Below are 115,343 nucleotides of genomic sequence, written 5' to 3'. Positions count from 1 at the left end.
AGATTAAGCGTCATTTAGTTAAACACGAACAAATTAAAGAAGCATTCGTGATTGATCGAGAAGGTCAGGACGGAAGAAGATATCTATGTGCATATATTACGTCCCAGAGGGACCTATCATTTGAAGAATTAAGAGCGTACTTAAAAGTAGAAATCCCTGAATACATGATTCCATCTTATTTTGTTCAGATGGAGCGTATTCCACTTACGGCAAATGGAAAAGTAGACGAAAAAGCCTTACCAGAGCCAGATGTGAGTAAGGGAGTAGATTATGAAAAACCAAGAAATCAGGTAGAAGAAAAACTTGTGAAGGTATGGGAAGATATATTAGGAGTCAAGCCAATTGGGATTAGCCATAACTTTTTTGCTTCGGGTGGAGATTCTATTAAAGCTTTACAAATTATCTCACGTTTATCACGAGAAGGTATCACGTTAGAGATGAAAGATCTATTTACCTATCCGGAAATCAAGTTTTTAAGCAACTATGTCAATATTGAGACAATACAAGAAGGCTCTTATGAAATTGAAACAGGAAATGTGTTGCTCACTCCAATTCAAAAAGCGTATTTTATGAATGGAAAAGAAGAAGTAAATCATTATAATCATGCAGTTATGTTGTATAGGAAAGATGGATTCCGTGAGGAAATGATAAAAGAAGTTATGGAAGCAATTTTTGTACATCATGACGCATTACGAATGATTTATAAAGAGGAGAATAATGAAGTACTTCAATTCAATCGAGAAGTGGAAAAAAATCAATTTGGTTTTAATGTTTATGACGTTTCGAGAGAAGATAATCCAGATGTGAAAATTCAAGAACTTGCGACAATATTACAGAAGAAAATTGATATACAAGAAGGACCTCTTGTAAATGTAGCACAGTTTAAGACGAATGTTGGAGACCATCTGTTACTTATTATTCATCACCTTGTGGTGGATGGAATCTCTTGGAGAATCCTATTTGAAGATTTTGCACTTGGATACAGCCAGCTAATGAAAGGCGAACCAATAGCGTTTTATCCAAAAACGACTTCTTATAAAGAGTATGCTACTCAGCTTAACGAGTATGCTAAGAGTGCAAAAATCCTTAGAGAAAAGCAATATTGGGTGAACACATTAAAGGATAATGTTAACTTTTTAGAGAAAAAAGAGGAAGTTGGACTATTCCGATATGAGGATAGTGATACTTTTAGTACCGCTCTCGGAATAGAGGAAACAAGCCGATTGTTAAGAGAAACAAATCAAGCATATCATACTGAAATCAATGATTTACTGATTAGTGCTCTTTTAATAGCTACAAGGAGAGTAACTGGTGAAAATAAAATTAGGATTAGTCTAGAGGGCCATGGTAGAGAACGGATTATAAAAAATGTAGATATTAGCCGAACAGTTGGATGGTTTACAACCAAATATCCTGTATACATCAATTTAGGAGATGAAAAGGACCTTTCAATGACTATTAAAACAGTGAAAGAGTCTCTTAGAAGAATTCCGAATAAGGGAATAGGCTATGGGGTTTTAAAACAATTGAGTGGAGATCCAGATTTATGGAATATTGAACAGCCACCTATTTTGTTTAATTACTTAGGTCAAATGGATGCAGATCTCAATAATACAATCTTTTCTTCTTCTTGGATATCGACAGGAGAGTCGATTGGAGGTAAACATACAAGAGAAACACCTATAGAAATGAATGCTATTGTCTTAGATGGAAAGCTCACTATTGATACGACTTATAATACAAAAGTATATGCAGAGGATGTCGTAGTGGAGTTTACAGAAGCTTTCAAGGCTGCTCTTCTTGATGTAATCCATCATTGCATTTCTAAGGAACAGGCTGAAAAAACACCATTTGACTATGGAGACAAAGAATTAAGCTTCGAACAACTAGAGGAAATCAAGGCGAAAAATAGGTGGGGAGAAATAGAAAAGATTTATCCATTAGCTAATATGCAGCAGGGTATGCTATTCCATGCATTAGAAGATCCACAATCAGGTGCATACTTTGAACAACTTGTCATTGATGTCAAAGGGTTTATTGATGTCAACTTATTCGAGGAAAGCTTGAACGATATTATGAAAAGACATGAAATCCTTCGGACAGCAATTGAATATGAAATTACAGAACAACCAAAAAATGTGATTATAAAAGGTCGAAAGATTGGCTTTAGATACCGAGATATTAGACAGCAAGGAATAGATCAGCAAAAAGAAAGTATAACAACCTACATTGAACAAGATCGAGAAAAAGGTTTTGATTTTAGTAAAGATGTCTTAATTAGACTGGAACTTATTCAAACTGATGATAAGGCTTATACAATTATATGGAGTAATCATCACATCTTGTTCGATGGATGGGGCAGAGGTATTATTTTGGGAGAATTGTTCTATATCTATGGAAACAAACAAGTAGGACAGTATCCTAATTTAGAAGAGCCAAGACCATATAGTGATTATATTAGATGGTTAGGAGAACAGGAAAAAGAAGAGGGAATTCAATATTGGAAACAATATTTAGCAGGATATCAAAAACCTGCGAAAGTTCCATCGTTCAAAATTGATAGTACAAGAGAGTACCATGGACAAGAGACGCTCATTGAATTTTCAAGGGAACTTACGAAAAAAATGACTGAATTGGCTAATCAAAATAATGTTACGTTAAACACTGTGCTACAAACTTTATGGGGGATTATTTTAGCCAAGTATAATCATACAGACGATGTTGTATTCGGTTCTGTCGTTTCTGGTAGAGATGCCAAAGTAGCTGGAATTGAAAAAATGGTTGGATTATTCATTAATGCAATTCCAACGAGAATTAATATAAAAGAACAGAAGAGCTTTAAAAATATTTTAAAAGAGGTACAGCAACAAGCAATAGAAAGCCAAGCATACAACTATATGAATCTTTCAGATATACAGTCTCTTAGTGATTTAAAAAGGGATTTAATTGATCATGTAATGATTTTTGAGAATTATGCACTTGATGAACGTTTACTTCAGGAAGAAGAAAGTAAGAGTAGTTTCGTGTTTAAGGATATTAAAGGGATTGAACAAACCAACTATGGATTTACAATAGTTGTCGTTCCAGGTGAACAGCTTGTTCTCAAAATATCATATGATGGAAATCTCTATTCAGAAAAACTCATCCAGAACATAGCAAATCATCTGAAAAATGTTACGGACCAAGTTGTGCAGGATGAACATAAAAATGTGAATCAATTAGAAATCCTTTCAAAAGAAGAAAAGCATTATTTCTTGAATGAGTTTAATGAAACAAAGGCAGAGTATCCAAAAGAAAAAACAATTCATCGCTTATTTGAAGAACAGGTAGAACGGACTCCAAATAAGGTAGCTGTGGTATTTGATAAGCAGCAACTTACTTATAAAGAACTTAATGAAAAATCTAACCAAATAGCTAGGATACTCCAGAATAAAGGAGTTCAACCAGACACAGTTGTAGGTATCATGCTTGAACGTTCTCTAGAGATGATTATAGGAATTATGGGGATTTTAAAATCTGGAGCAGCATATTTACCAATAGATCCTGAATATCCTGAAGAGCGAATTAAGTATATAGTAGAGGATAGTGGAACAAATATAATACTTACAAAAGGTAAAGATGCAGTGAGGTTAAGCAAAGAAATAGTATTTTTAGATGAAGAGTATAATCATTATTCTACTGAAAATATAAAAGTAACAAGTAATACTAACAATCTAGCTTATATGATTTATACTTCGGGTTCTACAGGTATGCCAAAGGGAACTATGCTGAAGCAACGAGGCCTAGTCAATTATATAACATGGGCAAATAAGGAATATGTCAAAGGAGAGGCCTTAGATTTTGCCTTGTATTCATCTTTCTCATTTGACCTTACAATTACATCATTATTCACACCATTAATTTCTGGAAATAAAATAGTTATTTACAATAATGATGGGGATGAACCAATTATAAGAAAAATCTTTAAGGATAATAGAGTAGGTATAGTAAAATTGACACCATCCCATTTAAGATTGATAAGAGATATTGATAACAGCAATTCAAGTATAAAACGATTAATAGTGGGTGGAGAAGATTTAAAGACTGAGTTAGCAAGAGAGATTTCAAAAAGTTTCAATCATAATGTTGAAATCTATAATGAGTATGGTCCAACAGAAACAACAATTGGCTGTATGATTTATAAATATAGCCTTAATGACGATAAACACATATCGGTACCTATTGGGAAGCCAATTGATAATGTTCAAATTTATATATTGGATGATAATCAAAAGATATTACCAGTAGGAATAGAAGGAGAACTTTATATAAGTGGAGATGGTGTTGCTACAGGTTATTTAAATAGACCTGAATTGACAGCAGAAAAATTTATATCAAATCCATATGTACCTGGAGCAAAGATGTATCGAACAGGGGATCTTGCAAGATGGTTGCCTAGTGGAAATATCGAATTTATAGGGAGAACTGACCATCAAGTAAAAATTCGTGGTTATAGAATTGAATTAGGAGAAATAGAGAATCAAATTCTAAAATTAGATAATATAAAAGAGACAAAAGTTGTTGCAAGAATAGACGGTGAGAATAGTCAGTATCTTTGTGCATATGTTGTTTTAGAGAATAAAGAAAAAGCAATTACTGTTACAGAGATGCGAAGATATTTATCAAAAGAACTTCCAAATTATATGATACCGGCATTTTTTACACAGCTTAAGGAATTACCGTTGACAACAAATGGTAAAATAGATATAAATTCATTACCAGCACCAGATGGAAATGTCAAATATGAATTAGAATACGAACCGCCAAGAAATGATTTAGAAGAAAAAATTGTTAGCATATGGGAAGAAATTTTAAATATCAAAAAAATAGGTATGAATACTAATTTATTTGATATCGGAGCGAACTCTTTAAACGTTATGACATTTGTTTCAAGGATAGTTGCAGAGTTAAACTTTAGAGTACCGTTTAAAGATGTATTTGATAAACCTACAGTCCGAAGTTTTTCAGCGTTCTTAGAAGGTGCAAAAGAAATGTTAAAGGATTATACAGAGGATTGTATTCAACTTAGTAGCTCAACAAGCACCAATAAAAAACTATTTTGTTTCCCACCTGCTGCTTCAATAGGAATAGCATATATGGGGCTAGCAAAGCATATTGAGTCATATTCGGTTTACAGTTTTAATTTTATTAAATCTGAAAATAGAATTGCACAATATGTTAAAATAATAAAAGATATTCAATCAGAAGGACCGTACACATTAGTGGGATATTCAGCTGGTGGAATTCTTGCCTTCGATGTGGCAAAAGAATTGAATAGACAAGGTTTAGAAGTAGAAAATCTTATTCTTATTGATTCAAAATACCGTACGATTGTAGAACAGAATCTTTATACAGAGGAAGAGTGTAAGAGAGAACTTCATGAAAAATTCAATCTGAAAAAATATAAAGATTTAGAAAAATTAGCTAGTGATTATTTGATAGAATTAATTATGAAGTCTTATATGTATGTACAGAGTACAACAACAAATGGCAGTATTGATGGAAATATAAGTTATATAAAATCAGTAAAAGAAAAAGAAGATGAAAATAATTTACTGTGGGAGAATGCTACTACGAAGAATTTCAGGATAATTCAAGGGTACGGAACCCATATGGAAATGTTATCAAATTCAAAGCTAGATATTCTTAAAAAGAATGCTAATATAATAAACGATATATTGGCGTTTGAAACAGTTTAATTTTTGAGAATTGGCATTTCTTTAAAGAAATGCCAATTTTCTTATTTTGATGACTTGTAAATTAAAGAGAATAAGCGCAATAATTTTGGACTGTATAATAGAAATTATGAAAGCAGGTGTTATTTTGCGAGAAATTAGAATTCTTATAGCGGATGATGAAAAAGAAATTAGAGATTTATTAAAAAAATATATGGAGCGAGAATTATATAAGGTTGATGTTGCTATAGATGGCGAGCACGCTCTTTCGTTATTTAATAAAAACAAATATGATCTGTTTATATTAGATCTTATGATGCCAAAAATTGATGGGATTGAGGTCTGCAGAAAATTAAGAGAAAAAACGAATGTTCCTATTCTAATGCTCACTGCTAAAAATCATGAAACTGATAAGATATTAGGTTTAAGTATGGGCGCAGATGATTATATTACAAAACCTTTTAGTATAAATGAGGTAGTAGCTAGAGTTAAAGCTCTTATGAGGAGATTTTTAGTTTTAGGAAGTGAAGCAGGGGATAGAGAACAAACACGTATAGAGTTTAAAGAAATCTCAATTGATATGAAAAAATATACTGTTTTCAAAGAGGGGGAAGAGATTCCTTTAACTGCAAAAGAGATGGAACTACTAAGGTTTTTTGCTTCCAATCCGGAGCAAGTGTTTACAAAATCTCAGTTGTTCCGTAATGTTTGGGGGGACAACTATTTAGAAGATGATAATACTGTCATGGTCCATATTCGAAAACTTAGAAAAAAAATAGAAGTGGATCCCTCTAATCCTCAATTAATACAAACAGTTTGGGGAATAGGATATAAGTTTGTAGGTGACCAAAATGTATAGCGATAAAATTATCTTACTTAATATTCTTCAATTATTATGTATTATAGGACTTTTTTTTACAGATTTAAATAATCAGCTATTAGGAATAAATAAACTTGTTTTGTACATAGTACTATTTTTCTTTACGACTTTTCTCTTACTTATAAGGTTTCATTTCGTTAATCGTTTGAAAATAATGATTGAGGAGTTACAACGTGTAATTAAAGGGAATTTAACAACAAGGTTAATTGTAAATGAAGATAATGTATTTAATAAAATGATATTTTCTGTGAATGAATTAATTGAACAGTTAGAGAGAGTTCAAATCGAATCCATTAAAGCTCAAAATGCGAGAAAAAGGCTCTTATCAAGTATTTCTCATGATATCAGAACTCCTCTTACATCTATTATAGGATATATTGATGCTTTAAAAGATGATATAGCTGTTTCTCGAGAAGAAAAAAAAGAGTATCTTGAAGTTATTTCAAAAAAATCCAGCAACTTAAAGCAATTAATCAATGAAATATTTAATATGGCAAAGCTAGATGCAGATGAAGTTTTAATAAATCCTGAAGTTCTAGAGTTAACTGAAATTACCAGAGAAGTATTAATTGAGTATTTGCCTGAAATCAAGAAGAATAATTTGGAGTTAAAGCTTAGTTTACCAAAAACAAAATGTTTTATCACGGCTGATTATCTAAGTATTATAAGAATTATAGATAACCTAATAAAAAATGCTATTTTATATGGGAAAGAAGGAAAAGTACTTGGAATAGAACTCATGGAATCAAATCAAGAATTCCAATTGCTTGTTTGGGATAAAGGACAGGGAATCGCGGAACTTGATTTAGATCATGTATTTGAACGAATGTATCGTGGTGACCAATCAAGAAATTCTATTAATGGAGGTAGCGGATTAGGGCTTGCTATTGCTAAATCCTTAGTAGAAAAAAACCAGGGCAGGATATGGGTTGAAAGTAGTCCATGGAATAAAACAGTTTTTGGTATCTCTTTTCCAAAAACAGAAAAGGTTTAATAAATATAGATAATATATGGTTTAAATTAAAATTTGTCCCAAATAATGTAGTAAAGTTGTTATAAAATATAGGTTTACGTATTAGTGACCTCTTAAAACTAAAGGTTGCAGGTTTGAAAGGGAGTTATATCTTAATGCTTGAAATGAAGAGCGGTAAGCAGTAATGTATCTAGATTACTGCGGCATTAAGAAGAGATTTAAATAGGTACATTGGAGATATGGAAGACCATGAGTATCCAACAGAAGACCAAGCACGTCTTATGCGTAAAACCTTCGATTGTGTACGTTTCGTGTATAACAGAATGTTAGCTGAACGGAAAGAAGCGTATGAAAAATATAAAGATGATAAGGATCAACTAAAGAAACAAAAGCTTCCCACTCCTGCAAAATACAAAGCAGAATTTGAGTGGTTAAAAGAAGTTGATTCATTAGCTTTGGCAAATGCTCAACTAAACTTGCAAACTGCCTATAAAAATTTCTTTCGTGGTCAAAATGACTTCCCAACATTCAAAAGCAAAAAAGACAGAAAGTCTTATACAACGAATGTAGTGAACGGAAATATTATGTTGCTTAACGGTCATATCAAATTGCCAAAACTGAAAATGGTACGTATCAAACAGCATAGAGAAATACCACAAGACTATATAATCAAGTCATGTACGATTTCTATGACATTTACTGGTAAATACTATGTGTCCATTTTGACTGAATACGAAAAAGAGATCGTACAAAAAGAAGTAGAAACAGTTGTTGGATTAGACTTTGCGATGGATCAATTATATGTCAGTTCTGAGGATGAGAGAGCCAATTATCCTAAGTTCTATCGTGAAATGTTAGACCGATTAGCAAATGCCCAACGAGTATTATCAAGACGTACAAAAGGTTCAGGGCGTTGGAATAAACAACGTATCCGTGTAGCTAAACTGCATGAAAAAGTAGCAAACCAACGTAAGAACTTTCTTTATCATAAGTCTAAAGAGTTAGCTACTCATTTTGATGTTGTAGCTATTGAAGATCTAAATATGAAAGAAATATCGCAAGCACTTCATTTTGGAAAAAGCGTCGCTGATAATGCTTGGGGTATGTTCACTTCTTTCTTAGCTTATAAATTAAATGAACAAGGCAAACAGCTTGTGAAAATAGACAAATGGTTTCCTTCCACAAAAACATGTAGCAGTTGTGGAGATATGAAAAATATGTCATTGTCTGAGCGAGTCTATTCTTGTATATGCGGTGTAAATCTCGATAGAGATTATAACGCAGCTATCAATATCAAAAATGAAGCAATGCGCCTATTGGCGTTAGCATAGATAGCAATAAAATAACCCTTGGAACAAGGGAGTTAGCTCGGCTGTCTTAGGACGAATTCGTTAGCTACCAAAAGTAACCACTAACCAAGAAGCCCCCACTTCAAACAGTCCGTTAGGACGTTAAGTGGCGGGTAGTTCACTTCTACTAATAGCTAGAACATAAAACATTTTAAAAAGCCTTACTACTGTAAAATTAAATGTAGTAAGGCTTTTTTATTTTATAAATATGTCATGCTTTTTGTCCATTAAAAAGGAGAGAATATGAAATTGACATGAATCTAAGTTGTAACTATAATGGTTACAGATTAATTATTTTAAATATAGATGTAATTAATTAATCTAAAAATATAAGAATGGAGTTGTTATAGGGTATGAAAAAAGTTATTTTAGCAGGTGCATTAGGAATCGCTGCTCTTACAGGTGCAAATTTACCAGGATTGGAAGCAACAAAAGCGAGCGCGGCTGTTGAGAATGTTCAAGATAATCAAATGTTACATCAAGGAAAATATTTAAAGGAAAATAACGCATTTGAATATGAGATAGGGAAAGTTGTTAATGTATATGAAGTTAAAGCTTTAAACGAAGTAGAAAAGTACGTTACTTTTGAATATACAGGAAAAGACGGAGGGAAGATACAAATCCCAGTATTTCTAACAAAAGGACAAAAGTTTAATATAGGTGATAAAGTTAAAGTTGATATGAGAATTGTCTATAGAGCAAGTGATCGCTGGGTAGAGGATGGAATTGAGAAAATTAATGATACAATGACATCTGTACTAAATGCAGATCAATGGGTATGGGATTACAAACAAACAAATGTGAATAATGAATTGAAACCAGGGTTTTACGAAAAACAAAATGGTGCACCTGATTTTGCAATTGGAAAAATTACAAAGGTAGGTAAAGGAATTTACGGACCTGAAGATAAGACAAATTATGTAGTAGTTAAAGCTCCTAATAAATTCGGAAAAGAAAAATCAATATACGTTGTACTAACAGAAGGACAAATGTTTGGTGTAGGTGATAAAGTGAAAGTCGATTTTCATGATGGTTCAGATTTTCATGGAATGACATTAGAAACAGATAATCATATTAAAAAAATTGATAATATAAATAATCAAACTCAAAGTAATGAAGAGTGGGTTTGGGAATGATAATAATCATTTAATTACAACAATATAAATTTAATGTCAATTTCTCTTAATGATATAAAACGAAAAATAGTATAGAACCAAAAGTAAACTTATTAAAGGAATATGAAAACATCTCCTTACTTTGCATAATAAGTGCTAATGAAAGGAGATGTTTTTTGAGTTCGTGGCCTTGAAGAAATAGACAGTCATGGTCAAGGAAAGTTACTTTAAAACTAAAATTTCGAAAAAAATAGGATAGAAATTAATTTTCTTGTAAAAAAAGAATTAATTTCTACTCTTGTTGTAACTGAATGGTATAACTATAGTGAAAAAGATGCAATCTATGCATTTAAAAATAATACTGTTATTTCATAATAAAAAATCTAAGAGCACGCACATAACAATGTTCTTAGATTAGAAAGGTAGATTCCTATGCATAGAGGGTCTCAATACAATAACATATGCTTGTCCGATTTAAATGTGAAAAAATTTTTAACAAAATAGTTATTTGCGCGACACATTTCCTTATTAATGTCGCATTATAGATTAAAAAACCACTGGTAGATTTGCGAGAGAACGAATTTTACTATGGCTATAAATTAGTTGATCCGGTTTGATTGCCAGGCGAAGATTAGGAAACCGCTGTAACAAAGTGCCTAATGCAATTTGTCCTTCTAGACGAGCCAGCGGAGCTCCAAACAGTGATGTATACCAGTTCCAAAGGCTAAATGATTATTCTCCTCCCGTGAAATATTCAATGCCTCTGAATAAGTAAATTCCTTTGGATCAATATTCGCGGCAGTCAGAGAGAGCAGAATTAATTCGCCTTTGCGAATCCTCTTTCCATGTATTGTCATATCTTCACCAGCAAAACGGCTACTATACATAACTGGACCAGCAAAACGTAATAGCTCGTCGATGGCGGAAGGAAGCAGGGAAGGGTCCTGCCTTAGTAAATTCATTTGTTCGGGATGTTGAATTAACGCCAGTACGCCATTACCGATTAAATTGACTGTCGTTTCATGTCCAGCAATAATGAGCAACCAAATTGTCGAAAGAAGCTCGTTCTTACTCAACTTGTCTTCTTGCTCTTTTGATTGAACTAGAGCACTTATCAAGTCGTCACCAGGATTTAGGCGCTTTTCGTTCAGCAATACTTCGATGTAATGAATAAACTTTTCAAGTGTTGCAGTAACTGCAGTCCCCTGACTAGGGTCCACAGAGGCGTTCATGAGTTCTTGTGTCCATTTGCGAAACTGGTTTCGATCAGTGGCGGGAATTCCGAGCATCTCTGAAATGACAATAATGGGTAGTGGGTAAGCAAAGTCTGCAATAATTTCCATCTTTCCTTGTTTCTCCACAGCAGCTATTAATTCGTCAGAGATTTGCTGAATACGGGGACGAAGTTCTTCGATCATACGTGGTGTAAAGGATTTAGAGACTAGCCGACGTAGGCGCGTATGATCAGGAGGATCTACCGTAAGCATATTTGGCATATTCATTATCCATTCAAACAGTTTACTCACAGGTGTATTCTCCTTAATGGACTTCTGCTTATCATGGGGCGGTGTGAATTTCCGTAAATCTTTGAGAAAACGTGGGTCTTTCAGTATAGAAACAACATTATCATATTGCAATACGACCCATGCTCCTCCCATACCATAAAAGTCATCAATATGAAAGAAACACTCTTGTTGCTTGATGAGGTTTTTATAGAACTTAATGGGATTGCGCATAGTTTCCTGTGAGTTCAAATCGTTAAAAGTGATCTTTTTCATTAGTTTCCTCCTTATCAGTGCATAACTATTGAATGTCCTGGTATTAATACTCCTCTTTACCGTATAATTCTATAACCTTCCATGTTGCAAAAATGATACATCTGATTCTCGTATCTAATCAAATGAACATATTTCTCTTCAAGAGCAAAGAAAAGAATTCCTTCTTTTTTGACCCAATTAGGACAAGAAGTAAACACGTATCTAATGGTATAGGGAAATTCATGAATAATGAGAAAACTATTTTATAAAAAATAATAATCTTCTAAGTAATGCACCTATCCCGGAACTAGGGATAAGCGCTTGATGGACTTTGTACGTCCTTACATTACACATAGTTTGGAGTACTAGTGTGCCTATTGCACTCATTGAACCCTTTATACCTAACCAGAAAACAATACCCTGGTTAGGAAAGATAAGGTATTTATTAAAAAGAGGACTAAAGTCCTCTTTTTAATAAATACTTAAGAGTTACGCACAAATTGGAATTCCTAACGCTATTAAAGTCAATGCTACTTGAAGAGAAATCTCTAACCTAGCAATTTCAATTCCAGCAATTGAGACTACTAAAAAAGGTTGTCCATTAACGAACAAAACACAACTGTCCATGCTCACGCCTCCTTTCTAGTAATCTACTACAGTATATGAATTAAATGATAATGTGTAATAGTTAAATTAACGCATTTGATAGAATTAATAAATTTACCCTGTTTTACAAAACAAACGAACACAACGAACGAAAAAATACCTGAGACTATTGCCTCAGGTAAGCTTGTACGATTACTTGTATAATTGATTGTAAAAGCGCTCTGTCCGATTAGTGAAAAAACTTTCTTCAATAAAAGATAATATAGTTATTTATATTTCGGATCGAAAGGTTTTACCTAACTGGTTACTAAGACCAAAATAATGACGAAAATTATATATAAGTGGGCTCCATTTATTTGGGTCAATATGATTTCCTTCAAGAATGATTTCCTTATGAGCATGTACATGTATAGCTTGTGTTTCAACAATTGCAAAATCAGGAGAGTAATCAGGAATTCGAATGTGTTTCACCCTTGCCTCAATTTGAATTGGACACTCCATAATTCGAGTAGGCTTTACCGATTTAGACTCAGAAGGTGTTAATCTACTAATATCATATTTTTCTTTTTCATATGTAAATCCATTCTTTTTCTTATAATCTGGAACGGGATTTTTCCCTGTATAGGGGGCTAACTGTTCAACATTCTCCCATAATGAAGGACTCGGAACATTGATTACACATTCAGGATGTCGTTCTAAATTTTCAATCGCTTTCCCGCCAAGTCCAATCCCTAATATAATACAATCTCCTAATGCCCATGATGATGACAGAGGGCTGATATTTACTGTTCCATCTTCATTTAGCGAATTTAGTAAAATCACAGGAGTTCCGTAGTATAGAATTTTAGGTTTAATAATTTCTGTATTTGGAACATGAGCCATTTTTTTCATCTTTATTTCTCCTCCTATTCATATGTTCTTTCTTATTTATTGTAGAATATAAACATTTCGATTATCATCGAAATATGGATTACATTAGGGGGAATTAAAATGAATGCAAATCCAAATGTAGCAATGATTTCTACCCTTGTCAGTGAAGCTTCTCGTGCAGCAATATTAACAGTCTTATTAGATGGTAGATTCCATCCTGCAAGCGAATTAGCATATATGGCAGGAATCAAACCACAGACGGCTAGTTTCCATTTGGCAAAAATGGTCGATGCGAATGTAGTTACGGTTGAAAAACAGGGAAGACATCGATATTATGGGATTCGAAATCAGGAAGTTGCTCAAGTTATGGAGTCATTTTTATCAATAGCTCCACCAATTGAAATTAAATCATTAAAACAAGCTTCGGAAGATAAAGCGATGCGTTTTGCAAGAACATGTTATGATCATCTTGCAGGGAATTTAGGAGTACAATTAACAGATTCTTTAATTAAATTAGGTGTTATTTATGAAGAAAAGGACGGGTTTACTGTTACTGAAAAAGGAGAGTCATTCTTTACAACTTTTAAAATTGATCTTGAAAGGGTTAAGAAAAAGCGTCGTTCATTTACACACAAATGTTTAGATTGGAGTGAAAGACGTCACCACCTTGCGGGAGCATTAGGAAATGCCCTTCTAGAAAGACTATTAGAATTAAATTGGGTTCAACGTTTACCTAAAACAAGAGCAATAAAAATTACTTCTGACGGGAAAAAGGGACTAAAAGAAACATTTTCTTTTGATATTACAAACAACTAAGTTTTGAATATAAAACAACCGATTTAGCCTTAAAGGGGTTAAAGACGGCTATTTTGTGTTGAAATTTACTTAACATGGTTTTTTCAAAAATGCTGGTGGTACCCCATCGCTATCAAGCTAAGGTTTTCATATACCCCCTAAATGAAAAGTTTCTTTCTCTTCAAATAGTTACTCTGAGAAGTTAGCTTGTTTTTTCTTTTTGGAGACGATTCAAAATCTTAGCTAGATACGCATGGAGTAATTTTTAATTCTTAAGTTGATGACTCTAAGATACCAGTTTAATTGACCTGATAGCGATGTATCCGTACTCCTAAAAAATTTACCTTTGGCATGAGGGAAATTAAATAATTAGAAGTTTTGAAAGAACTATTAAAATAGCTTTATTAATTAACAAAAAACATAATTTTTGTTAATCATTTAATCTTATTTAAAGTGCTTGGTATCAATAGCATTCAGTCTTACAAAAAGTAATTCCCAAGACGATTACCATAAACCTTGATAAAAAGTGTATGGTGCACTTTTTATAATTTTATCGGGTCACATACTTTGCGGCCTATGACAGCAACACTGTCACTACCCCTAATAATTTCTTGTAATTGATGATCTACGTTATGAAACCCGATTTTATTTGCATAATGCAAAGTTGGAGCATCGGTATACGAGAAGGGAAGATTAAGAACGTGCATAAAACCAAGACGCTTTACTTCTGCTAGGAACGTATCAATTGAATCGCGCCCTTCAAAAACAATGCTATCCCATGAGAATTCAGAAAGCATACGTGAATGAATTTCATCGAAGCGGTAATCAATTTTATATTTATGAGTCATCATATAGGAGCCTGTACCTATTTTTTCTTGAATGATAGAAATTCGGTTAATGTTTCGTCCTAAATAAATCGTTGTATTCGAAGAAATTTGTGCAGGTTTACTTAATAATCCATATTGCATGAGCTTTTCTTAAATAGAAAGGTTCATATACTGAAGTTCTGCCTGTAAGGAACGAATATCTTTATGATATTTACTGCATGATTGCATTAAGATGTCTACACTCTCAGCGGAACAAAATACAAGACGATCAACGCTAAAAATCTCATTGATTTGTTCAGAGGTTAATGTGTATTCTTTCTTTTTGAAAGTTGGAATTTGATATGTTTCTGCACCGGATTCTTGTAACATTTGTTTTATTGAACTTTCTTTATTTGTTGCAGATGCAAATAATACTTTTTTACTGTGCAATGGTTTACGTTCTTTCCAAGCGATTCGGTTACGCAAGGAAACGACATCACCAACAATTGTCATAGAAGGGTTAGATATATTTTCGTTTTCGACGTTATGTACAATTGTTGCTAGTGTCCCTGTGACAACGCGTTGCTTTCCAGTTGTACCCCATTCAATGACTGCCACAGGCGTATCTTTTTTCTTTCCTGCTTGTAGTAAGTTTTCACAAATTGTAGGTAAGTTTTTTATACCCATATAGTATGCGATAGTGTCGCTACTGTGGGATGAATTGTATTCTCCATGATCGGTTAAAGGATCTTTTGAATGTCCAGTTAGTAAAGTTACACTATTACTGTAGTCACGGTGGGTGAGGGGGATACCTGCATAGCTACTAGTGGCAATACTAGATGTAATACCTGGTACAATTTCATATGGAATGTTCGCTGCCGCTAAAGTATCTGCTTCTTCACCAACACGACCAAAAATAGATGGATCCCCGCCCTTTAAGCGAACAACAATTTTCCCTTCTTTCGTAAATTGTAGAAGGCGTGCGTTTATCATTTCTTGTCGCATAGTATGGCTTTTTGGCATTTTTCCGCAATAAATAAGCTCGCATGTTCCCTTCGTATAACTAAGAAGGATAGGGTTCAATAAGCGATCGTATAAAACAATATCTGCGCGCTCTAAGCAATCTATCGCTTTTTTTGTAATGAGCATTTCATCACCTGGTCCTGCACCAACTAAATATACATATCCATTCATAGTCGCACCTCATTTGTTTTTAATGAAAAGGAAGCCAGGGGAGGCTTCCCCTTATAAATCACATGTATATATAAATATCGCCGTCAATAACTTCTACTTCATACGTTTGAATACAACCGTCATCAGGTTTTTGAACTTCACCTGTTACTAATGAAATTTTCCAATCATGCAGTGGGCAAAAGACGAATTCCCCAGATACAATTCCTTCTGCTAATGGTCCATTTTTGTGAGGACAACGATTTTCTACAGCCCGAATATCGCCATTTGAAAGACGAAATAAGGCGATGGATATATCTTTCATTTGTACCTCTTTACCAATTTGAATAGGAAGGTCTTCTGCACGCATAATTTTTATTTTTTCTTTCGCTTGTAACATATAGTTCACGCTCCTTATTTTACAGCTTCTACTTCATACATCGCTTTTAATGACTTTGTTTTTAGTGCTTGTCCCCATGCTTCTTTATATGTGCCACGTGCTTTTTGGAAACGTTCATTTAACGTAGTAACCATATCTTTGTCTTTCAGCGTTTCTTTTATATGATCTAGGCCCATTCGTTCTACCCAAGGTGCTGTTCGTTCACCATAAATACCAGTTTCGCGATAATATTGTACGTAAGCTGCAGCAATGCGAAGGACATCGTCTTCGGTAGAGACAATCATTACAAAATCAGCTTTACGTACTTCTGTACCGCCATTTCCACCAATATAAAGTTGATACCCATTTTCAACACAAACAACACCAAAATCTTTCGTAAGTACCTCAGCACAGTTACGTGGACAGCCTGTTATACCCATCTTCATTTTATGGGGGGTATCTACCATTTCTAATGATTGTTCAATGAGCATACCAAGTCCTAATGAATCTTTTGTTCCGAAACGACAGAAGCGAGAACCAACACATGATTTTACATTACGAAGAGATTTTGAATACGCATATCCAGAAGTCATATTTAAGTCAGCCCATACATTAGGTAAATCTTCTTTCTTAACACCATATAAGCCGATTCGACTTGCACCGGTAATTTTCACAAGTGGAACATCATACTTCTTCGCAACTTCAGCAATTTTCATTAAATCATCTGCAGTTGTAACGCCTCCGTACATGCGTGGAATAACAGAAAATGTACCATCATGCTGGATGTTTCCATTCATTCTTTCATTAACGAAACGGGATGATTTATCATCTGCATATTCTTCTGGAATCGCCATACGTAAATAATAGTTTAAAGCAGGACGACATTTCGAACAGCCGTCTTCATGTGCAAAACCAAGTACATTTCGTACTTCTTTTGGAGATTTTAAACCTTTCTCATGAATTGCCGCTACGACTTCATCACGTGATAAAGTTGTACATCCACACATACCGGCCGATTGAGCTGAGGCATCAAAAGCATCTCCAAGTGTATGAGATAAAATTTGTTCAACAAGTGGACGACATTTACCACAAGATCCTGCGGCTTTTGTGCATCCTTTAACTTCTTCAAAATTTGTTAATTCTTGTTCTAAAATGGCATGAACGATTATGCCTTTTGTAACACCATTACATCCGCAAACAGTGTCATCAGAACTCATAGTAGCAACGTTAAGTTCACTTTCTTCACCAGCTTTATGAAGAAGGGAGGCTGCTGTATATTCTTGTATGTCTTCTTCTTTCTTTAACATGCTAAAGAGGCGTGTGCCATCAGCAGTATCACCATATAAAACAATACCAACGACTTTATTGTCACGAATTAATACCTTTTTATAGGAACGCTTACATTCATCAAAGATTGAAATCGCTTTTGTTTGATCATCTTCATAAATTTGGCCAGCAGAGAATAAATCACAACCTGCAACTTTCAATTGTGTACCAGCAATACTGCCTGCATATCCATCAGTTTGTAAATTTGTTAAATGTTTTGCTAAAACTGCACCTTGGTCATAAAGTGGTGCAACAAGTCCATATGCAATACCGTCATGTTCTGCACATTCTCCAACTGCATAAATGGATTCATCATTTGTTTGCATATAGTCATTAACAACAATGCCACGATTTACAATTAAACCAGCATCTTTTGCTATTTGGGTATTCGGACGTATTCCGACAGCCATTACGATTAAATCACAATTTACAACTTCATCATCATCAAATTGAATACCCTCAACATGATCTGTACCATGAATCTTTACAGTTTTCTTTTCCATGAGAAATTTTAATCCTTGCGCTTCTAAGTCTTCACGCAGTAAAGAAGCCGCCTTAAAATCCAGTTGTCTTTCCATTAAGGTTGGCATTAAATGAACAACATGTACATCCATTCCCAAATCAATGAGGCCCCTTGCTGCTTCTAAACCAAGCAATCCCCCACCAATGACAAAGGCCCTTTTATATTCTTTAGCAGCGTTAATCATAAATTTTGTATCTTCTATTGTTCGGAATCCTGTTACACCAGGAAGTGTGGAACCTTCAACAGGTAAGATAAAAGCACTAGAGCCCGTTGCGATAATGAGTTTATCGTACGTAAGAGTACGTCCTTTTTCCGTAACAATGATTTTTTCTTTCCGTTCAATACTTTGAACTACTTCACCTGTATATAAGGTTATTTCATTTTCTTTATACCAATCATATCCATTCATAATGATATCATGTATATTTGTTTTACCTTGTAGAACATGAGAAAGCATAATGCGATTGTAGTTTGGATGGGGTTCATCTCCAAAAATAGTAATATCATATAAATTACTATCATGTTTTAATATTTCTTCTATACAGCGTATGCCAGCCATTCCGTTTCCAACCATAACTAAATGTTTTTTCATATACCTTTCCTCCTTCTTATGCAAAAAATGGAAATAAACTTACATTTCCATTATAATACAAAGGGGAAAAATAACTGTGATATTTGTCACACTTGAGGGGATGGCAGTGTGAATGGTGGAACAGGTGGTAAAGTAGGTCCAACTAAATTAGAATTTATTGCAGCAGAAGATAAAAACTCGTTCATTATATTTTCACCTCTGAGAAATTAGTATTATTAATAGTGAATGCGTGAGTAGAGAAAATTGAAATGGGCAAGCGATTGTATTTTATAAATTAAACAAAATAGTTATTTTAATCAAAATAAAAAAAGCATGCACAAAAACTGTGTAATGCATGCCTTTCAAAAAACTAAGAAGGGTAACTATTCCTTGTCCCGCTCTTATCTTAATTAGTTACCTTACCTCCCACTGTAATTGACTGGTTAGTAGTATTAAAAGTATTAGGAAAGGATGGCGTTTTTTTGCACTAGAACCGATATTTGGACATTCTAGATAAGATAATATAATATTTATATAAAATTATATTAATATTATTAACGGTTTGGTGGTGTTTACAATGATGAAAGGTATTAAAAATATTGAAACTAAGGAACCCATAAAAATGTTTTTATTTGTTCCTTGTATTATTCTTTTATTTGATAATATTTATCATTACTTTATCCTTAGGAAGGATTTCTCGCTACAGAAATTTTTATTTGAACTAGTGTTTTTAGTTATTTTTATTTCATGCATTTTATATAACAAGTATTTAAAAAAACTGAATAAACAAGTGTTAACTAAATACATTTTTCTTGGTGTTAGTGTTATGTATCTTCTAACATACGACTTTATATTTACAGGTAGTCCAAATACTTCTTTACATGTGCCTTATCTAGAATGCTTCTTAGTAATTTCTTCACCTTTATTTTTAAGTATTCGTTTTCTTCTATGGGTGTCTATTTGTATGTTATGTAGATTTCTAATCGCTATTTATTATTTTCACGGTAACTATCCAATAAAATTAGTATTATTGTTTATAACAATCATTATTACGTCATTTTTTGTGTTTCTTTCATTAAAATTTTTAGTGCAAAAAATAAAAGTATCCTATGAAAAACAAATGAAAGAAACAGCTTTATCCGTAATGAGGATAATGGAATTAAAGGATCCATACACTAAAGGACATAGTGAACGTGTGGCAAATTATGCTACTATTCTTGCTAAAGAAACAAATGAATTTGATGATAATTTTTTAAAAAAATTTCATTTTATTTGTTTATTGCATGATATAGGGAAAATAGGTATTCCTGATGAAGTTTTAAATAAGGCGTCTTCACTCACAGAAGAAGAATATAATATTATTAAGGCACATCCACAATTAGGATTAGAAGTTTTCAAAAATATATCTTTAATAAAAGGTAGTGAAGACATAATTCTTTCTCATCACGAAAGATGGGATGGAAATGGTTATCCTCAAAAATTAAAGGGAAATCAAATACCGTTATGTGCAAGAATTGTTGCGATAGCAGACGCATTCGACGCAATGACTTCTTCAAGAGCATATCGTTCGGCCCTATCTCCTGAAGAAGCTTATAAACGTATCATAGAAGGATCCGGTACACAATTTGATCCATCAATAGTAGAAGTTTTCAAAAAGGTATTTCCCTTATGGAAAAAAATGATCCCAAAGTCTGGTAGTTAAAAATTCATACTTCAGATTGATTCATGTAAAAATTAAAAATGTTATTCTTTTACCATATACGGATAATATTTTTAATTAGATAAAGGGGAATTTTCAGTAAATTAAGCCCTTCTCTCATTTCTTCATTCGCACACTAGAACTTTTTATTTTATCTGGGGCTACCAAATCGCTATCAAGTTAAGCTTGTGCAAAGTCAATTTTAGGCGAGATTGTTTTTTCTAAAGGTAACTGAAGGTGAATAAAAGATTTGCAAACGCATGGAATACTAGGCATGTACTGGTCCCACCGGGACCATATCCGTAGGGGAGTTGCTATAGTAGAGACATTTCGTATAAAGGATCATAAGTTTGCCGGATATTGGGACATTATTTAAGAGATTTCAAGTGAGATAACTAATAATATGTTTTAGAAAGAAGATATAGTTAATTATTTAGATTGAGTTAGAAAAAAAGCACCTTTAGAATGGTGCTTTTTTCAAATTCGATTTAAATTGTATAAGATGGAAAGGTATAGAGCACAAACATTTAATCAAATATTAGAAGATATTAAGAAAAAGCATGTAAATATAATTATATAGGGGAGTTTCGAATAAGTTTTAATTTCTATTTTGAGCAACAAGATCAGGCTGAATGTTTAGTAATGAAACTACTTGCTGCATTGTAACATTTTCGAGGAATTCTTCCATTTTTTCCTGGGATTGAATAAGTATTAATTCCAAAACCATGTGTATACGTGCACCAACAGGACACATTGGATTTGGTTTTTCATGAAAAGAGAATAATTTATTTTTCTCAACAACTCCTACTGCACGATATACATCTAATAAGGTAATAAATTGAGGGGCTTTAAATAAATGAGCTCCATTTTTTCCTTGTGAAACGTGAACAATTCCTGATTTTTTTAAGCACAATAATATCTTACGAATTATTACTGGATTACAATTCACACTTTTCGCTAAAAAGCTTGAGCTACAAAGGTATGATGGATCGTTTTTTAATAAGCACAGAATATGCACTGCAATCGTAAAACGACTACTAATTTTCATAATTTAACATCACCTCGATGTAACTATTTTAGTTACAATCATATAGGAAGTCAACGATTTTTTTAGATATTAAAAAAATTAATGGAATAATAGTAAGTTTTATTTTGTTTGTTTCCTAATTGAATTTACCATGTATATAAAATGCATTATACATTGGGGTGTTTAAATTAAGGTTATAGATTATTTAATAATTTCTATCGGAAAAGCTAGTATATCTAAAACTAAGAAAGTACAATTTGGTCTGTTGAAAAATATACCAAATTGCACTTTCTTAGTTTAAATATAACGTAAAACATTATAAATTAATTAAATGATTTAAATTGATATTTAGTCTATTGACACTACCACTTCATACTTTTCATTACCGTTTAACAATTCATATACATATTTATAATTATTCATTATATGTAAGTATTACATGGTTAATTATTTAGTATATTATCTTACAAAAGTGTAAGGATACTGTAATTGACATTGATCAATAGGTGTAACTATAATTGTTACAAGGAGTTGGGTTTATTAAATTTTCAGTATTTCAAAATAAAGTGAATTGCTCCCCCCCTACATTCATGGTTTGTTTTTTCATCCTTTATATGTGATATTTACTAACTAACTATATTTTACATTTGGATATTTTACCTAATTCACAAAATGATTTGTCGTAAATTTATTCCCCAACTCCTTATAAAATACTTTTAGAGGTGTTATATTTTATGAAAAATAAATTAATCGCAGCAGGAATTGTTACAGGAACTTTATTATCATATTCATCTAATATTTTTGCAGATACTTTGAAATTCCCGGATGTTCCTGAATGGGCCGATAAATCCGTTAATTATTTAGTTAATAAACAGGTATTGAATGGTTATCCAGATGGAACTTTTGGTTCAAATGATTCCTTAGACAGAGCTTCGGCTACAAAAATTATGATAAAAGTTTTAGGGATACAAATTGATCCTAATGCAAAACCATCTTTTACAGATTCACAAAATCACTGGGCTACTCCTTATATTGCTGCAGCACAAAAAGCAGGGATAGTTAAAGGGGTGGGGGATGGTCTATTTAATCCTTCGGGGAAAGTTACTCGTGCGGCTATGGCAACAATGCTTGTGAATGCATATAAGTTGCAAAGTCCAGTAGAAAGTGACGGGAAAACAAAATTTAAAGATTTAAAAGGGCATTGGAGTGAAAAATCAGCAAGTATTTTAGTTGATTTAGGAATTTCTAATGGGACTGATAATGGTTGGCAACCAGACAGATTAGTAACTCGTGCCGAGGCTGCACAATTAACTGCTAAAGCTGATATGCTTCAAAATAGAGGTGGCGGAACCCTAAATAATTTAAAGAAGGAAACTTTAACTAAAAAAGAAGGAAGTATGGATGGGAAAGTAAGCTCTATCATTAGAGATTCAAATGGGGACTACATCAAGGTTAAGTATAAAGAAAATGATGAAAAAGAACATGCTGTTTACGTGAGGGTATCAAAAAAACATGATTTTGAAAAAGGAGATAAAGTAAAGATTGGGTTTGATGAACAAATAGTCTATCATAAAGGGTTTGGATATCAAACAACTCAGTATGATGATGTTAACTCTAAAGAGTTATCTGATTTAAAAGGTCCTCTAACGAAAATTAATGAGGAACAAAAAGAAGAATTTGTAATAGGTGAAATTGAAGATAAATATGAGGAAAATTCTACAGAATATGTCGAAGTAAGATTGGAAGATAATGAAGGGAAAAAGCAATATGTAGATATCCCTGTTACAAAAGGTGACTTTAAAATAGGAGATAAAGTTAAAGTGACAAATAAGGAGAAGTGGGAGAAGATAACAGCACCTGCTTTCTTGAATGTGTGGAGAGGCCCAGAAGAATCTATTTTGAAAGTTAATGAGGAACAAAATGAGGATTTTGTAATAGGTGAAGTATATAATGCAGAAAAGAATCATGTCTCTGTAGAATATATTAATCACAAAGGCCAAACAGGCTATGTACATGTAAATATATCTCATGGACATAGTTTTAAAGATGGTGACAGAGTAAAAGTCATTAACAAGAAAAATTGGGATGGAAATTTTGCATTAGAAGGGTCTATCTCGAAGTTCATTGAGAATGAAAAACAGAATGAAGATTTTGTAATAGGTGAAATATATGGTGCAGAAAAGAATCATGTCTCTGTAAAATATATCAATAATAAAGGTCAAACAGACTATGTGCATATGAATACAGCTCATGGACACGATTTTAAAGATGGAGATAGAGTAAAAGTCATTAACAAAAAAAATTGGGATGGAAACTTTGCGTTAGAAGGGGCTATTTCAAAAATTAATGACAAGTAGAACGTTTTGGGTGTTTTTGAAGTATTGAAAATAATAGAAAATGAATGTCTTGTTTGTTATTGAATAACGGAAAAAGACATAATACTTGTGATATTTTTCTAGTATTATTATTCAATTTATACTATTTAATAGTTATAAGATAATAATAAATCTCGAATTATGTAAGTTATGTCTTTAAATATTCAGATGTCTATGGATTTTTAACAAACTGTATTTATCATATATAAGAGGATGTAAATTATGAAAATGAGCATTAGCTTAACAGTTGCTTTACAAATTTTATCAATTCTAAAAAAAATCATCAGCTCCTTATTGTACGGAATTTATAGCGAGAACTTTAAGTGTTCATCCAAAAATTATTTATAGTATATTACTATGTCTTAGAGACACAGGAATTATTGATAGTAAGTATAAAGAGGAAGAATGGTACCTACTTACAGACATACATCTTATTACATTATTAGATGTTTACCGTTCAGTATCTATAATAGAAGAAAAAATGTTTTCTAATCATGAAAATTTAAAATTTAATTGTCCAATAGGTGTGAATATACAATTTGTTTTAGAGATTATTCTTATCCAAGCGCAAGATGAAATGGAAAAAATTATGGGAAATGTTACAATGGATCAATTAATTACATTGTTAAATAATGGGGAAGATCCTTCTGAATGAATTTTATATTAAGTTTTTTTAAAGTTTTAATTGTAAACTTAAAATTATTCTTCTTAACCAAGCGTGTTAGGAGTAATATCTCTATGGTATTTAGAGGAGAATATACAAGAAGTATTCATTTAAAGCACCCTGTCAGGAGAGCATTAATGAAACGTAAATGGATATGATTATATATTTGAAGTTTATGTTTAAAATTAAATGCAAATCGAAACCAGTTATAACAAAAAAATATGGCTTTAGCAATATGATAAAGTGCATATTTCTAAAGTTAAAGAATCTCATCGTTGTAACCTGATTAGTTACAATGATGTTTGTTAAATGTTTATTTAATTCATCTAATCGAAAATAGAATGGAGATGTTATAGGGTATGAAAAAAGTTATTTTAGCAGGTGTATTAGGAATTGCTGCTCTTTCAGGGACAACCTTACCAGAATTGGAAGCAACAAAAGCGAGTGCAGCTGTCGCTTCGAATATCCAGTCAATTGAGGGGCGCGTTTTAAAAGTTGAAGCAAATTTCTTCGAGATTGAAGCAAAAGGGTTTAATGAAAATATGGATAATCCTAACCATTTGACAGTCATTACAACTCAATTAAACCCAAGTGTAAAAGTTGGTGATATTGTAAAAGTCACCGGAGCAATATGGCATTCATTTGGTGATAGTATGACTCCTGAGTCGGTTGTCAAAATTACAAATAACAATATTTTAAACCATCAGATAAATGGTTATGTAACAGGTGAAATTAAAGAAATTGGGAATAGATTTAACGACTCAAGTAATTACGTCATTGTTCCTTATATTAATGAATATGGTGAAGAAGAAGATATTGAAGTTCGTTTAACTCAAGGACAAAAATTTAGACTAGGGGATAAAGTTAAAATTAATATGGAATTTGCTTTAGGGCGTGGTAATTTGAATGCAGGTGCAACTGTTATAGATAACATAGAGCAGGTAAATAGTAATAATGGAGTTTATTACGCACAAGATGGTTTGTTAGACTATGTAGTTGGTAAAATTACAAAGATAGATAAAACTTTTGATGAAGGTAATCTGATAAACTTTGTAAATGTAACTGCTTCTGATGAAAATGGTAAGGATTTTGTTTTACAAGTTTTCTTAACAGAAGGACAAAAATTTAATATAGGCGATAGAGTTAAAGTAGATGCATACGCCAACTCATCTTTGAATGCTTGGGGATATTCTGTAGAGAATAACATACAAAAAATTGATGTGACAAACACTCAAGCTCAACAAGATGATCAATGGATTTGGAAGTAATTTAAAAAAATTATCTATTTAAACCTAGTTAAAAATTAAAATTTTTCTTAATGATAACGACCTAAAATCGGGCTATCTTGAAAAGCCGTTGAAAAACGCCTCTTCGGGATAGCCTTTTCTATTTACCTTAATAGGGGGTACCACCTCATGACATAATATTGGTAATTTTTCAGTGAAATACAGGATAATCCATTTTGTTACTATCGATAAAACTTTCAACAACCTTACACAATCGTAAGGTTAGACTACTTTTATTGTAAGAGTAAATTCTTTGTATAGATGTTATATTAACATAGCACTAAAACCGGAAAATGAAGGAGTAAAAAGATGAAAAAAAGTTTTTGTTTATTAATTTTAACTGTTTTATTTAGTATTGGTTTAGCTGGATGTGAACAATGGGATCGTTATAGTCCTTTTGCAAATAAAACAGACGTGTATGGTATTGTAAAAGTTGAGCCTTCAAAAGACCCTATAGCAAAAGAGAACGGGGAAGATGTTAATTCGTATGATTTAATTGGTTATGATAAAGATTTAAACGAAATTGATTTAGGCTTTAATTCTCAAAAAAACTTTCCAATTGGAACATATATCAAAGCAGTGAAAAAAGGCAGCGATACAAGAATGCATGATGTGACGGAAATTAAGAAAGAAGATATTCCAGAAAGTATATTGAAAAAGTTAAGTGAAAATCAAAAATAATATCGATGAAAAAGACACAGTGTACTGTGCCTTTTTCTGCAAATAATGAAGAAATGATACATAAAATAATGTCCATTAGATAGTGTGGATACACTATTATTCATGTAAAAACTAGTTCGGCCCAAATAACAAAAAATTCTTAACCCTCAATGTCAACAGCAGAAAGAGAGGGAATTCAAATTATTTCTAATGAATTTTAGTATATTACAAAATGTAATATCAATGTAATGTTAATTGATAGCGGATTATATCGAAGTAGAGCACAATAACGAAGGAGCAAACGGAGCATAGGAGGATAAGATTATGAGTAAACCAGTAGTAAATGTTAAAAACGTCCAAAAAGTATACGGTAAAAAGGAGGAGAACCAATCTCATGCATTAAAAGGTGTTTCATTTTCAATTCGAGAGGGCGAATTTGTTGGAATTATGGGACCATCGGGCTCAGGAAAAACAACATTATTAAATGTAATATCAACATTAGATAACGCAACGGGCGGTACAGTTGAAATTGCAGGTACAGATATTACAAAAATGAAGCAAGGAGAACTTTCTGATTTCCGTTCTCAAAAATTAGGATTCATTTTCCAAGACTTTAACTTGTTAGAGAACCTATCAATTTATGAAAACATTGCTCTACCACTTTCACTTCAAGGTGTTTCATCACGTAAAATTGGACCAAAAGTAGAAAAAGTAGCAAAGATGTTAGGAATTTCAGAAATACTTCAAAAATACCCATCAGAAGTATCTGGTGGACAAAAGCAGCGTTCAGCTGCAGCGCGTGCGCTTGTACATGAGCCAGCAATTATTTTAGGAGACGAGCCAACAGGAGCGCTTGATTCTAAAAATGCAACAAGTCTATTAGATGCAATGAAAAGCTTAAATGAAGAACAAGATGTTTCTATTATGATGGTTACACATGATCCATTTAGTGCGAGTTACTGTCAACGTATTTTATTCATTCAAGACGGAGAGCTATTTAAGGAACTTCATCGTACAACTGATCGTGAAATATTCTATAAAGAAATTTTAAATGTACTGGCAGACTTAGGTACACAAACAGCATAAAAACGGAGATGAAACCATGTTATTCAAACTATCTATGTCAGGTCTAAAAAGTAAGTTTAAAGATTATATTGTCTTACTTGTTGGCCTTATCATGTCAATTTCTATTTTTTATATGTTCCAAACGCTAGCACTGAATGAATCTTTTCTTAAAGAAGGTTCTACACTTGGCCCTATTGTTTTCGTCTTTTATGCAGGTTCAATCTTACTAACGATTATTACCATCTTCTATATTTTATATGCGAATTCTTTCTTATTATCACTCCGTCAAAAAGAGTTCGGTATGTATATGATGTTAGGCGCAAATAAACATAAGGTGACAATGCTTATGTTTATTGAAACAGTTGTGTTAGGGATTGCATCTCTTGTAGTCGGGATTACGGTGGGTATAGGCCTTTCACAAGGGGTTGGTCAGTTACTGATGAAACAGCTTGATTTTACTGCCAGTGGTTATCAAGCACTTTATATTCCATCAGTAAATGTTACTTGTCTTTTCTTTTTTGTATTATTTGTTTTTTCAGCGATTATAAATAGTTTTAAACTATCACGTATTACCGTCCTGCAACTTGTTCATGCGGGTTCTAAGACAGAATGTACATCTGTAGGAGGAGCGAAAGCAGTTGTTATTGCAGTCCTAGCAATTATTTTGTTAGCAATTGGCTATGCTTCTATGATTTACATGGATAAGTTAAAGCAAAGTGGAATTATTATCGCTTTAATCACAGTAACATCAGGAACTTACATGTTATTTGGAACATTCCTACCGCTTATTATTAAAAAATTAAAGGGTAATAAAAAACGTAGTGAAAAAGGACTGAATGCCTTTACTTTTGCACAGTTAAACTTCCGTATTAATAGCCTAACTAAAGTACTAGCAACAGTCACAATGTTAGTAGCTCTGGGGGCTGGAGCGATCGCTGGGGGTATGGCGTTTAAAAATAATGTTATGCTTTCAGTAAACGGTTTTAATCATTATGATGTAGTGATTCATAATCCAAACAAAGAAGAAAAGAAAATTTTAGATGGTATTATATTTAAAGAGAAAAATGAATATCATTACAAAACAGATGATAAATTTGTTTACTATTTAAAAGAAGACTTAGATAAAAATCGCCCGCTTGTACGAGACGGCGAAGGACAAGAAAATGCAGGTAAATTCAAACGTATTTCTGAAGAGCTTCCAGTAGGAGCGATTTCAGGAACAAATGTAGAACAAGGGCCTGATGTAAAAGAGATGCCACAAATGTGGAATGAGGGATTCCGTATAATTGAACCTGAGTATGTTCACCCTGATCATACCATTAAAATTGTAAATCAAAAAATGTATGATAGCCTACAAGGAGAAGAAGGCATGGTATTAATTGGGGAATCTGATGATTTTGTAACACATACAAAAGAATGGAAAAAACTTGACGAGTTACAACTAGTTAAATATAAAAATGTAAAAGATGAGTTGCATTTATTCAGTAAGTACTCTGGGTATTCTATAATTTACGGTATCTCAAGTGGAACTGTATTTATGGGGTTCTTCTTAGGCATTGCTTTCTTAGCGATGATGGCAAGTTGTTTAATGTTTAAAGTTCTATCTGGGGCATCCAACGATATTACACGTTATCAAATGCTTCGTAAAATTGGTGTTCGCCGTGAATTATTAACGATATCAATCTATAAAGAGTTATTCTTAGTATTCTTATTTCCAGCAATGGTTGGTATTGTCCACGTATTAGTTGGTATGAATATGTTTTCGTATTTCTTAATTAATCCATACTACCGTGTATGGATTCCAATCGTTATTTTTGTAGTTATTTACGCGAGTTACTACTTTATTACAGTTCAATTGTATAAAGGAATTGTTCTTCCAAAAAAAGATTAAAATTTCAAAATGAAGCTGTCCTAAAGGTTTGTTGAATAACATCCCTTTTTGGACAGCTTTTTCAGTTCTGGTGAAAATATAAAGTGAGGAATAAAAAGAACGGAAAAATTTTTAATAAAGATATACTTCTTATTATAGAGAATAGTTTCAAACATCCGTCACCCAAGATTTCAAAATATACTAAAACAAATTTTTCTCTCTTTTATTTACAAATTTAATCTTTCTAATATGCAAAGTAAATATTAACTTTTTCTTATTCTTTTTAATATTTATCATATTGTGAATTAGCTTTCATCATTCCTTCGTTAACAGAGATTATATCTTTAAAAGCTTGTTGTTTTTTTTGAATATGCTCTGCAACTTTCATAATTATAGGCATAATATGTTCTATTACTTGTTGTCTTTGTTCTTCCTTCAAACATATGAGCCAGTAATTGAATTGTTCTTGCTTCTTTTGAAACTCTTCTTCTGACATTTTTAAATCACCAAGTTCATATATAGCATGTACAAATTCTTTATAGACTCTCTCATTCATGTCAACACCTCCTTCATAACGTAAACTCATTATTAGGATTTTTAAATATTAAAGCCGTTCTTCAAAATTTTTATCTATTTTCCATCCTATTTCAACCATGATTTCATTGTGTTCATTTGGGTATTAAGTAATGCGTAAGCAATTCCTAATCTTTGATATTTATGAATATGTTCATCCTGTTTTTGGTTATTATGGTAGTCAATATAGTGAAACTTTGTATCTAAATCATTTAAACGTGAATTTATGTTTTTAATTCTTTCACTAATAATGCTATCATCTCCAAATAGTTCCTCAAATGATTTTCCAATCGTATGCCCCAATCCATCGGAACTAATGAAAAATCGTTTTGCTGACTCTGGCTGTTCTTCAAAAGCTTTTGTTAACTTCTTATCATTTATTACCATTGTTCCGTCATCTTTTAAATGAATACCATAAGTAGATAAGGTATTACCATCTTGCGAAAATCCGACTACGTTCCGCATTGCTCGATAAATATCATTCATAATTGCATGTCCATTTAAAGCTCCCATTGCCCCTGTAAAATCATCGAAGGAAGAAGCAACTTGATTGTAATCTGTGACTAGTTTTTTTACTAGTTTAGTCGCTTCTGATATACCCGAACTATTTACTGTGAATTTTAATTCGCTACCTTTGACGTTAGTATTCTTTGTACTGATCTCTGATTCTTTTAGTAATTCAATCTCTAAACCAGGAAGTGGCGTAATTAAGTTAGTAGCACTTGACTCTTCAATACCATTTAGGTAATATTTTGCATCTTTTGCTGTATTAATGGTATTTAGCATTAACTTTTGCTTTTCATTACCACCTTCATCTATAGGGCTAGTTTTTACTTCTGTATAAAATAACTTTCTAAATAAATCTGATGTACCATCTATTAATTCAATTTTATTTTCTGCACCAACTTTTTTAGAATTCATAAAAATTTTATCGCCATGTGTATAAGCAGTTACTTCATATTCTCCACCATTGATTTGATTAATTAAATCTTTATACGTCATATCACTTGTTACTATTAAATCCTTATCTCTAATTTTCAAAGTATCATTCACATTCAACTTTTCATCAAGATTAATAGGATTTGAAGCGATTTGGTGATGCTCAGCAAGTTGCTTTACTCTTATATTAAACGTTCCGTCAATTGCATTGTGATTCGCTTTCACTTTAATATAACCATCTTGTGAAATTGTTACTTTTTTCTCATTGCCTTTAAAATTGGCTAAATTATTTAGAGTCTGTGCAAAAGGACTAAACTCTGATTTTAAACTTACATATACTTGCTTATCTTTTAAGAGTTCACTTTTGGTATTTGAGTATTGTTCATTGTTGAAATCAGACTTTTGGTTTCCTGCTTTTTGTATTTTTGAATTAGATATTACATTACTAGGAATACCCCAGAGGTGTGGTCTACCCATAAAACTTGTATATTTTGTTCCAACCATTTCTAAACTCATTCCTTTTCAATTTATTTTTAGATGTATTTTCATTGTAATTGTAAATACATCTAAAAATAGATTGATAATATACAACTTATAATTGTGAAGTATTCACACTGTTTTTATGTGCAGTATAATTATTAGATATTAAATTAGAGCCTATAAAGGATTGGGAATAGATATGTACCGTATCTTCAATCGTTATATTTTTATTCCTGTGGCGTGCCCAATACTTTTAGTGGTTAATAAAAGCTAAATTAGTTAATCATTATCCTTTATATCTAATCGATATCCTATTTTGCTTACCACTTTAATTGCCTTTCTAACTCCTAAAATATCAATTTTTTTATTTACACGTATAATATTTTTATATAAGGTATTTTTACTCACGGATTCTCCATTCGTCGAAATTGCAGATGATAACGCGTTATGTGTTACAGTACGTGGATATTGCAAAAAAAGGAGCTCTATAATAATTCTTTCATTATTTGTTAAAGTAACTTGCTTTGATTTAAATTGTAGCTGTAAACGCTCTGGATAGAATTTCAATCCTTTTATCTCTATAATGCGTTCTAATGGATTTAGAATATATTCACCATACGTTCGACATAAATATCTTTTTATTTTTGTTACTATTACTTTACAATTAAAAGGAGGAATTATACAATCATCTGCACCGTTTTCAATGGCTTGAATTTGTTCTTTTTCATTTTTACAATTAGAAAAAAATATAATTGGACAAGTAAATCTAGACCGAATTTTCTGTAGCCAATAAAAACCATCCAATACAGGTAATTTTGCGCCTAATAATATTAGGTGCGGATCTAAAGTGTTTAAGTACTTCATAACTTTTTCAAAGTTTTTAACAGTTATTACTTCACAAGGCTCTTGTTCTAAATAAGTTTTTAATGTAGATGTGAAGTTCACATTACCATCAACAATTAAAATTTTATACATATGCGAATTTCCTCCTAAGATATATTCTCACATATAACTTTTACTCTTTTTAAACCTCATCATGATTACTTTTTATTTAAATGGGGCTTTCTATGAAGAGGATTATAATAGAGATTTTACTCATTAAGAAAATATGGTAATTATGATTCCGTCATAATTTTGTTTGATACTAACTATTTTAGTTTTTATGAATTTGTTTTATATTTATCTGTCATCTTTATTATTGAACTGATAGTGCTGGTTGATTGCTAAACTTATTATGTTATAAATTCAATCCAACACCCATTAAACAATCTTTTATTGTGTATTTTTTAAATAGAAAAATACATTTTTACTTAAAAAAGCTATTTTTATAAAAGAGAGAAAGAGAGATAGATACTATAATATAAGAACCTATAGTATCTATCTCTTTTCTTTATTTTACTTTTAATTTTTCTTTTACTTTTGCAGGTAAATCATCTTTCTCTACTTCTTCCCAGGATTTTACACCCTTTTCTTCAGAATAGTATACAAGTAAGAATGCTTCTTTACGAAGATTCTTTTGTGTTTTGAATTCTAATTCCTTTTCTTGACCATCTTTATCAAACCCAGGTAATTTATATGTAAATTCCTTTCCCATTACTTCACCCTCAATAGATTTTGCAACTCCTTCTTTTCCATCTATAGTGATTTGAACATAATATTTTTCTGTGCCGATACGATTTAAATTACAACCAACTAACATACTACTAAATACAGTTAAAATACTTAAAAGTACTATGATTTTTTTCAATTGATTCACCTCATATTTTTATACCTATATTAATCCCTTATTTTCAATTAAGAAATCCATAAACATTACATAAACATTACATTTTTGTAAGATAACAATTATTGCATATGAGTTATGATTTACATTATCTTGCATGACTCACTCCATATAACTTTCAAATCTACAAATATGTAGAGTTAATAAATCATTACTAAATAAACAATGTAAATTCTTTAAATGGAAGATTCACGTATCTCATGTTATTTAAGGATGGGAATAGAATTGATTTAATGCTTATTCCTATTGAGGGAAAAATGAGTGTTGTTCTGAAGATGGATTAACAATTATTCTGTTAGATAAAGATGAAACTATGCCTAAACTAGCCCGACCAACAGATGAAGGATATTGGGTTAAAAAATCATCCGCTGCCTGTTTTGCTGATTGTTGTAATGAATTTTGGTGAATCTCGACTAATGTAGCTAAGGGGTTATGAAGAGAAGAAATACTGTATGCTTATGAAAACTTAAATAGTGTAAGAGAAATGCTATCTGGTAAAAGAAAACGATTAAATGAAGATACAAAGAATAAACTTGATAAGTGGATAGAGAGGCAAGAGGTAGTTAATTTGTTGTAGATTATGATTTAATATATAAAGGCGATTGTAAAGCTATCTATTTTTGTTTATCAGTTAGGTTATAGTTATCAAAATAAAGTCAAACATATTAGTGTAAAAGAATGAATTGATTTAGATAGTCTTTTAATTTTTTAGGTGCGAATGTATAGCAAACATGAAACTCCTAGTACATTCGCACCTAGAATTCTCATAATGTATGATGGGGATTTATGATTTTTATACAAAATACTTTACTAAATAAAAATATTTTTATATTTTTGAATAGAATTAACGTATTTGTGATTGATTTTGAGCACAAATCGGTGTCGCACCTCATATAGGTGCGTGGATTGAAATTAAAATTGTAATATATTTACATTTATGAAAATCGGTCGCACCTCATATAGGTGCGTGGATTGAAATGAAAAAACGCTTGATGACTTAATGCGTGATGAAGTAATAAAGGAATGGCAGTACCAAACACCGATTGATGAGGGAAAATGTTCTGGGCGTAACTGGCTTGCGAATTATTGGTTAAACCTTAAAGTAACAGTTACACCTACTGATGAATTAGTATCGTTACAGCAAGAGCTTTTACAAAAGAAAAAAATCACTCCTAAGAATAAATTGATGGAAACAGTGGTAAAAGACCCAGTAATAGAAGTACAGGATATGGGGACAGAAGAAATTCATACACCTCAATTAGAACAGCAACAGGTAAATAGGGATATTAATTGGTATCAGCAGAAGATTCTCCAATATAAAGAAGAAAATAAGTGTAGTTTAAGAGATATTGCAAAAGAAATAGAGAGATCACCATCTAATCTTTCAAAACTGTTAACAGGCAAAAGAAAAAGATTAAGGGAAGAAACACATAATAAGTTAGATAAACGGATTGAGCGTAAAGAGGTAGTTAATCTGTTGTAAATTTTGGTTTAATATAAATAAAAAAGAGTTATTGGAAATAAACGAAAAGTGTATGTTTCCAATAGCTCTTTTTTTGATTATCCAGTTACATTGATTAAAAATAGTATTTTTATTAAGATCATAATGTATTTATTAATTCGTCAAATGTAATTTTTACTTCTCCCTTAAAAGATTCACACGCCTGTTGTACAGAGATAATAAAGTTGTTATAAAAACGCCAGTCATGTTATTCAACAATCGGGCCATTTTGTAGAACAAAACCTTTTAAGAAAATTGGACCAGAGACAGAGACTGTTATAGAAACTATGGCAATGCATATTCCTTTACACGCGGAATATTTAAAATGTTATCATATTCACCTCCATTAGGGAGGGTATCTGTGAGACTGTCATATAATATGTAGTTCACCTAAACATGGACCAAAACACACCAAGTTTATCTACAGAGTGGGTTTGTATTTTTCGTAAACGTAATATTTTTTTGTTTAATCTCATTATTATCCTTTAGGATAGACACATACTTCTGGTCTCATCACAACTCCCAAACTACCTACTAACTCTTTGCAATCTCCAAATCTGTGATTAAGTGATACTTCTATTGCAGCAAATTCATGTTGTTCTAAACTCTCATCCAATTGTATATTCAAGTGTAACCCCCGGCCCTTCCCCTTTTCTAGCTCTATCGTAAGAGTTACTGATGGACCTGTATTAGTTAGGGTTTTTCCAGTATTGTCGAGTAACTGTACCCGTAAAGAATCTAAACGTAATCGTGGAGTTGCTTTCAATTCCAATGCCAAGGTTTCCATTTCACGTTCATACATTGGCCGTACAACTACTTCGAAGATTCCACTCTCAGAAAGTGGGTTTGAAGCTTCAAAAGGAAGATGTAAAATATTTTTTGGTTTTACCGTCATTGCTATCAAATTGTGTTGCGCCCAGTGTCGGTCATTAATTGGATCCATATTAGAACCGGGTTTGTCTAAATCATGAGTAACAAGCGCAAATAGGCAAACGTGCGTGGATGAGGTCCCTAGGGTCCCTGTCATAACAGGTGTAGTTACCACTCCCCCTCGTGGAGGGACAGGAACAGACCTTGCTCCGAAAAGCTTTGGCTTCGAAATTCCCCCTATGACAGGCTCTGCCCAATATACGAGTACTGTCGCTAAAGAAGTCGTGTTACCAGGACCAGAGTTACCGACATCAACCCAAACTTCCAACGGCTGCCCTGGAACATAAGGATTTGAGTGTATTCCCTCACAAAGCCAAGAAATAACACCATTCGGCAATGGACGAATACTGCCATTATCCCCAGGGTCTCCTGGAAACAATGGTTTTGTCCAATAAGGAATAAATAGGAACGGCCGTGTATCAACAGGATCATGCTTTAAATCTGGATTATTTATCATCATGCTCTCTCCTTTCTTTTTTATTGATCTGTATATTTTAGTAAATCAACGTCTACAGGATCGTTGTTAATGGATCCAATTGTTCTCCAACATAAATGCTTAAAACCTCGATCAGCATCCAGATCCAAATTGGCACTGTCACTTGAGTTATATGCCATCTGAATCCACAATGGGATTGCGACCTTTACTGCAACTGATTCAGGCCCAGCCAATACTTCGGGTGTTGAGCCAGCTTGGTACGGTGATGCCTCTCGCAAAGGATTTTCAGATGGTGTTGAAGGGTACAGATGGTACCGTCTTTCTGGCTCATTTTCTGGCCGGTGCGGCCAATTGGTATCTAGTTGGGATAAACTTAAAAACTGTTTGAATAGTGGTTGGTTTAATAACGTGTTAGGATAAACGAGCCCCATGGTTGCCAGGTAATTATAAGCGCTGTTAAGGGCTTCCCAAAGTGAAACATGTAACTCGTAAAAAAAGTTTACAAGATGAGATGCCTGATCTGTAGAAACAAATGCAGTTAGCCCAGCACTTGTCATCTGGGGATCTTCTACAGTAGGTGGATCCCTTGTATCAGGAGGATCCTTCTTAAATAAATCTGGAATTAAATTAACAAGTGTATCTATATAATTGCAGTTATTCCCTTTAGCCCATTCTACAACACATTTGATAAATGCTACCACTAGATAGATGCCAACTAAGATTGCTATTATTATAAAAGCACCGCAATTATCTCCGCTTGTTTGTTGACTGTCGTCCCGCCCAGGTTGTTGACTCCCCGGCTGATTTGGACCGAAAGTTATACCAACACCACCACCTTTGGTTCCTGCTACACCCGCCGCTTGTGGCCGTAAAGTTGGTGGTGGATTTTGCGGATCACCATAAAGTTTTTCTATCCATGTTTGTGATGGTAAATCTGGGATTTCCGGCATTACAAATTTGTCAAGTAGTTCCAAGTGTTTAACCAAACGTTGATAGCCTTTCTGTAGGTCGGGAACAGGCTGCAATTGTGATTCATCAAAGGTAATAGCAAGAGCCTTTTTTAATTGTGATAGGATCTCTGGTGGAAGCGAAGGATGCGCCGGATGTCCGAATCGTAATCGGAGGGACATGTTATTCAATGTACCGATGCCAGGATGATGAGCACCTAACCAACTTCCCACCGCATTACGTGCCAAACGGTCACGATAGCGATGACTCCTCCTAGGACCCCCAACAGCATGTACTAAATACGAAGAACCTGCCACGTTTCCTCCATAACTCGATAACACACCGAATGCAAAGGAGCGTGTCTTAGTATCGATACCTAGCTTAGTAATATTTCGTACAAAAGCGTCGGTACGCCGACCTAATGTTAGGTTAGACCAATCCCATAAATGGACAGGTTTGTCCATTTGACGTGGGTGAGGTGGGAGATGAGGAAAGGAATCAAGATCATTTTTTAGCTGAAAAATTTCACTTTGTATTTTATCCAATGTCTTAGCCCACTGCTGAGCACTCATAGCTGCGTTATTAAATATTGCTGCAGAGTCAGATTCTTGCGTATGCCCCCTAGGTTTTTAAATAAATCTAGTCCACGCTTCCATAAGTCAGCAGCTCTCTCTAATAAAGAAATCTCTGTCCCGTCAGATGCGGCATGTGCAATCAAGTGGTGGACAAAGGACCCCAACAGTGCGTAATCTTCTGCCGTAGAAATATCTGTGAGTATTTGAGTTTGTTTAGCTGATAGTGTCGGATCATTAAAGTTTTCAGCTGAAAGATATTGTCGTAACTGCTCTAATATCACTGCATTAGCTTGGTAATCAATCATAAAAACCCTCCTTTTGTTTCCTAAACTAGACTCTCCCTTATAGCCTTTTATTATTCAAAGTAAGTATGTTACTTTAGTATCTAAGATTTCCCTTTATCAAATCGAATGTAAGCCTGAGTAACAATTTAAGGATTGGGTTTTCGTTTTACGTTTTTTTGTAAGTATCTACGAGTGGATATAAATTCCAATATGAAATATAATTCAAAATATGATGATATATCATCTAAAATAATGCAAGGTGTACCTCTAGATGGGAAATTTTCACGTGGGGAGTAATTAAAATGAATAAAAAAACAAAAGAGACTATTTATGCAATAGCTAAGGGGACTGCAGGTACTGTCCCGGTAGCAGGACCAATACTTTCAGAACTATTTGGAGTTGCCTTTGCAGATCCTGCGAGTAAGAGAAGAACTGAAATTTTGGAAGAGATGGATCATAGGATACATGCACTTGAGCAAAAAGGTTTTAATATAAGTGAATTAGCTGATAATCAAGAGTTCCTAACAGTTGCCATGTAAGCATATTCAATAGTTTTAAAAACACATCAAAAGGATAAACGAGTAGCATTAATGAATTCAATTTCCAATACGCCCGAATTGGGGATAGAAGAAAATGAAAAGTTAATGTTTTTAAATTATATAGACCAATTTAATGAATGGTATTTGAAAATATTATCATTTCTAAATTCTCCAGAATCTTACTTTACAGCTGGAAATAGACCTAACCTTTTCTCAGGAGGAAAAGCTACCATTTTAGTTTTAGCATTTCCTGAATTAGGAGACAGACGTGATTTTTATGACCAAATAGCCAGAGATTTGAAAAATAGAGATTTAATTATTTATGATACGCTTCATGATACATTTAGTGAAATAGGAATGTGGCAATCGGGTACAACAGAAATTGGAAAAAGATTTTTAGAGTTTATTTCAGAATAATCTAAGCAAGGGTCTATAGCTTAGGATCTAATAATTATTTTTATAAATATAGTTATAGAAGAATTTGTTTTTATTTTTAAAACGGATTCTTCTATGTTTACTAGTGAAAGACTATCTATTTTATAAATTAGTATTATGCTAGCTGTTAGAACACATCCTTTGCGAGTATATTAAATAAGCACCCAAATACGCTAAGTACAGCAGTTTTCTCATCATAGAAAAGTATTATAAAAAATAGAAGAAAAGCCAATAAATATCCTTAATAATATCTAGTTATATATTAAAAGGTGAACACAAATAAAGAGAAGAATAATTAAAGTATTTGTGAGTTAGCAAAATAAAAGAATTTTTAGTATTCAATATTTTTAAGAGTGTTATATCATAAAAAAAGATCAAACGATGATATAAAGAATAAACTTGATAGGTGGATAGAGAGACAATATGTAGTGAATTTTATTGTAAATTACGACTCCATATATTAAGGGTATAATGAAACTATACATTTTTGTTAATCAGTTCGGTAATAGCTATGAAAATAAGGTCGAACATATTGGTATAAAAGAATAAGTTGATTTAGAAATCTCTTTAATTTATTAGGTGCGAATGTATAGCAAACATAAAATTCCTATTACATTCGCACCTAGAATTCTCATGCTTTATGATGGGGATTTATGATTTTTTATACAAATTCCTTTATTAAATAAAAACATTTATATATTTTTGGATAAAACTAACGTATTTGTGGTTGATTTCGAACACAAATCGGTGTCGCACCTTATATAGGTGCGTGGATTGAAATACTACTACATATATGAACACATTTCAGGGAGGTTGTCGCACCTTATATAGGTGCGTGGATTGAAATATATCCCCAACCTAATTGCAACCTACTATAAAAGGGTCGCACCTTATATAGGTGCGTGGATTGAAATTCCTTCAAAAGCTTGGTGAGAATACATACTTACAGTCGCACCTTATATAGGTGCGTGGATTGAAATCACTTGTAAAAGCCCAACTCAACATCAACTCTAAAGTCGCACCTCATATAGGTGTGTGGATTGAAATTACCTCGGGTTTATATTTATCTGGAACGCTCATAGTCGCACCTTATATGGGTGCGTGGATTGAAATACAACCCTTCCACTTCTTGGCCTGGCTGCCAAACGTCGCACCTTATATAGGTGCATGGATTGAAATGGGTATCTTATCGCTATGACGGTCAAATAAACCCAGTCGCACCTCATATAGGTGTGTGGATTGAAATATGCCAATCGGTGTCCAAGCGGACTTCACTAACATCGCACCTGAAACAGGTGCGTGGATTGAAATTAGTAATGCTCTGGCTTTAAAACGCTCTGCAGTTTAGTAGATACTCAACTGGAAGTATCTACATCTGCAGTATCTAACAAACATGTAAAAAATATAAAATGGAGGGAGATTGAATGACGTACATTGCTCATATACGCGAGAGTGACAGTCAAGTACAAACAGTCGAAGAGCATTTATTAGGAGTAAAAGAACTAGCTGAAACCTATGGAGAAAAAATTGGTATAAAACATTTAGCTGGTTTAGCAGGTATGCTCCATGATATGGGTAAATACACCAATGAGTTTAAAGAATATATATTGGAAGCAGTAAATAATCCTAATTCTCCACCTAAAAGGGGGAGTGTTGATCATTCAACTGCAGGGGGGAAATTGTTATATCAATTATTCCATACAGAAAATATTATTCCTTACAAAGGGATAATATCTGAGATAGTGGGAAATGCCATTATTTCTCACCACGGATACCTTCAAGATTTTTTAAATCCAGATTTAGAATCGCCCTATTTAAATAGAGTGCGAGATAAGCAATTAAGAGGATTTGATGCTACACAACAATTCTTTTTTAAACATGTTATGAAAGAGAAAGATTTTCATGAGTATGTTGACAAAGCTACTGTAGAACTAGAAAGTTTCCTACTTAAAGAATCCCCAGAAAATGCTGAAAAACAATTAATGTTTTTAACTAAATTCATCTTTAGTACATTAATTGATGCCGATAGAACAAACACCCGATTATTTGAAGAAGAAAAAAGTGTAGAATCCGTAATAAATCCTGATGAGTTATTTGAGAAATATTACGAGAGACTCATGATAAAAATCAATTCTTTCAAAAAACAGCAGAATGCAAATACCCCTATTAACATGTTGAGAGCAGACATGTCAGATCAGTGTGATCAGTTCGCTGAGAGGCCATCAGGAATATATACGTTATCTATTCCAACTGGCGGTGGTAAAACATTAGCAAGCTTAAGATATGCACTAAAACATGCAAAAACCCATAATAAAAAACGAATTATTTATGTTGTACCTTTTACAACAATTATCGAACAAAATGCGGAAGAGGTTCGAAGAATATTAGAGGATGAAGAAAATATTTTAGAACATCATTCAAATATAGTTGAAGAAGTGAATGAGCATGATGAAAATGAAGACGGTATGGTTAGCATACAACAAAAATTAAAATTAGCTAAAGATAATTGGGATTCTCCTATTATTTTTACAACCATGGTGCAGTTTCTAAATGTGTTTTACGCAAAGGGAAATAGAAATACTAGAAGACTCCATAATTTAAGTGAGGCAATTATTATTTTTGATGAAGTGCAAAAAGTTCCTGTTTCATGTGTTTCATTATTTAATCAAGCATTGAATTTTTTAAAAATATATACTCGTTCCAGTATAGTCCTCTGCACTGCTACTCAACCTGCTTTGGACTTTGTAGAACAAAAATTAGACATAAATATGGATGCTGAAATGATTAATAACCTTGATCATGTAATTGAAGCATTTAAAAGGGTGAAAATCATTGATCAAGCAACTAATGAAATCTTTAATAAAGATAAACTCAAAACATTTATACATACAAAAATAGAGGAAGTACAAAGTATCCTCATTATTCTAAATACAAAATCAGTTGTGAGAGATTTATATACACAATTACAGAGTCAAGGATTAAATATCCCTATTTATCATTTAAGCACAACAATGTGTGCAGCACATCGACATAAAATTTTAGAAGAAGTTAGAGAATGTCTCAAAGAAGGAAGAAAAATCATTTGCATCAGCACACAGTTAATCGAAGCAGGTGTAGATGTAAGTTTTGAGTGTGTTGTTCGCTCTTTATCAGGGTTAGATTCTATAGCGCAAGCTGCAGGAAGATGTAATCGCCACGGGGAAAAGGGCATACAGAATGTCTATGTGATTGATTATGAAGAGGAAAACTTAAGTCATTTAAAGGAAATTAAAATTGGAAAGAAAATAACTAAGAAAATCCTTATGGATTTAAAACGTAACGATAAAATACATGGAGGACATATTTTATCAAGAGAGGCAATGAAGAGATATTTTAAAGAATATTATAGAGAATTTGAATCTGATCTAGATTATTTTATTCCAAAACTAAAAAAGAACATGACTGAGTTATTATCCGTACCAAGAATAGAAAATAGCTATCGTCGAGCATATATTCATAAACATGATAAAAAAGATATTCCATTATTTATTATAAATAGCTACCAGACAGCGGCCAAACATTTTAACGTCATTGATGATATAACCACTTCAGTTATTGTCCCATATGAAGAAGGAAAGGATATTATCGCAGAATTAAATAGCAATAACTCCATTGAGGATTTGAGTCGATTATTACGAAAGGCACAACAGTATACAGTTAACTTATTCAACTATGAAAAAGAAAAATTGATAATAAACGATGGACTCGTATACTATCTTGATGGGAAAATTCTAGCCTTGAAGGAAAGTGCTTATAATGATGAATATGGTTTGAATGTACTTAATGAGAGCGATTTTAAGACAGCTATATTTTAAACCCTATCTTTGTTTGAGATAGGGTTGCTAATCCATGTTTTTATACCACATCAAAAGAATTCTTAAATTTCATATAATATATAATCGCTAAATATTGATATAGTTACATAGGAGGAGTATCATTAATTTACTAGAAAAATATAGAAAATGAAAAAGGAGGAAGAATCTTTGCGGAATTCTATTGAATTTGAGGTTTTTGGTGATTACGCACTTTTCACAGATCCTTTGATGAAAATGGGAGGAGAAAAGTTAACTTACCAAGTACCAACTTATCAAGCTATCAAAGGGATTGTTGAATCAATCTACTGGAAGCCAACTCTTCTTATGATTGTAGATAAAATAAGAATTATGAATGCAATCAAAATGGAATCAAAAGGTATTCGTCCAATTGAATATGGTGGTGGAAATACACTCGCAAATTACACATATTTAAAGAATGTAAGATACCAAGTTCAGGCTCATTTTATCTTTAATCCTCATCGACCTGATTTAGCTTTTGATCGTAATGAATATAAGCATCATAACATCTTAAAACGTTCACTTAAAGTTGGAGGACGGCGAGACATTTTTTTAGGAACGAGAGAATGCCAAGGATATGTGGAGCCTTGTGTTTTTGGCGAAGGAGAAGGCTTTTACGATAATTATGGTGGAGATATTCATTTAGGCACAATGGTTCATGGGCTTAATTATCCTGATGAAACAGGTAGGAATGAATTAGAAGTTCGATTATGGAATCCGGTAATGAGAGATGGAATTATTCAATTCATCCGACCAGAAGAATGTACAAAAATCCGTAAAATATCCAAGATGGAGCCAAAGATTTTTGACAGTTCAAACGTTGAATCAGTTGATGAGCTTATAAAACAATTAGAAGAAGGAGGTGAATAAATGAGTTGGCTATTGAATTTGTATGAGACCTATCAATCAAATTTAGATCGAGTCGGTAAAATTGGAAAAAAATATAATGGCCAAGAATATACATTGCTACCTATTTCACACACTACTCAGTCAGCAAATATTGAAGTTTTAATTACAGAAGAAGGCGAGTTCCATTCAGCAACAGCCATAGATAAGAGCGACGCCAATACATTGATCCCTTGTACAGAAGACTCTGCAAGTAGGTCTGGTACCGGAGCGTATAAAGTTCCCCATCCATTACATGATAAATTAACTTACGTTGCAGGTGATTTTGGTGAATACGGCGGCAGTAAAAAAGAAGAGGAGTCATTTGGCTATTATATCGAACAGCTAAGGAATTGGGTAGAATCCCCATATACTACAGATAAATTAAAAAGCATTTACAAATACTTAAGAAAAAAACAATTAGTGAAAGACTTGGTAGAAACCAAAATATTATGGCTTGATGAAAACCAAAAGCTGATTGGAAAATGGGATAAAAAAGTTGAAGTTTTTCTGGGGAACAAGCCCGAAATCTTTACAGTGCTTCCAGCTGGCCAAGAAGCTGCGTTTGTTAGATTTACTGTGTATTCTCCAAATAAGATGCTATCAAAGGTATGGCAAGACAAAGAAATACATAACTCTTTTATTAATTTCTATGATGGCCTCCTAGATAATGAAGATTACTGCTATGTTACAGGGGAAATAAAACCGAGTACTGATAAACATGCGAAAAAGATTAGAAATGCCAGTGATCAAGCAAAGTTAATCTCTTCAAATGATTTAAGAGGTTTCACATTTAGAGGAAGATTTACTACGTCAAATGAAGTAGCGAATATTAGCTATGATGTGTCCCAAAAAGCACATAATGCATTGAAATGGCTTATTAACAAGCAAGGGAAAATTATCGATCAACGTGTATTTCTTGTATGGGGCAATGATGCAGAAGATGTTCCAGATATTGTAGAGGATAGTTACAATATATTTTCAATGGATATAAGAGGAACTAAAAAGCGAGAAATAAAATCCTATACACATGAACAATTTGCCAATGAAGTTGCTAAGGCAATTGATGGTTATAAAAATAATTTATCTTCCAGTGAAAATGTAAATATTCTCTTGCTTGATTCAGCGACGACAGGCAGATTAGCAGTTCTTTACTATCGTAATATGGATAAAAACCTTTATTTAAATAAATTAAAGAATTGGCATTCTACATGTGTCTGGGAGCATGGTTACCGTAAAAATGCAGATAATGAATTTGTTAAATTTTATGGGGCACCGTCAACCAGAGATATTGCATTTGCTGCTTATGGGCCAAAAGCAAACGAAAAAGTAGTTAAGAGTTTGATGGAGCGTATGCTTCCTTGCATTATAGATGAGAGAAAAATCCCTTTCGACATTGTTAGAAGTGCCTTTCAGCGTGCATCAAACCCTCTATCAATGGAAAAATGGGAATGGGAAAAAACATTAAGTATTACATGTGCATTAATTAATACAATGGAGGGATATCAATTGGTATTAGATAAGGAAAATAATAATAGAGATTATCTCTTCGGACGCCTTCTAGCGGTTGCGGATGTTTTGGAAAGAAAGGCATTAAATAATGGTGACCAACGAGCTACAAATGCTAGGAGATATATGAATTCTTTTTCTCAACATCCGGAAAGAACATGGAGGACCATTCAAGGGGCCCTACAACCGTATCAAGCACGTTTAGGGGAGAAAGTTTGGTATTATAACAAATTAATTGATGAGATTGGCTCAATGATAAAAATTGAAGATTTTAATAATAAACCACTGTCTGGAAAATACTTGTTAGGCTTTTATAGTCAACGGCATGAATTGTATCAAAAAAAAGAAAAAAATGTTTCACTAAATGATGCAGTAAATATTGGAGAGGAGAATTAAAAATGAAACCTTTAGATCACAAAATCGACTTTGCAGTTGTTCTATCAGTTACGAAAGCTAATCCAAATGGAGATCCTTTGAATGGAAATCGCCCAAGACAAAATTATGATGGACATGGTGAAATCTCTGATGTAGCCATTAAACGAAAGATTAGAAATCGTCTGCAAGACATGGAAGAATCTATTTTTGTTCAATCAAATGACAGGAAGGTAGACCAATTTAATAGTTTAAGGGAACGAGCAGAAACCAATGTAGATTTAGTCAAAGCGTTAAAATCGAAGGATAATCCACATGAACAATTTGCTGCAATTGCATGTAAAGAGTGGATTGATGTAAGAAGCTTTGGACAAGTTTTTGCCTTTAAAGGGGGAGCTGGAAAAGGTATCTCTGTTGGAGTAAGAGGACCTGTTTCAATTCATACGGCAACGAGTGTTGATCCGATTGATATTACAAGTATGCAGATTACGAAAAGTGTAAATTCTGAGCCTGGGAAAGATAAAGGTTCAGATACGATGGGGATGAAGCATCGTGTTGATTTTGGCGTCTATGTTTTTTATGGAAGTATTAATACGCAATTAGCAGAAAAGACAGGTTTTACTAACGAAGATGCGGAGAAGATTAAAAATGCACTGGTTACATTGTTTGAAAATGATGCATCAGCAGCACGCCCTGAAGGAAGTATAGAAGTACATAAAGTTTGTTGGTGGGATCATAATTCAAAACTTGGTCAATACTCCTCTGCAAAAGTACATCGTTTATTAGAGGTTAAACGGAATATTGACGAACCAAAAACAATCGATGATTACACTGTATTGGTACATGAATTAGATGGTTTAAAAGTTGAGATTATTAATGGAATGTAATGAAGACAATAGTTATTTAATGTTATCTGGTATTCAACATTTTCAATTTTGTAAACGACAATGGGCCCTTATTCATATTGAACAACAATGGGAAGTAAATGTTAGGACGATTGAAGGGAATTTTCTTCATCTGAAAGCTGATCAACCATTTATTAAGGAAAAACGGGGAAACAAAATTACTGTGCGTGCGATGCCTATAAAATCAAATGAACTTAGAATTACAGGAGTTTGTGATGTGGTAGAGTTTATTAAAGATAATAATGGGATTGAAATAAATGGTGCCGAGGGAAAATATATTGTACAACCAATCGAATATAAACGTGGGAAACCGAAAATAAACGATTCGGATGTTTTGCAATTAACAGCACAAGCTATATGTCTTGAAGAAATGCTGCTTTGTGAAATAAAGACAGGCTTTATATTTTATAATGAAATAAAACACCGCATCGAAGTTCCCCTAACGGCATATGAAAAAAATAACGTTAGGTCAATTGTCAAAGAAATGTATGATTATTATAAACGAAAGTATACCCCTAAAGTAAAAAAAGGATCGTTTTGCAAAAATTGTTCCCTTCAAAATTTATGCTTACCAGGATTAATGAATAAAAGATCTGTAAAAAGTTATATTGAAGGGAAGATCCATGAATGAAAAAACTTCTTAATACATTGTTTATAACTCAACCAGATGTTTATTTGTCGTTAGATGGTGATAATATCGTTCTTCTAAAGGAAAAAGAGAAGATTGGAAGATTGCCACTTCACAACTTAGAATCAATTGTATCTTTTGGCTATACTGGTACAAGTCCTGCACTTATGGGGTATTGTGCAGAAAAAAATATTTCATTGGTATTTTTAACAATGTATGGACAATTTCGTGCTAGGGTTATTGGGAAAAGCAAGGGGAATGTTATTCTTAGAAAAAAACAATATCGTATATCAGAAGATGAAGTTATATCAGCTAAAATTGCATGCAACTTCATTGTTGGAAAGATTTACAATAACAAATGGATAATTGAAAGAATGACTCGAGATTATCCATTACGAATAGATGTGGATCAATTCAAAGCAATCTCTCAACACTTATCATCTATTATTCTTGAAGTAAGAGAATGTGAGGATTTAGAAAGATTAAGGGGATTAGAAGGGCAGGCTGCCACAAGTTATAATAAATTATTTAATCAGATGATCCTACAACAAAAAGAGGATTTTTATTTTAATAGACGTTCTCGAAGACCCCCATTAGATAATGTAAATGCAATGTTATCATTTGCTTATACATTATTAGCAAATGATATGACATCTGCATTAGAGGGTGTTGGATTGGATGCATATGTTGGGTTTTTGCATCGAGATCGGCCAGGAAGGGTATCTTTGGCTTTAGATGTTATAGAAGAGCTACGAGGAGTCTATGCAGATAAATTTGTCTTGTCATTAATTAATAAGCGAGTCATAAACAAGGGGGATTTTTTCCAAAAAGAAAATGGAGCTGTTATCATGACGGATGAAGCTAGAAAAAAATTTATAACAGCTTGGCAAAATAAGAAACAAGAAAAAATAACACATCCATATCTTGGTGAAAAAATATCTTGGGGATTAGTACCACATGTGCAAGCTTTGCTATTGGCTCGTTATTTACGTAATGATTTAGATGAATATCCACCATTTTTATGGAAGTAGGTGTAACAGTTGCTAGTATTAATAACATATGATGTAAGTACAGCTAACAGTATTGGACAAAAAAGACTGCGAAAAGTTTCGAAAATATGTCAAAATTATGGCCAACGAGTCCAAAATTCAGTGTTTGAATGTGTTGTGGACGCAGCTCAATTTGCTACTTTAAAAATGGAATTAATTAAAATTATTGATGAGGATGAGGATAGTCTCAGATTTTATCAGTTAGGTAATAACTATAAAAATAAGGTTGAACATATCGGTATAAAGGAATCAGTTGATTTAGAAAGTCCTTTGATTTTTTAGGTGCGAATGTATAGCACACATAAAATTCCTAGTGCATTCGCACCTGAATTTTAATATTTTTTATACAAATTTTCTTATTAAATAAAGAAATATGTATATTTTTGAATAGAATTAATGTATTTTTGTATGATTTTAAACAAAAATCGCTGTCGCACCTTATATAGGTGCGTGGATTGAAATATAGATAACAAGGGGCTTGTTGGTGGTAAATATAGGTCGCACCTTATATAGGTGCGTGGATTGAAATTCATCTCTTTTGCAACAGACTTACATATTTCCTTGTCGCACCTTATATAGGAGCGTGGATTGAAATCACGATATCCGAAGAACGTTTACAACTATTTTAAGTCGCACCTTATATAGGAGCGTGGATTGAAATAGTTATACCAAATAAGTTTCAAGATAAAGACCTAAGTCGCACCTTATAAAGGTGCGTGGATTGAAATGATTGACCCGGAAACAAAGCAAGCTCGTGTTGATGGTCGCACCTTATATAGGAGCGTGGATTGAAATCCGTTAACGAAAATATAAAAAGCATACGTGCCGGTCGTATCTCATATAGGAACGAGAGTTAGGACTGGTAAGATGCTTGATAGTAAGTTAGTGTCTCTGCTGGAATAAGAGGACCTGTTTCAATTCATACGGCAACAAGTATTGATCCGATTGATATTACTAGTATGCAGATTACGGAAATTGTAAATTCTGAGCTGGGGAAGGATAAAGGATCAGATACAATGGGGATGAAGCATCGTGTTGATTTTGGAGTCTATGTTTTTTATGGAAGTATCAACACACAGTTAGCAGAAAAGACAGGTTTTACTAACGAAGATGCGGAGAAGATTAAAAATGCACTGGTTACATTGTTTGAAAATGATGTATCAGCAGCACGCTCTGAAGGAAGTATAGAAGTACATAAAGCTTGTTGGTGGAAGCATAATTCAAAACTTGGCCAGTACCATTCCGCAAAAGTACACCGTTTACTGGATATTAAGCGGAACATTGACGAACCAAAATAATTGATGACTATAACATTTTGGTAAAAGAATTAGATAGTTTAAAAGTAACGATTATTGATGGACCGCAATGAAGAAAACATTAGAATGATTGAAGGAAAGCGTATTTATTAAAAAGTTAATCAACCATTTATTAAAGAAAAGTCGTACCTCTTGTAGGTACGTGGATTGAAATCAGGCTGTCGCTTAACGGTGTGGCTGGAGCGTTTTGTCGCACCTTTCATGGGTGCGAGGATTGAAATGATAAAGGGTTTGCAATCATAAAAGACATTTTTGTCGCACCTTGTATAGGTGCGTGGATTGAAATACTGTAGATCCTGTATCAGATACATAAATGATAGGTCGCACCTTATATAGGTGGGTGGATCGAAATCTATTAACAAAAATATAAAAAGCATACGTGCCGGTCGTACCTCATATAGGCGCGTGAGTTAGGACTGGTAATATGCTTGATAGTAATTTAGTGTCTCTGCTGGAGTAAGAGGAATTGCTTCAATTCATACAGCAACTAGTGTTGATTCAATTGACATTACTAGTATGCAGATTATGAAAAGTATAAATTCTGAGCCTGAGAAGGATAAAGGTTCAGATACGATGGGATGAAGCATCGTGTTGATCTTGGAGCTTATATTTTTTACGGAAGTATTCATATGCAATGAGTAAGGAATACAGATTTTACCAAAGGGGATGCGGAAAATATTAAAAATGAACTGGTTACATTGTTTGGAAATGATGGGTCAGCAGCACGCCCTGAAGGAAGTATAGAAGTACATAAAGTTTGTTGGTGGAAGCATAATTCAAAACTTGGCCAGTACTCTTCCGCAAAAGTACACCGTTTACTGGATATTAAGCGGAACATTGACGAACCAAAAACAATTGATGACTATAACATTTTGGTAAAAGAATTAGATATTTTAAAACTGGCGATTATTGATGGACTGTAATGAAGAAAAAGTTAGAATGATTGAAGGAAAGCGTATCTATTAAAAAGCTAATTAACCATTTATTAAAGAAAAATCGTACCTCTTGTAGGTACGTGGATTGAAATAAAAGATGTGTTATATTTTATGTAAGAATTGCAGGTCGCATCTCACGTAGGTGCGTGGATTGAAATTTATGGATGTTTACGATTTCGATTACCGGGCTTGTCGCACCTTATATAGGTGCGCGGATTGAAATGGCATAGAAGGTGCTGGATCAACCTGCCCGAACTGTCGTACCTTATATAGGTGCATGGATTGAAATTACAAAACAAAACATAATTTGATATTTTACATAAACGTCGCACTTTAAATAGGTGCGTGGATTATAAGACTGGTAAGATAATTGATAGTAATTTAGTGTCTCTGTTAGAGTAAGAGGACCTGCTTCAGTTCATATGACGACTAGTATTGATCCGATTGACATTATACTAGTATGCAGATTACGAAAAGTGTAAGTTCTGAGCATGGGAAGGATAAAGGTTTAGATACGATTGGGATGAAGCATCGTGTTGATCTTGGAGCTTATATTTTTTATGGAAGTATTAATATGCAATGAATAAGTAAGACAGATTTCACCAAATGGGATACGGAAAATATTAAAAATGAACTGGTTACATTGTTTGGAAATGATGAATCAGTAACACGCCCTGAAGAAAGTATAGAAGTACATAAAGTTTGTTGGTGGAAGCATAATTCAAGACTTGGCCAGTACTCTTCCGCAAAAGTGCACCGTTTATTGGATATTAAGCGGAACATTGACAAACCAAAAATAATTGATGACTATAACATTTTGGTAAAAGAATTAGATATTTTAAAAGTGGCGATTATTGATGGACTGTAATGAAGAAAACGTTAGAATAATTGAAGGAAAGCGTATTTATTAAAAAGTTAATCAACCATTTATTAAAGAAAAGTCGTACCTCTTGTAGGTATGTGGATTGAAATTATGTGTTTGTTAAAGGAAAAGTTAAAGGATATGGTCCCACCTTATATAGGTGTGTGGGTTGAAATAGTAGTGCATTATACTCACCGAGGGTCCAATTTTTCCGCACCTCTTTTAGGTGCATGGATTGAAATACCAGATGGTGTTGCGATGATAAATTTCGTGCTGGTGGCACCTTGTATAGGTGCACAGATTGAAATCAGTTTAAACTCTTAGCAAAAAAGGATACAGAGAAGTCGCATCTCTTATAGATGCGTGGATTGAAATATCAAAGTGGGTGGCCTTTCTAAAACACCTTAATGTCGTATCTCATGTAGGTGCGCGGATTGAAATCGCTAGCGCTACACGTCTAAAGGGATTGTATGGGCTTCACACCTCTAGTAGGTGTGTGGATTGAAAGTGGTAAAACACTTATAGTATTCAATTAAACCTTAACGCATTACTCGGATACTTTTTGACTATCATCCTTCATAAGCTTGAGGAAGCAGGATTTTTTTAGGTAATGCGTTAACTTTAATTAAAACTTCTTGAAATATATACCTATATTATATAATATGTAGGTATATTGTTAGTTTATTTGATTCCGTTTATTCCCACACCTTTTTTGTGTTGTGGTTGAGTTGTAGAAGCAAGTTGCGTCTTGTTTCAATTGTGAAAGGGCTTCTTTGAGCCGATTAGTGTATATATAGCTTATTTTGCTATGCACATTTTTAATCGACTTGAAGAAGCTCTTTTTGTGTTGTTTTCAAGTTCGCAGGCTGGATTATGAATCATAACAAATTGCAAATTAGAGGAGATATGAAAATGAAAAAAGATTGTAGACACTTAAGATTAGTACCAACAGCAGAGGAACATAAAACACGAATGGAAAATAACCAGAAGTCAAATGCTGCATCAGCAATGTTAATCCAATCTAGATCGAGAATTAATCAATTGCGAGGTTGCTTAGAGGCAGAAATCATATTTCCTGATGGTAAAATGCAATATTTTAGACCAAACGCCATTCATGAAAAGGAAGCCATTCAAGAAATTACGTTATTTATTGAAGGCATACAGGAAGCAAAAGGAGGCTGTGTTATCTTATGGCGCTTTGTCGGGCAACAAAGTTTTTATCATGGTACAAAGATCGTAGCTGAACCGAAGTTTCGTAAATTTATGCGTAAGCTGAAAGATTATTTTTTTGACTACGAGGAAGTTGTTTATGAGATTGAAAAATAAGGAAGACAGAGGGATAGATATGAAAAAAGATAAGATTTGGGTAGTGTTAGATGATCCAAAAGAGCAGGAAACAAGAGAGCAATCTCAAGAGCCGGATGATATATTAGCTGGTTTGGATGAGCTATCGGAGATTACAATGATTTACTACCGTTTTAATAAAGTCGAGGTAGTGTATAGAGGGTAAAAGGAAGAACTAAGTGATGTATATACTTGGATCTTCCTTTTTTTATTGTAAAAAAGAACTTGGAGGGGAATATTATGTTTACAAAAATTTTTATTGGTCTATTTTGTTATGTATTTTTGGTAGTTCATAATTCAAAGAAAAAATTTCTAATAGAAGAAGCCAAGAAAAAAGAAATGGAAAATAAACCGGTGGAACGCCCCGTTTATTGGTGCCCAAGAGAAAATAGACCTATTGGAAGGGAACAAGAGCGTGTTACTGTTCCAACAAAAGAGATCACCTTAGAAAAAGATGTAGCAAGTATATATGATTTAGTTGCTACATCTGTTCATAAGAATCTGGGTGAGGAAGAGAGTGACAGGTTAAAACATGAGGATATAGAAGAAGTGGAGTATGCTGAAGATTTTCATCATACTCCGACTCCTGAGGCTGTTTATGATATTCCTTTTCCAAGTGATGAGGATATACCAGTGGAATTATTAGAATATGAGGACATGTATCCACAACAAGAATATGTTTCAATTTCATCGGAAACGGAACACGTTTTTCCTGTTCAACAAGGAGTAGCTGATGTTAAAGATATGGATTTTGTGAGGTGGACTGCAAAAGTGATAGGACGAGAACAAGGACTGACACGCGTCATAAATATGTCTAATAAGAAACGTTATTGGATTTATACAGAGGGAGAGATATTACCGGAAAATCAATTACTGTATATAGAATTAGAGGTCGATTCACCTTATTCTTATACACTAGTTGAATGGAGTAATAGACAACTAGGGAATATATAAATCTATTTCCTGGTTATATTTTCTTAGTTAAATAGCATGAAATACAGCATTTTTCCACTCATTTGTACAGGAATAAAACATTTTTTTATTTTTGTACAAATGAGTGGGACAGAATGATTCACCATATAAGGATATTCGACTATAATGAGACATTGTACGTCATTGTAATATTGAAATGTTTTGAGATTGAAGTGATTAACAGTCTTAAAACAGGAGAATTGAGAACTCTTCGTAATATTACAATGCTTAAAATAGATTAAATCCAAACATGAGGATTATATGAAGTAAAAAAATATTTTTGATTTAAAAAAATAACAATTTTGAAAGGTGAATGTAAATGAATATTAATTCCATAAGTAACAATGTAGTAGAAAAATTAGAACAAACGGTGCGCTATGAAAAGAAACAAGTCCAGGTATTACGTGTAAGTAAAAGTAGTTCTAATATACACGCTTACATGATTTTTCCGGAATTCTCAGAGGTTAAAATTTCAAATACCGAACTGGATGAATATATAGAAAATCTGTCAACAAGCGTGAAGTATGTCATTGATCGCAAGTTGAGTCAACAAGAAATTGAAAAACAAAATCATTCTTTCATTATGACGTGTGAAGTCGAGGAAGATGGTGTGATAGATGATGAAACGATTCATTTTAATACGACGTATGTAAAACCACCAACAATTGCAAATAAAGTATTTAAGTTGGTGTGTGGATTAGGAAATCGCTTAGATAGCTTAAAAGAATTACATATTACAGTATTAAATAATAATATTAACCGAATTGAAATTGAGTTTTACAATGAAAATGAAACATATGTGGCAGTAGAAAAAGAAGAAATTGCAAATGCAATTATGGGGGCATATACAAAAGCAAATATCTATTATGCAGCAGATCTTTATTATGTTGCGGAAGGAAATCAAATCAAATTAAAAAGCATTAAACCAAAATTAGCGGGTGATGTGTGATGAAACGAGAAAAAGGAATGATAGGAGTCTTATGCACGCTTGTTTTGATGATTTTATTACTTGTACCCTTACAAGCAGCTCAAGCTTCTGTAAAAGTAGATTTTAATGAGTTAAAAGGAAATGATGTTTCGTCATCATTTAAAGATGGACTAAACAATCGAACGAAAACAACAGAGAAAGATGATTCATTTGGATCATCAATCATACAAAAGATTGAAGGATTGTATGCGCCGGCTTTTAAAGTAGGAGTCAATATCTTTTCTATTTCATTCGTATTAGGCGTTATTGTCATGGTTATGGCATTAATTACAAAGAATGGTCAATGGATGAAGTGGGCAACTGGGAGTATGATTTTCTCATTTATTAGCATGATGTCCATGAGACTAAGTGTGTACTTCTTGTTTAGTTCCGATGTATTTTCGTTTATGAACATCTTCACGGATTTTTTAGACCTGTTTAAAGCAACAGCACTTATTTTCACACCATTTATGTTAATTGCAGGTATTCGTTTAAGAAAGATTCATGAAAGTACGAAACAGCCTGAGTATTATCGTTGGTCTAACCGTGTCATAACAGGATCTTGTTTGCTGTGTCTGTTAGCTGTACTCGCTCCATGGCTATTTGCTAATATATAAATAACTATATATTAAGATAGAAAAGGTACTGAATCTACATTCAGTACCTTTTATCTACCCATTAGGTTCTTTCTTTCATATTCTTCAAATACTTCTTCTGAAATTGGCGATAGTATGCCGCTCAAATACACAGCGGTATATAAAAAGTATTGCTCATCCCTTGTTTTAATTGTATGAGTACCGTGTTCCTCATTGTTTGGAATAATTCGTTCAATTTTGAGTTGTTTTTTATCACAAATGATCTCTTGTACTCTATATAAATTATGTATCGGTAAACGATCAATATACAAACAAAGGTACTCTAGTAGAAGTAGAATAACAGTCATTTGTAGAATGAAAGCAATTTTTAATAGAGTTGGTATGGATGCAAATAATACTAGCAATATAGAGACCAAGAAGATATTTAACTTTGAAAACCATTTTTCGTGTTGATTTAAAGAAATAATACTTTTCTTATTCTGAAATACCTGGAACCTCGTTATAAGAAAAATAATTACAAAGATTCCTTCATAACTAAACCAGGTTTTCCACTCCGTATCAGTAAGTTCTAGCAATATATATATGATACCGGTAGATATGATCAGTGGTACCAGCTGTACCAAACTAAATAGTATGGTATGTTCTAACATTCTTTTCTTGTAGATACGATTAGTAATTGAATCCAAGTTTCTTAACTCCTTCTGCAATTTTCATGATGACACCACCAATAAGAAGATGGTATTCGCCAATTCCTTTTTCATTTACGTACCAACACATATAGTGCCTGATACTTTCTTTTGCACCATGGTCATGTAAAGGGAAAGGAGATGCGTATTTTTTAGATGACACATTATTATCACCGAAAGGAACCTGTTCTGCAAGTGCAAAACGTTTCTTCGAATCATTTATAATCCAACAACCATAGTTTACTGACCCATACCATATTGCGTCTTTATGAATTGGATCAATAGAAGGTTGTGCTGGATAGCTTTCAACTAGGATTTGCGCTTTCTCTTCACGAAGTTTCTGATGTATGTGTGAATTCAATGGATCTTCCGTTCCGATTTCATAGGTTTCCTCAAAGTTACCACACTCATAAGGGACAAGGGGATTATTTGAATCAGCTGCTAATTGCAGACTGCAAGAATCTGATTTTGAAAGATAATATACACAGTCTTTGCAGGTGAAATAGTTTGAAAAAGCTGAATCACTTTCTGGTTCTGTTCCGGTATTATTTACTACAAGTTTTAACATGTCTATCACAATCCTTTTTAGGCTAATTCGTAAATTAATATAGACGTATCATATCATGCTTATAAATGTATGTAAATATTTTCCAAATAAAAATAACTTTATTAATTTTGAAAGGACTGTTTGTATTGAATAGAAATCGAGAATATATTGCTTTGCGAAATTCTATATTAATAGGCTGGTTACTGACATGCTTCGTAATAGGCCTATCTATCTATTTTTCTTCTGTTGTTTATTTATTAATCGGATGTTTCATTCTATCGTTAAAATACGGATTAATGGGTACCGTGAAAAATGTGGAAAAACGTTTGCCTACCTGGGCCAACTTTGGCGTCATTGAAAAACCAGTAAATCGAAGAGTGACTAGACCTTTTCAGTTTCGAGGTGGGCTCCTTGTTTCATTAGCATTAGGATTCGTAGAGATGGTGATAAAAGGCTTATGTATTTCATATTTTATTTTAGGATTAGAAACGCATGTATATCGTTTAATGCGCAGAAACGCAAGGGTGTAAAAAGGGGGCTTCTATTATGAAAGTATTGATATTTGAATTAATTCTCATTGCGGTTCTGATTCCGTTGAATATTGTTGTGAAAAAACATGTACCGAAATGGAAAGGAAAAGCCGGAGAGAAATTAGTGAACCGTATATTGAGCAAGTTGGATTCTGAAAGTTATCGCGTGTTACATGATGTTACGGTTTATACGGAGTTCGGTGATACAACGCAAATTGACCATATTGTTATCGCTGAAACCGGTGTATTTGTTGTAGAGACAAAGAACTATGAAGGATGGATCTATGGAAATGAGAAATCTGCAAGGTGGACACAAGGTATTTTTAGAAAGAAAGCCTCTTTTCAAAATCCATTTCGCCAAAACTATAAACATATAAAAGCCATTGAATGGGTGATGGAACAACAGCTGCCATATATCTCTATTGCAGCGTTCCATCCAAAATGCAGTCTAAAAAGAGTAAATGTTCATTCTAAAGATAAGCATGTTCTGTATTATAACGAACTACAAAAATGTATTGAATCATATACTGCCGTGCAACTAACAAATGATGAGGTCCAGCATATCTACCAAGCAATATTGCGAGCGAATATTATAGATAAGGATATTGAAAAGAAACATGTGAAGTATTTACATAATAAGTTCGCTAAACAATAAGAAATGGAGAAAGGCCAATGTTATATGTAGTAGGGTTTATAGTAATCTCTGTAATAGCTATTCGCCTTAACATGAAGTATTACAAGTTAAAAGGAGATTCAAAAAATCTTGTAAAAAGAATAAATAAGTAGTTGAAAATAGTAAAATTAGTAAGCTGTATGAATATAAAATCCACCCGGAAAATTTCAGAGAACAGAATTATGTAAGTAAAGCGCAATTGAAAATAGAATGGGAGTTTAGCTTTAAAAACAGAAACTACTTATTAAAAATAAGTAGTTTCTGTTTTTTATGGAATTAATACTTGATATACTAATTCATTATCAGTCATAGTTGGGCATGATTGCCAAGAAGGAACAAATCTATGCCAATATTGCTGTGTCCAACCATTTTTATAAATACATAATTTCCAACGATAATGTGGGTGATGTGAATAATCATCACGTTCATAATCATAACCTGAAAATTCAGGTTGAATGTATAAATTTGTCACCATAATCCCCCCTATAAAATTTAAGTATTTAAAGCATTTTATTAGGTATAGATGTCCAAAGTTATAATAGAAATGCCTAAATTTAAAAAACACTTTATAAACAATTCAATAATTAACTTAAATTGAATGGAATTTTATAAATCACATAAGTATGACTTTGACAAGTAATGCTAGGAATAAAGGTATAAATAGTACCGTAGCAAGTTTGATTGCTATGTCATTCATAACTGGACTTAATTGCTCGAAATTAATTATCATACTCACCTAACTTCCTTAAAATCAATATATATTTATAATATAATTAATGTTTTGTCCATAAAAAAAGACACTCATTTGAGTGCCTTTTCTTCGACTTGATAACCACTTTAAATTTAATAAGATGTATACGAGCTAACATCCAAATATAATTATATCATATTTTCTGAAAAATGAAAGCGGATTCCTTAACTTGCTTAATTATTTTGTCCATTACTTCTTTATATTTGTTAAATTGGGCATCTTCCATGTCACCATTCATTTGTAAAAGAAAATTACCTTTTGCGTAAGTATGAGAGAATAACATTTGATTACCGTTACCTAAATCGTCATAGTACTTTTTCGCTTGTTCAAGATCTTGTTTGTTTTTAAACTCAAATATTCTACCAGCACTATCGTCTCCTAGTGCTGGAACAAGAATGCGTTTCGCATCTTTTCTAGTACTCCCAAATTCTTTTTCCGGTAGATCACTAGGCTGTTCTGCTTCAAGTCCTGCAGCCTTAAATTCTTCAATTACTTTTCCTACTGTAACATTGCTAGCCACCGATTTGATGCTATCACAGGCTGCTAAACCAAATAATAGCAAAGTACCAATAAGAAATACTGATAATTTTCTTAAAATATTTATGCATTCCTCCAACTGAAGATAAATCCTTTGATATCATAACAAACTATAAATATTTATATAGTGATTTTTTTGAATTAGAAGAATATCCTTACATTTGTGATAAACAATCGTCTTTTCTTTAAAAGAGATTGGATAAAATAATATCAAACAATGATTCAATCCTTTCAATGATTATACAAATATTTTTAGGTAACCTTGAAGTAATTTATCTAAACCGTTGCTTTAGGTTTAATAATTGATAATAAATGTTTAACTTAGAATTATATTGTCCTGGAAACCTATTATTTTGAAGGGTAGTAAAGCTCCTATTGCAACATCAAAAGGATAATGAAACCTTACCCAAATAGAGAGAAACACTATGCGAATTTAGATTTGTTATGGATTAAGGTCTTGATAACGCACGAAGTTAGTGTTTCTTTGTTGTTGCCACTACATAAAGCAGTTACAACAACAAAGAAACACTACCATTAACACGATTTTCTGTAATTACTTGATAAATATAGGGAAAATAACCAAAAACTAAGTTAATATGCTAATGTTTATATAAATAAATGGAAAGGGGGATAAATTTATGAAACATTTTATGAAAGTTTTAATGGGATTAAGTTGTATGTTTGTTTGTATTTTCATTACATCAGGAAATGCTGAAGCTGCATCGGGAGGATGGTATAAAGTGACAACTGCAGGTAACAATTGTAAAGCTAGAGTGAATACGGATCAAACTAAATATAAGTCCAATAATAAAACCATAGGCATGCAATTAGAGGCAGAAGGAAATTGTAGTAAAATGTATTATGATGCGGCTTTAGCAGATAGAGGCCTAGAGTCTGAAGCGCATGATACAACTGTTGGAAGCTTTTCTTCGAAAACTCCAATAAAAAACTAAAAATAGGTATTGTTCGCGAAAAAGAAACTACAGTTATTATGGTTCAATTATACAAAGATGCTGCTCATACACAGACTATAGGGAAACTGATTTCAAATGATATTATACTTTATCCTAGGTACCTATAAATATACTACATAAATTGGCTACTTGGAAATTGAAAATAGGTAACTATATAATCAAAACAAAGGAATCCCTTATAATAAAGGATTCCTTTGTTTTGATTATAATATTAAATTTATTATAGGGCTTCTTTACCCATCGACATTTAACTAAAGCGAAATTGTAAACCTAAAATAAAATAACTTTATCCTTTCCTATAATTCTACAAAAAGAAAAGTGTATTTTTTACAAAATACATGTGATGTCACGAGTAATTAAAAAGTTATTCAATAAAAAAGCTAACTGCCGCATTTAAACTTATTGAAAGTAACTAATTTAGTTATATATCAATCAACCACGTCCAGCTTGGAAAGATGGATATAGCGACATACCACCATCAGCAAACAGTGTAATACCTGTTACATAGCTCGCTTGTGAAGAAGCAAGCCATGCTGCTACCGCTGCAATTTCTTTCGGTTCTCCGATATATCCCATAGGAACCATACTTTCAACATCGGCACGTTTTTCTGGATCCGCAAATTTTTCAGCATTAATCGGCGTATTCATAGCACCAGGCCCAATATTATTTATACGGATTCCTTTTGGTGCATATTCTAGTGCTAATGTTTCTGTCATTAGCTTAACGCCACCTTTACTTGCTGCATAGTGTACAAATAATGGCCATGGTATTTGCTCGTGAACGCTTGACATATTAATAACACTACCTTTAATATCCTGCTCAACAAAATATTTAATTGCCTCCCGGCTCCCTAAGAAAGCCCCTGTTAAATTCGTAGCAATTACCTTATTCCAATCACTTAATGGCATTTCATGTGAAGGTACTTGATTTTCAATACCCGCATTATTAATCATGACATCCAGTGTACCAAACTCTTTCACAGCAGATTGAACGAGATTGATAACATCTGATTCAACTGTTACATCTCCTTTTACCGCAATTGCTTCTCCACCTGCTTGTTTAACTACTTGTACTACTTCATTTGCTTCTGATTCGTTTGAATAATAATTAATTACAACTTTGGCTTGTTCTTCTCCAAAACGAATTGCCATCGCTCTTCCTAATCCTGTGGATGCACCTGTAATAACAACAACTTTCCCTTTTAAATCTGTATACATAATTTTTTCCTCCTTTTTATCCTTTAGCAATTCCTAACATAATGCCAGCTGCAATAATAAAGATTATTCCAATGACAATCGCAATAAATTGTCGTTTTGTTTTCTTTTCACCTAATATAAAAATTCCACCTAAAGTTGAGATCACGATCCCCATTTGGGAAAGGGAAAAACTTGTTGCGACCCCTACACGTGGCTGGGAGATAAATAAAAACATATTTCCTGCTGCCCAAATTAAACCAGGAATAATATTGCGAATCGCATATTTATTAAATGGTTGATGCTTAAAGGTTAGTAGAATTCCACCTAACACCATACCAATGGCTTGTGGTAATAACGCTGACCATCCGTCTATACTGAATAGGCGGATAACTATCACATATACTAAGTAACCAAGAGTTGAAATTAATAAAATCACAATCCCTTTTTTGAAACTCCCTGTTTTTTCATCGTTTTTTTCTTCTTTGCTTTGGAGAGATGTGAGAACGATTCCAATTATGATACAAAGCAGTGCCAGAACACCTAATACAACAGATGTTGTTGTTGACCATTCATGAAATACAATGACCCCAAATAAAGTAGTCGAAACTAATTGCATCCCTGTTGAAATAGGCATTGTTTTAGAAACCCCAATTAAATCAATACTTTTCAATTGATTGGCTTGTCCTAATGCCCAAAATAGGCCTGATATAATCCCGATAATTATCACCATGGGCGTCAAAACGGGTTTTATAAAAATATAAACACCAATAGAAAAAACAAGAGCGCCAAGGGTAGTTCCAAGTATTTGACTGTAAGGACCGCCTCCTAGTTTAACGTTGAAGAGTACAATACTTCCCCAAAATAATGCTGGTAAAATCGCTAATAAAATATCCATTTTTTCTAACCTTCCTAAAATATATTTATTAAGTTGTATGCTTGTCCGAGACAGTATCTTTGTGTGGAGGGAATTATTTTAGAATAAGAGATGTTTTTCTGCCTGTAATATTTATTTACCCAAAATAAAAGAAAAATAACATCATGTTGAAAAAGAAAATAACTAGCACGAAATTAAAAAAGTTATTAGAAAAGAATATGACCAATACAATCTCAGGTTTTAAAAATAGGAATAATGGAGAAAAACTTGATGCAAAATTAAGCTATGTTATACAAAAACAACGCATTATGTTTATAAATGAGAAATAGAAATAATATCGCAAAATCTTAAATTTCATATATAAAATTAATAAGAAGTATGATATGATGAAAGTAACAAAATACTTCTAAAACTATCTTGCAAAAGGACACACCTACGCATACATATGCTATAGGTGTGTCCTTTTTTATGTATTTTTAAGATTTCAAGACTCAAAAGGGGGATATATATTGTGTACCAGTAATATAGCATCTGCTAATGTATCTTTTGAAAAATTGAAAAGTCAGGAAGAGAATGAAAAAAGCATGGCGTCAATATGCCTGAATTGTAAGAAACTTTCATTTAGAGAACTATATAATGATCATCCAAAATGGATACAGTTTTGCCTATGTTGTAATTATCGAGAAGTAAATACATTGGAAATTCCGTTTGTTTATTAGACACAGCTATTTACGTATTTTAAGTAGGAGGAAGAAATTTCGATATGAAAATATGGATTAAAGCTATTTGTATAACATCATTCGTAATTCAAATGTCAGCATGTAGTAATTCGACGCAAACAAAAAATGATTCAAGACCTGCCCAAACAGTACAAAACGGAATACAACAGCACACAGTAGGGAAAGGTATTGTAGATATTCCAGAAGCTTATAATGAGAAATTAAAAGGCTTAGAGACTGTTAAAGGGAAGGTAATGCATATAAAGGATGGAGATACGATAGACGTGAACGTAAACGGGCAGAAACAGACGGTAAGATTACTGTTATTGGATACCCCTGAGTCTGCATCTCAAAAAATCCCACCGCAAAAGATGGGAAAAGAAGCATCTTCATTTCTAAAGAAACAGTTAAAAGGAAAAAATGTAACACTAGTCTATGATCGTGGACCCAAAGAGGACAAGTATGGCAGGAAATTAGCATATGTATTTTGTGAAGGGATACATATAAACGAGTTAATGATCAAATCAGGATATGGTATTGTAGCTTACATTTCAAAACCTAACACTACTTTGCTACCACAAATGCTAGAAAGCGAAAAAGAAGCAAAAGCATCAAAGACTGGCGTTTGGAACATAAAAGGGTATGTGGATGAAGAGAAACATCATTATAACCGTAATGATGCGGCTTAGCATTCTAATCCATTGCAATACAAATATTTGTGCAAAATGGAGGTTTTTTGAATGAATGAAAACAAAAGAAATATGCTCTTATCCTTTATCATTTCAATTTTATTTATTTTCGCGGGCCTATTGCCATTTAGTAATAATGAATATGTGTATGTTATCTCCAAAATTGGTGCTGCAGCTGGTGTAATAAATATCGTGATGATGAGCGTTTTCTTGTATTTTCAAAGCAAAAAAACGGAACATTTATTAAATTAGTAAATTAAAACTTAATAGTTTTCCTTACTCATATCCTTTTAAGCTTGGTAAGGAAAACCGAAAAGGAGTGTGAAAGGTGAGTCAAGTACCTGGATTTTTAAAGTTTGTTTTAGCAAAAGAAAGACGGTATGTATATTTAGTTGTAGCAGAAAAGAAAAACAAAAAAGTACATACACACATGGTATATAGATTTGGTCCGCTAGAAAAAGCATTAGAAACCATGTACGAGATGCGTGATGATTTTGAAAAACTTTTCCCTCTAGAATTAAAAGAGAGGGGATACGATCGGGAAGATATCAATGATTGGATACTTTCTATTGAAACAGGGTACTCAAAACACGGAAATAAACTAGTCATATATTAGCAAATGTTTTGTATTTTAAAAAATAGGTGAGGCGAAAATAAGATGTTGATCATTCAAAAGTATCACATTGTATTTGCTTGGACGATAGCTACTAGCGCAATGTTAATTAGTTTGTTTTTTAGTGAATGGATGAAGCTGCCACCATGTGATTTGTGCTGGTATCAAAGGATGGCCATGTATCCATTAGTATTGATATTGGGGATAGGAATGTACAGAAAAGATCCGAACGTCAGCACGTATGCATTCCCATTTGCGTGTATCGGCTTAATGTTATCTGTATATCAAATTACAATTCAAACGTTTCCAGCTAGTGAGATGAAGATATGTTCAGTAGGAGTTTCTTGTACAGAAGATTACCTGAATTTATTTGGTTTCATCTCGATACCTATGCTATCTTTTGTTGGGTTTTTAGCTATAATCGTACTTCTGTACATAAAACCAAACAGTAAATTAAATCGGAGTAAAACAGATCGCTAAACAAGAGAGATTTACATGTAAGTCTAATTAAATGCATTAAAAACTTAATTTTAAAATAAAAAATATGAAAAGGAAGATAATAAAAATGAAAACACTACAAGTAAATAATGAAATGAACAAAATTCCAGAGGCAGATGTAGAATTACTTAAGATCATGGCTCACCCAGTTAGACTACAAATTGTAAAAGAGTTAGAACATCGTAAGATTTGCAATGTAACACAGTTAACGGAGCTATTAAATATACCTCAATCTACCGTATCTCAGCATCTTTCTAAAATGCGCGGAAAAATTCTTCTTGCAGAAAGAAAAGGATTGGAGATGTACTATCATATTGCAAATTCCAAAGCATGCCAGATTGTTAGTGTACTAGGTTTATAATTAGCTTAAACTAAATAGCAGATTATGAGATTAAAAATAAAATAAGGGCAGCCATATCAGGCTGCCCTTATTTTATTTGTGATTTTGCATATATTTTTGCACATTTAGTATAGCAAACATTTTTCTTTCCTATCAAACTTCAATCTTATTTTTTTCTCAATATGTTTCGTTTACTTTTATATTATAATAAGTTTAGTTCTTTTTATTTATGCATATTTCCTGGGGTGAATCCTTTTACTGAGGATTCCTTTTTTATTTTTAACTACATCATAAGTAAACATAATTTAAATTGGATTTTAAACTGGTATTCATAGGGTTACCACCAGCATTTCGGAAAAAACCCACGCTAAGAGTATGCAAGATTATATACAGTTTTTTTACTAATCCAGCAACTAACGAGAAACCTAAAACCGCGCCATAATAGGAATGTATAAAAAAATGCATAGGTCCATAGAACGAAAAAAGGAGGTTCCCTTGTGAGAGTAGGGTTCCTCCTTTATCCATGCTACCGATAATGAGACGTTATGTTAACCTCATATGTATACAATATTCAACCGAAAACAAACAACATATCACCTCTCTCAAATGGTAAAATAGGGAAAAAGGATGTTCTAAATAATACCTTTAGAAACCACTCCTTATCACATAGGAGTTACCAAAAAAAGAGATGAAAAAGAAAAAAAGTAAAGGGGAGGGGCATATGTGAAATATATTAATGGATTGTACATATCACTTATATTAATGATGTTCATTAATTTACTTAATATTACAATGTTTGATAATAAATACTCAGGGATAACAATGTATATCTCTTCCGTTATATTCACAATTGGAAGCGCATTTTTCATAAATGCAAAACGGCTTAAAATTAGGGAGAAAAAATAAAACCTCTTGCAACTCAGAATCACTTAAGTCCTCCAGTTAAACAATCTGAAGGAGTTTTTTTATAAATTCCGACTACGAAAATAAGTAAAAGAACAATTAAAACCATATTGTTTTCGTTAGAAATAAAGGAGAAGTATTGGAATGAAGAGATATACATACTTACCGCCTAAAGTAAAAGATTCTACTAAATCAGTTGATGTTATAGATGAAGCTGGAAATAAAGTGTTCACATTTAAAAGAAAGTACAAAAATATGTTATCAAGAATGGTAACCTATGTATGGAATATTGATTGGAACGTTCAAATTGATGTCTATTCCAACGATAGAGATATAGTTTATCAGTGTATAAAGAATACCAAATGGTTGGGAAAACCTACATATAAAGTTATTAACTATATGACGAGTGAAGAATATGAGGTAAGTTATATTTCATGGCAAGTTATATCCCCTGAGCTTCTTATTAAATCTGAATCTTGGGAACTCATAGTAAAGAAAGTGCCAATGGATTGGGCAAAATTTTATTATCAAGGTAAAGAAATAGCAAGGTGGAGAATGAAGAGATCAGAATTGTTTAAAACATACTTAGAGATAGAAAAAGATTCCCCTATACAAGAACCAGAATTTTTTACGAGTATTGCACAAAGTCTGTTTTATATCGGTGAATAATTAACTTCCAATAACGAAAATTATGTAAATAAGCTATCCATATGGGCAGCTTATTTTATTTTTTGCTTAGCGTGGTTTTTTTTCGAAATGCTGACGGTACCCCATCGCTATCAAGCTAAGATTTTAAAGTACCCCCTAAACGATAATTTTGTGTTTTTTACAGCACCGAAGTTCATTTTTACCGTTTTGGGGCAACCTTTTCTGTTAGGTTGATAGATATGGGGTAGCACCACATTGCTATCAAGTTAAGGTTATAAAAAGTCAATTCAAGGCGAAATTGTGTCCTTTTTTTAAAGGGAGAGTATATTGCTTTATCTATTGTAAATAATTTTGAGTCCGATAAACCTTTTATTCTTGGCACAAAATTAAATCTTAATAAATGGTTAAATCAAAAAATCTATTTTGTGTAACCGACTGTGTCTGTATACAACAATAGGACTTTACTTGGAGTGATAGGTATGATAGGCTCGTTATTCAGAAAAGATTCCAATTGAGAAAAGCACATCCATAAGGGAGGGTTGGTAACCATGAGTGATAAAGTACTTATTGTGGAAGATGAACGCGAAATTGCCGATTTGGTTGAGCTATACTTGAAAAGCGAGAATTATACGGTTTTCAAATACTATACCGCCAAAGAAGCGTTGGAATGTATAGATAAGAATGTGTTTGACCTTGCAATATTGGATATCATGCTTCCTGACGTAAGTGGTCTCACTATCTGTCAAAAAATAAGGGAGAAGCACACCTATCCAATTATCATGTTGACGGCGAAAGATACGGAAGTAGATAAAATTACAGGGCTAACAATTGGTGCAGACGATTATATTACAAAACCCTTTCGCCCATTAGAGTTAATTGCGCGAGTCAAGGCGCAGTTACGCCGATATAAAAAATACAATGGAGTAACGGCACAGAACGAGAATGTTATCGTTCACTCTGGTCTTGTCATGAATATAAGCACGCATGAGTGTTCACTGAACGAGAAGCCGTTATCCCTCACTCCCACCGAGTTTTCAATCCTGCGTATCCTCTGTGAAAACAAGGGAAATGTGGTTAGCTCTGAGCAGCTGTTTCATGAGATATGGGGTGACGAATATTTCAACAAGAGCAATAACACTATCACCGTGCATATCCGACATCTGCGAGAAAAGATGAACGACACCGTTGATAATCCGAAGTATATAAAAACGGTATGGGGGATCGGCTATAAAATTGAAAAATAAAAATAAGAATAAAAAAATCGATTATTCAAAATTAAAACGAAAACTCTACCAGTATATCCTTGCGATTGTCATGGCAGCAGTTGTATTTGTGCTGTTTTTACGTCTATTTATCAAAGGGACACTTGGGGAGTGGATCGTACGTTTTTTGGAAAACAGTTATCACTTAGAGCGTTGGGACGCAATGATAATATATCAGTATACTATACGGAACAATATAGAAATTTTTATTTATGTGGCGGTTGCCGTTAGTATTCTTATTCTATGTCGCGTTATGCTTTTGAAATTTGTAAAATACTTTGACGAGATAAATACCGGTATTGATATACTTATTCAGAACGAAGATAAACAAATTGAGCTTTCTGCGGAAATGGAGTTCATGGAACAGAAGCTCAACACATTAAAGCGAACCCTTGAAAAGCGAGAGCATGATGCAAAGCTGGCCGAACAAAGAAAAAATGAAGTTGTTATGTACTTGGCACACGATATTAAAACGCCTCTTACATCAGTTATCGGTTATCTGATCCTGCTTGACGAGGCACCAGACATGCCAAGAGAGCAAAAGGCAAAGTATGTCCATATCACGTTAGACAAAGCGTATCGACTGGAACAGCTAATCGACGAGTTTTTTGAGATTACGCGATATAACCTTCAAACGATTACGCTCACGAAAAAGCACATAGACCTATACTATATGCTGGTGCAAATGACTGATGAACTTTATCCCCAGCTTGCCGCGAAGGGCAAACAAGTGGTACTCCATGCTTCTGAAGATTTGACCGTATTTGGTGACCCTGATAAGCTAGCGAGAGTCTTTAACAATATTTTGAAAAACGCCGCTGCATACAGCAAGGACGGCAGCGTAATTGACATTACGGCGGACCTCTCCGAGGATTTGGTATCCATCGTTTTCGAGAACGACGGATACATCCCGAAAGATAAACTCGCTACCATTTTTGAAAAGTTTTACAGATTGGATGATGCCCGTTCTTCTGATACGGGTGGCGCGGGACTTGGATTGGCGATTGCAAAAGAAATCATTGTTCAGCATGGTGGACAGATTTACGCGGAAAGTAATGATAACTCTACGACATTCACGGTAGAGCTTCCAGCCTTCCAAGACTTGATTGATAAAGGTGGTTCTTAGAAAATAATCATTGTTTCTTAAGGAATTCTTAAGGTTATCTCTACTTTTTCTTAGGAAATTAACAATTTAATATTAAAAAATGGCTCGTTCTTATACGGTAGACTTAAACCATAAGAACGAGCTTTTTTTATTTCGTTAAAGAAAGATATGATAACTTATGCGTGGATTAAAATAGCTCACATGTTTAGAAAAAGAGTGACAAAAATATTTCTTTTCCTTTTAGCGAATTATGTCAAATGAGCAATCTGCTGTTTTGGAGGTTCCTGCACATACCACTGAACACAGAGTATCCACATATAGATATAGCATCGCTTTGCAGAAAGTAATAGTTAATAGTTACATATCTGAAATCTTCAGCGCCGAATCACCGTATCATTATCATCAAGTCACTTACTTAAGGAGGAAGCTGAAAATGAAGAAGTGGTGTTTTTTATTGTTATTGTTATTTTGCTTAGGTTTTGTCCTCATGAATAAAGCACTATTTTTCAGAATAAAGTAGAGGTTCAAAAATATGATCAAAATCACAAAGATAACATAGATAATACAGGGACTACCTCAATTATCCAAAAGAAAGAGATTGTAAAAGAACAGATTTATCAAGGGAATCTGCTCTTAATTAACAGTAAATATCCTATTCGCCAAGAGAGTGTAAAATCGGATATCGTAAATTTATCTAAACATAATGAATTGATAAATGGATACGGGTTGCTTAATAAGAATATTTATCTATCAAAAGAAATAGCAAAAAAATTTTCAGAGATGATTAATAATGCTGTAAAGGAAGGTATTAATCAATTTTTTATTAATAGTGGTTATCGTGACTTTGATGAACAAAGTGGACTTTACCATGAGATGGGGGGCTGATTATGCCTTACCAGCAGGTTATAGTGAACATAATTCAGGTTTATCACTTGATGTAGGATCAGGCTTAACGAAAATGGACCGAGCACCTGAAGGGAAGTGGATAGAAAAAAATGCTTGGAAATACGGATTTATCTTACGTTATCCCTCGGATAAAACGGATGTTACAGGAATTCAATATGAACCTTGGCATATTCGCTATGTCGGTTTGCCTCACAGTGCGATTATGCAAGAAATGAATTTAGCCTTGGAAGAATACCTGGATTATTTAAAAGAAGAAGAGAGTATTTCAGCAAGTATTGGTGGGGAAAAATATAAGATTTCATATTATCCCTTTTTTCAAAACAAAACAATCGACGTTGAAATACCAGTAAATGGATTGTGTGAAATGTCTGGAAATAATATAGATGGGATGATTGTGACCACCCGTTCTTGAATTATATTCTAAAATGACAAAGTTATAGATTAAAATGTAAAGTTAGGAGATTCTATATGCATTCAGGAGTTTTGATTAATTATTTATATACTTATTTTTTTACTATTATTTTTTGTATAGTGTTTCAAATTGGATTTTATTTTAAAACGAGAAAAAATATATCTATTCAGCATTTACTATGGGTGTATGTTTTTCTATTCTACCTTTCACTAGTGTATAAGGTAACGCAGATAGGGACTATATGGGACATAGGGGGTTACGAAACATTAATTCGTGCAAATCAAATTAACTTGATTCCATTTGCTTCTGAAGGTATGACTACTTATGTCTTAAACATTTTACTGTTTATGCCATTAGGTTTTTTATTGCCGACTATTTGGCCGCAGTTTAGAACAATAAAAAATACCGCCTATGCTGGATTCGGTTTTTCATTGGCTATTGAGTTAGGTCAATTGCTAGATAATAGAATTACAGATATTGATGATTTATCTATGAACACCCTGGGAGCAATTATTGGGTATTTATTATATAGAATATTATTCAAAATGATATATAAAAGAGATGAAAAAAAGATTGATAATAATATTTCTCTAGTAATAAAATACGAGGCTGTTTTTTATTTAGTTTGCTCATTTATAGGTATGATGTTAATCTATTATCCAGTTTTATTTAGACGGCCTCTAATCCTTCAATAAGGTGATTAAGATACTGTCAGATAATGTGAATATAACAAATTGCTTCTTAAATAATAGTATATTACATATACTCATTTATATTAAATTCTCATAGAAAACTTTCAAAACTATTCTTACTGAAGGGTGAGTGGTTATTGAATTGATTTCTATTGTCCCGTGTTATATCAAAGTACCGGCCTGTAATTAACAATTATATCCATTGTGGAAAGATCAGATAGGCTGTAATATTTACGAGTATTTAAATGTCGAAAATTGTTTAAAGCATTTCAACCAATATTTAAGAGGAGCATACAATGAATAAACTAAAAAAGTTACTGAAACGTAAAACGACTTGGATAATTCTTATCTTATTCGTATTTGTTTATGTAAATAACAGTTCTTTTTTTGCTAAGAGGGACGATGGAACGCCTCTTCTTCTTGCTCACCGAGGACTTTCGCAAACATTTAGCATGGAAGAGATTGAGAGCGATACATGTACAGCAGAACGTATAAATAAACCTGAACATTCTTATTTAGAAAATACAATTCCATCTATGGAAGCGGCATTTAAAGCTGGAGCTGATCTAGTAGAGTTTGATGTTCAACCAACTAAAGATAATAATTTTGTTATTTTTCATGACTGGACTCTTGATTGCCGTACCAATGGTAAAGGTGTTACAAGAGATTTTACAACAAAAGAACTACAAGCACTTGATATTGGTTACGGTTATACAGCTGATGGGGGTAAAACATTCCCGTTTCGTGGCAAAGGGACTAATCTTATGCCAACACTTGATGAAGTACTTACCCATTTTCCAGACCGTTCTTTTCTTATTCATATTAAAAGTGATGATGAAAATGAAGGAATCCAATTGGCTACTTACCTCAAGAAATTACCAGCGAAGCGCCTTGATCAACTAACTGTATATGGTGGCGATAAACCAATTGCTGCGATAAAAGAGCGCATCCCTAGTTTAAGAATAATGTCAAAAGCGACCATGAAAAAAGATCTTATTACTTATATGGCATTAGGGTGGACTGGCTACATACCTTCAAGCCTGAAGCATGGAGAATTACATATACCAGACAAAGTAGCTCCTTGGCTTTGGGGATGGCCAAATCGTTTTCTTAATCGAATGGATAAAGCAGATACTCGAGTTATCATTGTAGGAGGAAATGGGTTTGGGTTTTCAAGTGGATTTGACTCATCTGAAGATATAAAACGCCTTCCTGATGATTATACAGGTGGAATTTGGACAAATCGCATTGATAAAATAGCACCTGTATTTAAGAAATAAGGGATAATATAACAGTCGAAGTTCTTTCATCTGTTTAACTATTTATATTTTAAAAAAAGACTTATTAATAATTTTAAAGGTTTATATACCGATAAACACCCCTGATTTCCTATGAACAATGGAAATCAGGGGTGTTTTTTGGATGAATAGAACTTATTTTATTTATATTCAAACAGAAGTACGAAAACGATTAAATAATTACTCGCAGGATGTAAAAAATGAGCTGAATCCTCATAAATAACTAACTGTAGAAAAGAAAATTTTCCGTTTGGGGGTACTTTAAAAATCTTGGGTTGATGGATGTTTGGCGGTACCCCATCGCTATCAAGCTAAGACTTTCGTCTACCCCCTAAATGAAAAAATACAATCTATTCTTTCTACCGAAACATAAGAATAGATTGTATTTTTATGTCTAAATTTATATTTCATATTCAAATCCAATTCAGTCCTATAGGTTCCCTACAAAGAAGAAGGGAATTTCATCTATTTATAGTGATTTTTAAGCATTGCAAAATAGAGTATATGTATATAATGTTATATATAGTTTAAAAGAAATTCATATTATACTTATAATAAATGGATATGGGATATAACAATATGGGATGAACTTTCATATTAAATTTATCAAAAAAGAAAGAGGAAAATGAGAGATGAAAATCAGTTCAAACATAAATAACAGGTTCTATCCTTTAAATACTACAGTTTTAAATAATAAATCTTTAAGTACTACAACTTCACGTATAGTGAACAGTAATCAAAAATATATTCCTAAAAGTAAGACTAGGGATAATCAATTTTCCGAAAAAAGTATAGAACAACATATCAATAACAAATATAATGCAATTAACTCACAGGGTCTCAGTATATTTGAATTTCTTAAAATGTTATTGGATATGGGTGTACCTATGTCAATAATTACAGAAATATTGGTGGGAATGTTAGAGGGGCATAGTAAGAAGAATGAAGAAGCGGAGAAAGAGACAGAAAAAGGAACAGAGAACGAATTAGAACAAGGGTTAAGTAACATTCAGAAAGAATAACAATTTTTAGATTTTTATCGAATCAAGTATTCAAAATCCTTTTTAAATATCTACTTTTCTTTTGGGTGTTTCTCTTACTCTTCTTTAAAGTGTAAAAGTACGCTATTCTTTCTGTATAATTATGGGAAAAGAGGGTGTTTTTTCATATTTGTGAGATAGTTTTAGAGGCGAAAATAATAGAAATAGAAAGAGTGAAAGTAATCTATATACACCTTAATGTAAAATATATATTGCATTAATATTGTTTATAATTTAATATATAGAATATAAGATGAATAGTATGAGAATTATTTTTATAAACGGGGTGTATTTAATGTCAGTAAGCAAAATAAAAATTGCAAGAACAGAAAAGGGGCTAACTCAACAAGAATTAGCTGTGCTTGTAAATGTTACTCGACAAACTATTGGTCTTATTGAACTTAATAAATATAACCCATCTTTAAGGCTTTGCATTGATATAGCTAAATCACTTGATAAAACTTTAGATGAATTATTTTGGGAGGAAAAATAGAATGGAAAAGCTAAAAAATTTGTTTTCACTCAGTACACATTCAGATGAAAGAATTCAGCAAATTGAAATGAAAATTTGGGCCCAGTCTGGAATTGTGATTTTATTGCTAGCCTTCCTAGATCTAATAATAAGGGGCGTATACTTACAAAGACCGTTTCTAGAATGGGCTACAGCTCTTGGTATCATTATCTGTTATATGGTATTTTTCTTTATTAGATCCATTTTAGCTGGTGTTTACGAACCAGAAATTGATAATAAGGAAAAATTAAAACAAAAATTAAAAGATAAATTATCTTATACCCTTATTTTATCTTTTTCTGGTGTAGCATACACTACATATCATAATCAATTACCTCAAGATATTGTTGGATGGATCTTAGTATGTATAAAGTTCATTCTACTTGTTACTATTTTGTTTGGTATTCAATATTTTATTACTATATTAGCTTGGAATAAATCCAATAAAATTTAATAAGTGTAGACAAAAAAGCTTATCTTTTAGTACATAATGATAAGCTTTTTATTATTTTCTTCATCTCTTTTTCGTTTTAGGGGGTATTTTGTTTTGTTGGCTTGATAGCAATGTGGCGGGCCCCCTAAATCAATAATTAAGAAGATAGCAAACATTTATATTAAAGGATTCTATATAAATAGGTAGAATCTAATTATTTGGTTCACATTTTAAACCAAGGGGTACAAATTCGGTGCGACGTGAAAAGGATTTGTTGAAACAATGGAAGGCAGATTTGCAAGCTATTCAAGAAGAGAAAAGGCTGAAGAAGAAGGCTAAGAAAAAGAATAAGAAATATAGCATTCCGGGTAATACGGCTGACTTCATGGATGGCAAGAATACTTATCGTAAAGAGAATGGGGTATGGAAGCAAAGAAATAAATAATGTGAGGATAAATAAGTATAATCAAGTTTATAGCAATTGACTTTTTCTTACTTAAGAATTGTGGAAGGGTAAAAAATTCGAGTAATTATATTCCGAAAGGTGTGTTTAATATACTATTAAATAGCGTTTTTACTTATAAATCTAAGGACGGAAAAGCAGTCACAATTAGAGAAGCTAAAGAACAGGATGCAGAAAGAATGTTAAACTCTGCTTCAAGAGCTTTAATAGACGCTCCATACATGCTAAGTACGGTTGAGGATGTAAAGCAGATGAGTGTTGATGCAATTCAAAAAACGTTAAAAGCTTATTACGAAAATCCAAATTATGTACAGTTTATTGCCGAAGTTGATGGCAAGTTAGTCGGGGCAATAGATTTTAAGAACGGAAACAAAGAGAAAATTAGTCATCAAGGAGTTTTTGCGATGACTATACTACCTGAATATCGAAATTATGGCATTGGAAGAGCTCTTCTAGAAACGTTAATCAATTGGGCTAAAAATAACAGTAAGATTGAAAAGGTTTGTCTTGAGGTAATGGAAGATAATTTAGGTGCAATCAAGTTATATAAGAATCTAGGATTTTTTGAAGAAGGTAGAAAAGCAAAGGGGGTAAAATTGGATGATAGCTATCAAGATTTAATATTAATGGCTTTATTCGTTTAAAATTGAACATTATTCAAGAATGGGTCGCTATTTTTTGAATAGAACTTAGATTTTTAAATGTAGTGTAGTGCTTTGGAAATAAACTATAATCACCAAACATAGACAAAATCCCTGATTTTGATTAAAAACAGGGATTTTGTGCATTTTAATGGACTTAGGGGACATGAATAAAATAATGCTGCTTATTTGAAAAAAGCACTCATTACTTAAAGAAGATCATGTTGATGTTTCTATCTAATAGGGAGAGTGAAAGGGTTGCTGTCATAGACTGCAAGGAAAAAACACAGAGAGTTCTGTGCTTTTTCTGTTCCCTGCTAAATGAACCTTTTAGTAAATACATTTTTAATTCACTTTATTGTCTTTTTATAAGATGTATCAACTCCTATTTCCCTGATGTTCTGTAGTTTTTTTGATAATATCTCGCATGTTTAGGATAAAGAATAGAAGGAAAACCAAAGCTATGATTCCGTTAACCCAGTAGTATGTATGTCCTGTTGTTAATCCAGTATAGAAAGAAAAGGAATTCCAAACTAAAAGGATTGTTGAACAGATAGTAGAGATCAATAATGAACTAAAACTCCTCATGATTGTCACCTCGATTCAGAATGTTAGTGGTCAATTTATAATTGTATATTTAAGTAAATAGATTTAAAAGGGTAGGATATAATAAAAAAATATAAAGGAATCACTGTGAGGCGAGGAATATGGATAGGTAGCGAATCCACTTCTTTTTTATTTTAAATAGAAAAAGGAATCTCGAAAGATCCCTTTTTCTACTTCCGATATATCTTAATCGCATATAAGTAAAGACATAAAATATTATATAACAATAAATAGATGAGAACAATAAGTATTTTAGTTAACATAAGGAGGAGTTATAAAAATTACTTCCTATTAGTACAGAAAGTGGTAGGTGATATGGGCGGCAAGGGAATACGTAAGAAAATTCTATAAGTCAATATCTTAGGCGAAGTCCGGAGCCTCTTACGCCGATACAATATTAGATAGTTTGTGTGAACATAGTAAAGAAGAGTCTGTATATATGGTTAACCATATTGTTGAGATAACATCAGAGAGTATAGACAGCCCAGATATAACATTTAAACAAAAAATCTATGTTAACTAAAAGTAATAATCTCCTATCACAATGTTTGATGGGAGGTTATTACTTTTCTGAAGATAAAATTAAATATCTTTATTATTCCTAAGAGTGCGAAAAGGATATTGGAATAAATCAATTGCGCTTCAGCTTTACATATATTATTGAAGGAAAAATATAAGATGGAAGAGGAAGATGTACTAGTAACATGTGATACGAATTGGGCTGTTGCAAATAGCTTATTAAAATCTGATGAATCTCCACCAATATCGTTTAATTGTCGAATGTAAAGGTGAAAGGATATTAACGAAAAAGCCAATTTAGTAGGAAGTAAATTTAAAAAGTCCTGTATTTTGACAGGACTTTCAAAAAGGGAACAACAGTTAACAATTGAAGGTACCTTTATATTACCATTACTGGTAATTTTATTCCACGTGTTATGTGTTGAGAAATAATCTCCTATGAGATGAAAAAAGTAACCAATGAAGTTAAGTGACGAATTGATGTAAAAAGGACATTTGGATCTGTAAGTAATGGATATAAAACATATAGTTATAGTCGAGAAAATGAACAGTTCATAAGCTAGAAAGTTTAGCTTGCATATAGCATATGTTGTAAAGAAAGGGTGGGGATGAAGTATGGAACGACCGAACTGGGGCATCGAGGGGTTAGTATTCGTGAGCTGTACGTTTCTTGGCGCGGGAGTGGGATTTATGTTTGGGAGCGCCCAAACTGGGTGGCTGATAGGGATGGGCGCTGGGTTTTTTGGTATGGCTTTGACGAGATGGATAGGAAAATAATATAACAGGTTCACTTTCTTCAATAAATAAAGCGATAGGCACATAAGAATGTACTTACATAGGATTTCAAAAAGAGACACCAAAGGGCGTCTCTGCATACTTACATTTCCACTTTAATTATTACAATACCCTTTTAACATACCTTTAGAAAAACGATTTGGATATAAAGCAATAAGCATCCCGTAGGGGCTTCCTTTCCAATAGCGTTGTAAGGGTGTCCGTAATTTTTGTTTTATGAGCCATCGTTGATTAAATACGTTTAATAGCTGTTTTTCATCCAGTTTTTCTTTCTCTTCAATGGTCCATCTTAATGCTTCTAGTGCTTTACATTTGGACCAAAAGCCAACTGGTGTAACTTTAAATTCCCATTCTTTAAAGCGACCGGGATATAAGTCGTTTATCATTTTAAATGGACTATTTCCCCACATTAATTGGCATGGAGACGCTAATCTGTGAGTCTTTAGCCACTTTATACTGTATACATCCAGTATTTGTTGGGGCGTTAATTTTTCTTTTTCTTCAATGGTCCATTTCAATGCTTCTAATGCTTTTTCTTTTGTCCAGAAGTTATTGGGCGTCATGAGAAATTCCCATTCTTTAAAACGACTAGGGTACAAATCGTTAATCATTGCAAACGGACTACTATTCCAGTACATAGCCAGAGGGGCACTAAGTTTGTTTTTCTCCAACCATTTTTTGCCGTATACGCGTAAGAGCTTTTCGTTCGATAAACCTTTTTTTTCTTCAATCATCCATCTCAAAATCGTTAATGCCTTTTCTTTCGTCCAAAAATTTAAAGGAGTCATACCAAACTCCCACTCTTTAAACTCACTTGGGTATAAATCATTTATTGCTTTAAAAGGGCTGTTTTCGTATCTATGTTTGAGTAATCCTCGCAATTTATATTTTACAAGTAATTGAGTGTTCCATTTTTTTCTGATGTCTTCCTTATCCCATTTTAAGATAATGTGTAATAAATATGTGATTACTCTGCGGGCAAGCTTATTATCCATATCTTCTTTCCAAGTATTCGGAGGGAATCGTTTCCTTTTTCCATCCAATATTTCTTGATAAATATCTTCAATCGCAACGACTTTCATTGACAATATATAAATCCTCCTACATTTGTATTTATATTTATACAGTATTAACATTCTAATTAATATATCTATATTATATAATTTAAATGAAATCATCATTAAAAACAATATATAATTTATTTTTTCTAAAAAATCTAATCATTTAACGAATTAATATTTGTTTAAATTTTCTATTTTTTATTATATACTTAATTAGAATCATTATATCAGTATATTAGGAGTGTATTTTTATGGAGAAGCTTAACAAAAGCGATATTATTAGCACCGTTCCGCAAAATGGTTTCTTTGGACATCCCAAAGGACTATTTACTTTATTCTTTACAGAATTTTGGGAGCGATTTTCTTACTACGGAATGAGAGCAATATTACTTTACTATATGTACTATTCCATTTCTAAAGGTGGCTTAGGGATGGATCACGCCACAGCTGCATCCATTATGGCTATCTATGGTTCGTTAGTGTACATGTCTGGCATTATTGGTGGGTGGATTGCTGACCGCCTATTAGGTTCAAGTAGAACAATATTTTGGGGTGGCGTTTTAATAATGATTGGTCATCTCATCTTAGCTCTACCAGGAACGGTTAGTACATTATTTATCTCAATGGTATTTTTAGTACTTGGAACAGGGTTATTAAAACCGAATGTATCTAGTATTGTTGGTGATTTATATAGCGAAACGGATACTCGTCGTGATTCAGGTTTCAGTATTTTCTATATGGGTATTAATTTAGGGGCTCTATTATCTCCGTTTGTGATTGGAACACTCGGTCAAAAGTATAACTTTCACTTAGGTTTTGGTGTGGCAGCAATTGGTATGCTATTTGGATTAATTATGTATGTTCTTACGAAAAAGAAAAATCTAGGATTAGCAGGAACGCAAGTACCGAATCCTTTAACAGACAAGGAAAGAAAAAAGGTTCTTATACAGTTTAGTATTGGTATTATCGCAATTGCACTAGTTTGTGTGTTAACAATTCCAACAGGTATTTTAACGATTGATCGATTTACTTTACTTGTAAGTATCTTAGGTATTCTAATTCCAACAGGCTACTTTGTCTTTATGTACCGTAGTCCAAAGACCACAGAAGTTGAAAAATCTCGCTTAATTGCTTACATACCACTATTTATCGCTGCTACAATGTTTTGGGCGATTCAAGAGCAGGGAGCAATCATCTTAGCTAGTTATGCTGATCAACGTACGCAGTTAAACTTTGCAGGATTTGAGGTTCAATCTTCATGGTTCCAATCTTTAAACCCTATTTATATTGTTTTACTAGCACCAGTATTTGCTTGGCTTTGGGTAAAGCTGAATACACGCCAACCAAGTACAGCAAATAAATTTGCTATCGGTTTATTATTTGCTGGTTTATCATTCTTAGTGATGATTATTCCTGCATATATCCATGGTACCGAATCCCTTGTTAGCCCAATTTGGTTAATCATTAGCTTCCTTTTAGTCGTAATCGGGGAACTTTGTTTATCACCTGTCGGCTTATCTATTACTACAAAACTAGCACCAGCAGCGTTCTCTGCTCAAACAATGAGTTTATGGTTCTTAACGAGTGCATCTGCACAAGCTATCAATGCGCAGCTTGTTCGATTATATAATCCTGAAACAGAGATTATTTATTTCGGTGTAATTGGCGGAATATCCATTGTTTTAAGTGTTATTTTATATTTCATGGCGCCAAAGATTCAGGTACTTATGAAAGGGATTAAATAATAGAACTGTGCCAAAAACTTGTTACCATGCAGGTTTTTGTGCACAGTTTTTTTAGTGCTTTATCGTATGTAAAACTAGCTCCTTTTAAACGAAGAACAACAAAGGCAAATTGATCAGAAGTAAGTCATTTATCGATATGGATGATTAGGAGAAAGTATTTACGGTAACCCCAAGTCGAGAGTATTCCGATATTAATATAGTTTATATATCTAACCCTATTTAATAGGTTAGTTTTGAAAGATGGAACTCCCGCATTCGAAAATGATATACATAAGTTTTCCAAATGGGCAGCTTATTTTTTGTTTTGGGGTTACTTCAATATCTAAGCTAAATGCCTATGGAGCAAAACTAAAAAAAGACGCCAAATGGCGCCCCCAACTTGGGTTAATGAGGTTTTAGTTTTCCAATCTAAAGAAATATTGTATCAGCTCACAAAGAGAGTATATCATAACATCCAAGAGAAATAATATGCATTCTTACATATCGAAATAAATTTTGTATTCTTGCACTGACGGACCAGGAATAGCAAGATATGAAGCAAATAAGCGCTGCAAAAATATCAATTCATAGAAGCGATTAATTTCTGATATGACATGTTTTAATATCACAAAAGCCATCGCGAAATGATGATTGCATGATGGCTTTTGTTGTTTTCTTATTTCTTTGTCTCATTGACCCATGTAACGATGTCCTGGATGACATACGCAGGAACATTGGAAGGGACTTCGTATTCACTAGGGTGACTGAATTCCCCGTCGCCCTCCGTGAAGATGTGATTCAATTTCGGATATTCTTTGAACTGAACATTACTGCGACTTGAAAGCCCTTCTTGCCATCTCGTAAACTCGTCTTTTACAGTTACTTGATAATCACGTGCGCCTTGCAGAATCAGTAATGGCTCTTTTCGTGATTTCGCTTCCTCAACTGGACGCCAACGAGTCACATCATACATGAAATGTGGAGAAGGATAATTATAACCAGCTGGTGGGTGATCTGGATCAAAAGTAGGATCATTAATATAAGCGAATTGTTTTTTTAGTTCATTAATAAAATCCTTAGGTGCCCCGAGGTACTGATACTGATCAAGGAGCATGTCAGTAAAAGGACGTGCAGGAGGTGCCATTAAAATACTTCCTCTTATAAGTGATGAAGGTGCTTTGCTTAGTATACGCGGCATGGTGCCAGCTCCTTGGCTATGTCCGAGAATGAAAATGTTACCTGGGTCAATACCTTCCTGCTGCGCTGCTGATTTTGCTGCATATATGGCATCATCTGTAGTATCGCGATCTAATGTAGCAGGTTCTGCACTCATTTTAAAACCGTGTTCTAAGGAACGTTTCTCGTAACGTAGCACTGCGATACCGCTTGATGAAAGACCAGCTGCAAGGTCTCTAAAGATTTTAGCTCCCATAAATGTACTGTCACGATCTTGTGGACCAGAACCGTGAACAAGAACAACAACGGGTACTTTTTCGCCAGGTTTATGTTTTGGAACCGTTAATGTGGCTGGTAATGGGTATGTAGTATTTCCAATTACGATTTCACGTTCTTGGTAGGAATCAGGTTGGTCATAACTAGGATGTGGGATGGTATAAGATTTCTGTGGCGTCGTTCTTACGCCAACTTCATCAATTTTGCCGCCAGGCGTGAATTTAAGGAGTAGTGGAATAGTAGTTCCTTCGATAGCTCCTGGAATTTCAACCGTTTGATGGACTAAGTTTCGTTCTTTAATAACAGGTGTCCCCATGCTTGTAATCATACTCCCGCCACTTTGTGTCCACCAGCTTTGTAATATGTTTGCCGTAAACTTGGATTGAAAAGCAGCAGATGTCAACTGAAGTGCCTCTGCATATTTACCTTGCTGGAGATAGTCAAAAAATAAAGACGTACGCTCCGGTAAAGAGACTTGTTTCTTTTCTGCAGTTTGTGCCCCTTGTGTATCCGCATGAATCGTTGTTGTAAGCGGAAAAGAAGAAACACCTAAAGAAAAGAGTAAGGTAAAAGAAAGTGCTGATTTTTGTAACTTCTTTTTTTTCATCCTGTTTAACCTCCAAATGTATAATGGTATGAAATAAGAATGGTAATTAGTGGAATGTTTCCCTATTGGGGTTTCGTTACATGTATGGGGGAATCCTGCATACATATCATAAAAATTCCGTTTGAAAGAATAGAGGAGTTAAGCAATGGATTTATACATAAATCTTTGTCCAATCATAGAAATCAATAGTTTTTCAAACACTGATTCCAATCTCGTTATGATGTAAGGGAAGAAAAACAAGAAGAGAGGGAGGCATACGATAAAGAAATTTTTATGGTTCATTTCTACATTTTGCATGATTTTAGGATTGGTAACAGGGGGTAGTAGCAAAGATGACACTGGAATTTCCGTTACAAGAAATGTAGCGGAGAAAGACCAGCAGAAAGGAAGCGAAATAAAGAGAAACAAAGCAAAATTAGAAAGAAGAGAATAGTTATGAGGCAGCAGCGTCTGTACCTGTAAAAAAAGAAGAGTTTACGGGTAAACTGCAGTATCAAGAATTGGTCGAGCAGGCAATGAACCTAGTACCTGGGCAGAGTAAGAAACAAAATGCTAATAGAATCATCAAAGCTACGATACTGGATCATATCGACGGTGATACGTTTCGAGTGAAGTTAGCAAACGGTAAGGTAGAAGTTGTGAGATTCCTATGTATTGATACGCCTGAAGTACATCATCCAAGACTAGGACTCCAATAGGTTATTTAACAGAAGTGTAAGAGCAGGCGCAACCCATATGCGTTTTGTGACGTATGAAACATAAACGCCGAGTCCGATAACGAAAACTGGCACAAGAAAAAGTTGACGTAAGAAAGGATCTATCTTGTTCAAAAAATCCATTTGACATCCTCCTTTTTACTTCATTTTACATATTTTATACGATAGAGCTTGGCAGGTCCCTTTTGGAATCGTTTCTATATGATAGTGGGTATTGTATAAAAGTACTTAAAAATAAAAAAGAACCCTCATCAGGTTCTCTTTTTAATCGTGCTAGGATAACTAGAGTTGGAATAATTACTAATTAAAGTAATGGTAAAGAGGCAGGAGCTAATAAGTAATGCATTTAGAAATGGTTATTCTCCAGCATATATCTTTTTATATTGAATGCTTGGCTTACCTTTGTATTCGATTAGCCCTACATAGTGAATATAGTCGCCTGTCAAACTGAAGTGGTATAAATGCTTTTCAGAACCACCTAATAGCCCCCCTACACCCGCGCGTTGAATTGCTTCTGATTCAATACTTCTCATTGCTTTACCACCAGTAGTAGTATTATACACGTCAAAATTTAATTTTGAACCATTGTTTGTGTTAGCAATGACGTATTTAGCATTTGCAGCGATAAGGGTTTGACCGTAGTTTATCCCATACTTTAGTTTTTGCCCTTGTTTATCATACACATAATCGCCCTTGTTTATATCAAATACTGTTTTTCCAGAGCCATCATATAGTAAGTTTTGTTTTAAATCAATATAGATATTGTTAGTGCCATAATCCTTTAATTTCAGATTTTGTATCTCCTTTTTCGAACCGTCATCTAAATGCAGGAAGAGCTTCTCTCCTTCTTGTACTAAAAGAGCGCTACCGTTCGAGGTTTGTACATAATGATATGTATTGGCTGTATTTTGGCTATTACTAATATTATTAAAAGAGGAACTTTCTAGGTTGGTATCAATCTCTACCATTTTAGCTTGTTCATCCATAAGAGAAGTTCTTGCTACGGAACCATTTGAAATGATGTGTGCATCTCCAAAGAGTGTAGAGGATACGCCGTCTTCTCCATTATAAAAATGTTGATCTTTTATGATCCATTTTCCTTCTTTATCGTCTAATTTGCCGATTGATACAAAAGTCTTATCTTTTTTCTCTTCTTGGATGTATTTTTGGAACATGACATAAATGTAATCGCCCTTTCGAGCAACACCAAGTTCTTTCACTTTTCTATCGTCTAATAAATTAGAAAAACTTTCTCCGCCGAATTGATCTATAGTAATTTCTTTATGGTCTTTGGCATTTGTATTTTTTTTAGACGAATCGGAATTACTAGTTTCTCCTATTTTTGACCCGTTGGCCACTTGGTCTTTAGTTGTATTTTCATTCGCAGATGCAGTTGTTTTATTTCCTTCTTTTGGTTCTGAATTGTTGGAAGAGCAACCTACCAATAAGCTAAACGTACAACCTGCTAATAATATGTTCTTACTTGCCTTAAGCATATTTCTTTTCATAATTTCCTCCTACAGATATGTTGAATGATACGATTATACTATATATAATTATATATTAATATACTATTTAATAGATTTTAATAATAGAAACATACTGATAATGAAAGGGTGTATAAATAGTGAAAAAAGTAGTGTCATATATTGTTAGTTTAGGAATACTGTTAACAGCATGCTCAAACGAAGACAAATTAAAGGTTGAATCAGAGAGTCGTGCAAACACAAATGAAGAAGCTGTCGGTCAAGTAGAAAACGATAAAGTGAAGGATAATGATCATGCTTCACCATATAATGAGGAAATGGCAAGAGTAGCCATACAAAAAATGATGAAGAAATATCCAAAAGAAGCTGGGAAGAACGTGTTACAAATTGAGAGAAGGGCAATGGATATTTTTCATGTTACAACGGATAAGCTAGAAGTTCAAATGCAGTTTAAAGATGCTGGGAGTGGAACAGTGGAATGGATTATGTGCGACTGGAACACAGGTCAACCGTTATATCAAAGTGATAAATGGAATGCCTATAGCTAACTATAACCTATAATTATCACATAGGGACTGGATACTAGATAAAAAGAATTTGCACTCAAATGATTTCAAAGTAGTAGATTGATTTTAGACAGGAAACATTCAATACGCATATATGGGAGAGTCGACATATGGACTTAGAATTAAAGGTAAAAAGAAAATAAATACATACTACAAAACTACATAATGAAGAATATCCGTATGCCTGGAAACTGGATCGTATAGTGAATTGGGATGAGTTTCGTAGAGAAGGTGTAGTGAAAACCTAATCTAGTTTAAAAGAGTAAATGCATGAGCAGGAGTTGCTGGTACATTACGAAGTAGTCTTCATATAGAATGGAATTTCATGTACCTATTGCTATAGGAAAGCATTTTGTATGCAATACGAAGGAATGCAAAGCAAATCATGTTTTTACAGATACAAAAAAGGAGCTGTTAGTAAAGCTAACTGCTCCAGGTCAAGGAATCTCCAAGGGGAAAGGAGAAAAACTAAGAAATTTAAATGAGTTTTGGCTAATGCCTACCCCTAGTATTGACGGAATAATAAGTTTTATTCAATCATAACGAAAGTAATGTGTAAGTATGTTACAAGAATAGTCCAATACCTATCCATGCAACTCCTAATATAGACAATGATTCGATAATAATTAAACGTTTAGCCTTATCTTGTTTTGGCGTAGTTAGCTTCCTAATTAGGGAGAATAGTCCACTTATTCCACACAAAGTAAGAGCTAATAGTAGTAAAGTACTTGTCATCCTGATCACTCCTAGTATATGGATATTCTTATTGTATACCAAGCTGCAGACTATAAAAATAGTAATGTTATTGTATCTTTTCTATGAGGTATGTAAAGTATGACGTGAATCTTCAATGGATAGAGGTCGTGTAAGGTAACTTTCAGTATTAGAAGTATGAATATTGCGTGAAAGGAATGCAGACTGTTGAAAATATAAAAAACGTATAGTACAATAAGGGTGTAAGCTAGATTATAACGAACAAGAAGTCGGGTGGTTCTGATTCTCGTTCTATTGATAGGTCGTAAGCTTTTTGAAAAGTCTTGGTTTGGTCACCAAGGCTTTTTTTCGTACGCAGACAGGAATAAAAGCACTGCATGTCGCAATACTATATAGAGTAGTAATCTGGGTTTCAACGTCTTTGCACTTCAAAATGATACTGCATTGGTCGTGTGCAATGAAAGTATGGTCAGTACTTCACCTTGGAACCCACTCATAACTACAAACTGGTCTTAGTGTCGCTACTTATAGCGGCACTTTTTTATTTAAGAAGATGTCTTACATATTCAGTTATACCCTTACCTATTTCACTTTTGGTGAAAAAGTAATGTATATTTCTAAGGAAACTGAATGCTGTAACGATTGTGCCAAAAGAAAAAAGACGCTTACGTTTCTTTTCTCTCTCTGAACGTTTACGGGTGGTTCTAGTATTCTCCACGTTCTATTGTCACCTCCTCTAAAAAGAGAAGGGCAAAGACGGCACGTATACAGTGTACAGTGTTTGATAAATCTCTACAAGAACTTATTTTCTGGTATGGAACATTCGAATATGTAGGATCAATTTCGAGTAAGATGTTTGAAGAAACGTATAAAGGTTATATATACTGATTCTCTTTTACTAGATAAATAGTATCAGTGGATTTACGATTTTTTTCATGTTGTAATTAAGATAAGTTAATGGAATACTATGATGAAATTTAGTGTGATAAAGGGCATAAGTGAATGGAGGGAATTGGATGGTTTATAACATAGTACATAATAGATTCAAACTACGAGAAATCGAAGAAAATGATTGGAAGGATATACATATATACACATCACAGTCCATTGTGTGCCGATACCAAGCATTGGGCCCTAATTCGGAAGCGGAAACAAAAGAATTTGTAAACCAAGTTCTTCAAGATGCAAGTAAGGTCCCGAGAAGTCGATTTTCTTTTGAATTGGTTGAATTGGAGTACGAAAGAGTGGTAGGGGCAGGTGCGATTACGATTCGAGATTTTACTAATAGGGATGGAGAAATAGGGTATAACATAAATCCAGATTATTGGGGAAAGGGACTTGCAACGGGAGTAACAAGGTTGCTGATTACATTTGGATTTGAGGAATTAAATCTTCATCGTATTATCATGATGAGTGCGAATGCTGATGTACGGATTTGCACTTACATGAAGCAGAAAGTACACAGAATGTGGTTACACCGATTGGTAAAGTAGGGGGGGAATGTCACTTGAAAAACGGCTATATAAAGGGATTTACAATAAATCACTTTTAATCAGTTTACATAACATATCTAATAGGGATTTATAAAAAACAAGTGAATAAATCTCAAAACGAAAAGAATACTTATATCATTGAGACGGAAAGAGAAATTTAGTAGTTACATTTTGAAATTTGTATTTAAATAATATTTAGCAGAACGTTTAGCTAAACCGGCTATAATAAAAAGAATTAAAGGAAATGCTCTATTTCGACATCACAACAATTAAATTTTGTAAAATACACCATCTATTTAGTCTTAAGGAGTTAAAGTAAACTGTTTCGCATTAAAATGTTATATATTAGATATGTTCTATAAGCAATCATTTATAATATTAATATGTATAGCTGAACGTACCAGAAACTAAAAGATATTTATACTGATGAAAGGTAGGGTATATGATGCCTTTATAAAAGCTTGGAAAAATAATCACTAACAACTTCGCACGAAATACCAATTTTACGAACAATAAGATATATAAATAAAAATCTAATACAATATTTAGAGATTTCTAGCTCAATTGCATGAATCTCAGTATATTGGTATGTGTCTATATAATTCATATTTTATATAGAAATCATTAAATACTGAACAATTCATTGAAAATATTCATAGTAAATTACCTTTTACTATATAGGATTTTTTCTTATGGTGATCTAATTAACTCCTCATAATTATGATTAAATTAACCAATTCATGTTAGATAACGAATTTTAAACTGTTTTCATATATTGATTTTTTGCATGAGTTTATATATATAAATTGTTTTATTTTACATACATTTATATGTAGTTTTTGCACTAATTTTTATGGTTTTATACAAAATTATCAATTAGTTAGCTATAATTTTCATTTGACTAACTACACTATACCATTCAGTTTTGAGCATATTTTAGTATTTCATAATTTAATTATGTAAATAAGTTTGTGTAAAAATTGAATTTAACGCGAACTTGTGTTCGTGTTATTTTTCTGTTATAGTATATATGAGGTGATTTTTATGGATTACAGCAAACAACGTCAAAAATCCGTACATCGTAAGAAATTATACGAGAATTTAAAAGAAATGCCCTTTTACATAGAAGAATTTGTGGAGTACAAAGAATTGCATGATGCCTCTCCCTCCACCCTACTGAATTATGTATATGATTTTAGAGTCTTCTTTAATTGGCTATTATCTGATCAAATTATCGAATTTAAGCCCATTAAAGACATATCCTTCTCTGATTTGGAGAATTTAAAGAAAAAAGATGTTGAGAACTTTATGAGATTTTTAAAACTACAACAAAACATGCAGAATTCCTCTGTTAACAGAAAAATTTCGGCCTTAAAGTCTTTATTTAAGTACCTCACCTCCCTATCAGAGAATGAAGATGGAGAATGCTATTTTTATAGAAATGTAATGGCTAAAATTGAAATACATAAAGATAAAGAAACATTAAATGCTCGTGCAAAACGTATGAGATCTAAAATATTCCATAATGATGATGATCAAGAATTTCTGAATTATGTTAAGTACGAACATGAAAAATCTTTAACAAAACATCAATTATTCTATTTCCTAAGAGATAAAGAACGTGATGTAGCCATTCTCTCCCTCTTTCTTGGTAGTGGTATTCGTGTAAGTGAATTGGCCGATCTCCGTATGGAAGATATAAACCTAAAAGAAAGACTAATCGATGTAATTCGCAAAGGAAATAAAGAAGATTCAGTATGGATTACCCCAATTGCATTGAGTGATCTTGAAAAATATATGGAAATTAGAGATAGTAAATATGCTCCAGGGAAAGAATTACAAAATGTATTCTTATCGAGGTATAAACATACTGCACAGCCTCTTTCTGTTAGGGCTATCCAAGATATAGTAGAAAAATATACTAAAGCATATGGAAAAAGAATGTCTCCTCATAAATTAAGACATACATTAGCAAATAAATTATATATGGAAGAAAAAGACTCATTGCAAGTGATGCAACAACTTGGGCATACCAGTCAAGATACAGCTTTGCTATATACACAACTTGGGGAAACAACTATTAAAGATAGTTTAGGCAGAATAGGAAAGAATAAGGAATAAAAGTTCAGCAATACAAAATTGCTGAACTTTTATTTTTTTCATTGATAATAGATAGTGATTTAAAATTTATATTAAATTCACTTCATTTTGATATTTATTATGTAATAAATATATAGTTTGAATTATACTTTAATTAGAATTTAAACTCTCTTTTGATAGTTAACATAAGGGTTTTAAATTCCTATAAACTTCATCTTCACGTTAAATTCTTATTTAACGTGAAGATGAAGTTTATAGTTTAAGTTTATTTTGTCCCCTCCTCTGCTATTGTACAAGGACAAGAAACTATAAAATTAATATTAATAAATCAATTATTTATAGTAATCTAATTTTAATTAAGACAAAAATAAAGCTCAGAGTCATGTGAAAACCATGAGCTTTATTGGATATTATTGTATAAACTCGAAATTCAACATATAGATACCCTTTATAGTAGCGAATTCTTAATTACATTATAATCCTCTATTGTATCCACATCATAAAATAATTTAGCATCGCTATATTCAGTAATCTTACCTTGAAAAGACTTGTCAAAGAAAATGGAGCGCGCACCTTGATCTCCTTTTAGTTTTTTTAAACTCGGAAAAATCCCCTTTGAAAATAAAATTGGTGGCTGTGGCATACATTGAAAGCTAGCAGCTACATAATCGAGCTGTGGGAGGTGCTCATAACTATCTATTAATGAATTTAAAAGCTTAACTGTAATAAAGGGTTGATCTGCAAGCATTACTACTACTCCATCAGCATTCATACTTTCTGCCTTTTCTAAACCACAATGGAGAGAGTAAGATTGACCCAGACATGATTTTTCACAAGAGAGAATATGAACCCTTTCAACTTGTGTATAATGTAACAACCAAGACGGTTGATTTGAAACTACTATAACATCACTCAAATTGGACGAAAGTGATGTATATAATGCTTTATTCCCAAGTAATGTATTTCCAGTTTGAAGGTACAGCTTATGTAACCCTGGACCTGTTCTTGTACTCTTTCCAGCTGCTAGATATATCCCTACTATTTTCATCGTTCTTCATCCTCATTATTTGTATCATTTCTGCCATAATGCTTATAGCAATTTCCATTGGTCCCTCGGATCCAATGGGTAAACCTGCAGGAGAGAAAATCCATTTAGGTTTATCCAGTCCTCCTAGCAAACGTGCGGTACGATATCGGGACCCTAAAATACCTAGATACCGACAAGGATGGTTCTGCATTAGACTAAGTAGTTCTTGATCCCGTTTGAAATGATGTGTCATTATCATTATAAAATCCTGTTTTTTTATAGATATCCTAGATAGAATCTTTTTTGGAAAACCGACAACATGCCTATCCGCTTCTGGAAACCGTAGCGGTGTGCATAATCCCTCTCTCCAATCACAAATAGTAACAAAAAATCCTGTTTTTTTTTGCTAAGGAGACAAGTGGCTTGGCATCTTCTCCTGCACCAATTACAAACAATTTTGGTCGTGGTTCAAAGCAATATACATATAGATGTTCAAACCAACCATTTTTTAATTTAGAAAGTGCTGGAATTTCTCCTTCCCAATCTCCAAATTCATGTCCTTCTTCGCTAAAAAAAAGAGTCTTCGATTTTAATAAATCTTTTATCATCCAGACACGTAGCCCTTTTTCTGTATATCCTCTTACTTTTCGTAAATACTCTTGATATATATAATTCACTTTTTCTAGTAATATATAAATAATTCCATTACACCCTACTCCCCATGATAAATCATTTTCTTCCCTCATATCGAATTCATGTATGCTCCATTTTTCATTAATTAAATCTTTAGTATAAAGATAAAGTCCTTCTTCGATACACCTCGCGCTGAGCATTCCAACCTTTGTCCCATCTAGCCCAAATAAATTAAAATTACTTCTTCTAGAGCAAATTGAAGAAACTTGTTTTCGTTTACGCTCTATGGATAAATGCTGTCGTACTGTTGAGCTTGCTATAGGTTATAGCAAATACATCGGCGGAGGATTTAAACGAGCAATTACATTAGATCAACCGTCATGCTTAACAGAAGATGTTTATGAGGCCTCATTGCAACTATTAAAAAGGTTTCACTCTGGACATCCGGTGCGCCAAATACATATTACATTAAAAAATTTGACCAGGGATGATGCAATTCAAATGTCATTGTTTGAAGATACTCTCCAAAAAGATACTAAAAGGAAATTAGCAAAAACAATGGATAGTATACGGCATAAACATGGTAAAAATTCAATTATGAGAGGTATTAGCTATGTTAGAGGTGCTACGCAAAGGGACAGAAACGGAAAAATAGGTGGACATAAAGCATAAGGAGGAATACAGATTATGATTGATAGAGGTATGATGCGATGGGTTCCATTTTCAGCAATAAAAGAACAGTTTGAAGGATTAAATGAATTGTATGAAAAACAAAATGAAGTACCAATGCCTATTTTAGATGAACAAAAATTAGAACATATAAATGAAATAGTGTGTTGTGCAATGGCTGAAAATAAGGAAGTAAGTATTTCATACCAAAAACAGAACAAGGTATATTCCGAAGTGGGCTATATTCATTACTACGATATGGTCTGTAATGAATTAAGATTTAGGAACCAACATGATAATGTACAATATATAAAAATCAATCATGTCACAGATATAAAATATACATAATAATTTAAAAAATATTATGTGGAGGAGTTATAATGAAAAGTCAAAAAGAGCTTATCTATCATTTTAGAAAGTTTTGGGACTTTGAGTATATTGCTTTAGAGAAAAAAGGTTTGGGCTTTCCAGAACTAGAAGAAGCAATTTTCAATTATAACATGCATAAATATGATGAGAATTTAAAATTTCAAGAATGTTTAGTACATCGTGAATTTGTGGATGGAGAGGAATTAAGAACAGTTCAAATCACATATGAAGATAGTAATATCAATAGAGCTGTTCGTTTATGGGGATCTAAGAGAGAGAAAGATGGAAAAGTTCTTGCAATGACAATGGATTTTTTAAATATGGAAACTAAAGAACTGGAATGTGAGATAGATATATTAAATAAGGTTAATGATAATTAAGTATTTAAAATCACCTTTAGAATTGTATAGTTACCGGTGCTATAAGGCACTTATGGAAAAGCCACTTCACGTTATTGTGAAGCAGCTTTTCCACCAAATTAAACTTTTTATCATTGATTTGTATTTGGGAAAGTTCTATAACCCTCTGTTAAGTCTAATAATCCGTTACCTTCGACTCTACGGTCAAGTCCTAATGAGACTGTACGTTTAATAAGTTGAGCATAAATTTCAGTTTCTGTTAGAGTGCGTTTGAAATCATCTTCACACTGTTTAATAATAAGTGCTGAAGCACCTGATACGTGCGGCGCTGCCATAGAAGTTCCGCTAAGTGTAGCATAACCATCTTTAATTCCGTCTCTATTATCCTTATCTTTAGGATAAGTCGATAAAATACCGGATCCAGGGGCTGCTAAATCATTATCAATGTTTGTATTTGAGAAATCCACGAATTTACGATCTAATGTAACTGCTGCAACGGATATAACCTCTGGATATTTAGCTGGATAACTACACTCATCTTTATCAGGGCTACCATCTCCACCGCTACCGCTATCCCCTTCGTTCCCAGCAGCACAAATAATTAAAATTTCATTCTTAACTGCTTCTTGTATAGCTTTATGAAGAGCATCATCATCATCGGGACTTCCAAATGACATATTTATAATACGAATGTGATCTTCTTTACTATGCTCTTGATTCCATTTAATACAGTCATGTATAGCTGTTATGATATCTTTATTAAAGGCTGTAGGTCGATTTGGGATAGCAGTTGGAGTGAATACTCTATAGATAGCAAGCCTTGCTTGAGGAGCAACACCAAAAATGCCTGTTCCATTTGCTGCAATTGTTCCTGCTACATGAGTACCATGTCCGGCAATATCAGAAAAATCCGATTCATTACCGCGTTCTGTAGTGTTCTTCCCAAAAAGAATACGATCTTTTAAATCAGGATGATTTTTATCGCATCCTGTATCTAAAATAGCAACTACGATGCCTTTACCTTGCTCACTATCATCCCAAACTTCAGGAGCTTTAATCATCTTCACCCCTGGTGGTGTTTTTTCGTCTCTGCCGTCTGCTGTTTCAATTGTATAAGGTGCTATTCGATAAGTAGTCATTGTAAATACCTCCTTTTTATTAACAAACATCAATTAGCATGCTCATTTGAATTATATTTATTCTAGATATTTGGAATAAAAAATGAATGGATTTAAGGGGGCGTATTATGGTTAAACCAAAATGATAATAGGAGAATTATTCAATAACAGTTAAGAGATAAAGGGTTTTTTAGCGTTTAGTTATTTGTATCAGGATGGGGTTAAATCCACTTTTTACAAAAATATCATTAGTTGGTGATGTGAATGAGAACGACTTAAAAGCAATAGGTACAATTTCAACATTAAAAGTAATGAGCTTGAAAAGGATATCAAACCTATACAATGTTGTAGTTTTTTAAAGAAACATAGACTTTCTTGTAGAATATACAAAGTGAATTCCTCCTTCAGGATTTTCGGAGTTTGGTCACTTCAAAAATTTCTATATTTAGGGGTGAATTTTTTATGTCCTTAGAGGTCCTATAGCTTTTGGAGTGGGGAACGTGCAAAATGCTCAAATAGATATAGAAAAACCGGTTTCAAATATTAGAACCGGTTTTTCTATATCTATTTATCTTTATATTTTTCACTTTATTTTTACCTTTTTTAATACTTTAAAACTACCTAAGTATAGAAATAGTCGATCAAAAGTGATTAGATAAAGTCCAATAAATACAAACCCTGTTAAAGATACAAGAAGAAATGGTAACAAATTTATCAAGAACCATACAGAAAGAATTCTTTGTGAAAAAAATTTTAATCCTTTGTATACTATAAAGAGGGTGATTAAAAAGAGAATCAATAATAATAATTGACCTTTTGATATTGATTCATCTGCCCAGTAAATAAACTTTGAACCGAAAGTACTTATAATAGTTCCACATATAAGTACAACCAATAAAATAGTTATAAACTTTACCAACAAATTTATTCTAATAGCCTTAAAAAATCGTTTGCTTGCAGTTTCAAGGAGATTTTTATAATAAGAATCCATAACAGGTGATGAAATCCAAGAATCAATCTTAAAGAATTGATATCTTTCCTCTTTTAATGCAGTATTTGTAACAAAATTTTTTATATTTACTTTATCCAATTCATATTGACTTATTCTATAGCCGTTAAGCATTAGAGAAAAAGCTTCTACTTCTGAAAAAGAGTCCAAATCTGTTCTGATACCAGAAAGGAGATTTTGAACATCTGTATTGACCTCGAAAGTCTCGCAAGGTTGTTCCATGTTATAAAATTTCGATTCTTCTTTAAGGTTGTGTCTCTCATCAAAGTAGGAAACTTCCTTTACGGGCAATCCTTTCTTTAAATGTAATAGGGCAACATTATCTGAATGTTCCTTAATTATATTGGACAGCTGTTGCTCTCGTAGGTTGTCCGCTAGTATACCATTTGAACGTTTGATTACATTGGATATCTGTACATTAGGCTCCCTTTCATCTTTTAATTGTGCTGATGCATCACTTAATATAAAATGTGTGCAATTTAAGCGTTTATCTAGTAATCCTCTAATCCCTTGATTATCGTGGACACCACCATCAACTAATTGTAATCGTACCTTCTCATCATAAAGGTCACTAATAGCAAGAGGAGCAAAAATTCCAGGTACACAGGCTGAAGCGGCAACGGCTAAACCCAATTCAAAATCTTCGTGTTTGTATATGTCTTCATATGATGTTATTTTTTTTAATCGAAAGTTTTTATCAAATTTTTTTCTGAATTTGTCAATGTGTGTTTCGCCCATATCCGAAGCACTAAAACACCAGTTATGACCATTATTTAAGATGGTTGCATTAATAAGAAGTATTGGTACCTTTGCATCTCTATTTTTATTATCCTTTAGTGGGTGAAAAGAATTACTCTCACAGCAGGGTTTGATAATTAGCTCTTTCATTTTTATAGGTTGGGTGTTATTTGCATCAAGAACTTTTCTGTATAAAAATTTATCATAAAGCTCTCCAATATGATCACTTCGTGAGTAATTAGGAAGAATCATTTTTATATTTTTTATTGGATTAAGAAAGGTTCTTAAACGCAAATTCTTTTGGATTGCTTTTAGAAAATCAACTTCAATTTTTGCAACAATCTTCTGGTAGTCTTCATCTTTAATTTCAATATCTCTCTTTTCTTCCAGTAGTTTTTTTAAATGAAGATAATAAAGCGCGCCAATAATAGAGCCACCTGAAACCGTAGAAATTATTTCAACAGAACGAAGCAACCCCAAATCAGCCAACCTTGCGAGTACTCCAATATGATAGAAAGATGCTCTAAATCCCCCACCAGAAAGGGCAAGTCCTAATTTTTTATTATTTTCCTCTTTCATAACTAAAGTCTCCTTTTTACTTCTTTAAAACTTCAATATTAATAACTAAAAGTTAGGTTTTCTTTTTTTATAATTTTTATGCTCTGAACAATTAATAAATCAAGAATTGCCCTTATCAATTCTTCAAATCACAGCTTTTTATTTTTTATACGTAATATTTGGTTCTGGTGCAAAAACTTCAGGACAATTGCAATAAATCTACAAATCTTGGACATATTGATTTATCCCGCTCTACATGCCATTCACAATACTCATCCTGTGGACGATATATCCTTTCTCCATCATGTATTAATTCCTCGTCCGCTTCTTTATAGGCCTGTTCCATATTTTCTTCATATTTATCAGCTAACAATTTAGGAAACGCTTTCCAAATGATAGGTCTTGTTATATGTTCATTTGGTGTATCCACCTTCATTGGATTGTAAAACTGACATTTTCCATTACCAACTTCCCTCTCTTGTAACGAAATCATAAAGTCAAAATTATTTGATATAAATTTACTCCAATCGTTCTTTTGTTCTTCGTTCAAATCGTTCAAAAAAGCCGGTGGATCAAACTGATTTAATTTTGCCATTTTTTTGTAAAATCCCCTTGATTTTATAAGAAACAACATTATCATCTCCAATTCGACATCATTTAAACAGCTGTTTAAAATATAAACATTATCAACTTTTATAATAGGTGATTTTATGAACTATGAAACTCAATTATATAGAGTATGTGAACAATTCGGAGCTCCATTAATACCAAATGATACATCTACTATCTCTCCTCATAATCCTGTCAATCTTCAAAATCTGTGCAGAAAGTGGATTTATTTTTGGATTAATTCACAGCTAGGTAATTTTAGAGTTTATGTTACTTTGATTAGAATTAAAGTAAGTCCAATTGTTCCGTATAATACAATACGGATATGTACGAAAAATAGCGGTCGTGGAATTATTTTAGCCTTGTATCTAAAAACTAATTATGAAATTAGATAAAAAGAACTCTTTTTATAAGAGTTCTTTTTTGTAGAATATAGTCATCGAGTTTTGATATTAAAACAAATGATAACTAGGATAGAGCTATTATTCTCGAAACCTAATAACATAAATGAAGCATGTTAAAGCCATACCTTAAATTATACACACTCCAACTGCTGTTAAAGAGGTCGAGTTTGTAAGGAATATGCTTGATAACGATGACGTCTTGGCTCTGAAAGATGATCACCAAAGAAATCACTTTGGGCGTCAATCTGAATGTTGAAAAAATCAGTGTTGTCAATTGCAGTTGAAAACCTTTTCGATTGGAAGAATAGACACCCAAATCCCCTGCCCCAAATGGTTGAACCAATATTCGATCTTACAGCATCTGGATCCCAGAATAAGAATACATCTTTTCCGTCAAATGTGTCGTATCCGAAAATTAAGATGTAGTGTTCAGGATTAGGAAATGAACTCGGTGCAAATACGCCACTTAATACACCACATTGTACGACACATTTAGCATCTATTGCCATCTTAATTTTAGGCAAAAGAATAGAGAATACAGCTGGCGCTTGATAGACAATGACATCAGATATAACACCGGATCCTGGGTCTTTGAATGATTTTTTTAACGAAGTCTGAGCAATTGCGCCATCTGAGATTTTTGCGTTTGAAGGAATTTTTGTTATACCCCGAGCATTTAGCAGTTTCCGGCTTAATGACCGAACAGTATCAAAACACTTATCTTTTTCAAAATTGTAGGAAGCAAGGTATTTTCGAAATGAACTGGTCAGCCACGGAAGGCCACTGCCAATCTGAGAGGAAGACCAAATCATTGCATAATCCTGTTTTACTGCATTGAGATCGGGCGGGCCAGGTAATAAAATCTGTTTTAGACTAGAAGTAAAGCTACCCGTAGGATCGAGCATTTTAAAATAATCATTTATAGTTTGTTCAGTCAGCTGATTAGCAGGTAAACGCAAGAAGTCTTTTATTAATTTTAACGTATTATCCAAGAGATTAGGGTTAGGGTTAAACATAAAATATGGAGTTCCTTGCAATGCAATTTTAATTTCAGCAATTAATTGGTCAAAGTATCTATTGTGGAGATAAAACTGCCCATACAGGTATAATTCTTTATGATTGGTAAAAAGATTCTTAAAATCCTGTACAGCAGAATCTAATTTAGGGATACTAAAATTCATAAAATCATCTCCTTAAAAATAAAGACGTTTTAATCAAAAGGTTCGAAGATTCAAAGTCAGCGAGTATTCCTACCTAACTTTAATAATATTATTTGCTAGCGACATATATTCTCTTATCCGTTCATTAAGTAACTGTGTAGGTGTTTTCCGATGGTTAGCGAAAAAAGTTAAACTAGTTGCATTTTTACTAAAGTTACATAATCTACTTATGTACAACAGCTAAGGAGGTAATTGTAATGAAAAATTATGAAGAATCAGGAATTATTCTCCCCGATACCAGAGCAGACCAACTCGGTCCTTGGACTAAAAATATTACGTTCAAGGGCGGCGTTCCCGTGGGTGGATACGCTAGTTTGACTCTCAACAGAAATGGAGCTTACCACTTTTCCGGACACTTACATGATTCGGGGCTACCCAGTTATAATGTCTCAATGGTTTGGGTCGTTACGGACTCCAAAGGTACAGCCTATACGTTTTCTAAGCAAGGACACGTTACTGGTCACTCGCCTTTTTCGTCCGGATCACATGACTTTAATTGGAACGATTCGGGGGTAAACCATGCAATCGCCGCAGGCTGGCCAGCTCTGGAACACGGTTGGTCATATCACCGGAAAGCAAGTGTCCATCTCGATGCCGGCGCATTATTACATGACGTCATCACTGGTATAGGATATGTTGCACAGGTCATTGCAATCGTCGCCTGACCCATTTGGGATCGCAGTTACGCCATCTGTTAAACTTAAGAAAACCAATCCAGAAGTGATTGGCCTGGTTATAGAAGATTGGCAGGATAAATTTGAGGAGCAGATGGTGATTCAACCAACTTCCTACAAGGATATGAAACTTAGGTTCACCATAAAAGGTTGGCCCTTATTTAGTAATAGCACTTAAAGCTAATAATGCAATTACTTAAAAGCATCATTAAAAGGACCTTCAACCTGATATTATTCCCTTAAGGCAGACAGTGTAAAAAGACCATGGATAGACATGGATGCTACACTTTTACTTGGAGGGGATTTTATCATGGTCAAAAAAGGAGATACATTTCATACGTATTCAGATGAATTAAAAATACAAGCTGTAAAAAGTTATTTGAATGGTGAAGGTAGCCAATCTACTATAGCTAAGAAATATAAGTTAAAAAGTAGAACACAGTTAATGAATTGAATTCGAAAATACCAAGAAACAGGCGATATTTCAGATTTAAGAAGAAACAACGGTGGCAATAACGGTTTGAAAAACCCCTTAAAATATTATTTATCTAAAGACAAAAGTATTTGATTTCCTCATGCCTGAATTCCCCGCTATATTTTAACAATTAGGGCAAAATACTTATTCCAAATTTTATTTTTTCAGTGTATATTTATAAATTTAATAACGTTTTTGCAACCATGAAATAGATTACTAATCCTGTTCCGTCAACAAACGTTGTAATAAATGGACCTGAAACAACTGCAGGATCTAGTTTTAATTTTCTTAGAATCAAAGGTAAAACAGCTGCTACAATAGAAGCCCAAATAACAATAAATAATAAAGTAATTGCTACAACTTGTGCAACTTCTGTTCCAACTCCTAACATATAAGCACGAGTGAGCCCAGCTATCCCAAGTGCAAGCCCAAGAAGCATACCAATTGCAAATTCTTTTTTCATTACACGGAAAAGGTCTTTAAATTTTACCTCTCCGATACCAATTGCACGAGTAATTGTTGCTACAACCTGTGTTCCTGTATTCCCTCCAGTACCTACTAATAATGGAACAAAGAAAGCAAGGGCAACTACAGTTTCAATTTCGTCTTCAAAATACTTTAATACAGTACCTGTATATGCCTCAGCAACAAAAAGAAGTAATAACCATGGTAGACGTTTTAAGAAAATGCTCCAAATGCTAGCTTCAAAGTAAGATTGATTCAATGGTTCACTTCCGCCTAACTTTTGAATATCTTCTGTAGCTTCTGCTTCCATAACATTCATTACGTCATCAAATGTTATAATACCAATCATTTTATTATTTGCTGTTGTGACAGGTATTGCTGCTAAATTATAATTCAGTAGCTTTTTTACAACTTCTTGCTGGTCAACTTCAGCGTGTACTGAAATTACCTCTTGAATCATGATAGTAGATAATATCTCTTCATCTGCTGCTAGTAATAACTCATGTATGGAAACGATTCCCTCAAGATAACCATGACTATCAAGAACATAACTATAAGATATTGATTCTACATTTTTAGAATGTTCCCTAATATACTTCAATGTCATTTTTACTGACCAATTTCCCCTAACTGCAACAAAATCACTTGTTACAAGACTTCCTGCCGTTTCAGGTTTGAAAGTCATCAATTTTTTCACGTTATGTTTTGTGATTTTATCTAGATACGCCATTAATTTAGCTTGTTTTTCCGGATGAACCGCTAGCAGTAAATCTACTAATTCATCAATCGGTTGTAAATTTAGTAACTTTTTAGCTTTGTTTTCAGATAAGTGAATAAAGATATTATATTTTTCTTCTGCACTCATATATTGAAGAATTTTAGAGCTTTTTAATACAGGAATCGTATTTAGCAATATGACTTGATTTTCAATTGAAAACTGTTTTACTTCTTGTGCAATATCATACGATGGATGACGTAAAACTTTCTCTGCATCCAAGTTATTTTTGGTTATAAGTAATTCCTTTAATAATTTCTTCATGTTAACTCCTCCTCATATTGCTAAGGGAGACTCTAGAGTTTCATGAGTGGTTTTGTTTTATTTTATCTGTCTTAAATTTTTTATTAGAGCAATAATAGTTACATTGCAATCAATTCATTAGTTAGAATTACCTCCTTTTTGAATATAGACCAGATAAAAATAAATAAAATTAAACAGAAAAACCTTTACTCAAAAAGGAGTAAAGGTTTTTTCACAATACAAATAAATGATTATTAAGACCGCCCTGCCAAAATCACAGAGATGCCTTTCTATCAAATCGTATACCACTCCCTCGTTGAGTTTTAGCACTGTATAGCATAGGTTTTTATAACCAGCTACATTAAAAAGGGCCTTAATCCGACCGTTCCTGTTGACCCATTGGCGTCTCTCGACATTTTTGGGCAGCAGCGTTTCTCTATACAGGAGCCTCACCTAACAAAGTTTATTGAATTACTTCAAAATTTAAACCAGAATTTAATATTTGTCAACTGACTTTCAATTCCATTCATAAAAAAATCTTCTTTTATGATTAAAATCTTCTTTATTGTTTATCAAATTTATATGGTTAAACTACTTAATCAAACGATACACTACAAGTCAAAAATATGTACTTATACAGAATGATTACAGACATTTTTTCATATCATTCCTCAAAGGACTATAAAGCAATAAAACAAATAAAATTAGCAATATGGTTGCTTGACAAGCAAAAAAAATATATTTATGCTTGCTACACGAAACAAACACATAAAATTTATATTGCTTAACCTGTTAGGTGAGGCTCCTATGCAAACACAGGCTATTGCCCAAAAATGTCGAAAGACGCCAATGGGTAGAACAGGAATTGTCGGATTAAGGCTCTTCTTAAGATAGCTAAGTAATGAATTTTCATTACTTTACGTTGTATAGTGCCAAAGCTCTACTAGGGGGAAAAAAGCCTTATTTAGTCATGCCATTTTGAATCCCTCTAGTTACATACTAGGGGGGTTTTTGCGTAAAAAAACAGGGAGTAAGCGATAGAATCTTCCTAAACAAAAGTCATATTTAGTAATTGACGAGAACGAGATTCTATTCATTAGCAAATGTACTATTATGTTTTGTTTTAAATCAGGAGGATATTAAAATGAAAAAAATATTAAAACTCGATTATCTATTGCTCCTTCCTCTATTCATAACATGTACTTTAGGTATTATCATGATGTATAGTACAAGCTCCATTGTCGCTGTCCAACATTACGGTTATAACAGTAGACATTTTGTTGATTCTCAATTAACAAAGCTACTTTTAGGAACAATAGGGTTAATAGTTTGTGCTTTACTCCCATATGAAATATGGAAAAAACGAATAGTCTCAATCTGTATTATGGTTGGGGGGATTTTTTTATTAATTATGGTTTTATGGAAAGGAAAAGTGGTAAATAATGCTCAATCATGGATCTTTGGAATACAGCCAGCTGAATTTCTTAAATTAGGAACAATACTTGTAACAGCCCGTTTTTTTGCATTACGACAAGAACAAGCTAAAAATAACTGGAGTGGTATCGGAAAACTTTTATTTTTTTTAGCTACAATTTTTTTTCTTATCTTTAAACAACCAAATTTAGGATCTGCACTTTTAATATTAGGTATAGGTTTTAGCATATTTCTTTGCTCAGGAATAAATATAAATCTACTAATCAAAAGAACTATCATCAGTTCTATTTTGTGGTTACCTATTTTATATTTCTTGATTCAATATGGTTTGTCAGAAGTTCAAAAGACACGTATTACTACGATTTTCAATCCCTTTCTTGATGCGCAAGGAAATGGATACCAGCTTGTAAATTCTTTTATTTCCATTGGCTCTGGAGGAATCACTGGTCGTGGATTTGGAAATAGCATACAAAAAACAGGTTATCTTCCGGAACCACATACTGATTTTATAATGGCAATAGTTTCTGAAGAACTAGGATTTATTGGTGTATTTATTCTATTGGTTGGAGTTTTGACTATAGTACTTCGCTCCTTAAAAATTGCACAATTATGTGTAGATCCATTCGGCAGTTTTATAGCAATTGGGATAGGGTGTATGATTGGCATGCAATCTGTTGTAAATTTAGGAGGTATTACGGGACTATTTCCTCTTACAGGTACTCCATTTCCATTTGTAAGTTTTGGTGGAAGTTCTTTAATGGTCAATTTAATATCGGTAGGTATATTAATTAATATTTCAATTTTTAATAAAATTAAGTTTGATAATCATTATATATAATTTTTAGATTTTAATTAAAAAATTTAAAATCTGATCTCATTAATTAATCTATATTTAAAGAATTTCTAAATTATTTTTAGCTGTATAAATATTAATATTTATGTTCCTTTTAATATGAAAAAAGGCCGGCATAAATATATGCTTGCCTTCCGTTCTCATAATCAATTAAAACTAAAACAACGTGAGGTTAACCAAATCTAGATACTGTCTTCTACGTCCTATTTTTTACTTTTCTAAAACAATTTCCGCTATTTCATTAGCATATTTTTTAGAGTCAAATCCATCATAGTTACTTAGTACTACAACAGTCAAATATTCTTTTGGAAACCGCATGAAGTGTGAACGATAACCTGCCCAGCTACCTGAATGTTCCAAGTATCGACGGTTAAAACCTTCTGCAAGCCTTAGCCCAAAAGTATAATCTTCATTGTCAATAATCGTCTCGCCAGTTGGAGAAATTTTCGGACCTATTTCGCTCATTCTTTTAACAAGTTCTTTTCCACCAACGGTGCCTGTAGTTAAATTTTCTCCCCATCTTACAAGATCTTCAACATTTGTATGAACTGCTCCATCCCCTGTATGTTCCCAAGGGCTTTCATAGACCATATATGCTCCTTGTTCATTCTTTGAATACCCTTTAGCAATCGATATAGTAGTTGGGTAGCAATCCACAATTGCTGTGTCTTTCATGTATAAAGGATCAAAAATACGTTCTTTTGCAAACTGACGTAGGGACTTGCCACTTACCTTCTCTACCACTAGTGACAATAAAAAATATCCTGTATTGCTATACTCAAATTTTGTGCCAACTGGGAATCTTGCAATTTGATGATTTTTAAGGTGTTTTAGCGATTCTTCCACAGTTAATATATCAGTAAATTTAATATTTTCTGCTTGAGCCAATTCCATATAATCAACTAGTCCACCAGTGTGATGAATTAAATGTCTCAATGTTACAGGTTCAGCATATGCACCTATAGAAGGGACAAATTTTACAATTGAATCATCTAAACTCAATTTCCTCTCTTGTTCTAAGAGTAATATAGAAAATGCTGTGAATTGTTTAGAAACTGAGGCTATATTAAAAACGGTTTTGGTAGTTATGGGTAGATTTTTCTCTATAGAAGCTAAGCCAACTGCACCTTTATACGTTACTCCGCTATCAAAACTAGCAATATATGCAAAGCCAGGAACTTTTGGTGAAAACTTTTTTAATAATTGTTTAATCAATGTATGCGTCTTTTCATTATATGTATTATTCACCTCAATCACATCCCCTTCCCTTTAAATAATTAGAAATATATTATCCTGTTATCTTTTTCAATTACACATCTTACTTCAACTCAAAACAACATATTTTATATTTGACTACAATCAAGCACCTTCACACTGATTTCTTTAGTTTCTAAATTCTTCTCTTTATAGAGAGCTTTAATTTAGTGAGTACTATTATCCCCGAATTTACGAAATTCCCTCTTTCAATTCTAAAATTACTCATGGCAACTTAATAGATATTTTCTAAATTGGGTCAATAACATTTAAATCAAAGATGTTATTGACCCAAATACCTATTTTACTTTTAGATTTAGAACCGATGTACTAACAAATATGAAAACTATTTACCAGTCCTTTGTAAAGATAGGTTTCAATAAAACATTCATCTACCTTAAACCTTGTTTCAAATTTAGTTATAGTCTACAAATTTTATAGTCTTCGTCTATAGTGTTTTACTTTTTCGATATGAGAATTCAAATAACCTTTTTAAACAACTTTTTTCACAAAAAAGCAGAGGCGTTCCAAATCTTTATTTTTCATTGTAGTTTCAAATGGGGGATTGGGTAGTGATGTCCTGCATCATCTGTAAGTTCCCCATTAACTTCAGCTAACTAGTTCAAGTGGGAGAGTCATGAAAGTAATCCTATATCTTTTGCCTTTTGTACTGCTTCTTCTCGATTTTTAACTCCTAGCTTCTCATAGAGATTGGAGGCGTAATTTCTTACTGTTCCGTTTGACAAGTAAAGTGTCGAAGCTATTGTTTTATAACGGCTTCCTTGTGATAATAGTTTCAAAATCTCTAATTCTCGTTTCGTCAATCCATACTCTATTCCAGCTAATCGTGATTCAAATAATCCTGTTTCTTCATTTTCTTCCCACATCCTATGGAACAAGTCATGAGTAATCATCGTGCCTCCTCGATAGACTAGACGAATTGATTCAGCTAGTTCACGCGAATCTATGGATTTCAGTACATATCCATCCGCACCATTTCGTATGATTTCTTTGGCCCTTTCTGTATTCTGGAAGGTTGACAGAATGAGTACACGAATGTCCGGCCATTTTTTCTTAATCATTTTAGTTGCATGAATCCCATCCAGATTTGGCATCTCTAAATCCATTAATACTACATCTGGTTTTAGTCTCTCGCACAATTCCAAAGCCCGTTCTCCATCTTCAGCCATTCCCACTACTTGTAAATCCTCCAGTCCACCCAAAATTGTATGAAGACTTTCTCGGATAAAAGAATGATCATCGACAATACACAGACGAATTTGTTCGTTAGCCAATTGTACTTGTTTCGGTAAAACACATGAAATTAATGTCCCTTCCCCTTTTTTGGAATAAACAATGACTCTTCCTTGTGACTGACTTACACGCTCTTTCATTGCAGTTAATCCAAAGCCATCCTTCCACTCTTCTACCCCACAGCCATTATCCTGTACATCCAATCTTATCTGTTGTGGTTCAAAATGAAGTGACACAATGATTTCTGTGGAATGCCCATGGCGAACAGCATTTGTTAGTGATTCCTGCAAGCTCCGATATAGTGTCATTTTTGATTGTTTGGAGACTATATACTCTTCCCCTATTATTCGAGTACGTACATTTACTTTTGCATGTTTCTTAAATTCCTCTGTCAATTGTTGTAGTGTGGTAGCTAAGGGAAGCGACTCTTGTGATAAATCTAATTGGTGTAAATACAGTCTTACTTCTTCCATACTGTTACGGGCCAATTGTAATAATGAATCTAGCTGCTGCTCTCCTCCTTTAGACTTTAATTCCATACGCAATGTTTCCATCCCCATAATAATTGTAGTATAGGAATGTCCCATCGTATCGTGTAAGTCTTTTGAGAGCCTATCACGTTCCTCCAGTAATGTAATCCGCTCAACTTGGGATACGTACTGTTCCAATACATGTTTCTGGTTCCGAATAATTTCACTTTGACGGTAATTAATAGCCAGTAAACGAAAGAAAGAGCCCATAGCAAAAGCTAAACTGAGTTGTAGGATGATTACCCATAAATCTGTCACTTCGGAAAATATCGCAATAAGCAACGGGAACAAAATAATTGTAATAGGACCCGACCAGCGGTAAGATTTATGATCGCTATTTGCCGCAATCATAAAAGTGGGCATTAAAAAAGCAAGATACGCTAACGGAAATAATAAAGTTAAATAGAAACACACCCCGCCAAATAATATTATTTCAGTAAATAAATAATAGCGATAACTGAACATTAAACAAATCCAAGGTACTGAAAATGAAACGACTTCCCAAAGGATTATGATCCAAAGTGGTACTGTCAAATGATCTTGTTGTTGGATAGTCGTTGATATCAATGATAGCCAAACAATAAAGCGTATACAAAGTAAGGCCCAATCATACCAAAACCATAGTTTTAAAGTCTTAAACAAATTATCACTCCTTTATAGCTTTAAACATGAAACGCGTGTACATTCCAATAATTCGAACTAAGTCGTTTCCAATAAGATTATGTATCCAGATGAGAATGAAACCAACAATCATGACAAAAATTGCTGTCTCCCATGAATTCACAGCAATGCCCAATAAGTATATATTAAAATATTGAAAAAGTAAGGGGGTAACGATACATACTATTGGCATTACATACAGTAAAACAGCACATATAAGACTCATTATGCCGACAAAAATTTTCTGCATGAGCCAAAAAATAGCCCTCCAGTTGCTATTATTAAGGATTATATCCCTCACTTTAATCCATTTATCTCTCTCCTCTTTTTTTCTTGGTTCGAATAGCTCTATCGATATATCTGTATAAACTTTCGTCTGAATACGTTCATACTGAACAAACGTTTGAGTTGTTTGTAGTACCCACGCTAATAAGGGAATACCCAAAAAAATAATCGTCATTACTAATGCAAATGTAATGCTGATCAGATAGAAACAAAAGTAAAAAAAACCGGATACAAAGGTAAATAACAAGAAATAGAAATCTTGCAAATTTTTTTGAGCTGATGCTTTCATCATTAAAATCTCTCCTCCTCATTCATTGCTAATGCGTTAAAAGCTACTTTTTTATTCTAAGTATTTTTCTGTCACAAACGGTAGTGTCAAAATGTCATGGTTTGTATGACATAACTATTAATACAACCTTATCCCACTCAACTCTTATTATCCTTTATAAATATGATAAACCCCTTGCTATACTCTGTTCATACGCTAACTCTTTATGCTAAAGATAGGAATGTGTTCCCGATCTTATCTTATTTCTTTACAAATTTTTTGGTACAAAAAAGGAATCCTTATAATAAGGATTCCTGAAAGAAACGACTTGTCATAATCAATCCCTTGATTTCATGCATCATACGTATAAATTCCTCGGTCCCTCATTTTATCTACTAAATAATACATAGTATTATATTCTAAGAGATTATTTTTTGTATTTTCAAATAAATATATACCTACACTTGTTATTCCAGTAACATTTCTTAGATGCTTGCTGCATATAAAATTATTAAGCTTTTGGATTTCGCCTCCCTACTTCAATAAAATAATCATGGTTACCTAATTGTAGGGATAAAAGAACCTTGATTAACTTCTTGTTTCTTTACAGTGAATGATTCTTGAACACTTATTGTATTTAGATTATATTTGTCCCTATTTTCATCCTTATATCGAAATACTAGATTTTCAGTTTTTGTTGAAAATAATATATTCAGCTGTCCAAAAATAAACTATGACAAAGTTTATCCATTTTTCCTTTTGCCTACTTGCTAAATTCAGCAAGTAAAATATTTTTAAAAGGATTAGGACTATTAGCTTTATTGCTGTTCAAATTGACGGTTAATGTATGCTTGCCTCCAATTGTGCCTCCAGCAAGAGTAGAAAAACCTGGAGAGCCACCTGTGTGTCCCCAAATCGAGACACCGTTTGGAAGTTTAGTTTTATAGATTCCAAGACCATATCCATCAATTACTTCTGTTCCTGTAGGAACTGTAGTAAGCATTTGTTTTAGTTGCTGTTCCTTCAGTAATTTGCCACTAAGTAAGTAAGAGAAAAATTTGTTCAAGTCGTCAGCAGTAGAAATCATATCTCCATCCGAGTTACCTGGGTAAGAATAAGTAACGTCTTTTGGCTCACTTGCTTCGTCTAGTTGGAAATATCCACGGGCATGATTGGTACCTGGAATAACAGTTGAATTACCAGGTAGGAATGTATTCGACAATTCGAGCGGTTCAACAATCCGATTTTCAACCTCTTCTGCATAGCTGTTTCCAGTTACTTTTTCAATAAGCATACCTAGTATTACGTATCCTGTGTTTGAATAAGACCAACCCTTACCTGGAGCAAAGTCTGGTGGAAGAGAAATTCCCATCTTTACTAATTCTTCAGCCGTATACAATTTTTTTGTATCCATAATATCATAGTCTTTTGACTTTAAGTATTCAGCAATCCCACTTGTATGATTCAATAACTGCCGAATCGTAATCTGGTTACCATCATATCCGTTTCCTTGAATGACGCCAGGTAACCATTTTTCGATGGAGTCATCTAGATTCAAGCGGTTCTCTCCAGATAATTGAAGTAGAACTGTTGCAATGAATGTCTTCGTAACACTGCCAATACGAAAGCGATAATCTGCTTTCATTGGTTTCTTGGTTCTCAGATCCGCTACCCCAGCAGCATAACTCCATGTTTTTCTATCCTTTGAAACTTTGGCGAGTATCCCTGGGTATCCAAGTTGTAGTGTATCCCGCATTGCTTTCTTGACGGAAGTACGATCTCTTTGAGTATTTGTTTGTAACGAACTAGATACATTTTGATCAGACTCTGCTTTTACAATTGAGCTTGGTGTTGTGTATAACAAAGAACTTCCAGTCATTAAAAGGACTAAACCTGTAGATGTAATCTGACAATGTTTTTTCATAAAGATATTCCTCTCCTCTATTCATATTTTATCGGTAGTTATTTGTTGTTTTATACTAGTCACACAGCTTTCATCTTAACCAAAGGCAAATGGACAAAAATGGATTTGCAATTATCTTACTCAGCATTATTTTCACAAATGCTATTGTGTCCTAACAAGCGGTAAATTGCTCTTTTTCCACATGTATGTTAACCCTATAAATTATTTGTTTTCCTTAAAATACCCTTGTTACTGGTTTGTTTTTCATAAATAAGTCATACTTGTTTCCCCTTTCACGCCCCTTTATATTTTTGTCATGCACAATGAAAATCTTCCCTCCTCATTTATTGTTAATGCTTTAAAAACTGCTCTTTGATTCTAAGTTTTTTTATGTCACATACGGTAGTGTCAAAATGTCATTGTTTGTATGACATAACTATTAATACCGCTGTATCCCACTCAATTTTTGTTCCTCTTTATAAATATTACAAAAACTCACTACCTACTATGACTTGCCTCTTGCTACACTCTGTTCATACACTAACGAGCCGCTAACTCGTTGTGCTAACAAAAAATCCCAATTAAATAAAGGAGCGTACAAAAATGAAACAAGCAATTAACAAACTGGGGATTGTTGCAGTTCTTCTTTCTTCTTCAACAATGATTTCTGCGTGTTCCCAACAATTATTAGAAGCTGAAAAATCAAAACCATTAGCATCCTCAACTAATATTCAAATGATGGAAGGACCTAATAATAAAAAAGAAATAGAATCTTTTGCAGACCCGTTATTTGAAGAAAAAATGAAGAAGTATAATGTGAACGGTTCTAGTTTTGTCGTCGTTCATGATGGAAAGGTCGTTGTCAATAAAGGATATGGATATGCCAATAAAGAAAAGAAAATCCCTGTCACTAAGGACACGGTCTTTCAAATCGCTTCAGTCTCAAAAACCTTTACTGCTTTGGCTGTGATGCAGCAAGTCGATAAAGGAAAGCTTAAACTAGATCAAGATGTACAAAAATACCTTGGTGGATTACAAATTCCTAATCAAACAGGGAAACCTCTCACCCTGTTTGATATGCTTACTTATACTAGCGGGGTAGATTTTCCGGATCTCACAAATATAACTGGACCCGAATACGTTCATAATAGTATACCAATGAAAGAATTTTTCTCTAAGCATATGCCAACGGTGATACGGCCACCAGGGGAAGCTTATACGTATGACAACGTCTCATTTGCGCTCGCAGGGTTTGCAGTAGAAAATGCTACTAACACCCCTTTCTCAAAATATATGGAAAAAAATATTTTCAAACCATTAGATATGGAATCTACGAGTATGAGCTTTACGCCTGACCTTCTCAAAAGAATGGCTACACATTATGGTCCCACAGGTGATCCGATTCCAACAAGTGGGAGCGGTTTAAGGGATACACCACAAGGAGGCATTTTATCTACTGCGGAAGATATGTCAAAATACATGATTATGCAACTACAGAAAGGAACGTTTAAAGACAAAGAAATTGTAAGTAAAAAAGGCATAGATATGATGCATGCCTATCAAGTTTTTGATGATAAGACAGTCCCTGTTGCGACAATTGGATTTGAAACGCCTTTTAATAAATTTGCTAACGGTCAACATGTTGTAATGAAAGGTGGAAGTATGCCTGGGCATCAATCACTGCTGATTTTAGTGCCTGAACAAAAAACAGCATTCTTCATGTCTTACAATAATGATTCAATGATGAGTATAGACATATATGAAGCTCTCATGGATCACTATTTCCCCGCTAAGAAGAATGAAGTAAAAACAAGTTATCTCCCGTTAGAGGAAAAAGAGGCTCATAAATACTTGGGTTTATTCCAGAACACGCGTTTCGCTGCCATTCGCACTCATTTTACTTATGAAAATGGGAATTTGATCATGGAGGGTGGAACAACGGGAAAACAAGTTCTCAAAATGATTCATCCATTGTTATTTGAGGATTCAGAAGGCAATAAAGTCGCTTTCAAAAAGAATTCAGCAGGAGAAATCACATATTTTCACTACACCTCTCCTAAAAGCCTTGATTTTGTAGCAGATGCTCAGAAAATTAACAACAAATCACCGTTTGATGACGTGCCAGCAAAGAGTAAATATAGAAGTCACATTGATAACCTTCATGCTCTAAACATTATGGGTGCTAAAACAGATAATCTATTTAATCCGATGGACACCATGACACAAGGAGAATTTGCGGATATGCTGTTACTTGCTCACGGATGGAACGGTTTTCCAGACGAATCCAAGGAGGCAAGGGAAAAAATGATGAATGGAATTCCAGAGTATAATCGTGCTACCCCGATTACACGACAGGTCGCAGCAACCATGATTCAAAACGTTAAGCAAATTCAAGACTTGAAACCGATTCAACCTGATAAAGCTATTAAAGTTAAATTACTTGATGCCGCAGACGACTGGGCAGTCCAATCGATTCAGTCACTTGCCTCCCAAGGAATTCTAGACCCTGATACTTCCATCAATGCTGATGGGTCCTTTATGTTCCGTCCGAAAGATCTGTTACTGCGTCAAGAAGCAAGTGCCTTGCTGGATTTATCTTTTGGTCATTATGCACTGCCTATCAAACGGTAGTAGATATTTTATCCTGGATTGAATCATAAAAAATTGGATGCTAGTATCTTATCAATATAAAGCTAAAATAAAACAAGAAATTTTTAACTTTATAAAATTTGTATGAAAACGCAAACGATTTGAAGTATAACTCTATATTTGAAATTTTCGCCTTAAAAAAAGGAGCCTATTAGGAAATTTAATAGGTTCCTTCCTTTAATTTAATAGGCGTTATACACTGTAAATATGTTGAGTTAAATCTTTAACCTCCTCTAAAATAATTTTCTTAAAAGATAGAATTCTTACATGCTTGTAAGGTAAATGTAAGACAATTCAATATGAGGACTATAATACTTTAGATTAAATTATATATAGCCAACAAACGAACAGGAGATAATGACTATGAGTATATTAACAGTCCGTAACTTAAGTAAAATTTATAATACAGGAAAAGTAGCTTATAAAGCTCTTTCCAATATTGATTTGACAATACAAAAAGGAGAATTTGTAGGAATTATGGGAGCATCAGGCAGTGGCAAATCAACTTTACTGAATATGATTTCTACTATTGATGCACCAACATCAGGAGAAGTATTTATTAACGAAAAAAATCCCCATTGTTTATCTTCTAATGATTTAGCATTATTTAGACGCCGTGAACTAGGGTTTGTCTTTCAATCCTTTAACCTTATGAATACTCTAACTGTAAAAGAGAATATTGTTTTACCACTTACATTAGATAATATAAGTTTGAATGAAATGAACAACAAAGTAGAAGTCATTTCCAAAAAACTAGGGATTGAACAGATTTTAAATAAAAGAACCTATGAAATTTCAGGAGGACAAGCTCAACGAACCGCCATTGCTCGTGCCCTTATTCATTCTCCTCAATTAATATTAGCAGATGAACCAACAGGAAATTTAGATTCAAAAGCGGCAAATGATGTGATGGAACTCCTAAAGAAATTAAATCAAGATCAACAAGTAACTATGATGCTAGTGACACATGATCCCGTAGCTGCGAGTTACTGTGATCGAGTAATCTTCATTACAGATGGATCTTTTTATAATGAAATTTATTGCGATGACAATCGTTCAAAATTTCACAAAGATATTACAGATGTACTATCTTTACTAGGGGGTAATTAACATGAATTTTCGTCAACTTGTATATAATAATGTCACTCGTAATAAACGATTATACCTTGGACATTTTTTGAGTAGTACATTTGCCGTGATGATTCTATTTACTTTTGAATTGCTTGCATTTCATCCTAATTTCACTGGAAATCTTGTATCGACCAGTGAGACCATGAGTTCTTTAAGTACAAAAGGATTTAAAATTGCTCAATATCTAATTATATTTTTCTCCTTCTTTTTCATTCTCTATTCTATTACTATGTTTTTAAAAACAAGGAAAAAGGAATTTGGGATTTTATTACTCCATGGCATGTCTTACGCACAATTAAAAAAGCTAATTTTCATGGAAAATATGTTAATTGGATGTTCTGCAATTATTGTTGGGATTGGACTTGGATTAGTTTTGGGAAAATTAATCTTACTGATAAGTGGTTCCCTTTTCCTGTTAAAAGGTGGGCTTCCATTTCATTTTCCTACTTATGCAATTTTAGTGACATCTCTTATGTTTTTTATTTTATTTATACTTGTCTCTTTTTTCACTGTACGAGTAATGAAGGTATCACAGCTAATTGAACTCATGAAATCTGAAGAAAAACCAAAAGCGGAACCAAAGTCATCTAAATGGCTAGCTTTCTTCTCAATTCTTTGTATTTGCATTGGATATGCCTCAGCGTTTTATTTGGATATAGCATTAAAAAAAGGAATTGAGATATATGTTCTATTACTATGTGTTTTCTTAACTGTATTAGGAACATACTTTTTATTTACTCAGCTCAGCTTTTATGTCATTACAATATTGAAAAATCGTCAATACACTTTCTTTAAAAAAACCAATATGTTAATGCTTTCAGAGTTAACATATCGAATGACAGATAACGCACGAACACTCTTTCTAGTAAGTATACTTTCCGCAGTTGCCTTTACCTCTATTGGTGCTTGCCTTTCTATTGGAAATGGCGCATTAGCGGAAGTTAACAGTCCTTATGCATTTGAATATAAATCATATAAACACAACAAGGAGGAGGCATTTCATATTTCTCAAATAGAGAAACAATTACATAATGATGGATTCTCATATAAATTAGTAACTTCTACTGGTTTTAATACAACAAGTCACGCAACACCAATTATGAAACTGACTGATTACAACGCAACTGCCAAAACACTAGGATACCCAGCAGAAACGTTAAATAAGGAAACAGACAGTCTAATCCTGCCATCAAAAATGTATCTGAGAGTAGCTCCTCAAGAGAAATTAAAGAAACTGTCTTCATCCCTTACACTGGAACACGGTACTATGAATTATAATTTTTCTGATAATAAAATATTAATGGATAATATTATCAGCCCATCTGATAATTTTTCTGTCGTTGTTTCGGATTCAATGTACGAAACAATGCTAAATACACAGTTAGGAGAAGCAAAGGTCGATCAGTATATAGACTATCGTTTTTTAATTAAAAACATGTATGAAACAGCAGATATGGCTAAAAAACTTACAAAGATAATTCCAAATGATTATAGAAGCGGACGCCCACCTTTTATATTTGATTCCCCGGTATTAAAATGGTTAGAAGGTAAACAAGTGAATGCGATACTATCTATTCTCAGTGTACTAGTAGGTGTTGTATTTTTTATATTTACAATTAGTTTCTTATACTTCCGTTTATTTACAGATTTAGATCGAGATAAAAGCCAATTTCAAATGCTTTCTAAATTAGGGTTAACTAAAAGAGAGATAAAAAAAATTGTAACCCAACAAATTAGTATATTATTTTTTATACCTATTGTGATTTCTGTTCTTCATAGTAGCGTGGCCTTCTTGGCAATAAGGTTTTTAGCGCAGAGCAGGCACATAGACTTACCTATTGCAGGAAATTCTATTCTCATATTCACGAGCTTTATTAGTGTACAAATAATTTACTACCTTATTATTAGAAGAAGTTATTTGCGTCAAATACTTCATTCCATAAATTAAAGTGAAAAATAAGAGAAATACTGATGGCATTCCGTATATATACCTCTTACTTGAAGTCACTTTTTTAGTGAGCTAATAAAATCCTTTGTTTTACCAATGGAGTAGCACCACATCTCTATCAAGCTAAGAAAACAAAATTCCTACTAAAATGAAAAAATACGCTATTCTTTCTGCAGAATCACAGGAAGGGATAACGTATTTTTTGCTTTATGGATAATGTAAAATCTTAGCTTGACGGCGATGGGGTACCGCCAGCATTTCGGAAAAAAACCACGCTAAGCAATTTGGGATAAGAAAAGAGCCGAATTTTAACCTGTTAAGAGTAAATCGGCTGTTTTCTATTCAAAACCTAGTTGTTTGTAATATCAAAAGAAAATGTTTCTTTTAGTCCCTTTTCCCCGTCAACAGTGATTTTTATTGCTCTTGTTTTAGGTAAACGTTGAACCCAATTTAATTCTAATAGTCTTTCTAGAAGTGCATTCCCTAATGCTCCCGCAAGGTGGTGACGTCTTTCACTCCAATCTAAACATTTGTGTGTGAATGAACGACGTTTTTTCCTAACCTTTTCAAGATCAATTTGAAAAGTTGTAAAGAATGACTCTCCTTTTTCAGTAACAGTAAACCCGTCCTTTTCTTCATAAATAACACCTATTTTAATTAAAGAATCTGTTAATTGTACGCCTAAATTCCCCGCAAGATGATCATAACATGTTCTTGCAAAACGCATCGCTTTATCTTCCGATGCTTGTTTTAATGATTTAATTTCAATTGGTGGAGTTATTGATAAAAATGACTCCATAACTTGAGCAACTTCCTGATCTCGAATCCCATAATATCGATGTCTTCCCTGTTTTTCAACTGTATCTACATTCGCATCGACCATTTTTGTTAAATGGAAACTAGCCGTCTGTGGTTTGATTCCTGCCATATAT

At 33.2% G+C, this 115,343-nt stretch carries 105 protein-coding genes, 8 pseudogenes, 2 CRISPR repeat arrays and 2 riboswitches (1 of these 117 running past the window's edge); of the genes and pseudogenes, 72 read left to right on the top strand and 41 right to left on the bottom strand.

Translation table 11 applies throughout. The features are described from left to right. The 5 genes from N2V80_RS27815 to N2V80_RS27795 form a co-directional block, all read left to right on the top strand. Positions 1-5,738 carry the end of a non-ribosomal peptide synthase/polyketide synthase gene (locus N2V80_RS27815; RefSeq protein WP_340981001.1) on the top strand. The gene continues 18,346 nt to the left of window position 1, outside the view, so only the last 5,738 of its 24,084 coding nucleotides appear in the window; its start codon lies beyond the left edge, outside the window; it ends in the stop codon at positions 5,736-5,738. A 124-nt stretch (positions 5,739-5,862) separates the two neighbouring features. Continuing rightward, complete coding sequence (locus tag N2V80_RS27810; RefSeq protein ID WP_061655769.1) at positions 5,863-6,573, top strand: response regulator transcription factor; 711 nt, start codon at positions 5,863-5,865, stop codon at positions 6,571-6,573. Then, positions 6,566-7,588: a sensor histidine kinase gene (locus N2V80_RS27805; protein WP_061655767.1), complete on the top strand. Its 1,023-nt coding sequence runs from the start codon at positions 6,566-6,568 to the stop codon at positions 7,586-7,588. Before N2V80_RS27810 ends, N2V80_RS27805 begins: the two co-directional genes overlap by 8 nt. 218 nt (positions 7,589-7,806) lie before the next feature. Continuing rightward, positions 7,807-8,898 (top strand): transposase, encoded by a 1,092-nt coding sequence (locus N2V80_RS27800; RefSeq protein WP_340980999.1) that lies wholly within the window; start codon positions 7,807-7,809, stop codon positions 8,896-8,898. Positions 8,899-9,269: 371 nt separating this feature from the next. Then, on the top strand, positions 9,270-10,052 hold the full coding sequence (locus N2V80_RS27795; RefSeq protein ID WP_061654800.1) for a hypothetical protein: 783 nt from the start codon (positions 9,270-9,272) through the stop codon (positions 10,050-10,052). Positions 10,053-10,577: 525 nt separating this feature from the next. Here the strand turns inward: N2V80_RS27795 and N2V80_RS27790 are convergent. The 3 genes and pseudogenes from N2V80_RS27790 to N2V80_RS27780 all read right to left on the bottom strand — a co-directional run bounded on the left by N2V80_RS27790 (position 10,578) and on the right by N2V80_RS27780 (position 13,285). Continuing rightward, positions 10,578-11,809 (bottom strand): annotated as a pseudogene (locus N2V80_RS27790) (cytochrome P450 family protein). 468 nt (positions 11,810-12,277) lie between these two features. Further along, a complete protein-coding gene (locus N2V80_RS27785; RefSeq protein WP_080450840.1) occupies positions 12,278-12,415 on the bottom strand; it encodes a DUF3956 domain-containing protein in 138 nt (45 codons plus the stop codon). Positions 12,416-12,664: 249 nt separating this feature from the next. Continuing rightward, a complete protein-coding gene (locus tag N2V80_RS27780; RefSeq protein WP_340980996.1) occupies positions 12,665-13,285 on the bottom strand; it encodes a flavin reductase family protein in 621 nt (206 codons plus the stop codon). 99 nt (positions 13,286-13,384) lie between these two features. Between N2V80_RS27780 and N2V80_RS27775 the strand changes: the two genes are divergently transcribed. Next, entirely contained in the window at positions 13,385-14,080 is a 696-nt protein-coding gene (locus N2V80_RS27775; RefSeq protein WP_340980995.1) for an ArsR/SmtB family transcription factor, read from the top strand. A 521-nt stretch (positions 14,081-14,601) separates the two neighbouring features. Here the strand turns inward: N2V80_RS27775 and N2V80_RS27770 are convergent. The 4 genes and pseudogenes from N2V80_RS27770 to N2V80_RS27755 form a co-directional block, all read right to left on the bottom strand. Beyond that, a pseudogene (locus N2V80_RS27770) lies at positions 14,602-16,059 on the bottom strand (uroporphyrin-III C-methyltransferase). Between the two features lie 58 nt (positions 16,060-16,117). After that, positions 16,118-16,435, bottom strand: coding sequence for a nitrite reductase small subunit NirD (nirD, locus tag N2V80_RS27765; protein WP_046944984.1), 318 nt, complete (start codon positions 16,433-16,435; stop codon positions 16,118-16,120). Between the two features lie 14 nt (positions 16,436-16,449). Further along, entirely contained in the window at positions 16,450-18,855 is a 2,406-nt protein-coding gene (gene nirB, locus N2V80_RS27760) for a nitrite reductase large subunit NirB (RefSeq protein ID WP_061655508.1), read from the bottom strand. 86 nt (positions 18,856-18,941) lie between these two features. After that, positions 18,942-19,040, bottom strand: a complete 99-nt coding sequence (locus N2V80_RS27755) for an exosporium leader peptide-containing protein (RefSeq protein WP_277996152.1) — start codon at positions 19,038-19,040, stop codon at positions 18,942-18,944. A 371-nt stretch (positions 19,041-19,411) separates the two neighbouring features. Here N2V80_RS27755 and N2V80_RS27750 point away from each other — a divergent pair, with 371 nt between their 5' ends. Continuing rightward, entirely contained in the window at positions 19,412-20,536 is a 1,125-nt protein-coding gene (locus tag N2V80_RS27750) for an HD-GYP domain-containing protein (protein WP_061655507.1), read from the top strand. Between the two features lie 595 nt (positions 20,537-21,131). Here N2V80_RS27750 and N2V80_RS27745 read toward each other — a convergent pair. Beyond that, the gene (locus N2V80_RS27745; protein WP_061655506.1) at positions 21,132-21,581 is read right to left on the bottom strand and encodes an Rrf2 family transcriptional regulator; all 450 of its coding nucleotides are present in this window, start codon (positions 21,579-21,581) and stop codon (positions 21,132-21,134) included. 713 nt (positions 21,582-22,294) lie between these two features. Here N2V80_RS27745 and N2V80_RS27740 point away from each other — a divergent pair. The 6 genes from N2V80_RS27740 (at position 22,295) to N2V80_RS27715 (ending at position 29,501) form a co-directional block, all read left to right on the top strand. Further along, positions 22,295-23,917, top strand: a complete 1,623-nt coding sequence (locus N2V80_RS27740) for an S-layer homology domain-containing protein (protein ID WP_340980993.1) — start codon at positions 22,295-22,297, stop codon at positions 23,915-23,917. A gap of 325 nt (positions 23,918-24,242) precedes the next feature. After that, positions 24,243-24,590, top strand: coding sequence for an Rrf2 family transcriptional regulator (locus N2V80_RS27735; RefSeq protein ID WP_340981075.1), 348 nt, complete (start codon positions 24,243-24,245; stop codon positions 24,588-24,590). 368 nt (positions 24,591-24,958) lie between these two features. Next, entirely contained in the window at positions 24,959-25,867 is a 909-nt protein-coding gene (locus N2V80_RS27730; protein ID WP_061655505.1) for an ATP synthase F0F1 subunit alpha, read from the top strand. Between the two features lie 327 nt (positions 25,868-26,194). Continuing rightward, entirely contained in the window at positions 26,195-26,566 is a 372-nt protein-coding gene (locus tag N2V80_RS27725; RefSeq protein ID WP_061655504.1) for a YxeA family protein, read from the top strand. A 303-nt stretch (positions 26,567-26,869) separates the two neighbouring features. Beyond that, positions 26,870-27,631, top strand: coding sequence for an ABC transporter ATP-binding protein (locus N2V80_RS27720; RefSeq protein WP_061655503.1), 762 nt, complete (start codon positions 26,870-26,872; stop codon positions 27,629-27,631). 16 nt (positions 27,632-27,647) lie between these two features. Then, entirely contained in the window at positions 27,648-29,501 is a 1,854-nt protein-coding gene (locus N2V80_RS27715) for an FtsX-like permease family protein (RefSeq protein WP_061655502.1), read from the top strand. Positions 29,502-29,763: 262 nt separating this feature from the next. Here N2V80_RS27715 and N2V80_RS27710 read toward each other — a convergent pair whose 3' ends face one another. The 4 genes from N2V80_RS27710 to N2V80_RS27695 form a co-directional block, all read right to left on the bottom strand. Next, the gene (locus N2V80_RS27710; RefSeq protein ID WP_061655501.1) at positions 29,764-30,036 is read right to left on the bottom strand and encodes a hypothetical protein; all 273 of its coding nucleotides are present in this window, start codon (positions 30,034-30,036) and stop codon (positions 29,764-29,766) included. 86 nt (positions 30,037-30,122) lie between these two features. Then, on the bottom strand, positions 30,123-31,508 hold the full coding sequence (locus N2V80_RS27705; protein ID WP_340980991.1) for a flagellar hook-associated protein 2: 1,386 nt from the start codon (positions 31,506-31,508) through the stop codon (positions 30,123-30,125). Positions 31,509-31,751: 243 nt separating this feature from the next. Then, positions 31,752-32,447 (bottom strand): response regulator transcription factor, encoded by a 696-nt coding sequence (locus N2V80_RS27700; protein ID WP_061655499.1) that lies wholly within the window; start codon positions 32,445-32,447, stop codon positions 31,752-31,754. A gap of 415 nt (positions 32,448-32,862) precedes the next feature. After that, positions 32,863-33,219, bottom strand: coding sequence for a YxeA family protein (locus N2V80_RS27695; RefSeq protein ID WP_061655498.1), 357 nt, complete (start codon positions 33,217-33,219; stop codon positions 32,863-32,865). Between the two features lie 212 nt (positions 33,220-33,431). Between N2V80_RS27695 and N2V80_RS27690 the strand changes: the two are divergent. Then, positions 33,432-33,688: pseudogene (locus N2V80_RS27690) on the top strand (aminoglycoside 6-adenylyltransferase); the annotation flags it as partial. Positions 33,689-34,255: 567 nt separating this feature from the next. Then, a complete protein-coding gene (locus N2V80_RS27685; RefSeq protein WP_061655497.1) occupies positions 34,256-34,738 on the top strand; it encodes a hypothetical protein in 483 nt (160 codons plus the stop codon). Positions 34,739-35,234: 496 nt separating this feature from the next. Here the strand turns inward: N2V80_RS27685 and N2V80_RS27680 are convergent, their stop codons facing one another. Genes N2V80_RS27680 through N2V80_RS27670 form a run of 3 tightly spaced genes read right to left on the bottom strand, consistent with a single transcriptional unit; the run spans position 35,235 to position 37,950 of the window. Beyond that, positions 35,235-36,143, bottom strand: a complete 909-nt coding sequence (locus N2V80_RS27680; protein ID WP_061655496.1) for a hypothetical protein — start codon at positions 36,141-36,143, stop codon at positions 35,235-35,237. Positions 36,144-36,163: 20 nt separating this feature from the next. Next, entirely contained in the window at positions 36,164-37,615 is a 1,452-nt protein-coding gene (locus tag N2V80_RS27675) for a hypothetical protein (protein WP_154695890.1), read from the bottom strand. Between the two features lie 23 nt (positions 37,616-37,638). Next, entirely contained in the window at positions 37,639-37,950 is a 312-nt protein-coding gene (locus N2V80_RS27670) for a hypothetical protein (protein ID WP_061655494.1), read from the bottom strand. A 281-nt stretch (positions 37,951-38,231) separates the two neighbouring features. Here N2V80_RS27670 and N2V80_RS27665 point away from each other — a divergent pair, with 281 nt between their 5' ends. The 18 genes and pseudogenes from N2V80_RS27665 (at position 38,232) to N2V80_RS27575 (ending at position 55,136) form a co-directional block, all read left to right on the top strand. Continuing rightward, complete coding sequence (locus N2V80_RS27665; protein WP_253859369.1) at positions 38,232-38,468, top strand: hypothetical protein; 237 nt, start codon at positions 38,232-38,234, stop codon at positions 38,466-38,468. Between the two features lie 78 nt (positions 38,469-38,546). Then, the gene (locus N2V80_RS27660; protein ID WP_340980988.1) at positions 38,547-38,885 is read left to right on the top strand and encodes a hypothetical protein; all 339 of its coding nucleotides are present in this window, start codon (positions 38,547-38,549) and stop codon (positions 38,883-38,885) included. A 767-nt stretch (positions 38,886-39,652) separates the two neighbouring features. Further along, a CRISPR array of direct repeats spans positions 39,653-40,214; the repeat unit is 32 nt; unit sequence GTCGCACCTTATATAGGTGCGTGGATTGAAAT. Positions 40,215-40,327: 113 nt separating this feature from the next. Beyond that, on the top strand, positions 40,328-42,757 hold the full coding sequence (locus N2V80_RS27650; protein ID WP_061655492.1) for a CRISPR-associated helicase/endonuclease Cas3: 2,430 nt from the start codon (positions 40,328-40,330) through the stop codon (positions 42,755-42,757). 168 nt (positions 42,758-42,925) lie between these two features. Beyond that, positions 42,926-43,645: a type I-C CRISPR-associated protein Cas5c gene (cas5c, locus tag N2V80_RS27645; protein WP_033667568.1), complete on the top strand. Its 720-nt coding sequence runs from the start codon at positions 42,926-42,928 to the stop codon at positions 43,643-43,645. Beyond that, on the top strand, positions 43,646-45,565 hold the full coding sequence (gene cas8c, locus N2V80_RS27640; RefSeq protein ID WP_061655491.1) for a type I-C CRISPR-associated protein Cas8c/Csd1: 1,920 nt from the start codon (positions 43,646-43,648) through the stop codon (positions 45,563-45,565). Between the two features lie 2 nt (positions 45,566-45,567). After that, the gene (cas7c, locus tag N2V80_RS27635) at positions 45,568-46,428 is read left to right on the top strand and encodes a type I-C CRISPR-associated protein Cas7/Csd2 (protein ID WP_061655490.1); all 861 of its coding nucleotides are present in this window, start codon (positions 45,568-45,570) and stop codon (positions 46,426-46,428) included. Further along, entirely contained in the window at positions 46,418-47,077 is a 660-nt protein-coding gene (gene cas4, locus N2V80_RS27630; RefSeq protein ID WP_061655510.1) for a CRISPR-associated protein Cas4, read from the top strand. Before cas7c (N2V80_RS27635) ends, cas4 begins: the two co-directional genes overlap by 11 nt. Next, positions 47,074-48,105, top strand: a complete 1,032-nt coding sequence (gene cas1c, locus N2V80_RS27625; RefSeq protein WP_061655489.1) for a type I-C CRISPR-associated endonuclease Cas1c — start codon at positions 47,074-47,076, stop codon at positions 48,103-48,105. The genes cas4 and cas1c overlap by 4 nt, the downstream gene beginning before the upstream one ends. A gap of 9 nt (positions 48,106-48,114) precedes the next feature. Beyond that, positions 48,115-48,405, top strand: a complete 291-nt coding sequence (gene cas2, locus N2V80_RS27620; protein ID WP_061655488.1) for a CRISPR-associated endonuclease Cas2 — start codon at positions 48,115-48,117, stop codon at positions 48,403-48,405. 148 nt (positions 48,406-48,553) lie between these two features. Beyond that, a CRISPR array of direct repeats spans positions 48,554-48,918; the repeat unit is 32 nt; unit sequence GTCGCACCTTATATAGGTGCGTGGATTGAAAT. A 92-nt stretch (positions 48,919-49,010) separates the two neighbouring features. After that, positions 49,011-49,492 (top strand): annotated as a pseudogene (gene cas7c / locus N2V80_RS27615) (type I-C CRISPR-associated protein Cas7/Csd2); the annotation flags it as partial. Positions 49,493-49,883: 391 nt separating this feature from the next. Further along, positions 49,884-50,362 (top strand): annotated as a pseudogene (locus N2V80_RS27610) (type I CRISPR-associated protein Cas7); the annotation flags it as partial. 398 nt (positions 50,363-50,760) lie between these two features. After that, a pseudogene (locus N2V80_RS27605) lies at positions 50,761-51,242 on the top strand (type I CRISPR-associated protein Cas7); the annotation flags it as partial. 90 nt (positions 51,243-51,332) lie between these two features. Next, the gene (locus tag N2V80_RS27600) at positions 51,333-51,560 is read left to right on the top strand and encodes a hypothetical protein (protein WP_340980984.1); all 228 of its coding nucleotides are present in this window, start codon (positions 51,333-51,335) and stop codon (positions 51,558-51,560) included. Positions 51,561-52,148: 588 nt separating this feature from the next. Further along, positions 52,149-52,562: a DUF6018 family natural product bioysynthesis protein gene (locus tag N2V80_RS27595; RefSeq protein ID WP_061654998.1), complete on the top strand. Its 414-nt coding sequence runs from the start codon at positions 52,149-52,151 to the stop codon at positions 52,560-52,562. Continuing rightward, positions 52,546-52,746, top strand: a complete 201-nt coding sequence (locus tag N2V80_RS27590) for a hypothetical protein (RefSeq protein WP_061654997.1) — start codon at positions 52,546-52,548, stop codon at positions 52,744-52,746. Before N2V80_RS27595 ends, N2V80_RS27590 begins: the two co-directional genes overlap by 17 nt. Positions 52,747-52,820: 74 nt before the next feature. Further along, positions 52,821-53,534 carry a hypothetical protein gene (locus N2V80_RS27585; protein ID WP_061654996.1) on the top strand — a complete coding sequence of 238 codons (714 nt, stop codon included), beginning with the start codon at positions 52,821-52,823 and terminating at the stop codon, positions 53,532-53,534. A gap of 337 nt (positions 53,535-53,871) precedes the next feature. Continuing rightward, on the top strand, positions 53,872-54,501 hold the full coding sequence (locus tag N2V80_RS27580; protein ID WP_061654995.1) for a hypothetical protein: 630 nt from the start codon (positions 53,872-53,874) through the stop codon (positions 54,499-54,501). Continuing rightward, the gene (locus N2V80_RS27575; RefSeq protein ID WP_061654994.1) at positions 54,501-55,136 is read left to right on the top strand and encodes a hypothetical protein; all 636 of its coding nucleotides are present in this window, start codon (positions 54,501-54,503) and stop codon (positions 55,134-55,136) included. Before N2V80_RS27580 ends, N2V80_RS27575 begins: the two co-directional genes overlap by 1 nt. A 50-nt stretch (positions 55,137-55,186) precedes the next feature. On the opposite strand, the gene N2V80_RS27570 is transcribed toward N2V80_RS27575, so the two are convergent. Together N2V80_RS27570 and N2V80_RS27565 are read right to left on the bottom strand one after the other, a co-directional pair. Beyond that, positions 55,187-55,765: a hypothetical protein gene (locus tag N2V80_RS27570; protein WP_080450890.1), complete on the bottom strand. Its 579-nt coding sequence runs from the start codon at positions 55,763-55,765 to the stop codon at positions 55,187-55,189. A gap of 19 nt (positions 55,766-55,784) precedes the next feature. Beyond that, positions 55,785-56,369, bottom strand: a complete 585-nt coding sequence (locus N2V80_RS27565) for a hypothetical protein (protein WP_061654992.1) — start codon at positions 56,367-56,369, stop codon at positions 55,785-55,787. A 125-nt stretch (positions 56,370-56,494) separates the two neighbouring features. On the opposite strand from N2V80_RS27565, the gene N2V80_RS27560 reads away from it, so the two are divergent. Beyond that, positions 56,495-56,878, top strand: coding sequence for a hypothetical protein (locus N2V80_RS27560; protein WP_080000448.1), 384 nt, complete (start codon positions 56,495-56,497; stop codon positions 56,876-56,878). A gap of 16 nt (positions 56,879-56,894) precedes the next feature. Then, the gene (locus N2V80_RS27555; protein ID WP_061654991.1) at positions 56,895-57,533 is read left to right on the top strand and encodes a nuclease-related domain-containing protein; all 639 of its coding nucleotides are present in this window, start codon (positions 56,895-56,897) and stop codon (positions 57,531-57,533) included. Between the two features lie 286 nt (positions 57,534-57,819). On the opposite strand, the gene N2V80_RS27550 is transcribed toward N2V80_RS27555, so the two are convergent. Together N2V80_RS27550 and N2V80_RS27545 are read right to left on the bottom strand one after the other, a co-directional pair. Beyond that, positions 57,820-58,026, bottom strand: a complete 207-nt coding sequence (locus N2V80_RS27550) for a hypothetical protein (protein WP_001996139.1) — start codon at positions 58,024-58,026, stop codon at positions 57,820-57,822. Between the two features lie 409 nt (positions 58,027-58,435). Next, positions 58,436-58,900, bottom strand: coding sequence for a hypothetical protein (locus N2V80_RS27545; RefSeq protein ID WP_061655005.1), 465 nt, complete (start codon positions 58,898-58,900; stop codon positions 58,436-58,438). Between the two features lie 577 nt (positions 58,901-59,477). Here N2V80_RS27545 and N2V80_RS27540 point away from each other — a divergent pair. Then, on the top strand, positions 59,478-59,792 hold the full coding sequence (locus tag N2V80_RS27540; RefSeq protein WP_253859318.1) for a hypothetical protein: 315 nt from the start codon (positions 59,478-59,480) through the stop codon (positions 59,790-59,792). Positions 59,793-60,245: 453 nt separating this feature from the next. On the opposite strand, the gene gdh is transcribed toward N2V80_RS27540, so the two are convergent. Together gdh and N2V80_RS27530 are read right to left on the bottom strand one after the other, a co-directional pair. Beyond that, positions 60,246-61,031, bottom strand: a complete 786-nt coding sequence (gdh, locus tag N2V80_RS27535) for a glucose 1-dehydrogenase (protein ID WP_061654990.1) — start codon at positions 61,029-61,031, stop codon at positions 60,246-60,248. A 16-nt stretch (positions 61,032-61,047) separates the two neighbouring features. Continuing rightward, a complete protein-coding gene (locus N2V80_RS27530) occupies positions 61,048-61,905 on the bottom strand; it encodes a GRP family sugar transporter (protein WP_061654989.1) in 858 nt (285 codons plus the stop codon). A gap of 143 nt (positions 61,906-62,048) precedes the next feature. On the opposite strand from N2V80_RS27530, the gene N2V80_RS27525 reads away from it, so the two are divergent. The 18 genes and pseudogenes from N2V80_RS27525 (at position 62,049) to N2V80_RS27440 (ending at position 75,060) form a co-directional block, all read left to right on the top strand. Next, entirely contained in the window at positions 62,049-62,213 is a 165-nt protein-coding gene (locus N2V80_RS27525; RefSeq protein WP_340980982.1) for a topoisomerase C-terminal repeat-containing protein, read from the top strand. Between the two features lie 434 nt (positions 62,214-62,647). Further along, positions 62,648-63,292 (top strand): thermonuclease family protein, encoded by a 645-nt coding sequence (locus tag N2V80_RS27520; protein ID WP_061654987.1) that lies wholly within the window; start codon positions 62,648-62,650, stop codon positions 63,290-63,292. Between the two features lie 51 nt (positions 63,293-63,343). Further along, on the top strand, positions 63,344-63,544 hold the full coding sequence (locus N2V80_RS27515; protein WP_061654986.1) for a hypothetical protein: 201 nt from the start codon (positions 63,344-63,346) through the stop codon (positions 63,542-63,544). Between the two features lie 76 nt (positions 63,545-63,620). After that, on the top strand, positions 63,621-63,908 hold the full coding sequence (locus tag N2V80_RS27510) for a hypothetical protein (protein ID WP_061654985.1): 288 nt from the start codon (positions 63,621-63,623) through the stop codon (positions 63,906-63,908). A gap of 42 nt (positions 63,909-63,950) precedes the next feature. Next, complete coding sequence (locus tag N2V80_RS27505; RefSeq protein WP_061654984.1) at positions 63,951-64,385, top strand: disulfide oxidoreductase; 435 nt, start codon at positions 63,951-63,953, stop codon at positions 64,383-64,385. A gap of 85 nt (positions 64,386-64,470) precedes the next feature. After that, the gene (locus N2V80_RS27500) at positions 64,471-64,764 is read left to right on the top strand and encodes an ArsR/SmtB family transcription factor (RefSeq protein WP_061654983.1); all 294 of its coding nucleotides are present in this window, start codon (positions 64,471-64,473) and stop codon (positions 64,762-64,764) included. Between the two features lie 702 nt (positions 64,765-65,466). Next, the gene (locus N2V80_RS27495) at positions 65,467-65,649 is read left to right on the top strand and encodes a hypothetical protein (RefSeq protein ID WP_061654982.1); all 183 of its coding nucleotides are present in this window, start codon (positions 65,467-65,469) and stop codon (positions 65,647-65,649) included. Between the two features lie 141 nt (positions 65,650-65,790). After that, entirely contained in the window at positions 65,791-66,315 is a 525-nt protein-coding gene (locus N2V80_RS27490; protein WP_061654981.1) for a tubby C-terminal domain-like protein, read from the top strand. Between the two features lie 527 nt (positions 66,316-66,842). Further along, complete coding sequence (gene vanR, locus N2V80_RS27485; RefSeq protein ID WP_061654980.1) at positions 66,843-67,538, top strand: VanR-ABDEGLN family response regulator transcription factor; 696 nt, start codon at positions 66,843-66,845, stop codon at positions 67,536-67,538. After that, positions 67,528-68,682 (top strand): vancomycin resistance histidine kinase VanS, encoded by a 1,155-nt coding sequence (vanS, locus tag N2V80_RS27480; protein WP_061654979.1) that lies wholly within the window; start codon positions 67,528-67,530, stop codon positions 68,680-68,682. Before vanR ends, vanS begins: the two co-directional genes overlap by 11 nt. A gap of 412 nt (positions 68,683-69,094) precedes the next feature. Further along, a pseudogene (gene vanY / locus N2V80_RS27475) lies at positions 69,095-69,979 on the top strand (VanY-A/VanY-F/VanY-M family D-Ala-D-Ala carboxypeptidase). Positions 69,980-70,035: 56 nt separating this feature from the next. Beyond that, complete coding sequence (locus N2V80_RS27470) at positions 70,036-70,674, top strand: VanZ family protein (protein WP_061654978.1); 639 nt, start codon at positions 70,036-70,038, stop codon at positions 70,672-70,674. A gap of 293 nt (positions 70,675-70,967) precedes the next feature. Continuing rightward, on the top strand, positions 70,968-71,951 hold the full coding sequence (locus N2V80_RS27465) for a glycerophosphodiester phosphodiesterase family protein (RefSeq protein ID WP_061654977.1): 984 nt from the start codon (positions 70,968-70,970) through the stop codon (positions 71,949-71,951). A gap of 650 nt (positions 71,952-72,601) precedes the next feature. Next, positions 72,602-72,991, top strand: coding sequence for a hypothetical protein (locus tag N2V80_RS27460; protein ID WP_061654976.1), 390 nt, complete (start codon positions 72,602-72,604; stop codon positions 72,989-72,991). 313 nt (positions 72,992-73,304) lie between these two features. After that, positions 73,305-73,502: a helix-turn-helix transcriptional regulator gene (locus N2V80_RS27455; RefSeq protein WP_061654975.1), complete on the top strand. Its 198-nt coding sequence runs from the start codon at positions 73,305-73,307 to the stop codon at positions 73,500-73,502. A 1-nt stretch (position 73,503) separates the two neighbouring features. Continuing rightward, on the top strand, positions 73,504-73,974 hold the full coding sequence (locus N2V80_RS27450; RefSeq protein WP_061654974.1) for a DUF6773 family protein: 471 nt from the start codon (positions 73,504-73,506) through the stop codon (positions 73,972-73,974). 232 nt (positions 73,975-74,206) lie between these two features. Then, the gene (locus tag N2V80_RS27445) at positions 74,207-74,398 is read left to right on the top strand and encodes a hypothetical protein (RefSeq protein WP_061654973.1); all 192 of its coding nucleotides are present in this window, start codon (positions 74,207-74,209) and stop codon (positions 74,396-74,398) included. A 197-nt stretch (positions 74,399-74,595) separates the two neighbouring features. Continuing rightward, positions 74,596-75,060 carry a GNAT family N-acetyltransferase gene (locus tag N2V80_RS27440; RefSeq protein WP_061655003.1) on the top strand — a complete coding sequence of 155 codons (465 nt, stop codon included), beginning with the start codon at positions 74,596-74,598 and terminating at the stop codon, positions 75,058-75,060. Between the two features lie 382 nt (positions 75,061-75,442). Here N2V80_RS27440 and N2V80_RS27435 read toward each other — a convergent pair. Continuing rightward, positions 75,443-75,645 (bottom strand): annotated as a pseudogene (locus N2V80_RS27435) (hypothetical protein). A gap of 678 nt (positions 75,646-76,323) precedes the next feature. Between N2V80_RS27435 and N2V80_RS27430 the strand changes: the two are divergent. Both N2V80_RS27430 and N2V80_RS27425 read left to right on the top strand, forming a co-directional pair. Beyond that, a complete protein-coding gene (locus N2V80_RS27430; RefSeq protein ID WP_340980975.1) occupies positions 76,324-76,449 on the top strand; it encodes a hypothetical protein in 126 nt (41 codons plus the stop codon). Between the two features lie 387 nt (positions 76,450-76,836). Continuing rightward, positions 76,837-76,959, top strand: a complete 123-nt coding sequence (locus N2V80_RS27425; protein WP_277996150.1) for a hypothetical protein — start codon at positions 76,837-76,839, stop codon at positions 76,957-76,959. 113 nt (positions 76,960-77,072) lie between these two features. Here N2V80_RS27425 and N2V80_RS27420 read toward each other — a convergent pair whose 3' ends face one another. Beyond that, complete coding sequence (locus N2V80_RS27420; protein ID WP_061654972.1) at positions 77,073-78,065, bottom strand: DUF4046 domain-containing protein; 993 nt, start codon at positions 78,063-78,065, stop codon at positions 77,073-77,075. Between the two features lie 224 nt (positions 78,066-78,289). On the opposite strand from N2V80_RS27420, the gene N2V80_RS27415 reads away from it, so the two are divergent. Next, positions 78,290-79,783 carry a peptide MFS transporter gene (locus tag N2V80_RS27415; RefSeq protein WP_061654971.1) on the top strand — a complete coding sequence of 498 codons (1,494 nt, stop codon included), beginning with the start codon at positions 78,290-78,292 and terminating at the stop codon, positions 79,781-79,783. 476 nt (positions 79,784-80,259) lie between these two features. On the opposite strand, the gene N2V80_RS27410 is transcribed toward N2V80_RS27415, so the two are convergent. Together N2V80_RS27410 and N2V80_RS27405 are read right to left on the bottom strand one after the other, a co-directional pair. After that, positions 80,260-80,400, bottom strand: coding sequence for a hypothetical protein (locus N2V80_RS27410; RefSeq protein WP_165851681.1), 141 nt, complete (start codon positions 80,398-80,400; stop codon positions 80,260-80,262). Positions 80,401-80,438: 38 nt separating this feature from the next. Then, a complete protein-coding gene (locus tag N2V80_RS27405; protein WP_061654970.1) occupies positions 80,439-81,821 on the bottom strand; it encodes an alpha/beta hydrolase family protein in 1,383 nt (460 codons plus the stop codon). 295 nt (positions 81,822-82,116) lie between these two features. On the opposite strand from N2V80_RS27405, the gene N2V80_RS27400 reads away from it, so the two are divergent. Together N2V80_RS27400 and N2V80_RS27395 are read left to right on the top strand one after the other, a co-directional pair. Then, positions 82,117-82,254: a hypothetical protein gene (locus N2V80_RS27400; protein ID WP_340980973.1), complete on the top strand. Its 138-nt coding sequence runs from the start codon at positions 82,117-82,119 to the stop codon at positions 82,252-82,254. Positions 82,255-82,336: 82 nt separating this feature from the next. Continuing rightward, a complete protein-coding gene (locus N2V80_RS27395; protein ID WP_227749015.1) occupies positions 82,337-82,519 on the top strand; it encodes a thermonuclease family protein in 183 nt (60 codons plus the stop codon). On the opposite strand, the gene N2V80_RS27390 is transcribed toward N2V80_RS27395, so the two are convergent. After that, positions 82,505-82,660: a hypothetical protein gene (locus N2V80_RS27390; RefSeq protein WP_154695876.1), complete on the bottom strand. Its 156-nt coding sequence runs from the start codon at positions 82,658-82,660 to the stop codon at positions 82,505-82,507. The genes N2V80_RS27395 and N2V80_RS27390 overlap by 15 nt on opposite strands. 233 nt (positions 82,661-82,893) lie before the next feature. Next, positions 82,894-84,045 carry a hypothetical protein gene (locus N2V80_RS27385; protein ID WP_061654969.1) on the bottom strand — a complete coding sequence of 384 codons (1,152 nt, stop codon included), beginning with the start codon at positions 84,043-84,045 and terminating at the stop codon, positions 82,894-82,896. Between the two features lie 119 nt (positions 84,046-84,164). On the opposite strand from N2V80_RS27385, the gene N2V80_RS27380 reads away from it, so the two are divergent. Further along, complete coding sequence (locus N2V80_RS27380) at positions 84,165-84,572, top strand: hypothetical protein (RefSeq protein ID WP_061654968.1); 408 nt, start codon at positions 84,165-84,167, stop codon at positions 84,570-84,572. A gap of 333 nt (positions 84,573-84,905) precedes the next feature. Beyond that, positions 84,906-85,133: a hypothetical protein gene (locus tag N2V80_RS27375; protein WP_061654967.1), complete on the top strand. Its 228-nt coding sequence runs from the start codon at positions 84,906-84,908 to the stop codon at positions 85,131-85,133. Between the two features lie 21 nt (positions 85,134-85,154). Here the strand turns inward: N2V80_RS27375 and N2V80_RS27370 are convergent, their stop codons facing one another. After that, positions 85,155-85,325: a hypothetical protein gene (locus tag N2V80_RS27370; protein WP_166695909.1), complete on the bottom strand. Its 171-nt coding sequence runs from the start codon at positions 85,323-85,325 to the stop codon at positions 85,155-85,157. 995 nt (positions 85,326-86,320) lie between these two features. Here N2V80_RS27370 and N2V80_RS27365 point away from each other — a divergent pair. Both N2V80_RS27365 and xerS read left to right on the top strand, forming a co-directional pair. Beyond that, a complete protein-coding gene (locus N2V80_RS27365) occupies positions 86,321-86,797 on the top strand; it encodes a GNAT family N-acetyltransferase (RefSeq protein ID WP_061654966.1) in 477 nt (158 codons plus the stop codon). A gap of 1,044 nt (positions 86,798-87,841) precedes the next feature. Continuing rightward, a complete protein-coding gene (gene xerS, locus N2V80_RS27360) occupies positions 87,842-88,918 on the top strand; it encodes a tyrosine recombinase XerS (RefSeq protein WP_061654965.1) in 1,077 nt (358 codons plus the stop codon). A gap of 427 nt (positions 88,919-89,345) precedes the next feature. Here xerS and pucB read toward each other — a convergent pair whose 3' ends face one another. From pucB to N2V80_RS27345, 3 genes are read right to left on the bottom strand one after another with little or no spacing between them, the layout of a single operon-like run. Then, positions 89,346-89,945, bottom strand: coding sequence for a xanthine dehydrogenase accessory protein PucB (gene pucB, locus N2V80_RS27355; protein ID WP_061654964.1), 600 nt, complete (start codon positions 89,943-89,945; stop codon positions 89,346-89,348). After that, complete coding sequence (locus tag N2V80_RS27350; protein ID WP_253859322.1) at positions 89,881-90,303, bottom strand: XdhC family protein; 423 nt, start codon at positions 90,301-90,303, stop codon at positions 89,881-89,883. The genes pucB and N2V80_RS27350 overlap by 65 nt, the downstream gene beginning before the upstream one ends. Continuing rightward, positions 90,296-90,670, bottom strand: coding sequence for a hypothetical protein (locus tag N2V80_RS27345; RefSeq protein WP_340980970.1), 375 nt, complete (start codon positions 90,668-90,670; stop codon positions 90,296-90,298). Before N2V80_RS27345 ends, N2V80_RS27350 begins: the two co-directional genes overlap by 8 nt. 67 nt (positions 90,671-90,737) lie before the next feature. On the opposite strand from N2V80_RS27345, the gene N2V80_RS27340 reads away from it, so the two are divergent. From N2V80_RS27340 to N2V80_RS27330, 3 genes are read left to right on the top strand one after another with little or no spacing between them, the layout of a single operon-like run. Next, entirely contained in the window at positions 90,738-91,229 is a 492-nt protein-coding gene (locus N2V80_RS27340; protein ID WP_438502369.1) for a DinB/UmuC family translesion DNA polymerase, read from the top strand. Between the two features lie 15 nt (positions 91,230-91,244). Beyond that, entirely contained in the window at positions 91,245-91,574 is a 330-nt protein-coding gene (locus N2V80_RS27335; protein ID WP_061654963.1) for a YolD-like family protein, read from the top strand. Between the two features lie 32 nt (positions 91,575-91,606). Next, positions 91,607-91,975 (top strand): hypothetical protein, encoded by a 369-nt coding sequence (locus tag N2V80_RS27330; RefSeq protein ID WP_061654962.1) that lies wholly within the window; start codon positions 91,607-91,609, stop codon positions 91,973-91,975. A 110-nt stretch (positions 91,976-92,085) separates the two neighbouring features. On the opposite strand, the gene N2V80_RS27325 is transcribed toward N2V80_RS27330, so the two are convergent. From N2V80_RS27325 to N2V80_RS27310, 4 genes are all read right to left on the bottom strand, one after another. Further along, a complete protein-coding gene (locus tag N2V80_RS27325; RefSeq protein WP_061654961.1) occupies positions 92,086-93,093 on the bottom strand; it encodes a S8 family peptidase in 1,008 nt (335 codons plus the stop codon). Positions 93,094-93,655: 562 nt separating this feature from the next. Next, positions 93,656-95,398: a patatin-like phospholipase family protein gene (locus N2V80_RS27320; RefSeq protein ID WP_061654960.1), complete on the bottom strand. Its 1,743-nt coding sequence runs from the start codon at positions 95,396-95,398 to the stop codon at positions 93,656-93,658. A gap of 178 nt (positions 95,399-95,576) precedes the next feature. Then, positions 95,577-95,972: a hypothetical protein gene (locus tag N2V80_RS27315; protein ID WP_154695875.1), complete on the bottom strand. Its 396-nt coding sequence runs from the start codon at positions 95,970-95,972 to the stop codon at positions 95,577-95,579. A 570-nt stretch (positions 95,973-96,542) separates the two neighbouring features. Further along, the gene (locus N2V80_RS27310; protein WP_061654957.1) at positions 96,543-97,571 is read right to left on the bottom strand and encodes a hypothetical protein; all 1,029 of its coding nucleotides are present in this window, start codon (positions 97,569-97,571) and stop codon (positions 96,543-96,545) included. 236 nt (positions 97,572-97,807) lie between these two features. On the opposite strand from N2V80_RS27310, the gene N2V80_RS27305 reads away from it, so the two are divergent. Then, a complete protein-coding gene (locus N2V80_RS27305) occupies positions 97,808-98,275 on the top strand; it encodes a hypothetical protein (RefSeq protein WP_061654956.1) in 468 nt (155 codons plus the stop codon). A gap of 319 nt (positions 98,276-98,594) precedes the next feature. Next, entirely contained in the window at positions 98,595-98,738 is a 144-nt protein-coding gene (locus tag N2V80_RS27300; protein ID WP_253859314.1) for a transposase, read from the top strand. Positions 98,739-98,934: 196 nt separating this feature from the next. On the opposite strand, the gene mgtE is transcribed toward N2V80_RS27300, so the two are convergent. Further along, entirely contained in the window at positions 98,935-100,263 is a 1,329-nt protein-coding gene (mgtE, locus tag N2V80_RS27295) for a magnesium transporter (protein ID WP_061654955.1), read from the bottom strand. 281 nt (positions 100,264-100,544) lie between these two features. Next, positions 100,545-100,710, bottom strand: a riboswitch (M-box (ykoK) riboswitch). A gap of 313 nt (positions 100,711-101,023) precedes the next feature. Next, a riboswitch (M-box (ykoK) riboswitch) is annotated at positions 101,024-101,200 on the top strand. Positions 101,201-101,386: 186 nt separating this feature from the next. Here mgtE and N2V80_RS27290 point away from each other — a divergent pair. Continuing rightward, positions 101,387-102,514, top strand: coding sequence for an FtsW/RodA/SpoVE family cell cycle protein (locus tag N2V80_RS27290; protein ID WP_061654954.1), 1,128 nt, complete (start codon positions 101,387-101,389; stop codon positions 102,512-102,514). Positions 102,515-102,739: 225 nt separating this feature from the next. On the opposite strand, the gene N2V80_RS27285 is transcribed toward N2V80_RS27290, so the two are convergent. The 4 genes from N2V80_RS27285 to N2V80_RS27270 form a co-directional block, all read right to left on the bottom strand. After that, a complete protein-coding gene (locus N2V80_RS27285) occupies positions 102,740-103,777 on the bottom strand; it encodes a serine hydrolase domain-containing protein (protein ID WP_061654953.1) in 1,038 nt (345 codons plus the stop codon). Positions 103,778-104,418: 641 nt separating this feature from the next. Continuing rightward, positions 104,419-106,209 carry a helix-turn-helix transcriptional regulator gene (locus N2V80_RS27280; RefSeq protein WP_061654952.1) on the bottom strand — a complete coding sequence of 597 codons (1,791 nt, stop codon included), beginning with the start codon at positions 106,207-106,209 and terminating at the stop codon, positions 104,419-104,421. A 4-nt stretch (positions 106,210-106,213) separates the two neighbouring features. Beyond that, positions 106,214-106,804 carry a sensor domain-containing protein gene (locus N2V80_RS27275; protein WP_061654951.1) on the bottom strand — a complete coding sequence of 197 codons (591 nt, stop codon included), beginning with the start codon at positions 106,802-106,804 and terminating at the stop codon, positions 106,214-106,216. 739 nt (positions 106,805-107,543) lie between these two features. After that, positions 107,544-108,704: a serine hydrolase domain-containing protein gene (locus tag N2V80_RS27270; RefSeq protein ID WP_061654950.1), complete on the bottom strand. Its 1,161-nt coding sequence runs from the start codon at positions 108,702-108,704 to the stop codon at positions 107,544-107,546. 582 nt (positions 108,705-109,286) lie between these two features. Between N2V80_RS27270 and N2V80_RS27265 the strand changes: the two genes are divergently transcribed. The 3 genes from N2V80_RS27265 (at position 109,287) to N2V80_RS27255 (ending at position 114,411) form a co-directional block, all read left to right on the top strand. After that, on the top strand, positions 109,287-111,314 hold the full coding sequence (locus tag N2V80_RS27265; protein WP_061654949.1) for a serine hydrolase: 2,028 nt from the start codon (positions 109,287-109,289) through the stop codon (positions 111,312-111,314). 381 nt (positions 111,315-111,695) lie between these two features. Further along, entirely contained in the window at positions 111,696-112,442 is a 747-nt protein-coding gene (locus N2V80_RS27260) for an ABC transporter ATP-binding protein (protein ID WP_061654948.1), read from the top strand. 1 nt (position 112,443) lies between these two features. Continuing rightward, entirely contained in the window at positions 112,444-114,411 is a 1,968-nt protein-coding gene (locus N2V80_RS27255) for an ABC transporter permease (protein ID WP_061654947.1), read from the top strand. 349 nt (positions 114,412-114,760) lie between these two features. On the opposite strand, the gene N2V80_RS27250 is transcribed toward N2V80_RS27255, so the two are convergent. Beyond that, the coding region (locus N2V80_RS27250; RefSeq protein WP_340980967.1) for an ArsR/SmtB family transcription factor at positions 114,761-115,343 on the bottom strand (583 nt) is incomplete at its 5' end.

Origin of the sequence: Bacillus sp. FSL W8-0640 (assembly GCF_038007725.1) — a bacterium.
Lineage (GTDB): Bacteria > Bacillota > Bacilli > Bacillales > Bacillaceae_G > Bacillus_A > Bacillus_A cereus.
Note: the sequence above shows the minus strand (reverse complement) of the source record. Positions and strands in the feature narration are given on the sequence as shown.

Excerpts from the sequence above, each read along its gene's own strand:
- N2V80_RS27805 (WP_061655767.1), top strand. The coding sequence starts at position 6,566 with ATGTATAGCGATAAAATTATCTTACTTAATATTCTTCAATTATTATGT.
- N2V80_RS27800 (WP_340980999.1), top strand. The coding sequence starts at position 7,807 with ATGGAAGACCATGAGTATCCAACAGAAGACCAAGCACGTCTTATGCGT.
- N2V80_RS27795 (WP_061654800.1), top strand. The coding sequence starts at position 9,270 with ATGAAAAAAGTTATTTTAGCAGGTGCATTAGGAATCGCTGCTCTTACA.
- N2V80_RS27785 (WP_080450840.1), bottom strand. The coding sequence starts at position 12,415 with ATGGACAGTTGTGTTTTGTTCGTTAATGGACAACCTTTTTTAGTAGTC.
- N2V80_RS27780 (WP_340980996.1), bottom strand. The coding sequence starts at position 13,285 with ATGAAAAAAATGGCTCATGTTCCAAATACAGAAATTATTAAACCTAAA.
- N2V80_RS27775 (WP_340980995.1), top strand. The coding sequence starts at position 13,385 with ATGAATGCAAATCCAAATGTAGCAATGATTTCTACCCTTGTCAGTGAA.
- nirD (WP_046944984.1), bottom strand. The coding sequence starts at position 16,435 with ATGTTACAAGCGAAAGAAAAAATAAAAATTATGCGTGCAGAAGACCTT.
- nirB (WP_061655508.1), bottom strand. The coding sequence starts at position 18,855 with ATGAAAAAACATTTAGTTATGGTTGGAAACGGAATGGCTGGCATACGC.
- N2V80_RS27755 (WP_277996152.1), bottom strand. The coding sequence starts at position 19,040 with ATGAACGAGTTTTTATCTTCTGCTGCAATAAATTCTAATTTAGTTGGA.
- N2V80_RS27750 (WP_061655507.1), top strand. The coding sequence starts at position 19,412 with ATGATGAAAGGTATTAAAAATATTGAAACTAAGGAACCCATAAAAATG.
- N2V80_RS27745 (WP_061655506.1), bottom strand. The coding sequence starts at position 21,581 with ATGAAAATTAGTAGTCGTTTTACGATTGCAGTGCATATTCTGTGCTTA.
- N2V80_RS27740 (WP_340980993.1), top strand. The coding sequence starts at position 22,295 with ATGAAAAATAAATTAATCGCAGCAGGAATTGTTACAGGAACTTTATTA.
- N2V80_RS27730 (WP_061655505.1), top strand. The coding sequence starts at position 24,959 with ATGAAAAAAGTTATTTTAGCAGGTGTATTAGGAATTGCTGCTCTTTCA.
- N2V80_RS27725 (WP_061655504.1), top strand. The coding sequence starts at position 26,195 with ATGAAAAAAAGTTTTTGTTTATTAATTTTAACTGTTTTATTTAGTATT.
- N2V80_RS27720 (WP_061655503.1), top strand. The coding sequence starts at position 26,870 with ATGAGTAAACCAGTAGTAAATGTTAAAAACGTCCAAAAAGTATACGGT.
- N2V80_RS27715 (WP_061655502.1), top strand. The coding sequence starts at position 27,648 with ATGTTATTCAAACTATCTATGTCAGGTCTAAAAAGTAAGTTTAAAGAT.
- N2V80_RS27710 (WP_061655501.1), bottom strand. The coding sequence starts at position 30,036 with ATGAATGAGAGAGTCTATAAAGAATTTGTACATGCTATATATGAACTT.
- N2V80_RS27705 (WP_340980991.1), bottom strand. The coding sequence starts at position 31,508 with ATGAGTTTAGAAATGGTTGGAACAAAATATACAAGTTTTATGGGTAGA.
- N2V80_RS27700 (WP_061655499.1), bottom strand. The coding sequence starts at position 32,447 with ATGTATAAAATTTTAATTGTTGATGGTAATGTGAACTTCACATCTACA.
- N2V80_RS27685 (WP_061655497.1), top strand. The coding sequence starts at position 34,256 with ATGCGTGATGAAGTAATAAAGGAATGGCAGTACCAAACACCGATTGAT.
- N2V80_RS27680 (WP_061655496.1), bottom strand. The coding sequence starts at position 36,143 with ATGATAAATAATCCAGATTTAAAGCATGATCCTGTTGATACACGGCCG.
- N2V80_RS27670 (WP_061655494.1), bottom strand. The coding sequence starts at position 37,950 with ATGATTGATTACCAAGCTAATGCAGTGATATTAGAGCAGTTACGACAA.
- N2V80_RS27665 (WP_253859369.1), top strand. The coding sequence starts at position 38,232 with ATGAATAAAAAAACAAAAGAGACTATTTATGCAATAGCTAAGGGGACT.
- N2V80_RS27650 (WP_061655492.1), top strand. The coding sequence starts at position 40,328 with ATGACGTACATTGCTCATATACGCGAGAGTGACAGTCAAGTACAAACA.
- cas8c (WP_061655491.1), top strand. The coding sequence starts at position 43,646 with ATGAGTTGGCTATTGAATTTGTATGAGACCTATCAATCAAATTTAGAT.
- cas7c (WP_061655490.1), top strand. The coding sequence starts at position 45,568 with ATGAAACCTTTAGATCACAAAATCGACTTTGCAGTTGTTCTATCAGTT.
- cas4 (WP_061655510.1), top strand. The coding sequence starts at position 46,418 with ATGGAATGTAATGAAGACAATAGTTATTTAATGTTATCTGGTATTCAA.
- cas1c (WP_061655489.1), top strand. The coding sequence starts at position 47,074 with ATGAAAAAACTTCTTAATACATTGTTTATAACTCAACCAGATGTTTAT.
- N2V80_RS27600 (WP_340980984.1), top strand. The coding sequence starts at position 51,333 with ATGTGGATTGAAATTATGTGTTTGTTAAAGGAAAAGTTAAAGGATATG.
- N2V80_RS27595 (WP_061654998.1), top strand. The coding sequence starts at position 52,149 with ATGAAAAAAGATTGTAGACACTTAAGATTAGTACCAACAGCAGAGGAA.
- N2V80_RS27590 (WP_061654997.1), top strand. The coding sequence starts at position 52,546 with ATGAGATTGAAAAATAAGGAAGACAGAGGGATAGATATGAAAAAAGAT.
- N2V80_RS27585 (WP_061654996.1), top strand. The coding sequence starts at position 52,821 with ATGTTTACAAAAATTTTTATTGGTCTATTTTGTTATGTATTTTTGGTA.
- N2V80_RS27580 (WP_061654995.1), top strand. The coding sequence starts at position 53,872 with ATGAATATTAATTCCATAAGTAACAATGTAGTAGAAAAATTAGAACAA.
- N2V80_RS27575 (WP_061654994.1), top strand. The coding sequence starts at position 54,501 with ATGAAACGAGAAAAAGGAATGATAGGAGTCTTATGCACGCTTGTTTTG.
- N2V80_RS27570 (WP_080450890.1), bottom strand. The coding sequence starts at position 55,765 with ATGTTAGAACATACCATACTATTTAGTTTGGTACAGCTGGTACCACTG.
- N2V80_RS27565 (WP_061654992.1), bottom strand. The coding sequence starts at position 56,369 with ATGTTAAAACTTGTAGTAAATAATACCGGAACAGAACCAGAAAGTGAT.
- N2V80_RS27555 (WP_061654991.1), top strand. The coding sequence starts at position 56,895 with ATGAAAGTATTGATATTTGAATTAATTCTCATTGCGGTTCTGATTCCG.
- N2V80_RS27550 (WP_001996139.1), bottom strand. The coding sequence starts at position 58,026 with ATGGTGACAAATTTATACATTCAACCTGAATTTTCAGGTTATGATTAT.
- N2V80_RS27540 (WP_253859318.1), top strand. The coding sequence starts at position 59,478 with ATGAAACATTTTATGAAAGTTTTAATGGGATTAAGTTGTATGTTTGTT.
- gdh (WP_061654990.1), bottom strand. The coding sequence starts at position 61,031 with ATGTATACAGATTTAAAAGGGAAAGTTGTTGTTATTACAGGTGCATCC.
- N2V80_RS27530 (WP_061654989.1), bottom strand. The coding sequence starts at position 61,905 with ATGGATATTTTATTAGCGATTTTACCAGCATTATTTTGGGGAAGTATT.
- N2V80_RS27525 (WP_340980982.1), top strand. The coding sequence starts at position 62,049 with ATGTTGAAAAAGAAAATAACTAGCACGAAATTAAAAAAGTTATTAGAA.
- N2V80_RS27520 (WP_061654987.1), top strand. The coding sequence starts at position 62,648 with ATGAAAATATGGATTAAAGCTATTTGTATAACATCATTCGTAATTCAA.
- N2V80_RS27515 (WP_061654986.1), top strand. The coding sequence starts at position 63,344 with ATGAATGAAAACAAAAGAAATATGCTCTTATCCTTTATCATTTCAATT.
- N2V80_RS27505 (WP_061654984.1), top strand. The coding sequence starts at position 63,951 with ATGTTGATCATTCAAAAGTATCACATTGTATTTGCTTGGACGATAGCT.
- N2V80_RS27500 (WP_061654983.1), top strand. The coding sequence starts at position 64,471 with ATGAAAACACTACAAGTAAATAATGAAATGAACAAAATTCCAGAGGCA.
- N2V80_RS27490 (WP_061654981.1), top strand. The coding sequence starts at position 65,791 with ATGAAGAGATATACATACTTACCGCCTAAAGTAAAAGATTCTACTAAA.
- vanR (WP_061654980.1), top strand. The coding sequence starts at position 66,843 with ATGAGTGATAAAGTACTTATTGTGGAAGATGAACGCGAAATTGCCGAT.
- N2V80_RS27470 (WP_061654978.1), top strand. The coding sequence starts at position 70,036 with ATGCATTCAGGAGTTTTGATTAATTATTTATATACTTATTTTTTTACT.
- N2V80_RS27465 (WP_061654977.1), top strand. The coding sequence starts at position 70,968 with ATGAATAAACTAAAAAAGTTACTGAAACGTAAAACGACTTGGATAATT.
- N2V80_RS27460 (WP_061654976.1), top strand. The coding sequence starts at position 72,602 with ATGAAAATCAGTTCAAACATAAATAACAGGTTCTATCCTTTAAATACT.
- N2V80_RS27455 (WP_061654975.1), top strand. The coding sequence starts at position 73,305 with ATGTCAGTAAGCAAAATAAAAATTGCAAGAACAGAAAAGGGGCTAACT.
- N2V80_RS27450 (WP_061654974.1), top strand. The coding sequence starts at position 73,504 with ATGGAAAAGCTAAAAAATTTGTTTTCACTCAGTACACATTCAGATGAA.
- N2V80_RS27440 (WP_061655003.1), top strand. The coding sequence starts at position 74,596 with ATGTTAAACTCTGCTTCAAGAGCTTTAATAGACGCTCCATACATGCTA.
- N2V80_RS27415 (WP_061654971.1), top strand. The coding sequence starts at position 78,290 with ATGGAGAAGCTTAACAAAAGCGATATTATTAGCACCGTTCCGCAAAAT.
- N2V80_RS27410 (WP_165851681.1), bottom strand. The coding sequence starts at position 80,400 with ATGGCTTTTGTGATATTAAAACATGTCATATCAGAAATTAATCGCTTC.
- N2V80_RS27405 (WP_061654970.1), bottom strand. The coding sequence starts at position 81,821 with ATGAAAAAAAAGAAGTTACAAAAATCAGCACTTTCTTTTACCTTACTC.
- N2V80_RS27400 (WP_340980973.1), top strand. The coding sequence starts at position 82,117 with ATGATTTTAGGATTGGTAACAGGGGGTAGTAGCAAAGATGACACTGGA.
- N2V80_RS27395 (WP_227749015.1), top strand. The coding sequence starts at position 82,337 with ATGAACCTAGTACCTGGGCAGAGTAAGAAACAAAATGCTAATAGAATC.
- N2V80_RS27390 (WP_154695876.1), bottom strand. The coding sequence starts at position 82,660 with ATGGATTTTTTGAACAAGATAGATCCTTTCTTACGTCAACTTTTTCTT.
- N2V80_RS27385 (WP_061654969.1), bottom strand. The coding sequence starts at position 84,045 with ATGAAAAGAAATATGCTTAAGGCAAGTAAGAACATATTATTAGCAGGT.
- N2V80_RS27375 (WP_061654967.1), top strand. The coding sequence starts at position 84,906 with ATGGAATTTCATGTACCTATTGCTATAGGAAAGCATTTTGTATGCAAT.
- N2V80_RS27370 (WP_166695909.1), bottom strand. The coding sequence starts at position 85,325 with ATGACAAGTACTTTACTACTATTAGCTCTTACTTTGTGTGGAATAAGT.
- N2V80_RS27365 (WP_061654966.1), top strand. The coding sequence starts at position 86,321 with ATGGTTTATAACATAGTACATAATAGATTCAAACTACGAGAAATCGAA.
- xerS (WP_061654965.1), top strand. The coding sequence starts at position 87,842 with ATGGATTACAGCAAACAACGTCAAAAATCCGTACATCGTAAGAAATTA.
- pucB (WP_061654964.1), bottom strand. The coding sequence starts at position 89,945 with ATGAAAATAGTAGGGATATATCTAGCAGCTGGAAAGAGTACAAGAACA.
- N2V80_RS27345 (WP_340980970.1), bottom strand. The coding sequence starts at position 90,670 with ATGAGGGAAGAAAATGATTTATCATGGGGAGTAGGGTGTAATGGAATT.
- N2V80_RS27335 (WP_061654963.1), top strand. The coding sequence starts at position 91,245 with ATGATTGATAGAGGTATGATGCGATGGGTTCCATTTTCAGCAATAAAA.
- N2V80_RS27330 (WP_061654962.1), top strand. The coding sequence starts at position 91,607 with ATGAAAAGTCAAAAAGAGCTTATCTATCATTTTAGAAAGTTTTGGGAC.
- N2V80_RS27325 (WP_061654961.1), bottom strand. The coding sequence starts at position 93,093 with ATGACTACTTATCGAATAGCACCTTATACAATTGAAACAGCAGACGGC.
- N2V80_RS27320 (WP_061654960.1), bottom strand. The coding sequence starts at position 95,398 with ATGAAAGAGGAAAATAATAAAAAATTAGGACTTGCCCTTTCTGGTGGG.
- N2V80_RS27315 (WP_154695875.1), bottom strand. The coding sequence starts at position 95,972 with ATGGCAAAATTAAATCAGTTTGATCCACCGGCTTTTTTGAACGATTTG.
- N2V80_RS27310 (WP_061654957.1), bottom strand. The coding sequence starts at position 97,571 with ATGAATTTTAGTATCCCTAAATTAGATTCTGCTGTACAGGATTTTAAG.
- N2V80_RS27305 (WP_061654956.1), top strand. The coding sequence starts at position 97,808 with ATGAAAAATTATGAAGAATCAGGAATTATTCTCCCCGATACCAGAGCA.
- N2V80_RS27300 (WP_253859314.1), top strand. The coding sequence starts at position 98,595 with ATGGTCAAAAAAGGAGATACATTTCATACGTATTCAGATGAATTAAAA.
- mgtE (WP_061654955.1), bottom strand. The coding sequence starts at position 100,263 with ATGAAGAAATTATTAAAGGAATTACTTATAACCAAAAATAACTTGGAT.
- N2V80_RS27290 (WP_061654954.1), top strand. The coding sequence starts at position 101,387 with ATGAAAAAAATATTAAAACTCGATTATCTATTGCTCCTTCCTCTATTC.
- N2V80_RS27275 (WP_061654951.1), bottom strand. The coding sequence starts at position 106,804 with ATGATGAAAGCATCAGCTCAAAAAAATTTGCAAGATTTCTATTTCTTG.
- N2V80_RS27270 (WP_061654950.1), bottom strand. The coding sequence starts at position 108,704 with ATGAAAAAACATTGTCAGATTACATCTACAGGTTTAGTCCTTTTAATG.
- N2V80_RS27265 (WP_061654949.1), top strand. The coding sequence starts at position 109,287 with ATGAAACAAGCAATTAACAAACTGGGGATTGTTGCAGTTCTTCTTTCT.
- N2V80_RS27260 (WP_061654948.1), top strand. The coding sequence starts at position 111,696 with ATGAGTATATTAACAGTCCGTAACTTAAGTAAAATTTATAATACAGGA.
- N2V80_RS27255 (WP_061654947.1), top strand. The coding sequence starts at position 112,444 with ATGAATTTTCGTCAACTTGTATATAATAATGTCACTCGTAATAAACGA.